Annotated in this window: 101 protein-coding genes and 4 pseudogenes (2 of these 105 running past the window's edge); 44 read left to right on the top strand and 61 right to left on the bottom strand. The window is 69.6% G+C overall.

Features of this window, described 5'->3' with window-relative positions; translation table 11 throughout:
• The 6 genes from proC to ACFYO0_RS34285 form a co-directional block, all read right to left on the bottom strand.
• Positions 1–290, bottom strand: the beginning of a protein-coding gene (gene proC / locus ACFYO0_RS34310; RefSeq protein ID WP_388683968.1) for a pyrroline-5-carboxylate reductase. The gene continues 523 nt to the left of window position 1, outside the view; only the first 290 of its 813 coding nucleotides appear in the window; the start codon lies at positions 288–290; its stop codon lies beyond the left edge, outside the window.
• A gap of 118 nt (positions 291–408) precedes the next feature.
• The gene (locus ACFYO0_RS34305) at positions 409–1200 is read right to left on the bottom strand and encodes an ABC transporter permease (protein WP_388683967.1); all 792 of its coding nucleotides are present in this window, start codon (positions 1198–1200) and stop codon (positions 409–411) included.
• A complete protein-coding gene (locus ACFYO0_RS34300; protein WP_388683964.1) occupies positions 1197–2030 on the bottom strand; it encodes an ABC transporter ATP-binding protein in 834 nt (277 codons plus the stop codon). Before ACFYO0_RS34300 ends, ACFYO0_RS34305 begins: the two co-directional genes overlap by 4 nt.
• 226 nt (positions 2031–2256) lie before the next feature.
• Positions 2257–3066: a class I SAM-dependent methyltransferase gene (locus ACFYO0_RS34295; RefSeq protein WP_388683962.1), complete on the bottom strand. Its 810-nt coding sequence runs from the start codon at positions 3064–3066 to the stop codon at positions 2257–2259.
• 116 nt (positions 3067–3182) lie between these two features.
• On the bottom strand, positions 3183–3749 hold the full coding sequence (locus tag ACFYO0_RS34290; protein WP_388683960.1) for an EamA/RhaT family transporter: 567 nt from the start codon (positions 3747–3749) through the stop codon (positions 3183–3185).
• 43 nt (positions 3750–3792) lie between these two features.
• Positions 3793–4107 carry an SH3 domain-containing protein gene (locus tag ACFYO0_RS34285; RefSeq protein WP_388683958.1) on the bottom strand — a complete coding sequence of 105 codons (315 nt, stop codon included), beginning with the start codon at positions 4105–4107 and terminating at the stop codon, positions 3793–3795.
• Positions 4108–4289: 182 nt separating this feature from the next.
• Between ACFYO0_RS34285 and ACFYO0_RS34280 the strand changes: the two genes are divergently transcribed.
• Positions 4290–6551, top strand: coding sequence for a PQQ-binding-like beta-propeller repeat protein (locus ACFYO0_RS34280; protein WP_388683956.1), 2262 nt, complete (start codon positions 4290–4292; stop codon positions 6549–6551).
• A 72-nt stretch (positions 6552–6623) separates the two neighbouring features.
• Here the strand turns inward: ACFYO0_RS34280 and ilvD are convergent, their stop codons facing one another.
• From ilvD to ACFYO0_RS34260, 4 genes are all read right to left on the bottom strand, one after another.
• Positions 6624–8477, bottom strand: a complete 1854-nt coding sequence (gene ilvD / locus ACFYO0_RS34275; protein ID WP_388683954.1) for a dihydroxy-acid dehydratase — start codon at positions 8475–8477, stop codon at positions 6624–6626.
• A 158-nt stretch (positions 8478–8635) separates the two neighbouring features.
• Positions 8636–9250, bottom strand: coding sequence for a TetR family transcriptional regulator (locus ACFYO0_RS34270; protein WP_388683951.1), 615 nt, complete (start codon positions 9248–9250; stop codon positions 8636–8638).
• Positions 9247–10071: a sugar phosphate isomerase/epimerase family protein gene (locus tag ACFYO0_RS34265; RefSeq protein WP_388683949.1), complete on the bottom strand. Its 825-nt coding sequence runs from the start codon at positions 10069–10071 to the stop codon at positions 9247–9249. Before ACFYO0_RS34265 ends, ACFYO0_RS34270 begins: the two co-directional genes overlap by 4 nt.
• 227 nt (positions 10072–10298) lie before the next feature.
• Positions 10299–11231 carry a Ppx/GppA family phosphatase gene (locus ACFYO0_RS34260; protein WP_388683948.1) on the bottom strand — a complete coding sequence of 311 codons (933 nt, stop codon included), beginning with the start codon at positions 11229–11231 and terminating at the stop codon, positions 10299–10301.
• A gap of 71 nt (positions 11232–11302) precedes the next feature.
• On the opposite strand from ACFYO0_RS34260, the gene ACFYO0_RS34255 reads away from it, so the two are divergent.
• Positions 11303–12232 carry a hypothetical protein gene (locus ACFYO0_RS34255; protein WP_388683946.1) on the top strand — a complete coding sequence of 310 codons (930 nt, stop codon included), beginning with the start codon at positions 11303–11305 and terminating at the stop codon, positions 12230–12232.
• Between the two features lie 4 nt (positions 12233–12236).
• Here ACFYO0_RS34255 and ACFYO0_RS34250 read toward each other — a convergent pair whose 3' ends face one another.
• Positions 12237–13988 carry a hypothetical protein gene (locus tag ACFYO0_RS34250; protein ID WP_388683944.1) on the bottom strand — a complete coding sequence of 584 codons (1752 nt, stop codon included), beginning with the start codon at positions 13986–13988 and terminating at the stop codon, positions 12237–12239.
• Between the two features lie 245 nt (positions 13989–14233).
• Here ACFYO0_RS34250 and radA point away from each other — a divergent pair, with 245 nt between their 5' ends.
• Together radA and disA are read left to right on the top strand one after the other, a co-directional pair.
• Positions 14234–15643: a DNA repair protein RadA gene (gene radA, locus ACFYO0_RS34245; RefSeq protein ID WP_386347612.1), complete on the top strand. Its 1410-nt coding sequence runs from the start codon at positions 14234–14236 to the stop codon at positions 15641–15643.
• Positions 15644–15724: 81 nt separating this feature from the next.
• Positions 15725–16849 carry a DNA integrity scanning diadenylate cyclase DisA gene (gene disA / locus ACFYO0_RS34240; protein WP_386347610.1) on the top strand — a complete coding sequence of 375 codons (1125 nt, stop codon included), beginning with the start codon at positions 15725–15727 and terminating at the stop codon, positions 16847–16849.
• Between the two features lie 54 nt (positions 16850–16903).
• Here disA and ACFYO0_RS34235 read toward each other — a convergent pair whose 3' ends face one another.
• Positions 16904–17746 (bottom strand): hypothetical protein, encoded by an 843-nt coding sequence (locus tag ACFYO0_RS34235; protein ID WP_388683941.1) that lies wholly within the window; start codon positions 17744–17746, stop codon positions 16904–16906.
• A gap of 422 nt (positions 17747–18168) precedes the next feature.
• Between ACFYO0_RS34235 and ACFYO0_RS34230 the strand changes: the two genes are divergently transcribed.
• The 5 genes from ACFYO0_RS34230 to cseC all read left to right on the top strand — a co-directional run bounded on the left by ACFYO0_RS34230 (position 18169) and on the right by cseC (position 22781).
• Positions 18169–19074, top strand: coding sequence for an A/G-specific adenine glycosylase (locus ACFYO0_RS34230; protein WP_388683939.1), 906 nt, complete (start codon positions 18169–18171; stop codon positions 19072–19074).
• Between the two features lie 333 nt (positions 19075–19407).
• Positions 19408–19959: a SigE family RNA polymerase sigma factor gene (locus tag ACFYO0_RS34225; RefSeq protein WP_386347600.1), complete on the top strand. Its 552-nt coding sequence runs from the start codon at positions 19408–19410 to the stop codon at positions 19957–19959.
• A complete protein-coding gene (locus ACFYO0_RS34220) occupies positions 19947–20606 on the top strand; it encodes a hypothetical protein (RefSeq protein ID WP_388683938.1) in 660 nt (219 codons plus the stop codon). Before ACFYO0_RS34225 ends, ACFYO0_RS34220 begins: the two co-directional genes overlap by 13 nt.
• A gap of 77 nt (positions 20607–20683) precedes the next feature.
• A complete protein-coding gene (cseB, locus tag ACFYO0_RS34215; protein WP_388683935.1) occupies positions 20684–21400 on the top strand; it encodes a two-component system response regulator CseB in 717 nt (238 codons plus the stop codon).
• Positions 21401–21470: 70 nt separating this feature from the next.
• Positions 21471–22781 carry a two-component system sensor histidine kinase CseC gene (gene cseC / locus ACFYO0_RS34210; RefSeq protein ID WP_388683933.1) on the top strand — a complete coding sequence of 437 codons (1311 nt, stop codon included), beginning with the start codon at positions 21471–21473 and terminating at the stop codon, positions 22779–22781.
• Positions 22782–23061: 280 nt separating this feature from the next.
• Here cseC and ACFYO0_RS34205 read toward each other — a convergent pair whose 3' ends face one another.
• A complete protein-coding gene (locus ACFYO0_RS34205) occupies positions 23062–24639 on the bottom strand; it encodes an MDR family MFS transporter (protein WP_388683932.1) in 1578 nt (525 codons plus the stop codon).
• Between the two features lie 175 nt (positions 24640–24814).
• Between ACFYO0_RS34205 and ACFYO0_RS34200 the strand changes: the two genes are divergently transcribed.
• Positions 24815–25393 carry a TetR/AcrR family transcriptional regulator gene (locus ACFYO0_RS34200; protein WP_388683930.1) on the top strand — a complete coding sequence of 193 codons (579 nt, stop codon included), beginning with the start codon at positions 24815–24817 and terminating at the stop codon, positions 25391–25393.
• A 23-nt stretch (positions 25394–25416) separates the two neighbouring features.
• Here ACFYO0_RS34200 and ACFYO0_RS34195 read toward each other — a convergent pair whose 3' ends face one another.
• From ACFYO0_RS34195 to ACFYO0_RS34185, 3 genes are all read right to left on the bottom strand, one after another.
• Positions 25417–26136, bottom strand: coding sequence for a M23 family metallopeptidase (locus tag ACFYO0_RS34195; protein ID WP_388683928.1), 720 nt, complete (start codon positions 26134–26136; stop codon positions 25417–25419).
• A 634-nt stretch (positions 26137–26770) separates the two neighbouring features.
• On the bottom strand, positions 26771–27148 hold the full coding sequence (locus ACFYO0_RS34190) for a hypothetical protein (RefSeq protein ID WP_388683925.1): 378 nt from the start codon (positions 27146–27148) through the stop codon (positions 26771–26773).
• 61 nt (positions 27149–27209) lie between these two features.
• The gene (locus ACFYO0_RS34185; protein WP_388683924.1) at positions 27210–27620 is read right to left on the bottom strand and encodes an ATP-binding protein; all 411 of its coding nucleotides are present in this window, start codon (positions 27618–27620) and stop codon (positions 27210–27212) included.
• A gap of 326 nt (positions 27621–27946) precedes the next feature.
• Here ACFYO0_RS34185 and ACFYO0_RS34180 point away from each other — a divergent pair, with 326 nt between their 5' ends.
• Entirely contained in the window at positions 27947–28834 is an 888-nt protein-coding gene (locus ACFYO0_RS34180) for a helix-turn-helix domain-containing protein (protein WP_388683921.1), read from the top strand.
• 11 nt (positions 28835–28845) lie between these two features.
• Entirely contained in the window at positions 28846–29040 is a 195-nt protein-coding gene (locus ACFYO0_RS34175) for a DUF397 domain-containing protein (RefSeq protein ID WP_388683919.1), read from the top strand.
• Between the two features lie 146 nt (positions 29041–29186).
• Here the strand turns inward: ACFYO0_RS34175 and ACFYO0_RS34170 are convergent, their stop codons facing one another.
• Entirely contained in the window at positions 29187–29666 is a 480-nt protein-coding gene (locus ACFYO0_RS34170; protein ID WP_388683916.1) for a helix-turn-helix domain-containing protein, read from the bottom strand.
• Positions 29667–29858: 192 nt separating this feature from the next.
• Here ACFYO0_RS34170 and ACFYO0_RS34165 point away from each other — a divergent pair.
• Positions 29859–30197, top strand: a pseudogene (locus ACFYO0_RS34165) (STAS domain-containing protein); the annotation flags it as partial.
• Positions 30198–30277: 80 nt separating this feature from the next.
• Here ACFYO0_RS34165 and ACFYO0_RS34160 read toward each other — a convergent pair.
• A complete protein-coding gene (locus ACFYO0_RS34160) occupies positions 30278–31780 on the bottom strand; it encodes a carboxylesterase/lipase family protein (RefSeq protein ID WP_388683913.1) in 1503 nt (500 codons plus the stop codon).
• A 118-nt stretch (positions 31781–31898) separates the two neighbouring features.
• Here ACFYO0_RS34160 and ACFYO0_RS34155 point away from each other — a divergent pair, with 118 nt between their 5' ends.
• Positions 31899–35021 (top strand): NACHT domain-containing protein, encoded by a 3123-nt coding sequence (locus ACFYO0_RS34155; RefSeq protein WP_388683911.1) that lies wholly within the window; start codon positions 31899–31901, stop codon positions 35019–35021.
• Between the two features lie 160 nt (positions 35022–35181).
• Positions 35182–35823: an HAD family acid phosphatase gene (locus ACFYO0_RS34150; RefSeq protein WP_388683909.1), complete on the top strand. Its 642-nt coding sequence runs from the start codon at positions 35182–35184 to the stop codon at positions 35821–35823.
• A 113-nt stretch (positions 35824–35936) separates the two neighbouring features.
• On the opposite strand, the gene ACFYO0_RS34145 is transcribed toward ACFYO0_RS34150, so the two are convergent.
• A complete protein-coding gene (locus tag ACFYO0_RS34145; protein WP_388683908.1) occupies positions 35937–38462 on the bottom strand; it encodes an ATP-dependent Clp protease ATP-binding subunit in 2526 nt (841 codons plus the stop codon).
• A 432-nt stretch (positions 38463–38894) separates the two neighbouring features.
• Here ACFYO0_RS34145 and ACFYO0_RS34140 point away from each other — a divergent pair, with 432 nt between their 5' ends.
• Positions 38895–39491, top strand: coding sequence for an SCO3374 family protein (locus ACFYO0_RS34140; RefSeq protein WP_388683905.1), 597 nt, complete (start codon positions 38895–38897; stop codon positions 39489–39491).
• Here the strand turns inward: ACFYO0_RS34140 and ACFYO0_RS34135 are convergent.
• The 10 genes from ACFYO0_RS34135 to ACFYO0_RS34090 form a co-directional block, all read right to left on the bottom strand.
• On the bottom strand, positions 39470–39805 hold the full coding sequence (locus ACFYO0_RS34135; RefSeq protein WP_388683991.1) for an Lsr2 family protein: 336 nt from the start codon (positions 39803–39805) through the stop codon (positions 39470–39472). The genes ACFYO0_RS34140 and ACFYO0_RS34135 overlap by 22 nt on opposite strands.
• A 237-nt stretch (positions 39806–40042) precedes the next feature.
• Positions 40043–40585 (bottom strand): amino-acid N-acetyltransferase, encoded by a 543-nt coding sequence (locus tag ACFYO0_RS34130; RefSeq protein WP_386347559.1) that lies wholly within the window; start codon positions 40583–40585, stop codon positions 40043–40045.
• Positions 40586–40594: 9 nt separating this feature from the next.
• Complete coding sequence (locus ACFYO0_RS34125) at positions 40595–41077, bottom strand: BlaI/MecI/CopY family transcriptional regulator (protein WP_388683903.1); 483 nt, start codon at positions 41075–41077, stop codon at positions 40595–40597.
• Between the two features lie 121 nt (positions 41078–41198).
• Positions 41199–41390, bottom strand: coding sequence for a hypothetical protein (locus ACFYO0_RS34120; protein WP_388683902.1), 192 nt, complete (start codon positions 41388–41390; stop codon positions 41199–41201).
• A 32-nt stretch (positions 41391–41422) separates the two neighbouring features.
• Positions 41423–41635, bottom strand: coding sequence for a hypothetical protein (locus ACFYO0_RS34115; RefSeq protein WP_388683900.1), 213 nt, complete (start codon positions 41633–41635; stop codon positions 41423–41425).
• A gap of 175 nt (positions 41636–41810) precedes the next feature.
• Positions 41811–42608, bottom strand: coding sequence for a type III pantothenate kinase (locus ACFYO0_RS34110; RefSeq protein ID WP_033321657.1), 798 nt, complete (start codon positions 42606–42608; stop codon positions 41811–41813).
• Between the two features lie 9 nt (positions 42609–42617).
• Positions 42618–43613, bottom strand: coding sequence for a carboxylating nicotinate-nucleotide diphosphorylase (nadC, locus tag ACFYO0_RS34105; protein ID WP_388683897.1), 996 nt, complete (start codon positions 43611–43613; stop codon positions 42618–42620).
• 5 nt (positions 43614–43618) lie between these two features.
• Positions 43619–45430, bottom strand: coding sequence for an L-aspartate oxidase (locus tag ACFYO0_RS34100; RefSeq protein WP_388683988.1), 1812 nt, complete (start codon positions 45428–45430; stop codon positions 43619–43621).
• Between the two features lie 11 nt (positions 45431–45441).
• The gene (gene panC / locus ACFYO0_RS34095; protein ID WP_388683895.1) at positions 45442–46434 is read right to left on the bottom strand and encodes a pantoate--beta-alanine ligase; all 993 of its coding nucleotides are present in this window, start codon (positions 46432–46434) and stop codon (positions 45442–45444) included.
• Positions 46431–47375 (bottom strand): Rossmann-like and DUF2520 domain-containing protein, encoded by a 945-nt coding sequence (locus ACFYO0_RS34090; protein ID WP_388683893.1) that lies wholly within the window; start codon positions 47373–47375, stop codon positions 46431–46433. Before ACFYO0_RS34090 ends, panC begins: the two co-directional genes overlap by 4 nt.
• Before the next feature lie 157 nt (positions 47376–47532).
• On the opposite strand from ACFYO0_RS34090, the pseudogene ACFYO0_RS34085 reads away from it, so the two are divergent.
• Positions 47533–48227: pseudogene (locus ACFYO0_RS34085) on the top strand (beta-eliminating lyase-related protein); the annotation flags it as partial.
• A 16-nt stretch (positions 48228–48243) separates the two neighbouring features.
• Here ACFYO0_RS34085 and ACFYO0_RS34080 read toward each other — a convergent pair.
• The 3 genes from ACFYO0_RS34080 to ACFYO0_RS34070 all read right to left on the bottom strand — a co-directional run bounded on the left by ACFYO0_RS34080 (position 48244) and on the right by ACFYO0_RS34070 (position 50931).
• The gene (locus ACFYO0_RS34080) at positions 48244–48876 is read right to left on the bottom strand and encodes an AAA family ATPase (RefSeq protein ID WP_388683890.1); all 633 of its coding nucleotides are present in this window, start codon (positions 48874–48876) and stop codon (positions 48244–48246) included.
• Between the two features lie 69 nt (positions 48877–48945).
• Positions 48946–49617 carry a response regulator gene (locus tag ACFYO0_RS34075; protein WP_388683888.1) on the bottom strand — a complete coding sequence of 224 codons (672 nt, stop codon included), beginning with the start codon at positions 49615–49617 and terminating at the stop codon, positions 48946–48948.
• Between the two features lie 114 nt (positions 49618–49731).
• The gene (locus ACFYO0_RS34070; protein ID WP_388683886.1) at positions 49732–50931 is read right to left on the bottom strand and encodes a sensor histidine kinase; all 1200 of its coding nucleotides are present in this window, start codon (positions 50929–50931) and stop codon (positions 49732–49734) included.
• Between the two features lie 130 nt (positions 50932–51061).
• On the opposite strand from ACFYO0_RS34070, the gene ACFYO0_RS34065 reads away from it, so the two are divergent.
• The gene (locus ACFYO0_RS34065; RefSeq protein WP_388683883.1) at positions 51062–52192 is read left to right on the top strand and encodes an SAM-dependent methyltransferase; all 1131 of its coding nucleotides are present in this window, start codon (positions 51062–51064) and stop codon (positions 52190–52192) included.
• Here the strand turns inward: ACFYO0_RS34065 and ACFYO0_RS34060 are convergent.
• Positions 52157–53308, bottom strand: coding sequence for an NADH-quinone oxidoreductase subunit D (locus ACFYO0_RS34060; protein ID WP_388683880.1), 1152 nt, complete (start codon positions 53306–53308; stop codon positions 52157–52159). The genes ACFYO0_RS34065 and ACFYO0_RS34060 overlap by 36 nt on opposite strands.
• A gap of 31 nt (positions 53309–53339) precedes the next feature.
• On the opposite strand from ACFYO0_RS34060, the gene ACFYO0_RS34055 reads away from it, so the two are divergent.
• Positions 53340–53867, top strand: a complete 528-nt coding sequence (locus ACFYO0_RS34055) for a PH domain-containing protein (protein WP_388683879.1) — start codon at positions 53340–53342, stop codon at positions 53865–53867.
• The gene (locus ACFYO0_RS34050) at positions 53864–55198 is read left to right on the top strand and encodes a PH domain-containing protein (protein ID WP_388683877.1); all 1335 of its coding nucleotides are present in this window, start codon (positions 53864–53866) and stop codon (positions 55196–55198) included. The genes ACFYO0_RS34055 and ACFYO0_RS34050 overlap by 4 nt, the downstream gene beginning before the upstream one ends.
• 91 nt (positions 55199–55289) lie before the next feature.
• On the opposite strand, the gene ACFYO0_RS34045 is transcribed toward ACFYO0_RS34050, so the two are convergent.
• Positions 55290–56834, bottom strand: coding sequence for a hypothetical protein (locus ACFYO0_RS34045; RefSeq protein WP_388683874.1), 1545 nt, complete (start codon positions 56832–56834; stop codon positions 55290–55292).
• 294 nt (positions 56835–57128) lie between these two features.
• Between ACFYO0_RS34045 and ACFYO0_RS34040 the strand changes: the two genes are divergently transcribed.
• The 6 genes from ACFYO0_RS34040 to ACFYO0_RS34015 all read left to right on the top strand — a co-directional run bounded on the left by ACFYO0_RS34040 (position 57129) and on the right by ACFYO0_RS34015 (position 62265).
• Positions 57129–58973: a phosphatidylglycerol lysyltransferase domain-containing protein gene (locus tag ACFYO0_RS34040; RefSeq protein ID WP_388683872.1), complete on the top strand. Its 1845-nt coding sequence runs from the start codon at positions 57129–57131 to the stop codon at positions 58971–58973.
• A gap of 136 nt (positions 58974–59109) precedes the next feature.
• Entirely contained in the window at positions 59110–59988 is an 879-nt protein-coding gene (folP, locus tag ACFYO0_RS34035; protein ID WP_388683869.1) for a dihydropteroate synthase, read from the top strand.
• A complete protein-coding gene (locus ACFYO0_RS34030) occupies positions 59985–60518 on the top strand; it encodes a nuclear transport factor 2 family protein (protein ID WP_388683867.1) in 534 nt (177 codons plus the stop codon). The genes folP and ACFYO0_RS34030 overlap by 4 nt, the downstream gene beginning before the upstream one ends.
• A 235-nt stretch (positions 60519–60753) precedes the next feature.
• Positions 60754–61113, top strand: coding sequence for a dihydroneopterin aldolase (folB, locus tag ACFYO0_RS34025; RefSeq protein ID WP_388683864.1), 360 nt, complete (start codon positions 60754–60756; stop codon positions 61111–61113).
• Positions 61110–61721 (top strand): 2-amino-4-hydroxy-6-hydroxymethyldihydropteridine diphosphokinase, encoded by a 612-nt coding sequence (folK, locus tag ACFYO0_RS34020; RefSeq protein ID WP_344387951.1) that lies wholly within the window; start codon positions 61110–61112, stop codon positions 61719–61721. Before folB ends, folK begins: the two co-directional genes overlap by 4 nt.
• 58 nt (positions 61722–61779) lie before the next feature.
• Positions 61780–62265 carry a DUF3180 domain-containing protein gene (locus ACFYO0_RS34015; protein WP_344387952.1) on the top strand — a complete coding sequence of 162 codons (486 nt, stop codon included), beginning with the start codon at positions 61780–61782 and terminating at the stop codon, positions 62263–62265.
• A gap of 56 nt (positions 62266–62321) precedes the next feature.
• On the opposite strand, the gene folE is transcribed toward ACFYO0_RS34015, so the two are convergent.
• The 6 genes from folE to dacB form a co-directional block, all read right to left on the bottom strand.
• Positions 62322–62927: a GTP cyclohydrolase I FolE gene (gene folE, locus ACFYO0_RS34010; RefSeq protein WP_388683862.1), complete on the bottom strand. Its 606-nt coding sequence runs from the start codon at positions 62925–62927 to the stop codon at positions 62322–62324.
• A gap of 148 nt (positions 62928–63075) precedes the next feature.
• Positions 63076–65115, bottom strand: a complete 2040-nt coding sequence (gene ftsH / locus ACFYO0_RS34005) for an ATP-dependent zinc metalloprotease FtsH (RefSeq protein ID WP_388683986.1) — start codon at positions 65113–65115, stop codon at positions 63076–63078.
• 205 nt (positions 65116–65320) lie between these two features.
• Positions 65321–65881 carry a hypoxanthine phosphoribosyltransferase gene (hpt, locus tag ACFYO0_RS34000; protein ID WP_344387954.1) on the bottom strand — a complete coding sequence of 187 codons (561 nt, stop codon included), beginning with the start codon at positions 65879–65881 and terminating at the stop codon, positions 65321–65323.
• A gap of 79 nt (positions 65882–65960) precedes the next feature.
• The gene (tilS, locus tag ACFYO0_RS33995; RefSeq protein ID WP_388683859.1) at positions 65961–67022 is read right to left on the bottom strand and encodes a tRNA lysidine(34) synthetase TilS; all 1062 of its coding nucleotides are present in this window, start codon (positions 67020–67022) and stop codon (positions 65961–65963) included.
• Positions 67023–67194: 172 nt separating this feature from the next.
• Positions 67195–68322 carry a zinc-dependent metalloprotease gene (locus tag ACFYO0_RS33990; protein ID WP_388683857.1) on the bottom strand — a complete coding sequence of 376 codons (1128 nt, stop codon included), beginning with the start codon at positions 68320–68322 and terminating at the stop codon, positions 67195–67197.
• 205 nt (positions 68323–68527) lie between these two features.
• Positions 68528–70126, bottom strand: a complete 1599-nt coding sequence (dacB, locus tag ACFYO0_RS33985) for a D-alanyl-D-alanine carboxypeptidase/D-alanyl-D-alanine-endopeptidase (protein WP_388683856.1) — start codon at positions 70124–70126, stop codon at positions 68528–68530.
• A 79-nt stretch (positions 70127–70205) separates the two neighbouring features.
• On the opposite strand from dacB, the gene ACFYO0_RS33980 reads away from it, so the two are divergent.
• Together ACFYO0_RS33980 and ACFYO0_RS33975 are read left to right on the top strand one after the other, a co-directional pair.
• On the top strand, positions 70206–70697 hold the full coding sequence (locus ACFYO0_RS33980; protein ID WP_095751114.1) for an inorganic diphosphatase: 492 nt from the start codon (positions 70206–70208) through the stop codon (positions 70695–70697).
• A 144-nt stretch (positions 70698–70841) separates the two neighbouring features.
• A complete protein-coding gene (locus tag ACFYO0_RS33975) occupies positions 70842–72494 on the top strand; it encodes a threonine/serine exporter ThrE family protein (RefSeq protein WP_388683854.1) in 1653 nt (550 codons plus the stop codon).
• Positions 72495–72515: 21 nt separating this feature from the next.
• Here the strand turns inward: ACFYO0_RS33975 and ACFYO0_RS33970 are convergent, their stop codons facing one another.
• On the bottom strand, positions 72516–73532 hold the full coding sequence (locus ACFYO0_RS33970; protein WP_388683852.1) for a DedA family protein: 1017 nt from the start codon (positions 73530–73532) through the stop codon (positions 72516–72518).
• Positions 73533–73783: 251 nt separating this feature from the next.
• Between ACFYO0_RS33970 and ACFYO0_RS33965 the strand changes: the two genes are divergently transcribed.
• A complete protein-coding gene (locus ACFYO0_RS33965) occupies positions 73784–75190 on the top strand; it encodes a glutamate decarboxylase (RefSeq protein ID WP_388683849.1) in 1407 nt (468 codons plus the stop codon).
• Between the two features lie 78 nt (positions 75191–75268).
• Positions 75269–75433 carry a hypothetical protein gene (locus ACFYO0_RS33960; protein WP_388683847.1) on the top strand — a complete coding sequence of 55 codons (165 nt, stop codon included), beginning with the start codon at positions 75269–75271 and terminating at the stop codon, positions 75431–75433.
• Positions 75434–75489: 56 nt separating this feature from the next.
• Here ACFYO0_RS33960 and ACFYO0_RS33955 read toward each other — a convergent pair whose 3' ends face one another.
• The 6 genes from ACFYO0_RS33955 to ACFYO0_RS33930 form a co-directional block, all read right to left on the bottom strand.
• Positions 75490–76218 (bottom strand): ABC transporter permease, encoded by a 729-nt coding sequence (locus ACFYO0_RS33955; protein ID WP_386347672.1) that lies wholly within the window; start codon positions 76216–76218, stop codon positions 75490–75492.
• An 86-nt stretch (positions 76219–76304) separates the two neighbouring features.
• Entirely contained in the window at positions 76305–77291 is a 987-nt protein-coding gene (locus ACFYO0_RS33950) for an ATP-binding cassette domain-containing protein (RefSeq protein ID WP_388683845.1), read from the bottom strand.
• A gap of 125 nt (positions 77292–77416) precedes the next feature.
• Positions 77417–78058: a PadR family transcriptional regulator gene (locus tag ACFYO0_RS33945; protein WP_388683843.1), complete on the bottom strand. Its 642-nt coding sequence runs from the start codon at positions 78056–78058 to the stop codon at positions 77417–77419.
• A 24-nt stretch (positions 78059–78082) separates the two neighbouring features.
• Positions 78083–78631, bottom strand: a complete 549-nt coding sequence (locus ACFYO0_RS33940) for a DinB family protein (RefSeq protein WP_388683840.1) — start codon at positions 78629–78631, stop codon at positions 78083–78085.
• A gap of 96 nt (positions 78632–78727) precedes the next feature.
• On the bottom strand, positions 78728–80188 hold the full coding sequence (locus ACFYO0_RS33935) for an aldehyde dehydrogenase family protein (RefSeq protein ID WP_388683838.1): 1461 nt from the start codon (positions 80186–80188) through the stop codon (positions 78728–78730).
• Positions 80189–80345: 157 nt separating this feature from the next.
• Positions 80346–81170: a helix-turn-helix domain-containing protein gene (locus ACFYO0_RS33930; RefSeq protein WP_388683983.1), complete on the bottom strand. Its 825-nt coding sequence runs from the start codon at positions 81168–81170 to the stop codon at positions 80346–80348.
• Positions 81171–81569: 399 nt separating this feature from the next.
• Here ACFYO0_RS33930 and ACFYO0_RS33925 point away from each other — a divergent pair, with 399 nt between their 5' ends.
• The gene (locus ACFYO0_RS33925; protein WP_388683835.1) at positions 81570–82046 is read left to right on the top strand and encodes an ATP-binding protein; all 477 of its coding nucleotides are present in this window, start codon (positions 81570–81572) and stop codon (positions 82044–82046) included.
• A gap of 66 nt (positions 82047–82112) precedes the next feature.
• Here the strand turns inward: ACFYO0_RS33925 and ACFYO0_RS33920 are convergent, their stop codons facing one another.
• The 5 genes from ACFYO0_RS33920 to rpmG form a co-directional block, all read right to left on the bottom strand.
• Positions 82113–82334, bottom strand: a complete 222-nt coding sequence (locus tag ACFYO0_RS33920; RefSeq protein WP_165266060.1) for a DUF397 domain-containing protein — start codon at positions 82332–82334, stop codon at positions 82113–82115.
• Between the two features lie 389 nt (positions 82335–82723).
• A complete protein-coding gene (gene rpsR, locus ACFYO0_RS33915; protein ID WP_388683833.1) occupies positions 82724–82957 on the bottom strand; it encodes a 30S ribosomal protein S18 in 234 nt (77 codons plus the stop codon).
• A gap of 3 nt (positions 82958–82960) precedes the next feature.
• A complete protein-coding gene (locus ACFYO0_RS33910; protein WP_388683831.1) occupies positions 82961–84094 on the bottom strand; it encodes a CobW family GTP-binding protein in 1134 nt (377 codons plus the stop codon).
• Positions 84094–84348 (bottom strand): type B 50S ribosomal protein L31, encoded by a 255-nt coding sequence (locus tag ACFYO0_RS33905; protein ID WP_388683828.1) that lies wholly within the window; start codon positions 84346–84348, stop codon positions 84094–84096. The genes ACFYO0_RS33910 and ACFYO0_RS33905 overlap by 1 nt, the downstream gene beginning before the upstream one ends.
• Positions 84349–84353: 5 nt before the next feature.
• Positions 84354–84518, bottom strand: coding sequence for a 50S ribosomal protein L33 (gene rpmG, locus ACFYO0_RS33900; RefSeq protein ID WP_344387972.1), 165 nt, complete (start codon positions 84516–84518; stop codon positions 84354–84356).
• A 71-nt stretch (positions 84519–84589) separates the two neighbouring features.
• Between rpmG and rpmB the strand changes: the two genes are divergently transcribed.
• From rpmB to ACFYO0_RS33885, 3 genes are all read left to right on the top strand, one after another.
• Positions 84590–84826 carry a 50S ribosomal protein L28 gene (gene rpmB / locus ACFYO0_RS33895; RefSeq protein ID WP_388683825.1) on the top strand — a complete coding sequence of 79 codons (237 nt, stop codon included), beginning with the start codon at positions 84590–84592 and terminating at the stop codon, positions 84824–84826.
• The gene (gene rpsN, locus ACFYO0_RS33890; protein ID WP_388683823.1) at positions 84826–85131 is read left to right on the top strand and encodes a 30S ribosomal protein S14; all 306 of its coding nucleotides are present in this window, start codon (positions 84826–84828) and stop codon (positions 85129–85131) included. Before rpmB ends, rpsN begins: the two co-directional genes overlap by 1 nt.
• 63 nt (positions 85132–85194) lie before the next feature.
• Positions 85195–85707, top strand: coding sequence for a hypothetical protein (locus tag ACFYO0_RS33885; RefSeq protein ID WP_388683821.1), 513 nt, complete (start codon positions 85195–85197; stop codon positions 85705–85707).
• Positions 85708–85796: 89 nt separating this feature from the next.
• Here the strand turns inward: ACFYO0_RS33885 and ACFYO0_RS33880 are convergent, their stop codons facing one another.
• Entirely contained in the window at positions 85797–86921 is a 1125-nt protein-coding gene (locus ACFYO0_RS33880) for a DUF2786 domain-containing protein (RefSeq protein ID WP_388683818.1), read from the bottom strand.
• A 135-nt stretch (positions 86922–87056) separates the two neighbouring features.
• Positions 87057–87377: pseudogene (locus ACFYO0_RS33875) on the bottom strand (DUF4440 domain-containing protein); the annotation flags it as partial.
• A gap of 146 nt (positions 87378–87523) precedes the next feature.
• Here ACFYO0_RS33875 and ACFYO0_RS33870 point away from each other — a divergent pair.
• Entirely contained in the window at positions 87524–88258 is a 735-nt protein-coding gene (locus ACFYO0_RS33870; RefSeq protein ID WP_388683815.1) for a Clp protease N-terminal domain-containing protein, read from the top strand.
• A gap of 78 nt (positions 88259–88336) precedes the next feature.
• A complete protein-coding gene (locus tag ACFYO0_RS33865; protein ID WP_388683813.1) occupies positions 88337–90028 on the top strand; it encodes a bifunctional 3'-5' exonuclease/DNA polymerase in 1692 nt (563 codons plus the stop codon).
• Between the two features lie 165 nt (positions 90029–90193).
• Here the strand turns inward: ACFYO0_RS33865 and ACFYO0_RS33860 are convergent, their stop codons facing one another.
• Positions 90194–91042: a glycosyltransferase family 2 protein gene (locus ACFYO0_RS33860; protein WP_388683980.1), complete on the bottom strand. Its 849-nt coding sequence runs from the start codon at positions 91040–91042 to the stop codon at positions 90194–90196.
• A 331-nt stretch (positions 91043–91373) separates the two neighbouring features.
• Here ACFYO0_RS33860 and ACFYO0_RS33855 point away from each other — a divergent pair, with 331 nt between their 5' ends.
• The 5 genes from ACFYO0_RS33855 (at position 91374) to ACFYO0_RS33835 (ending at position 97921) form a co-directional block, all read left to right on the top strand.
• A complete protein-coding gene (locus tag ACFYO0_RS33855; protein WP_388683811.1) occupies positions 91374–93776 on the top strand; it encodes a SpoIIE family protein phosphatase in 2403 nt (800 codons plus the stop codon).
• A gap of 2 nt (positions 93777–93778) precedes the next feature.
• Complete coding sequence (locus tag ACFYO0_RS33850; protein ID WP_388683808.1) at positions 93779–94786, top strand: LacI family DNA-binding transcriptional regulator; 1008 nt, start codon at positions 93779–93781, stop codon at positions 94784–94786.
• 107 nt (positions 94787–94893) lie between these two features.
• Positions 94894–96174, top strand: a complete 1281-nt coding sequence (locus tag ACFYO0_RS33845; RefSeq protein ID WP_388683805.1) for an extracellular solute-binding protein — start codon at positions 94894–94896, stop codon at positions 96172–96174.
• Positions 96171–97100, top strand: a complete 930-nt coding sequence (locus ACFYO0_RS33840) for a carbohydrate ABC transporter permease (RefSeq protein ID WP_388683802.1) — start codon at positions 96171–96173, stop codon at positions 97098–97100. Before ACFYO0_RS33845 ends, ACFYO0_RS33840 begins: the two co-directional genes overlap by 4 nt.
• Positions 97097–97921, top strand: coding sequence for a carbohydrate ABC transporter permease (locus ACFYO0_RS33835; protein ID WP_388683801.1), 825 nt, complete (start codon positions 97097–97099; stop codon positions 97919–97921). The genes ACFYO0_RS33840 and ACFYO0_RS33835 overlap by 4 nt, the downstream gene beginning before the upstream one ends.
• A gap of 99 nt (positions 97922–98020) precedes the next feature.
• Here the strand turns inward: ACFYO0_RS33835 and ACFYO0_RS33830 are convergent, their stop codons facing one another.
• Positions 98021–99289, bottom strand: a complete 1269-nt coding sequence (locus ACFYO0_RS33830) for a lipase family protein (protein ID WP_388683799.1) — start codon at positions 99287–99289, stop codon at positions 98021–98023.
• A 415-nt stretch (positions 99290–99704) separates the two neighbouring features.
• Between ACFYO0_RS33830 and ACFYO0_RS33825 the strand changes: the two genes are divergently transcribed.
• Positions 99705–102089: a GMC oxidoreductase gene (locus ACFYO0_RS33825; protein ID WP_388683797.1), complete on the top strand. Its 2385-nt coding sequence runs from the start codon at positions 99705–99707 to the stop codon at positions 102087–102089.
• Complete coding sequence (locus ACFYO0_RS33820) at positions 102082–103602, top strand: patatin-like phospholipase family protein (RefSeq protein ID WP_388683795.1); 1521 nt, start codon at positions 102082–102084, stop codon at positions 103600–103602. The genes ACFYO0_RS33825 and ACFYO0_RS33820 overlap by 8 nt, the downstream gene beginning before the upstream one ends.
• Before the next feature lie 9 nt (positions 103603–103611).
• Here ACFYO0_RS33820 and ACFYO0_RS33815 read toward each other — a convergent pair whose 3' ends face one another.
• Positions 103612–106692, bottom strand: coding sequence for an alpha-N-acetylglucosaminidase TIM-barrel domain-containing protein (locus ACFYO0_RS33815; protein ID WP_388683793.1), 3081 nt, complete (start codon positions 106690–106692; stop codon positions 103612–103614).
• Between the two features lie 241 nt (positions 106693–106933).
• Here ACFYO0_RS33815 and ACFYO0_RS33810 point away from each other — a divergent pair.
• Positions 106934–108565 (top strand): annotated as a pseudogene (locus ACFYO0_RS33810) (IS200/IS605 family accessory protein TnpB-related protein).
• A gap of 46 nt (positions 108566–108611) precedes the next feature.
• Here ACFYO0_RS33810 and ACFYO0_RS33805 read toward each other — a convergent pair.
• The 4 genes in view from ACFYO0_RS33805 to ACFYO0_RS33790 are tightly spaced (at most 11 nt apart) and all read right to left on the bottom strand, a layout consistent with a single transcriptional unit that may run on beyond the window.
• On the bottom strand, positions 108612–109508 hold the full coding sequence (locus ACFYO0_RS33805) for a beta-glucosidase (RefSeq protein ID WP_388683791.1): 897 nt from the start codon (positions 109506–109508) through the stop codon (positions 108612–108614).
• Positions 109505–110449, bottom strand: a complete 945-nt coding sequence (locus ACFYO0_RS33800; RefSeq protein ID WP_388683979.1) for a hypothetical protein — start codon at positions 110447–110449, stop codon at positions 109505–109507. The genes ACFYO0_RS33805 and ACFYO0_RS33800 overlap by 4 nt, the downstream gene beginning before the upstream one ends.
• A 5-nt stretch (positions 110450–110454) precedes the next feature.
• Positions 110455–111903 (bottom strand): alpha-L-fucosidase, encoded by a 1449-nt coding sequence (locus tag ACFYO0_RS33795; protein ID WP_388683788.1) that lies wholly within the window; start codon positions 111901–111903, stop codon positions 110455–110457.
• 11 nt (positions 111904–111914) lie between these two features.
• Positions 111915–113723, bottom strand: the 3' portion of a protein-coding gene (locus ACFYO0_RS33790) for a GDSL-type esterase/lipase family protein (RefSeq protein WP_388683785.1). 357 nt of this gene lie beyond the right edge of the window; 1809 of the gene's 2166 nt are visible here — the last part of the coding sequence; its start codon lies off the right edge, out of view; the stop codon is at positions 111915–111917.

The raw sequence follows: 113723 nt of genomic DNA, 5'->3' as shown, positions 1-113723 counted from the left end.
CCCGCCGCACCGCTTATGACCAGGCGGTCGGCGGGGACGTGTGGGGCCAGTTCGACGAGGAGGGTGCCCATGTCCTGGGGCTTGACCGTGAGAATCAGGGTGTCGGCGGTCTTGGCTGCCTCGGGGTTGGTCACCGGGGTGACGCCGTAGCGCGTGCGGAGCTCTTCGGCTCGTTCCGGGCGACGTGCGGTGACCAGGAGGTCGGCGGGGGACCAGCCGGCTCGGATCATTCCGCTGAGCAGGGCTTCGCCGATCTTGCCGGTGCCGAGCACTGCGACTTTCTGGATCATGTTCGGTTGCCCTCCGGGCGGGGGTGCGTCGTCCAGGACCCATCCTCGCACCGGGGTCGCGGGGTGGGCCGCGGTGTCCGCTGGGCGGGATGGCTGGCGAACCCCGGGCGCGGAGGCGCTAGGCCGTGCGGCGGCGGAGGGTTGCGGCGCCGAGGGTGAGTACCAGGAGGGCGCAGGCGGCGACGATCAGGACGTCGCGGATGAAGTCGGCGGTGACGTCGGTGTGCTTGAGGACTTCGTTCATGGCGTCGACGGCGTAGGACATGGGGAGCACGTTGGAGATGCCTTCGAGGACGGGGTGCATGTTGGGACGGGGAGTGAAGAGGCCACAGAGGAGGAGCTGGGGGAAGATCACCGCCGGCATGAACTGCACGGCCTGGAACTCCGAGGAGGCGAAGGCCGAGACGAAGAGGCCGAGGGCCGTGCCCAGGAGAGCGTCGAGGAGAGCCACGAGCAGGAGGAGCCAGGCCGAGCCCGTGACGTCGAGACCCAGGGCCCAGACGGCGAGACCGGTGGCGAGGGCGGACTGGACGATGGCGAGGGACCCGAAGGCGAGGGCGTAGCCAGCGATGAGGTCGGCCTTGCCGAGGGGCATGGCGAGGAGGCGTTCCAGGGTGCCGGAGGTGCGTTCGCGGAGGGTGGCGATGGAGGTCACCAGGAACATCGTGATCAGCGGGAAGATGCCGAGGAGGGAGGCGCCGATGTTGTCGAAGGTGCGCTGGCTGCCGTCGAAGACGTAGCGCAGCAGGAACAGCATTACGCACGGGATGAGGATCATCAGCGCGATGGTGCGCGGGTCGTGGCGGAGTTGGCGCAGGACCCGGGCCGCGGTGGCGGTGGTGCGCGAGACGTTCAGCGCGCTCGTCGGGGCGGGCGCCATCCTCGTGGACGTACTCGTCGTCGTGCTCATCGCGTCGTCTCCTTCTTGCGGCCCGCCGCGACCGCCTCGTCCACCAGGCGTAGGAAGGCCGCCTCGACCGTCTCGGAGCCGGTGCGGTGGCGCAGGGCCTCCGGGGTGTCGTCGGCGAGGATCTCGCCCTCGCGCATGAGGAGGAGGCGGTGGCAGCGCTCGGCCTCGTCCATGACGTGGGAGGAGATCAGGAGGGTGGCGTCGCGTTCTGCGGCGATGGAGTGGAAGAGGTTCCACAGGTCACGGCGGAGTACGGGGTCCAGGCCGACCGTGGGCTCGTCGAGGACCAGGAGTTCGGGGGTGCCGAGGAGGGCCACGGCCAGGGAGACGCGGCTGCGCTGGCCGCCGGAGAGATTGCCGGCCAGGGTGTCGGCGTGGCTGGTGAGGTCGACGTCGGTGATGGCGTGGGTGACGTTCTCGTGACGTCGCTCAGCGGAGTCACGGCCGGGGTCCAGGATCGCGGCGAAGTAGTCGAGGTTCTGGCGGATCGTCAGGTCGTCGTAGACGGAGGGGGCTTGGGTGACATAGCCGATGCGGGTGCGGAGGGCGGGGTGGCCGGCGGGGCGGTCGAGGACGTCGAGGGTGCCGGTGACCTTGGCCTGGGTGCCGACGATCGCGCGCATCAGGGTCGACTTGCCGCACCCGGAGGGGCCGAGGAGACCGGTGACCTGGCCGCGCGGGACGGTGAAGTCGAGGCCGCGCAGGACCGTGTGGGGGCCTCGGACGACGGTGAGGCCCTTGGCGCGAACGGCGGATGCGCCGGCTGAGCCGGGTGCGCCGTCGGTTCGGGGTGCTCCCTCGCTGGGATGCCCGGAAGCATAATTCATCATGCGATGAATAATCCTCGCGTGGGCAGGACGCGTCAAGGGGGAGGTGTACGGCGGCATGGGTGCGCGTCGGGATGAGGGCGCGCGTGGGCATGAGGCCCGCGTGGGCGTGAGGGAGGCGGAGCGCGGGTGGCCCGGCAGCTGCCGCTCACCGCCGGTCGCGATCGTCGGCGGGCCTTGGGTGCTGGGGTGCTGTGCAGGGGATTCCAGGCGGGGATGCCGGGTGGGATCAGGAGGTGGCGGTCGGCTTGGTGGCCACCAGCAGGATTACGTCGTAGACCTCCTCGACGATGCCGTCCGGGAAGGCCTCGAGCAGGTGCTTGCGCTCCTCGGTGAGGAAGGCCGCGGTGCGTTCTTCGCCGCGGACGAGGAAGACCGAGTGACTGCCGATGTTCGCGAGGTGCGTGTCGACGGGGACGCGGCGGCTCCAGCGCACCGTGCGGCGGGTGAAGTCGAGGCGGCCGGTGGGGTCGGCGAGCGCGGCACCGACCTCGGGGCCGTTGCCGTTTTTGTCGACCTCGCGGGCGGTGCCGAGGTGGCGCTCGATGCGGTCGGCCTGCTCGCTGATCCACGGGAGTTTCAGGGCACTGGTGTTCCACCACAGCGCGAGCGACCCACCTGGGCGCAGGACGCGGAGCGCCTCCGGAACCGAGCGGGCCGGATCGGTCCAGTGCCAGGACTGGGCGTAGGTGAGGAAGTCGGTGGAGTCAGCGGCCAGGGGGAGGAAGTTGCCGTCGCCGCGGAGGAGGGGCACGTCGGGGAGGGTGCGGCGGAACTGGGCCGCCATGCCGTCGCCGGGCTCCACGGCGACGACGTCTGCGCCGCGGGCGTGGAGCAGTGCTGTCGCTATGCCCGTGCCGGCGCCGATGTCCGCGACGCGGGAGCCGGTGAGGGAGTGGCCGGCCAGGTCTTCGATCGTGTCGAAGAGGGCGGGCGGGTAGGAGGGGCGGTTGGCGGCGTACTGGGCCGCGGCGGCGTTGAAGGAGTGGGCTCGGCTGGCGTGGAGAGCGGCGGGCTGTGGCGGGGGCGTCGTGGCCATATGGCCATGGTGGCCGGGGGCAGGTGGAGGTGACAGTGGGTTTTCAGTGAGACATGGCGGTGAGTCTTCGGTGAGGGATGGCGTGCGGTGGCTGGGCAGCGGTCCTGCGCAGGCCGCTAGGAGCGGCGGCGTTTCTTCGATGGGTTGCCCGTGCGGCGGGTGGTGCGTTTCTCGTGTTGTGTGCGGGCCGTCTCGTATTCCTCGCGGTGGAGTTTTTCGCCGGGGGCCTCGATGAGGCAGCGGAAGAAGTAGGCGAGGAGGGAGCCGACGAAGCCGACGGCCAGCAGGCCGCGGAGGGAGGCCTGGCGTTCGGGGTCGGGGCGGCGGGTGAAGCCGTCCCAGGTGTGGCGGAAGGCCAGAGCGCTGCAGATGGTGAACATCACGACCATGAGGAGCGTGACGAAGCCTCCGGTCTCGGCGATCCGCAGGCCCTCGTAGGTGAGGCGGAGGACGAGGCAGGCAGCGGCAGCCGCGGCCAGCGAACCGGCGGCTGCGGCGATGCGGCGGGCGGCGTAGCCGTGGTCGTGGTTCAGCCAGGTCGTGCCGAAGAAGCGGATGGGTTCGGGCCGGGGGCCGGTGGCAGCCGTGGGGCCGGGGGAACCCTTGGAGCCCGCAGCCGTGGGGCCGGGGGAACCCTTGGAGCCCGCAGCCGTGGTGTCCGGGGTGCCATTCTCTGTGCTCACGCGTTTGATTATGGCTCCGAAGCTGCCGCGGGCTCCGCCGGGTCTAGGAGCAGCGCGGCGCTACGTAGCCGTCGCTGCCGGTGTTCACGTACGCATCCGAGATGTACTCGCCGCTCGAGATGTTGTCCCAGATGTTCGAAGTGCCGTACGGGCCCGTGACCCGCGTGCCCGGCGTCTGGCAGTGGATGGGGACGCGCGCCCCCTCCGCCAGGACCCGGACGATGCGGTAGCTGGTGCCGGGGCCGCTGCGGACGTTGACCCGGTAGCCGGGCGCGACCGAGTAATAGCGCACGGCCGTGGTGGTGATGTCGTCCGTCTGGTCTCTGCCCGCCACCTCTTCGGCACGGTCAACTGACATGCAAACCTCCCCCGTTGAGCCCCATGTCTGTCATGGGGTCCCGTTGATTCCCCTAAATCACACCATGAAACACATGTGCACAACTCGCACTCTGGGACCCGCAAGCCGCCTCAGCCTCGTAAGAGTCATCGACTAGGCTCCGTGCGTCGCGCGCGCGGACGATCAGCACGGGGGTGTTTCCCATGGCGCCACAGCAGGACGCGGGAGCGGGCGCGGAAGCGGAACTTCCCGAGTACGCCGGTCACTACCGCCTCGAGTCCTGCCTGGGTTCGGGTGGCATGGGGGTCGTACATCTGGCCCGGAGCACCTCCGGGATGCGGGTCGCCGTGAAGGTGGTGCATGCCCAGTACGCGAAGGACCGCGAGTTCCGGGGGCGTTTTCGGCAGGAGGTGGCCGCGGCGCGCCGGGTCAGCGGTGCCTTCACCGCGCCGGTCGTCGACGCCGACCCCGAGGCCGAACGGCCCTGGATGGCCACGCTGTTCATCCCAGGCCCGACCCTGTCCGACGAGGTGAAGCGGAACGGGTCCATGTCTCCGGCGCAGTTGCGCCGTGTGATGGCCGGGCTCGCGGAGGCGCTGCGTGACATTCACCGTGTCGGGGTGGTGCACAGGGATCTCAAGCCGAGCAATGTGCTGCTCGCCGAGGACGGGCCGAAGGTCATCGACTTCGGCATCTCCCGGCCGAAGGACAGCGAACTGCGTACCGAGACCGGCAAGTTGATCGGTACGCCGCCCTTCATGGCGCCGGAGCAGTTCCGGCGGCCTCGCGAGGTCGGGCCCGCCGCCGATGTCTTCGCGCTCGGGTCGGTGATGGTGCACGCGGCGACCGGGCGCGGGCCGTTCGACTCCGACAGTCCGTACATCGTCGCCTACCAGGTCGTGCACGACGAGCCGGATCTGACCGATGTACCGGAACAGCTCGCGCCGCTCGTGCTGCGCTGTCTGGCGAAGGAGCCCGAGGACCGGCCGACCCCCGACGAGTTGATGCGGGAACTGCGGTCGGTGGCGGCCTCCTATGACACGCAGGCGTTCATACCGGGGCAGCGGTCGGTGGATGACGGGCCGACACCGAGACCGAAGCCTCGTACGGAACGTACGGGAAAGCCTGAAGAGACGGGACGGGCTGAAGAGTTCGCCGCGGAAGCGGAACCAGATGCGGCGGAACGAGAGGGCGCGCAAGCAACGGCCCAAGTGGCCGGACGGCGGCAGCCCGGAAAGCGCCTGATCAGGCGGGCCGCCCTTGGCGCCGGAACGCTCGGGCTGGCCGCGCTCGGCGTGCTGGCCTCCGTAACCCTGCTCGACGACGGAGGTCCGGCGCCGGCGCCGGCGCCGGCGCCGGAGAGCAACGCCGCGCAGAGCGCACCGGCCCGGTTCAGCGCGTGGGAGGCGAAGCCGGTCTCCATCGACGGCGGCCAGAGCACCCAAGGAACCCAAGGCACCCCCCAATGCTCGTACGGAGCAGGGAAGTTGCTGTGTGCGCAGACCGGACAGGTCTTCGCTCTCGATCCGGCCGACGGACGCCGGCTGTGGCAGCATCCCATCGCCGACACGATCCCGAGCAGGCCGCCGTTCCTGTCGGCCGGACTCGTGCAGCCCTCACTCGACCAGGGGCGCCGCACAGCGGCGCTCGACCCCGCTTCGGGCAAGGTCCGCTGGCAGCGGAGCCTGCCCGCGCACGACAGCACGGCGAGCGCCGGGGGCATGCTGCTGCTCACGGGCGCCGACGGGACGGTCACCGGGGTGGACGGCGCCTCGGGCGACAGGAAGTGGGGCCGGCCGATTCCGGGCCAGGCCGCGCCGTACTTCACCACGTTCGCCGGGGACCCCCTCGCCTACGCGACGAGCACGTCCGACGACGGGGCGAGCACGCACATCACGGCGGTGGATCCGCGGACGGGCGAGGTGCGGTGGGACGCGCGGCTGAAGGGGCTGCTGGAGCTCCTCGGCACGGCGGACGGATCCGTCTTCTTCGCCTCCACCGATGCCGCGTACGGCGAGACGAAGGCCGTGGTCCGCTACACGCCGGACAGCGGGACGACGCGGCGGGTGGCCCTGCCCGTCCCGCTCCAGCAGGCTCACGGCACTGTGCACGGAAATGTCGTCCACCTCAGCGGTACGGGCGGATCGCTGGCCGCCGTCGACATGGACGCCCGCCGGCAGCTGTGGCGGCTCGAAACGGGCGTCTCCCGCAGCTCGGATCCGGTCGCCGACGACCGGCATGTGTACGTCAGCGCCCCGGACGGGCGGCTCCTCGCCGTCGACGCCCGCAGCGGAAAGCTCATCGGCCAGACGTCCCCACGGCTCGGCACGCGCTCCGACCGGGTCGCGGCCTCCCTCCCGGAGCCCGTGATCGCAGGCGGTCATGTGTACGCCGGCGCGCCCGACGGTTCCGTGTTCGCCGTCGACGGACGTGATCCATCGGTCTGGTCGCACGCGGCCCGGTAGCAAGCGGAAGGACCGCCCCCGACGAACAGGAGGCGGTCCTTATCCAAGATTCAAATGCCGCTCGCCCGGGCTTCAGCCGAGCAGGGACACGTCCCGCACGGCACCCTTGTCCGCACTCGTCGCCATCGCCGCGTACGCCTTCAGGGCCGCCGAGACCTTTCGGTCGCGGTTCTTCGGGGCGTACGTCCCGTTCAGGGCCGTACGGCGGGTGACCAGCTCCTCTTCGGAGACCAGCAGGTCGATCGAGCGGTTCGGGATGTCGATGCGAATGCGGTCGCCGTCCTGGACCAGGGCGATCGTGCCGCCGGACGCCGCCTCCGGGGAGGCGTGGCCGATCGACAGGCCCGAGGTGCCGCCGGAGAAGCGGCCGTCCGTCACCAGGGCGCAGGCCTTGCCGAGGCCGCGGCCCTTGAGGAAGGAGGTGGGGTAGAGCATCTCCTGCATGCCGGGCCCGCCCTTGGGGCCCTCGTAGCGGATGACCACCACGTCCCCTTCGCGCACCTGCTTGGCGAGGATCTTCTCGACGGCCTCCTCCTGCGACTCGCAGACCACCGCCGGGCCCTCGAAGGTCCAGATCGACTCGTCGACGCCGGCCGTCTTCACGACACAGCCGTCCACGGCGAGGTTGCCCTTGAGGACGGCCAGGCCGCCGTCCTTCGAGTACGCGTGGGCGACGTCGCGGATGCAGCCGTTCGCCGCGTCCGTGTCGAGTTCCTCCCAGCGCTCGGACTGGGAGAAGGCCTCGGCGGAGCGCTTGCAGCCGGGAGCCGCGTGCCACAGCTCCATGGCTTCCTCGGACGCCGAGCCGCTGCGGATGTCCCAGGCGTCCAGCCACTCCTTGATGGAGGGGCTGTGGACGGTGTGGACGTCCTCGTTCAGCAGGCCGCCGCGGTAGAGCTCGCCGAGGATCGCGGGGATGCCGCCGGCGCGGTGCACGTCCTCCATGTAGTACGTCCGTGTCGCCGCGACGTTGGGCGCGACCTTCGCCAGGCAGGGGACGCGGCGGGAGACGGCGTCGATGTCGTTCAGGTCGTAGCCGGCCTCGGCCTCCTGGGCGGCGGCCAGCAGGTGCAGGATCGTGTTGGTGGAGCCGCCCATGGCGATGTCGAGGGCCATGGCGTTCTCGAAGGCCGCGTGGGTGGCGATGGCGCGCGGGAGAACGGAGGCATCGTCCTCGTCGTAGTAGCGCTTGGTCAGCTCGACGACGGTGGCGCCGGCCCGCTCGTACAGCTCCTTGCGGGCCGTGTGTGTGGCCAGGACCGAGCCGTTGCCGGGGAGGGACAGGCCGATGGCCTCGGTCAGGCAGTTCATGGAGTTGGCGGTGAACATGCCGGAGCAGGAACCGCAGGTCGGACAGGCGTTCTCCTCAATGCGGAGGATGTCCTCGTCCGAGACCTTGTCGTTGACCGCGTCGGAGATCGCGTCGATGAGGTCGAGCGTGCGGACCGTGCCGTCGACCAGCGTCGCGCGGCCGGACTCCATGGGGCCGCCGGAGACGAAGACCGTCGGGATGTTCAGGCGCAGCGCCGCCATGAGCATGCCCGGAGTGATCTTGTCGCAGTTGGAGATGCAGATCAGGGCGTCGGCGCAGTGGGCTTCCACCATGTACTCGACACTGTCCGCGATCAGGTCGCGGGAGGGCAGGGAGTACAGCATGCCGCCATGGCCCATCGCGATGCCGTCGTCGACGGCGATCGTGTTGAACTCACGCGGGATGCCTCCGGCCGCCGTGACCGCCTCGCTGACGATCCGGCCGACCGGCGCCAGGTGGGTGTGGCCGGGCACGAACTCGGTGAAGGAGTTGGCGACCGCGATGATCGGCTTCCGGCCGATGTCCGCGCCCGGTACACCGGAGGCGCGCATTAGGGCGCGGGCGCCCGCCATGTTGCGGCCGTGGGTGACTGTGCGGGACCTCAGATCGGGCATCGTCGCTCGCTCCTTCGGAGAGTTCTGACAGGTTTCGAGCCTACGCCGGTGCTCCGGTTTCCCGACGGGACGTCCGGAATACGGGATGTGTGTCTCGGTTGGCGGCCGGGGCGAGCAGAAGTTTTCTGTCCCGGTCGATGGCCGTGCCGGAGGCCGCGTCAGGGCCCCGTCAGATGCCCCTGGACCACCGGGGCGAGCCGCGCGATGACCAGCTCCGGGTCCGCCGACGCCAGCGGCTCGATCTTGATCACGTACCTCATCATCGCCACTCCCACGAGCTGGGCGGCCGCGAGTTCGGTGCGCAGTTCCGCGTCCGGGGCGTCGAGCCGACCGGCGATGCGGCGCATCAGCTGTGCGGCGACCAGGCGGCGGAAGACGGCGGCCGCGGTCTCGTTGTTCACCGCCGACCGGACGATCGCGAGGAGCGGCATCCGGGTCACGGGGTTCTCCCAGAGGCCGAAGATAAGGCGGGTCATGCGCTCGCCGACCTCGTCGAGGGGGCCTTCGAGGACCACGTCGCGCACCTTGAGGGCGGGCGAGAAGGCGACCTCGACGGCCGCCTCGAAGACCTGCTCCTTGGTGCCGAAGTAGTGGTGCACGAGTGCCGGGTCCACGCCCGCCGCCTTGGCGATGCCGCGTACGGACGTCTTGTCGTAGCCGCGCTGGGAGAACTCCTCGCGGGCCGCCGCCAGGATGCGGTCACGTGTCGCGGGGGCGTCCGCCGACTGCGTACGGGAAGGGCGTCCGCGGCGTCGGGGGGCCGTGTCGGTCATGAGCCGGCGACCCGCAGCGCCGAGGCGAGGTGGAGTCGGCTGAAGGCCAGGGCCTCGGCGAGGTCGGCCTCGCGTTCGGCGCTGGACATGGCCCGGCGGGTGTTGACCTCGATGACGACATGGCCGTCGAAGCCGCTCCGGGCGAGCCGCTCCAGAAGCTCGCCGCAGGGCTGGTTGCCGCGCCCCGGGACGAGGTGCTCGTCCTTCGCCGAGCCCCGGCCGTCGGCGAGGTGGACGTGGCCGAGCCGGTCGCCCATGCGGTCGAGCAACTGCATGGCGTCGGCGCGGGCCGTGGAGGCATGGCTCAGGTCGATCGTGAAGTGGCGGTAGTCGTCCTTCGTCACGTCCCAGTCGGGGGCGTACGCGAGCATCTCGCGGTCGCGGTAGCGCCAGGGGTACATGTTTTCGACGGCGAACCGTACGTCCGTTTCGTTGGCCATCCGCCAGATCCCGGTGACGAAGTCGCGGGCGTACTGGCGCTGCCAGCGGAACGGCGGGTGTACGACGACCGTGGAGGCGCCGAGCTTCTCGGCGGCGGACCTGGCGCGCTGGAGCTTCACCCAGGGATCGGTGGACCAGACGCGCTGGGTGATGAGCAGGCAGGGGGCGTGAACGGCCAGGATCGGGATCTGGTGATAGTCGCTGAGCCTGCGCAGCGCCTCGATGTCCTGGCTGACCGGATCGGTCCACACCATGACCTCGACCCCGTCGTACCCGAGGCGCGCGGCGATCTCGAAGGCCGTCGCCGTCGACTCCGGATAGACAGAGGCCGTCGACAGCGCGACCTTCGCATCCGGGATGCGGACCACTGGTTCTGCCACGAAGGACAGAGTACGGGTTGCCTCGGGCGGTTGTGCGGGGGCGGCTCGCCTTGGCCGAAGGGTGACGTCGGTTGTCGTACGGTTCGCCTAATCGCCGCTGGGTTTTCGCCGCGGGCGAGTGCGGGTTCGTCGCGGCTTGTCGCTCCCCCACTCTCGGCTTCGCTCAGGGCGGGGGCCCATCGCGGCGGAGCCGCACGTCGATACAGCCCCGCGCCCCTTCGGGGCGCTTACGTGGTCGCCATCTGATCCAGGCTCCGGAGGATCACTCCCTCCCTCAGTGCCCAGGGGCATATTTCCAGGGTCTCCACGCCGAACAGGTCCATCGCGCCCTCTGCCACCAACGCGCCTGCCAGGAGTTGGCCTGCTCTGCCCTCGGAGACTCCGGGGAGTTCTGCTCGTTGGTCTGTGGTCATGGTGGCCAGCTGGGGGACCCAGTCCTCCAGGGATCTGCGTTTCAGTTCGCGTTGTACGTAGAGGCCTTCTGCCGAGCGGGCGGCTCCTGCTATGCGGGCCAGCTGGCGGAAGGTCTTGGAGGTGGCGACCACGTGGTCGGGGGAGCCGAAGCGGCTGAACTCTCCGACCGTGCGGGCGATCTGGGCGCGTACATGCCTACGCAGCGCCTTGACGTCCGCGGGGTCCGGTGGGTCGCCGGGCAGCCAGGCGGCCGTCAGGCGGCCCGCGCCGAGCGGCAGTGACACCGCCGCGTCGGGTTCCTCGTCCATGCCGTACGCGATCTCCAGGGAGCCGCCGCCGATGTCGATGACCAGCAGCTTTCCGGCCGACCAGCCGAACCAGCGGCGGGCGGCGAGGAAGGTGAGCCGGGCCTCTTCCTCGCCGGTGAGGACCTGGAGTTCGACGCCCGTCTCGGTGCGCACCCGCTCCAGTACGTCGTCGGCGTTGGTCGCCTCGCGCACGGCGGAGGTCGCGAACGTCAGCAGGTCCTCGACGCCCTTGTCCTCGGCAGCGTCGAGTGCCTCCCGGACGACGGAGATCAGTTTGTCGACGCCCTCGGGGCCGATCGACCCGCTCTCGTCGTGCAGTTGTGCGAGCCGCAGCTCCGCCTTGTGCGAATGCGCGGGCAACGGGCGCGCGCCAGGGTGTGCATCCACCACCAGGAGGTGCACCGTGTTCGAACCCACGTCGAGGACACCGAGTCTCATGGACGGAACGCTACTGCGAGCCGGCCCCCTGCTGGTCCCCGGAGTGGTTCCCGGCGACTTACCCTGGACGCGTGCCAAAGACGAAAAAGGCGAAGAACGACAAATCGGCAGGCTCAGACACATCGGCCAAGGGTTCTTCGCAGGCGAAGGCGACCGGCAAGACCAAGAAATCCCCGAAGAAGTCCCTCCAGCAGTCCCTCCAGCACTCATCCAAGAACTTTCCGAAGAAGGCCGCTGTCCCTGCGTCCGAGCCGGACGAGAAGGGGCTCGACTTCGCGCGTGCGTGGGTGGAGTTCCCGGATCCGGCCGACGACGAGCAGGTCTTCCGCTGCGATCTGACCTGGCTGACCTCTCGCTGGAACTGCATCTTCGGCAGCGGCTGCCAGGGCATCCAGGCGGGTCGCGCGGATGACGGGTGCTGCACGCTCGGCGCCCATTTCTCGGACGAGGACGACGAGAAGCGCGTCGCCGGGCATGTGGCGAGACTCACGCCGGAGATCTGGCAGAACCACGACGTCGGCATGGAGACCGGCTGGGTCTCGACGGACGACGAGGGCTCCCGGCAGACCCGCCCCTACCAGGGCTCGTGCATCTTCCAGAACCGCCCCGGTTTCGACGGCGGCGCGGGCTGCTCGCTGCACATCCTGGCGCTGAAGGAGGGCCGCGAGCCCCTGGAGACCAAGCCGGACGTCTGCTGGCAGCTGCCTGTGCGACGGACGTACGACTGGATCGACCGGCCCGACGACACCCGCGTACTCCAGATCTCGATCGGCGAGTACGACCGCCGCGGCTGGGGTCCGGGCGGCCACGACCTGCACTGGTGGTGCACGTCGGCGACGTCCGCGCACGGCTCGGGCGAACCGGTGTACGTCACGTACCGGCCCGAGCTCATCGAGATGATGGGCAAGGCCGCGTACGACCGGCTGGTGGAGCTGTGCGAGGAACGGCTGGCGTCCCGGCTGCCGCTGGTGGCAGCGCATCCTGCCGATCCGGTGGATTGAGCTGTCAGGTTCCCTGAGGGCTCGGGGTGCCGGCGTCACTCGCCGGCGCGGGTGGGCCCGCGGGTTCCGCAGGGGTCGGTGTCGGGTCCGGCTCGGACGGGGCCGGGCTGGTGGGCGTGGGCTCGGGGGCCGAGGGGGTCGGGTCGCTGGGTGTGGGGCCGGGAGCCGAGGGTGTGGGAGCGCTCGGCGTCGGGTCCGGGGCAGGGCCCGGGTGTGATGGGCCCGCCGTCCCGTAGCCGTCGATCGAGACCATCGCGCCCGCGGGTGCGATCGACACCCGCGCGCTCCAGGGGCCGTTCGGCTCGCGGAGATGGTCGACGTACACCTTGATCGTCAACGACTCGCCGGGCCGCAGCGTTCCCGACGACTGGCTCAGGTAGAGCCAGGAGGCGCCGGTGCGCGCGGACCAGTGGACCGGTGAACCACCCGATGCCCTGAGAGTGATCAACGTGGTGTCGCCGCTGGAATCGGCCTCTACGGAGAGACCCTTTTTCTGATGGCCGGAGGCCACGCCGGTGACCTGGACGGCGACTTCGGGCGAACGTTTTCCCTCGCCGAATCCCTTGCCCATTCCCTCGCTGAGCTGCGGCTCCGGCTTCGGGTCGGCGCTGCCGGCGTTCTCGTAGTCGGCTGCGTCGTCGGCGTATTCGCCGCCGAGTGCGTCCGGGCCGTGCGCCTCGTTCGCGGTGATGGGGCGACCTGGCGTGCCCTCGCCGGTGAGGGGGGCGCCGCGGTAGGCCGCCCCCAGGGCGAGTACGGGAGCCGCCACTACGGTGACGACGACCGTCGTCGTGACGGCACGCGCGCGGAGGCGGTTACGGCGGGCAGCGTGGTGCTTGGGGTCCATCGGGAAGCCGCGCCGGTCGAAGCGCGGAGCGCCGCCCCGCGCGCGTGGGGCATGCGCCATCGCCATGTGGAGGGCCGCGCGCGGGGCTTCGAGTACGGGGAGCGCGGCGGGCGTGACGCTCGTGCCGGGCCAGGAGCCGGGGATCGCGCGCTCGGCGGTACGGCGGCAGCGCGGGCAGTCGTCGACGTGCCGGACCAGTTCGCGGCGCAGGGGCGTGCTGAGGACCAGCCGGTCCCCGGTGAGCCGGGCGACGCCCGGGCAGGCGCCGGTCTCGACGACGGCGAGGGCGGCGCGGGTCCGCTCCACCTCGCAGGCGGCGGCACCGAGGAGTTCGCGGGCGGCGAGCAACTCCATGCCGAGGACGGCGGCGACTTCGCGGACGGCGAGCTGGTGCCGTACGGCGAGTTCGAGCGCTTCGCGCTGCTCGGGCGTGGTCCCGGCGGCCTCCGGCCAGGCGAGCAAAGCGAGTTCACTACGGCGACGGTCTTCTTCGGCGTCCGACGCGCGCGTGCCGCCACGTCTCTGCCCGACGGGCTTGGCCCCCTTGGCCTGTTTGGCCTGCCGGCTGGACTGCCTTTTGCCCTGCCGGTCCGTGTCCGTGGTGTCGGCGAGCTTGCGCAGGCACGCCCAGCGGGCGAGGGCGTACAGCCAGGCCCTGCGCTCGTCAGCGGCCTGCACACCGCGCGGGCCGCGGCGCTCGGCGAGCGCGAGGGCGTCCCCCAGGGCGGCGACCGCGGCGTCGTGGTCGCAGAGCACGGACAGGCAGTACGTGAACAGGCCGTCCAGATACGGCTCGTAGCGCGTGGGCGGGCACAGCGCCGACGTACGGACCGCCGCCCGGTCGAGTGCGGCACGGTAGGCCAGGGGTGCGCCGGTGGTGTGCGTGGTGGTTTCCGGACTGCGGCTCATCACCCGAGGGACCGTAGGCGCCGGGCGGCGGCCGCTTCTCCCTGCATGAGCGCTTTTAATCCATACGGGTGAAACGATCCTCCATAAGGGGACAGGAACGCATAATTCAGCGGAGCGTTCCGGATAGGTTGCGGCCGTTTTGCGAAGGGTGCCCCGATCTCGGCAGCGAGGCCGGAAGCACGTGGTCGTCGGTGGGTTCGTGGGCGGGGACGGCGTTGTCAGTGGCGGCGGTTACGGTTTCGTCCATGGCTGCCCGTACGAAGACCGCGAAGGACCGGCCGTCCTACCGCTGCACCGAATGCGGCTGGCAGACGGCCAAGTGGCTCGGCCGCTGCCCCGAGTGCCAGGCCTGGGGGACGGTCGAGGAGTACGGCGCGCCCGCGGTCCGTACGACGGCCCCCGGCCGGGTCACGACGTCCGCGGTGCCCATCGGCCAGGTCGACGGCCGCACGGCGACCGCCCGCCCCACCGGCGTACCCGAGCTGGACCGGGTGCTCGGTGGCGGCCTGGTGCCGGGCGCGGTCGTGCTCGTCGCGGGCGAGCCGGGCGTCGGCAAGTCCACGCTGCTGCTGGACGTGGCGGCCAAGTCGGCAAGTGACGAACATCGCACGCTCTACATCACCGGCGAGGAGTCCGCGAGCCAGGTCCGCCTCCGCGCCGACCGCATCAAGGCGATCGACGACCACCTGTATCTCGCCGCGGAGACCGATCTGGCTGCCGTGCTCGGTCACTTGGACGCGGTGAAGCCGTCCCTGCTGATCCTCGACTCCGTGCAGACCGTGGCCTCTCCGGAGATCGACGGCGCCCCCGGAGGCATGGCCCAGGTCCGTGAGGTGGCCGGAGCCCTGATCCGCGCCTCCAAGGAGCGCGGCATGTCCACACTCCTTGTGGGCCATGTCACCAAGGACGGCGCCATCGCGGGCCCCCGCCTCCTGGAGCACCTCGTGGACGTCGTCCTGAGCTTCGAGGGCGACCGGCACGCACGCCTGAGGCTCGTACGAGGCGTCAAGAACCGGTACGGCACGACGGACGAGGTCGGCTGCTTCGAACTGCACGACGAGGGCATCACCGGACTCGCCGACCCCAGCGGCCTGTTCCTCACCCGCCGCGCCGAGCCCGTTCCCGGCACCTGCCTGACCGTCACCCTCGAAGGCCGCCGCCCACTGGTCGCCGAGGTCCAGGCGCTCACGGTCGACTCGCAGATCCCCTCCCCCAGGCGTACGACCTCGGGCCTGGAGACCTCCCGTGTCTCGATGATGCTCGCAGTCCTGGAGCAGCGCGGCCGGATCAGCGCCCTCGGGAAGCGGGACATCTACTCGGCGACCGTCGGCGGCGTGAAGCTTTCCGAGCCGGCCGCGGACCTGGCGATCGCCCTCGCCCTGGCCTCCGCCGCGAGCGACACCCCGCTCCCCAAGAATCTCGTTGCGATCGGCGAAGTGGGACTCGCCGGCGAGGTCAGACGGGTCACGGGCGTCCAGCGCAGACTCGCCGAAGCCCATCGTCTGGGCTTCACGCACGCGCTCGTACCGGGCGATCCCGGCAAGATCCCTCCCGGCATGAAGGTCCTGGAAGTGGCCGATATCGGGGACGCGCTGCAGGTGCTCCCGAGGTCGCGTCGTCGAGAGGCCCCACGGGACGAGGAGGAGCGCCGGTAGACTTTGCCCAGGTCTCGCCCGTCCGTACGAACGAAGTATGCGAAACGGGAGCGCCCCAGATCCTGCGACCGGAGGAGTGCAGTGGCAGCCAATGACCGGGCGGCAGCTCCCGGAAAGTCCGGTGGGAGCTCCGGTGCCGATGGGCTGATGCGCGCCTCACTGAGCGCCGTGGCACCTGGCACGGGTCTCCGCGACGGCCTGGAGCGGATTCTCCGCGGCAACACCGGCGGGCTCATCGTGCTCGGCTGGGACAAGACGGTCGAGTCGATGTGCACGGGCGGCTTCGTCCTGGACGTCGAGTTCACAGCGACCCGGCTGCGAGAGCTGTGCAAGCTCGACGGCGGCATCATCGTCGACAAGGACATCACCAAGATCCTTCGGGCAGGCGTGCAGCTGGTGCCCGACCCCACCATCCCCACCGAGGAGACGGGCACCCGGCACCGCACGGCCGACCGGGTCTCCAAGCAGGTCGGCTTCCCCGTCGTCTCCGTCTCCCAGTCCATGCGCCTGATCGCGCTGTACGTGGACGGACAGCGCCGCGTCCTGGAGGACTCGGCGGCCATCCTCTCCCGCGCCAACCAGGCCCTGGCGACGCTGGAGCGCTACAAGCTCCGCCTCGACGAAGTCGCCGGCACGCTGTCCGCCCTCGAAATCGAGGACCTGGTCACCGTCCGGGACGTCTCGGCCGTGGCCCAGCGTCTGGAGATGGTGCGCCGGATCGCCACGGAGATCGCCGAGTACGTGGTGGAGCTGGGCACGGACGGCCGCCTTCTCGCCCTCCAGCTCGACGAGTTGATCGCGGGCGTCGAGCCCGAGCGTGAACTCGTCGTACGGGACTACGTACCGGAGCCGACCGCCAAGCGCTCCCGCACGGTCGACGAGGCCCTCGCCGAACTCGACGCGCTCACCCACGCCGAGCTGCTCGAACTGCCCACGGTGGCAAGGGCGTTGGGCTACACCGGCGCCCCCGAGACCCTCGACTCCGCGGTGTCACCGCGCGGCTTCCGTCTCCTCGCCAAGGTGCCACGCCTGCCCGGCGCGATCATCGACCGCCTGGTCGAGCACTTCGGTGGCCTCCAGAAGCTGCTCGCCGCGAGCGTGGATGACCTCCAGACGGTGGACGGTGTCGGAGAGGCGCGGGCGCGGAGTGTTCGGGAGGGGCTGTCGCGGTTGGCGGAGTCGTCGATTCTGGAACGTTACGTCTGAGGAACCTGGGGTTTCGTACGTCCCTGACGGCGCCCTGCAGGAACGTACGAACCCTCAGTCCTTCGCCAGGACGAACGACGTGCGGGCCGTGGTCAGGCCCGGAGCCGTCGCCTCCACCAAGTACGTGCCGGCGCTCGCCGTATCCGCCGGAGGCGTGCCGCACTGCGGGGCACTCGCCTTGCGGTCCCACTCAAGGGTGCGGGTGACGCTTTCCTTCGCCGGAATGCGGTACAGGACGCTGCCGGCGCCCGTCGGGCAGTCTGCCGAGGACCACATCTCGTCGTCACCGCCTGCCTGAGTGATCGTCAGCACCGCTTCCTTCGGGCCGAGATCGAGCTTGCAGTCGGTGGCGGAGGAGTTCGCGACGACCAGCTCCAGCTCGGGCTGCTCATCGGGCGAGTAGGTGTTCTGGACGCTGCGCAGCGTCAACTTGACGGCTCCGGGAGTGCAGTTGGGGAGGCCGGACCCAGCGGGAACCGTATCCCCGGAGACGCCGCCACCCCCCACGCCGGCCGAGCCACCACCGGCACCGCCCGCACCACCGGAGGAACCGTCCACCCCGCCGGAGCCCGCGGAGCCACCGCCGGAGTCGCCGGACCCGTCGCTTCCTCCGCTCCCCCCACTGCCGCCGCTGCCCCCACTCTCTTCGCCCGACTCGTCGCGTCCACCCGGGGCTTCGCTGATCGCGGGTCCTGAACTGGTGGGGCCGGGCGTGATGGAGGGCGCGGGGTTCTTGCCGTTGGACCCGTCCGCGCCGTTGTTGCCGCCCCCGCCGCCAGAGGTGACGATCCAGGTGATCAGCAACGCCAACAGCGCGACCAAGGACACCAGAACGGCCCTCCGACGCCAGTAGATGGAGGAGGGAAGCGGCCCGACAGGATTGCGCAGAGATCCCACGGCGCAAACCTTACGAGAGATCGGCGGGTTCGCTGTCCCCACCCGCCGCCGTGAGCCCCAACTTTTCCGGATCATCATCCCAGAACATGTACCTCCGGCGGTTGGGCGGGGCGCCTACGGGGGTGGGGCAGGGGGTTCTTGGGCGACTGCGGGTCCACCGTGGCTGGTCACGCCCCGCGGCGGAGCCGCCTGTGTCACAGCCCCGCCCTGAAAAGCACAAGCCGGCGACTCCCCGCGCTCGGAGCAGGCCCGCGCCCCAGCTACCCGCACCCTCCCAACGACGGGAGGGGACGTGGGCCGGTGCGTCGGATGCCCGTCGCGTAGGTTCTGTCCTCAGGAAACCCGCACCCGACAATGAACCCAAACCGCCACGACCCCATTCCGCCCAACCGCCGGAGGCACGTGGCAGGATCGGTGCCGTCATGACTGCGCCCACAAAGCCCACCCCCAGCACCCCCGAAACCCTCCACACCCCCGTAATCCACTGGTTCGAAGAAAACGCCCGCGACCTCCCCTGGCGCCGCCCCGAAGCCGGCCCCTGGGGCGTCATGGTCAGCGAGTTCATGCTGCAGCAGACGCCGGTGAACCGCGTGCTGCCGGTGTACGAGCAGTGGCTCAGCCGCTGGCCCCGGCCCGCCGACCTCGCCGAGGAGTCCCCGGGCGAGGCCGTCCGCGCCTGGGGACGGCTCGGTTACCCACGGCGCGCGCTACGGCTGCACGGAGCCGCCGCAGCCATAGTGGAGCGCCACGGCGGGGACGTACCCACGGATCACGCGAAGCTGCTCGCGCTGCCCGGCATCGGCGAGTACACGGCCGCCGCCGTGGCTTCGTTCGCGTACGGGCAGCGCCACGCCGTCCTCGACACGAACGTGCGCCGCGTGTTCGCCCGCGCCGTGACCGGCGTGCAGTACCCCCCGAACGCCACCACCGCCGCCGAACGCAAGCTCGCCCGTGCCCTGTTGCCCGAGGACGAGCACACGGCCTCGCGCTGGGCCGCCGCTTCCATGGAACTCGGCGCGCTGATCTGCACGGCGAAGAACGAGAGCTGCGTACGGTGCCCGATCACCGCCCAGTGCGCCTGGCGCCTGGCCGGAAAGCCCGCGCACGAGGGCCCGCCGCGTCGCGGCCAGACGTACGCGGGAACGGACCGTCAGGTGCGCGGCCGACTCCTCGCGGTGCTGCGCGAGGCGGTCGGACCGGTCCCGCAGCCGGCGCTCGACCGTGTCTGGGACGAGCCGGTGCAGCGCGCCCGCGCCCTGGACGGCCTGGTCGCGGACGGCTTGGTCGAACCCCTCCCGGGCGGCCTGTACCGACTCCCCCTCACCTGACGCGTATCTCCCCAACCCCTCACTGACGCGTACCGCCCCTCCCTCTCAGACGACGCACAGACTCCACAAACACATCACAGCCCACTGACAGACCACCGGCACCGCTGCCCTAAACAAATCCCCCCAATCCCGCCCCATCCCCCGCGCGTCTTTACTCCCGCCCTACTTCCGTTACACAACCGACGGACAGCCGAGCGCTCGCCGCAGGCTCGCTCGGACAACCCCGTGACAAGTCCTCCGTAGCTTCATTGACGTACCGCGGACCAGCGGAACACGGAGCGGAGAACAGCCGGCAGCAGGCGGGTCGGTAACGGGGATCGGAGGCGGTTGGACATGGCGCACGGCGAGGTGCTCGAGTTCGAAGAGTACGTACGCACCAGGCAGGACGCGCTGCTGCGCAGTGCCCGCCGTCTGGTGCCGGACCCGATCGACGCCCAGGACCTGCTGCAGACGGCGCTGGTACGGACGTACGGTCGCTGGGACGGCATCTCCGACAAGCGTCTCGCGGACGCCTACCTGCGCCGCGTCATGATCAACACGCGTACGGAGTGGTGGCGGGCCCGCAAGCTGGAGGAGGTCCCCACCGAGCAGCTGCCGGACGCGAGCGTGGACGACTCGACCGAACAGCACGCGGACCGCGCGCTGTTGATGGACATCCTGAAGGTGCTGGCTCCGAAGCAGCGCAGTGTCGTGGTGCTGCGACACTGGGAGCAGATGTCCACGGAAGAGACGGCCGCCGCCCTCGGCATGTCGGCCGGAACGGTCAAGAGCACGCTGCACCGGGCCCTGGCCCGGCTCCGTGAGGAGCTGGAGAGCCGCGGCTATGAGGGGCGAGCGCTCGAAGCGGGCAAGGCGGGTAAGGAGCAGGAGCGTTGCGCGGCCTAGACACAGGCCCGGACACGGAGCCCCCACGGGCCCGTAGGGTCACGAAGGCGGCGATCACGGCAGTGGCCGTGCTCGCCGCCCTCGGCCTTTTGGTATCCGCCTGCGCGAGTGGCGGCACCGGCGCCCGCGACGAGGGCCCGGCCCGTTCGGACTCGGTGTCGGTGGGCGCCGTCGCGCCCTCCGCCTCGCCCTCCACGGCCGAGCCGAGCGTGGACGCGGTCCAGCTCCTCAAGGCCGACCCGAAGGTCAGCGCAGCGATCAAGCACGATCTGCAGCCGTGTGTCGCCGACGAGTATCCGGTCGACGTGTCGTACGGCAAGCTGACGGGCGGGTCCGCGAACGACATCGTGGTCAACGTGCTGACCTGCGACGATGCGGTCGGAGTCGGCTCGTACGTGTATCGCGGGCAGAGCGGCGAGTACAAGAATGTCTTTCAGGCCGAGAAGCCTCCGGTCTACGCGGAGATCGATCGGGGCGACCTGGTGGTCACCCAGCAGGTGTACGAACGGGGCGACTCGGTGGCGCTTCCGTCCGGCGAGGAAGTGATCACGTACCGCTGGATCGGGGACCGCTTCACGGAGCAGGCCCGCACGCGCCACGACTTCAGCAAGGTGGGCGGCGAGACACCCACCCCGGCCGAGAACTGACCTTGACTGACAGCACTGCCCTGGCCGACAACTGACCATGACCCGGCAACTGACAGACGGAGAACTGAGAGCACCGGATGGCAGAGCAGACCCACGTCCTGTTCGTCGAGGACGACGACGTCATCCGCGAGGCCACCCAGCTCGCGCTGGAGCGGGACGGCTTCGTGGTCACCGCCGCGCCCGACGGGCTGGCCGGCCTGGAGGCGTTCCGTGCGGACCAGCCCGACATCGCGCTCCTCGATGTGATGGTGCCGGGTCTGGACGGCGTCTCCCTGTGCCGCAGAATCCGTGACGAGTCCACTGTCCCGGTGATCATGCTGTCGGCCCGTGCCGACTCCATCGATGTCGTCCTGGGCCTGGAGGCGGGCGCCGACGACTACGTGACGAAGCCCTTCGACGGGGCCGTCCTGGTCGCCCGGATCCGCGCGGTGCTGCGGCGCTTCGGGCATGCGAGCGGGCAGCGGGCCGCCGCCGAGGCCGAGCGTTCCTCGTCCGTGGACGGCGGTGTGCTGTCGTTCGGTGACGGCGATCTGGAGATCGACACGGAGGGCATGGAGGTCCGCAGGGGCGGTACGCCGGTGGCGCTGACGCCCACCGAGATGCGGCTGCTCCTGGAGTTCTCGTCCGCGCCGGGTACGGTCCTGTCGCGCGACAAGCTGCTTGAGCGGGTGTGGGACTACGGCTGGGGCGGCGACACCCGCGTCGTCGACGTCCATGTGCAGCGGCTGCGTACGAAGATCGGCCAGGACCGGATCGAGACGGTCCGCGGTTTCGGCTACAAGTTGAAGGCCTGACCGGATCATGCGGGGGACGAGCAAGAGTCCGAGCCGGAATCCGGAACGCCGCCGGAGGTTCATCCAGCCGATGCAGCGTACGGGTCTGCGCACCGGCCTCAGATGGAAGCTCAGTGCGGCCATCACCGCGGTCGGGGCGCTGGTGGCCCTCACCTTGAGCGTGGTCGTGCACAACGCCGCCCGGTACTCGATGCTCTCCAACGCGCGCGATCTGGCGGACGAGCGCGTGCAGATCGCTCAGCGGAACTACGAGACGTCCGGGCGGGCCAACTTCCCCGGTATCAAGATCGACGATCCGGACCTGCCGAAGGACCTGCTGGCGAAGGCCACGGCAGGCCGACGGGCGACGTACGTGGCGGACGGCACCAGCGGGGTGCCCGACATCTGGGCCGCCGTGCCGCTCAAGGACGGCCGGATCCTGTCGCTGCACACCGGGTTCACCTACCGCAGCGCCGCCGTGCTGGACGACCTCGACGAGGCGCTGCTCATCGGTTCGATCGCGGTCGTCTTCGGCGGCTGCGCGCTCGGCGTGCTCATCGGCGGCCAGCTCTCCGGGCGACTGCGCAAGGCGGCCACGGCGGCACGGCAGGTCGCGCGGGGCGAGACGGATGTACGGGTTCGGGACGCCATCGGCGGAGTCGTACGCGACGAGACGGATGACCTCGCGCGGGCCGTGGACGCGATGGCGGACGCGCTCAGCCAGCGCCTCGAAGCCGAGCGCCGGGTGACCGCCGATATCGCTCACGAGCTGCGTACGCCGGTGACCGGGCTGCTCACGGCGGCCGAGCTGCTGCCGCCCGGGCGGCCGACGGAACTCGTACGGGACCGGGCGCAGGCGATGCGTACGCTCGTCGAGGACGTCCTGGAGGTGGCGCGGCTGGACAGCGCGTCCGAGCGGGCCGAGTTGCAGGACATCATGCTGGGCGAGTTCGTGAGCCGGCGGGTGGCGGCGCGGGACGCGGGCATCAAGGTGCTGGTGGTGCACGAGTCGCGGGTCACCACCGATCCGCGCCGCCTGGAGCGGGTCCTCATCAACCTGCTGGTCAACGCGGCCAAGCACGGCAGGCCGCCCATCGAGGTCACGGTGGAGGGCCGGGTCATCCGCGTACGCGACCACGGCCCCGGCTTCCCCGAGGAGCTGCTCGCCGACGGGCCGAGCCGCTTTCGGACCGGGAGCAAGGACCGTGCGGGGCACGGCCACGGCCTTGGCCTGACCATCGCGGCAGGCCAGGCGCGCGTACTCGGCGCGCGGCTCACCTTCCGCAACGTACGCCCCGTGGGTGTTCGGGAGGACGTGCCCGCGGAAGGTGCGGTGGCGGTGCTGTGGCTGCCGGAGCACGCGCCGACGAATACGGGGAGCTATCCGATGCTGCCGGAGTAGGGCTGGGCGACATCGGCGAAGTCCGGTGCGGTATCGCGCGCCGTAAGGGGCGCGGGGCGCGGGGCTGTGCCATACCCAGTGCATGACGTGGCACCCCCACCCCGGTACAGGGGATCCGCCCCTGGACCCCGCGGGGGGACCAGCCCCCGAAACGGGTCCGGGGCGAAGCCCTGAAGGGGGGCCTGGGGGCACAGCCCTCAGCGGCGCTCCGGGGCCTGGCCCGCGGGATGGGACGGGTAGGGGGCGGCGAGGGCGAGACAAACCCGCCGAAGGCCCACGCTCAGACCCGCTCCGCAACCGCCCCCTTGGACGGAACGTCCCCAACGTCCTCCCCCGCCTGCTGCGCCGCCCCCTTCAGCGGCACCTCCTTCACAAACACCGCCGCCACGAGAGAGACAACGGCCACGACCGCCCCCAGCAGGAACGCCGAATGCGTGCCAGAGGACACCGCGTGCTTGTACGCCTCCTGAGCCGCCTCCGGCAGCCTCGCCATACTCGCCGCATCCAACTGCGCCGACCGCTCGGTGACCGCGGACCCGAGAGCCCCGGCCCGCTCGGCCATCACATCCTGGACCCGGCTGTTGAACAGCGCCCCCATGATCGCGACCCCGAAGGACGCCCCGAGCGTACGGAACAGGGTGGTGGAGGAGGACGCGACGCCCATGTCCTTCATCTCGACGCTGTTCTGCGAGACCAGCATGGTGATCTGCATCAGACACCCCATGCCCGCACCAAGGACCGCCATATACACACCGGAGGTGACCCGCGACGTATCCGTGTCCATCTGCGCGAGCAGGAACAGTCCGACGACCATCAGCACACTGCCCACGACCGGAAACACCTTGTACCGCCCGGTGTTCGTGGTGACCCGCCCCGCGACCATCGACACGACGAGCATCGCCCCGAGCATCGGCAGCAACAGCAATCCGGAATTGGTCGCGGACGCCCCCTGCACGGACTGCTGATACAGCGGCAGGAACAGCGTGGCCCCGAACATCACGAACCCGGTGACGAAGCCGATCACCGACATCAGCGAGAAGTTACGGCTGCGGAAGATGTGCAGCGGCATCACCGGCTCGGCGGCCCTGGTCTGCACGAACACGAAGCCCACCAGCGCCGCGACCCCGATCGCGATCAGCTCCATGATCACGGCGGAGTCCCAGGCGTACTCGGTGCCACCCCACGTGGTGACGAGCACGATCGCCGTGATGCCCACGGCCAGCAGCCCGGCCCCCAGGTAGTCGATCCGCGCCTGCGCCCGCTTCTTGGGCAGATGCAGTACGGCACTGATGGCGAGGAGCGCCACGGCGCCGAGCGGCAGGTTGATGTAGAAGGACCAGCGCCAGCCCCAGTGGTCGGTGATGGTGCCCCCGACGAGCGGCCCGCCGATCATGGCGAGCGCCATGACACCGGCCATCATGCCCTGGTACTTGCCGCGCTCCCGGGGCGGTATCAGATCGCCGATGATCGCCATGACGCCGACCATCAGCCCACCGGCACCGAGCCCCTGAACGGCCCGGAACCCGATCAACTGCCCCATGTCCTGGGCCATACCACTCAAAGCCGACCCGATCAGGAAGAGCACGATCGAGGTCATGAAGACGCCCTTGCGCCCGTACATGTCGCCGAGCTTGCCCCAGATCGGGGTGGAGGCGGCGGTCGCGAGCGTGTACGCGGTGACGACCCACGACAGATGCTCGAGTCCGCCCAGTTCGCCGACGATCGTCGGCATGGCGGTCCCGATGATCATGTTGTCGAGCATCGCGAGCAGCATCGCGATCATCAGCGCGAGCAGGACGACGCGTACGCTCCGGGGTTGCCTTCCCCCGCTGTCCACCACTGCCTCGGCGTCCGCCATTGTCCCCACTCCCCTGATGCCGCCCCGCCACTTACTTGCCGCCCGGCAAGTTGACTACACTCGGAAACGTAGGTCCGTAACTAGCCGGGCGTCAAGTAAGTTTTTCTTCACCCGCTTCTTCGCTCCCGTAGGAAGCGACTACGCAGCCCGACCACGAAGCCGAGGAGCAGCCACGATGGGCGCCAGCAGGCAGCAACGCGGACACACCCGCCAGCGCATCCAGGATGTGGCCCTCGAACTCTTCGCCGAGCAGGGCTACGAGAAGACGTCCCTGCGCGAGATCGCGGAGCGGCTGAACGTCACGAAGGCGGCGCTCTACTACCACTTCAGGACCAAGGAAGACATCCTCATCAGCCTCTTCCAGGATCTGACGAAGCCGATGGACGAGCTGATCGAGTGGGGCAAACAGCAGCCGCGCACCCTGGAGACGAAGCGCGAGATCCTCAGCCGCTACAGCGAGGCACTCACCGACGCGGCCCCCCTGTTCCGCTTCATGCAGGAGAACCAGGGAACCGTGCGTGAGCTGCGCTCCGGCGAGGACTTCAAGGACCGCATGCTCCGCATGGTGGACCTGCTCAGGGAGCCGGACGCCACGATGACCGACCAGGTCCGCTGCGTCACGGCCCTGTTCTCCATGCACGCCGGAATGTTCGCCCTCAGGGACATCGAAGGCGACCCCGAGGAGAAGCGCAAGGCCGTCCTCGAGGTCGCCATGGAGCTGATCACCCGTGCCAACACCCGTGAAGAGTCCTGACGGTCCGTTGCTGCTTACGGCCCTTAAAGGGTGACGCCCTTGGCGCGCAGGAAGCGTACGGGGTCTATCGCGGAGCCGTAGTCGGCGGACGTACGGATCTCGAAGTGCAGGTGCGGACCGCTGGAGTTGCCGGTGTTGCCGGAGAGCGCGATCTGCTGACCCGTTCCGACGATCTGGCCGACCTTCACCTGGACGCGCGACAGGTGGGCGTACTGCGAGTAGGTCCCGTTGCCGTGCTGGATGACGACGGCGTTGCCGTACGCGGGGCCGTCACCGGCGCCGTTGCCGCCCGCCTTGACGACGGTGCCGCCGTGGGTGGCGTAGACCTTGCTGCCGGAGGCGACGGCGAAGTCCTGGCCGGAGTGGGTGGAGTTCCACATGTTGCCGGCCTGGGCGAAGCTGGCGGAGAGCTTGTACTTCTTGACCGGGTCGACCCAGGAAGGCTTCGGCGCCTTCTTGACCGCGGCTGCCTTCTGAGCCGCCGCCTTCTTCGCGCTCTCGGCAGCCTTGGCCTGGGCGGCGACCTCGGCCTTCGACGCGGCCCTGGACTGCGCGGCGGCCTGCTCCCGCACGGAGGAGGCAGCAGCACCCTGCACCGCCCCGGTGCTCGCCTCATTACCGGCGGCAACCGCGACCCCGGCCCCCAGCGCGACCGACACCCCCAGCCCGGCGGCCATGACAGCCGCCCGGGCACGGAGCGGGGACGTACCGAGAACGTGGGACTTGGTGATGCGCAGCGACATGGGGACTACCTCCGGGGGGGACGGGCACGAACACACCCGACGCGCTGTCGATGCGCCGGGCGAGGTCCCTTGGTAACCCGTGGTGCCGGTGTCCCACAAAGAGCCCATCTACGACTCGAAGTCGTACTTGACTCTGAAACTTCCCCCTTCTTGACACGAAAGCCGTCCCGTATTGGATCCTCCGTGTTTCCTAGTGAAAGTCTGGTTTAACCCCACTTCACAGCCGTTCGCTTACGCCCTGGACCCACTCCCCCAAGCCGAACCGGGCCGCCCTCCAAGCACCCCTCGACCCACTGACCCAAAGGTCCGTTTTGCCCCGCAACACGTCACCACTACTCGCCCTAGTACCGGACAAATCGCCTGTGCGTCATGTCACCGGCCGACAAGATCCAGACGCCTCGGGATGTGACGCGCACTACGCGGTCACGGGTCCCGACCAGGTGCGGTGCCGTACCCGAAGACCGTCACCCCACCCGTTGCCGCAGCCGTCCGTAACCAGCCAGAGGTCACCGCGACGGGCGGAGCATCTTCGGTGACGTGAACCTGGTGTACGTCGGCTCCAACGGCAGGTCCGCACCGGTGCCGAAGTCGAGCACCCTCTGGTACGCCGGACCCATCGCGCTCACCGAGGCGTTCAGCCGGGCCGGCGTGGTGCTCGGCCACCGTCCGACGCCGCCACCGCGTAGCCGTGCTCCACCAGCCACTGCTCGGTCTCGCCCCGGTTCGCCACCGGGACACCCTCGGGCACCGCCTCGGCCAGGAAGTACCCGTGGCTGTGGAGCACCAGCGTCCCGTTCCAGCGGGTGGGCATCTCCACGCGGTACGCCGCCCCGTCGATCTCACCCGTGTACGTCTTCCGCCCACCGACAGCGGCGGACGCCTCCGCCGACGCGCCCGCGCCCGGTACTCCGACCACCAGACCGGCCACTAATCCCGCCAGGGCCGCACCCACCAGTCCCACGCGGGCCGTGCGCTGCCGCCACCGACCCACTCTTCTCCTCCGATCACTCATCCTTGTCTCCTCCCGTCGTTGACCGGCGTACGCGAGGAAAGACTGCGCACCGAGCGAGTTCTCATCGGCGCCTACGGCTGCCCGCGTCCTGCGGCGGAACATTCAGCTGGAACCACACACCCTTGCCCTGCTCGGTGGGCGTCACCCCGCACCCGTCCGACAGCGCGGTGACGAGGAACAGCCCCCGCCCGCCGTCATCTCCAACAGACGCCCGACGGGGCGAAGGCAGCCGTGTACTTCCGTCGTACACAGCAACCCGGACGTGAGTCGCCTCGACGGCCGCTCTGAGGTGTACGTCGCCCTCAGCGTGCCGGTGCACATTGGTCACCAGCTCGGAGGTGCAGAGGGCAGCGGTATCGGCAAGGCCGCCCAGCCCCAGGGTCTCCAGCGTGTAGCGCACGAAGTCCCGGCAGACCTTGGGCGAGGTCACGACGGCAGGAGTGACCAGGGTGTAGGTGAGCGGAAGTTCCATGGCTGACGCCTCCAAGGCGGCCTGACGCTGAACGCAGGAATCTGGATGTTGAACTGCCTCGTCGACCGACGCCGGTCGCGGTGGCTCTGCCGCCCCATGGGCGCAACCCCGCCCGGAACGGGGCCGCGGATCAGCGGTGCACTTCCGCGACACGGCGTGCGTGTACGCATACGTCGACGGCGAGGCTTCCGACATCACTGCGTGAGCGTCGCCGCACTCAACGTAGCGAATGTGGGGTTACTTGTTCAACCTGAACTTCCACCTTGCTGGACCATGCGCCCCCACCCCCGGCAAACTGATCCCCACCTCATCGAGGAGAGACCGCGTTGGCTTTGCGTACCCGTCCCACCGCCCGGCAACTACGACTGGGCGCCGAACTCAAGAAGTTGCGCGAGCAGGCCGGGATGACCCTGAACGAGGCCGGAGCCGTCATTGGGATGGGTCGCGTGCACCTCACCCACGTCGAGAGTGGCCGGACTCCCCTCGCATCCGACCGTATGCGTACCCTCTGCACGACCTACGGGGTCACTAGTTCAACCCGCGTCGAGAGTCTTGTGAGCCTGGCCGAAGCCAGCGGCAAGGGCTGGTGGAGTTCCTACCGGGACCAACTTCCTGCCTCAGCCCTCGACTTGGCCGAGCTGGAGGAAGCCTCGACCGAGCTCCGCTCTTACGAGTCGCTGTTCCTACCCGGGTTGTTCCAGGTGTCGGCGTACACCCGCTCCATCTTCGAGGCGAGCGATGCCGTGCGCACCACAGCCGAGATCGAAGAGGCGGTGCACTTCCGCCAGGAACGTCAACGCATCCTCACCGCCGACCAGCCGGCTCACCTTCACGCCGTGATCCACGAAGCCGCGCTCCACATGCGCTTCGGCGGCACAGAGGTCATGCGCGAGCAATTGCTGAGGCTCGTCGAACTGGCCGAACTCCCGCACGTGACCATCCAGTTCGTACCCTTCACCGCAGTCGCGGTCTCGGCGCTGACCACGCCGTTCTGCCACATCGCGTCGCACGGCGGCGAGCTGGAGACCGTACTCATGGAGCACCCCGCACAGTCGATGTTTCTGCACGGCGCCGACGAAGTCACGAAGTACCGCCGCCAGTTCGACCGTCTCAGCACCGCGGCCCTCCCACCCATCGACGCCACGGTGATCCCGGTCAGGCACGCGGTCAAGGACTCACTCAGCCTCGTACAACACATCCTGTACACCCTCTAGGGAGCACCAGCATGTCCGCCCTCGACTGGCAGAAGTCATCCTTCAGCGGCGACCAGGCCAACTGCCTCTACGTCGCCGCCACCCCCACCGGCACCGTCCACCTACGCGAAAGCGACACCCCCGACACCGTCCTCACCACCACCCCCACCACCTTGGCCGCCCTCATACGAACACTGGCCCGAACCTCACACGTTCGGGTGACATGAAACGGTTCGCCCCCGCGTAACGATCACCGTGCGCAAGCCTCGCCCCATGCACAAGAACACCGAGGCCCTGCTGCTGCACAGGATGGCCCGCAACTGGCCGGAGCCGCTTGCCCAACAGCCTGTTGGGCAATTGCCGCGGGGCAACATCACGGCCTTGCTTCACCAGATCGTTCGGACGCCGCCGCATCGCCCACCGCCGTCAGCCCCGCCACCTGCTCCGCCACCGCCCCGATCTTCGCAAGCCGGGCCAGCGTGGGCCTCGACAGGACCTCCCCGATGTCGTGCAGGGCCACGATCAGCTCGTCGACACCGTCCAGGGGCGCGTCCTTGCCCGCGTACAGGAGGATCCCGCGGTACTCCTCGGGCGAGATGGTCCGGCCCGGCAGTTCGATCTGGTCCGCTTCCGCGAGGAACAGCGCGGGGACCGAGGTGTCCAGGGCCAGGGCGATGGCGGTCAGCTCGGCTGCCGTGAAGGCGCGGCGGCCCCGTTCGGCCTGGTGGACGGCCTGGCGGCTCCAGGGGCGGTCGAGGTACTGGCCCATCGCCTCGCCAAGTTCCGTCAGCGACAGCCGTCGTGCCTCCCTGAAGCGCGCGATCTGCTTTCCGATGGCCTCTTCGACCCGCACCCGTGCTCCTCGCGTCATCCCCCACAATCCGCTACGTCACTCTCCATGATGACAGCGAAAGCCCACCATTGACAAGCCTCATCGACCGCTCTACTGTAGCTCTAGGCAACTCGCTGTCATTCCATGGAATGACAGCACAATGACGGCACAGTGCCGACTCAAGACGACCCAACGCCGACACGGGAGACCGACGTGCGCGACTTACACCTGAACTCCATCACCGCCGGCGGCAGCTGCGCCGTCCTCCAGGTCTCCGGCGAGATCGACGTCTATACGGCTCCCACGCTGCGCGAAGGCATCATCGACCTCCTCGACAAGGACGTCGTCCACGTCATCACGGACATGCGGAACGTGGATTTCCTGGACTCGACCGGCCTGGGCGCCCTCGTCGGCAGCCTCAAGCGGCTGCGCACCCGCGAGGGCTCGCTCAGGCTCGTGATCGACAGCGACCGCATCCACCGCATCTTCCGGATCACCGGACTCGACCGTGTCTTCGCCATCCACGCCTCGCTCCAGGAGGCGATCACTGCCGACGGACACTGGCGAGCGGCCGTGGAAGGCGGCGGCCACCGCATCGAAGAGTGGTGCCGACAGCACGAGTTGCTCCCGGACTAGCCCCCGAGCGGCAACGCCCCGAACACATGCCCCCGCCAAACTCCTCGCGACCCCTCCTCCGGATACGCCGCCACAGCCGGACTCGTATCGAAGAGCTGGACGAGCCGCTGTTCCAGGTCGTACGCGGGCCAGCCGGGCCCGTCGCCCGACGCGAAGCCCGTCCACGCGGAGCGGAAGCGCGCGGACAGGTCCTCCGCCTCCGGAGGTGGTGTCTCGCCCAGCAGCATCGCGGGCAGACCCCCGCCCAGGTTGCCGAACACCAGCGGCACATCCAGCCCATGGCAGGCGCCGAGCCCTCCGCCCATGCCCGGCGCGGCCCACGTCAGCTCGTAGAAGTGCGCACGTCCGCCCGCCCCGACCTGCGCCTCGGCCAGCTGTAGCGACGGCATACGGAACAGCCAGTCGGAGTTGACGAGTTCGTACAGTTCCTCGGGGCCGGCGTCCGGGAACGCGGCGCGATACGCATCCTCCCTGCCGGGAGCGAACACCTCCAGCGCCACCGCCGCCTGTTCCTTCGTCACCTCACCGATCATCCCGCCGAGCGCCATGAAGAGGCGGTACTCGTCACGCGTGTGCCCGACGACGAGCTCGACCTCCCGCCCGGCCCCGGCGGCCAGCGCCTGCCACGGATCGGCCGGCAGAACATCTCCGTCGACGACCGGCGCGAGCGGAACCGACGTATGCGCGACCGGGCCCCACCGCTTCAGGGACCGGCGCATGGAAGCACCCACCGCATCCCCCGCCGCGGGCAGCCGATTCGGCGCCACCGAGCCGAAATCGGCCACGGTCGGCCGTAGCCCCAGCTCATCGGCGAAAGCACCGGCGAAATCGGCCGCGAGCTCGGCCGAGAAGAACGTACCGGGCACACTCTGCGCCACAGCCCGCCGAAAGAGCCCGGCCGCGCGCGGCATCGCCAGAAGCGCGGCGACCGATCCGGCCCCCGCCGACTCGCCGAACACCGTCACCCGGTCCGGATCACCGCCGAACGACCGGATGTTCTCGCGCACCCACTCCAGCGCGGCGATCTGGTCGAGCAGCCCCCGGTTGGCCGGCGCCCCCTCAATGAGCCCGAACCCCTCAATCCCCACCCGGTAGTTGAGCGTCACCACGACCACACCCTCGCGCGCCAGGCGCCCGCCGTCGTACTCGGGCAGACTGGCCATCCCGATGGTGTACGCACCCCCGTACAGCCACACCATCACCGGCAGCCCGGCGCCCGAACCGGGGTCGGGCGTCCACACGTTGAGCGTCAGCCAGTCGTCACCGGTGTCCTGGGACAGCGCGTCCATCCCGAACGCCGACGCCTGCGGAGGCGGCGGCCCGTACGCCACAGCCTTCCGTACGCCGTCCCAGCCCCGTACGGCCCGTGGCGCCCCGAACCGCAGTGCACCAATGGGCGGCTGAGCGAAGGGAATCCCGCGGAACACCGCAAGCCCCGGCTCCCCTTCCCCTCGCAACACCCCTGCTGTCGTACGGACTTCGGGTTCGTCGGCGCTCACTGCGGCTCCCTCTGAAGGCAGGTCGGACACCGCGGATCCTCCCGCGACCGTGCCTCCGATGCCAATGCGTTTACCAGCTACGCTGATCGCCCACTCGCCATGCCCTCGGGGGAGAGACATGGAACCAGCGTCCATAGGTGTCCGGTTGGCGTCGAGCGTGATCAGCCCGCTCGTCAGAAGGCTTTTCGTCACGGAGGGGCCGGGAGCGGCCCTGGTCGACAAGTCCGTACGCATCTCGGCATACGTCTCCTTCACCGGCGAGAAACGGTCCCTGACCGAGAAGGACGTCACCAAACTCGCCGCCGAGCTGGTCAAGCGGGCCCTGAAGAGTGGCGAACGCCCCCTCCCCGCCGACGAGGAACAGGCCGTGGTCCACGCCCTGTCCGGCACCCTCCATGCCCTCGGCGACCTCACCATGACCGACGTACAAGCAGTGGAGCTCGGCCACTCGGGCCTCGCCCTCCACCTGCGCCAGGCCGCCGGGAACCCCGACCGTGACCTCGCCTTCGACTCGGCGCTCTTCTACGAGCGGCTCCTCGACACGGCCTGCCTGCACATCCTGCACTTCTTCACGCAGCGGTCGGCCTTCGTACCCCGCACGCTCGTCGAGCAGACCCGTCGCCAGGCCGAACTCCTCGCGAAGATGGACGAGTTGATCGCCCGAACACCGCTCCCCGGCAGCGCGGACGAGACCTTCGAACGGCGCTACCTCGCGTACGTCGCGACCAGGCACAGCCAACTCACCATCTACGGCCTTGACCTGGCCAACTCCCCTAACCGCTGGCCCCTCGACGCCGCCTACTTCACGCTCCAGGCCCTGCGCCCCACCGACGACCAGGAGCCGGAAGGCGGCGGCTACATCGCCTCGACCGGCAGCCCGCTCCCCGCCGAAGAGGCCTTCGCCGACCACGACTTGGTCCTGTTGCGCGGGGTTGCGGGCTCGGGCAAGACGACCCTGGTGCAGTGGCTCGCCGTGACGGCGGCGCGGGGTGAGCGCGGCGACCGCGTCCCCTTCGTACTGCCTCTGCGTACGCTCGTCCGTCGCGCCGACGGACTGCCCGCGCCCGCCGACTTCCTGGCCGCCACCCGCGTCCCGTTCCACGGCGTGGCCCCGGACGGCTGGCCGGACCGGGTGCTGACAGCGGGTCACGGACTGCTGCTCGTCGACGGAATCGACGAGATCCCGGAGTCAGACCGCGAGCGCACCCGCCGCTGGCTGCGCGACCTGATCGACGCCTACCCGGGCAACCAGTGGCTGGTCACCTCGCGCCCCTCGGCCGTACGCGAGGACTGGCTCGCCGCGGACGGCTTCACCGAACTGGCGCTCTCGCCGATGAGCCCCACCGACGTGGCCGCGTTCATCGAGCGCTGGCACACGGCGGCCCGCATCGATGCCCCGGACCCGGAACGCCTCACCGCATACGAGACCTCCCTCCTGGAGGCCGTACGCACCAAGCAGGACCTGGGCCAACTCGCCACCAACCCCCTGATGTGCGGCCTGATCTGCGCCCTGCACCGCGACCGGCGCGGCTATCTCCCGCACGGGCGGCAGGAGTTGTACGACGCCGCCCTCTCCATGCTCCTCGCGCGCCGCGACCAGGAGCGCGACATGCTCCCCGAGTCGCCTCAGGACGGCATCCGGCTCACCGAACTCCCCCAGATCCAGCTCCTCCAGCGCCTGGCCTACTGGCTGATCCGCAACAACCGGCTGGAGATGGACCGCGAACGCGCCGAACGCATCATCGCCGACGCCCTGCCGTCCCTGCCCGCTGTGGCAAGCCAGGGGGACGCCTCCGCGATCTACCGCTATCTCCTCATACGCAGCGGACTCCTGCGCGAACCCGCCCTCGGTACCGTCGAGTTCGTCCACCGCACCTTCCAGGACTACCTCGGCGCGAAGGCGGCGGTGGAGGACGGCGACTTCGGGCTCCTGGTCCGCAACGCGCCCGATTCCCAGTGGTCGGACGTGATCCGCATGGCGGTGGCCCATGCGCGGCCTCGCGAACGGGCCGCGTTTCTGAGCGACTTGCTCTCCTCCATCCAACACGTCGACCGCACCGCGCGCACCCGCATCCGCCTCCTCGCCGTGGCCTGCCTCGAACAGGCTACGGAACTCGACCCGGCTGTCCGGGCAGACGTCGAGGAGCAGGCGGCCACGCTCATCCCGCCGCGCACGACACGGGAGGCCCGGGAGCTGGCCTACTCAGGCCCGCTCGCCCTGGAGCTTCTGCCCGGCCCGGAGGGCCTGTCCGACGCGGAGGCGAGAGCCGTGGTGGTCACGGCGTCCCTGATCGACAGGGACGCGGCCATCCCTGTCCTGGCACGTTTCCGCAATCACTCGTCGCTGCCGGTGCGCGCTCAACTCACCTGGGCCTGGGACCGGTTCGACACCGAGCGGTACGCCGCCGACGTCATCGCCCATCTCCCCGCCGACGACCTCTACTTCACTGCCGCCTCGGCCGCCCATCTCCGCGTCCTGCACGCTCTCGGGGGCCGTCCCCGCCTCCAGCTCGTCGGGGACATAGAGGAGGCCGAGCTGAGCACCTGGCTCGCACATGACGAGACGCGCATGCTCGTCATGCGGGAGAACCACAAGCTGGGCAGTCTGGGCTGCCTCTCAGCGCTGCGCAGGCTCATTCATCTGGACATACGTGACAGTCCGGAGGTGGAGAGCCTCGCGCCCTTGGCCGAAATACCTTTGCCATGGTTGTCGCTGGCCCTCATGCCAGGTTTGGAAAAGCCGGATGTGCTGGCACCGCTTTCGGCCTCGGCCACCCTGCGCAAGCTCGACATCGGCGTGCCGCTCCATAGCGAGTCCGTCGATGCCGCACTCCCGGACCTGCCGCTGGAGTATCTGCGATTCACCAGGAGCGCCCTTCGGTTCACCGGACTGCGCGGCTTGCACCGTATCCGTTCTGTGAAGGTGCTGAGCCTGGGAAACCTCTCCGCGCCACTCACCCCCGAGGGCTACGAAGAGGTCGCGATGCTCCCCGAACTGGAGGAATTGCGGCTCAACCTGACCGCGGTGCCCTGGACCGAAGGACCCGCCCTTCCTGGGGTCAGGCGGCTGCGGCTCAACCAATTCACCGGAAACGAAGATCTCTCGGCGCTGCCGGCTCTGTTTCCAGGGTTGCATTCGGTCGAATTCTTCCTCGCGCCGCAGGCAACCGAAGTGCCGGAGCACACCCTGCAACTCTTCCCGGGCATGCACAAGGTCGCGAAGACGCACTCCGTCATCTAGCCCAACTCCACTTGGGCACCTTACAGTTACCAGCCGGTAATGCCTTCGCCTCCCTGTGGCCTCACACGGCCGTGACGATGCAGCGCGACCCCTGCACCTCGGTCGTCCCGCAGTTGTCCCTCAGTGCTCCGACGCGACTCAGACGCGAGAGGAACCCCCCATGACAGGAAGAAGCTGGAAACGCCTCATCGGCGTGACCGCCGCCGCCACGGCCGTCACGGCGGCTCTGGTCTCACCGGCCGCCGCCGCGAGCCCGGCAGCGGCCCCCGCCGCGGCACCGGCCGCAGCCACCACCGCCGCCGCGGCGGACGTCGGCTACGACACCTGGCAGAAGGACTGCCAGGCGGTGATGGACCAGGTGCTGCCCTATCTGAAGCAGCGGATCGCGAACACCAAGCCGGGCGAGAAGCAGGCGATCGTCTTCGACATCGACAACACCACGCTGGAGACCGACTTCGGCTTCAGCTACCCGTCCCCGGCCAACGCACCCGTTCTCGAAGTCGCCAAGTACGCCCAGGACCATGGCGTCGCCCTGTTCTTCGTGACCGCACGTCCGGACATCATCGGCTCCGTGACCGACTACAACCTCAAGCACGTCGGCTACAAGGTCTCCGGGCTCTATGTCCGCAACTTCGGCGATCTCTTCAGGGACAAGGCCGAGTACAAGACCGCCAAGCGCGTGGAGATCGAGGCCAAGGGCTACACGATCATCGCGAACATAGGCAACACCCCCACCGACCTCTCCGGCGGCCACGCGGAGAAGACGTACAAGCTGCCGGACTACGACGGCCAGCTGTCGTAAGGCACGCCCACTGGGAACCACATGGGGAGCCACCCCCATCGGGCACGCGAAAGGGGGCCGGTGCTTTTCAGCACCGGCCCCCTTTCGCGGCTTTCGGCTCAACCCCCGAAGGGTCAGGCCTCCTTGCTCAGGTTGGGACCAGCCCCACCAGCGGCCTGCTCGATCGGCGGGACGTCCGGCAGCGCCGACTTCTCCTCACCGCGGAAGGTGAAGGTCTTGGTCTCGCCCTCTCCCTCCGTGTCGACGACCACGATGTGGCCGGGACGCAGCTCGCCGAAGAGGATCTTCTCCGACAGGCTGTCCTCGACCTCACGCTGGATCGTGCGACGCAGCGGACGCGCGCCGAGCACGGGGTCGTAACCCTTCTTGGCCAGCAGCTCCTTCGCGGACTGGGAGAGCTCGATGCCCATGTCCCGGTCCTTGAGGCGCTCGTCGACCTTGCCGATCATCAGGTCGACGATCGCGAGGATGTCGGCCTGGGTCAGCTGCGGGAAGACGACGACGTCGTCGACACGGTTGAGGAACTCGGGACGGAAGTGCTGCTTCAGCTCGTCCGAGACCTTGTTCTTCATCCGCTCGTAGTTGGACTTCGTGTCGCCCTGGGCCGCGAAGCCGAGGTTGAAGCCCTTGGAGATGTCCCGGGTGCCGAGGTTGGTCGTCATGATGATGACCGTGTTCTTGAAGTCCACGACCCGGCCCTGGGAGTCGGTCAGGCGACCGTCCTCCAGGATCTGCAGCAGCGAGTTGAAGATGTCCGGGTGGGCCTTCTCGACCTCGTCGAACAGGACGACCGAGAACGGCTTGCGGCGGACCTTCTCCGTGAGCTGACCGCCCTCTTCGTAGCCCACGTAACCGGGGGGCGAACCGAAGAGACGGGAGACCGTGTGCTTCTCGCTGAACTCCGACATGTCGAGGGAGATCAGCGCGTCCTCGTCACCGAAGAGGAACTCGGCGAGCGCCTTGGACAGCTCGGTCTTACCGACACCGGACGGACCGGCGAAGATGAACGAACCACCGGGACGCTTCGGGTCCTTCAGACCGGCACGCGTACGACGGATCGCCTTCGAAAGCGCCTTGACGGCGTCCTTCTGGCCGATGACCCGCTTGTGGAGCTCGTCCTCCATGCGCAGCAGGCGGCTCGACTCCTCCTCGGTCAGCTTGAAGACCGGGATGCCGGTGGCGGTCGCGAGGACCTCGGCGATCAGCTCGCCGTCGACCTCGGCCACGACGTCCATGTCGCCGGCCTTCCACTCCTTCTCCCGCTTGGCCTTGGCGGCCAGGAGCTGCTTCTCCTTGTCACGGAGAGAGGCGGCCTTCTCGAAGTCCTGCGAGTCGATCGCGGACTCCTTGTCGCGGCGCACGCCCGCGATCTTCTCGTCGAACTCGCGGAGGTCCGGCGGCGCGGTCATCCGGCGGATACGCATCCGGGAGCCGGCCTCGTCGATCAGGTCGATCGCCTTGTCCGGCAGGAAGCGGTCCGAGATGTACCGGTCGGCCAGCGTCGCGGCCTGGACGAGGGCCTCGTCGGTGATCGAGACGCGGTGGTGCGCCTCGTACCGGTCGCGCAGGCCCTTGAGGATCTCGATGGTGTGCGGCAGCGACGGCTCCGCGACCTGGATGGGCTGGAAGCGGCGCTCGAGCGCGGCGTCCTTCTCCAGGTGCTTGCGGTACTCGTCGAGCGTGGTGGCACCGATGGTCTGGAGCTCACCGCGGGCCAGCATCGGCTTCAGGATCGAAGCGGCGTCGATGGCGCCCTCGGCGGCACCCGCACCGACCAGCGTGTGCAGCTCGTCGATGAACAGGATGATGTCGCCGCGGGTGCGGATCTCCTTGAGCACCTTCTTCAGGCGCTCCTCGAAGTCACCGCGGTAACGGGAGCCGGCGACCAGCGCGCCCAGGTCCAGGGTGTAGAGGTGCTTGTCCTTGAGGGTCTCGGGCACCTCGCCCTTGACGATGGCCTGCGCCAGGCCCTCGACGACAGCGGTCTTGCCGACGCCGGGCTCGCCGATGAGCACGGGGTTGTTCTTCGTACGACGGGACAGCACCTGCATGACCCGCTCGATCTCCTTCTCGCGCCCGATGACCGGGTCGAGCTTGGACTCACGAGCGGCCTGGGTGAGGTTCCGGCCGAACTGGTCGAGGACCAGGGACGTCGAGGGGGTGCCCTCGGCAGGCCCACCTGCGGCGGCGGTCTCCTTGCCCTGGTAGCCGGAGAGCAGCTGGATGACCTGCTGCCGCACCCGGTTGAGATCAGCGCCCAGCTTGACCAGGACCTGGGCTGCGACGCCCTCGCCCTCACGGATCAGGCCGAGCAGGATGTGCTCCGTGCCGATGTAGTTGTGGCCCAGCTGAAGGGCCTCGCGGAGCGACAGCTCCAGGACCTTCTTGGCACGGGGGGTGAAGGGAATGTGCCCGGACGGAGCCTGCTGCCCCTGCCCGATGATCTCCTCCACCTGCTGGCGGACCGCCTCGAGCGAAATCCCGAGGCTCTCCAGGGCCTTAGCGGCGACACCCTCACCCTCATGGATCAGGCCCAGGAGGATGTGCTCGGTGCCGATGTAGTTGTGGTTGAGCATCCGGGCTTCTTCCTGAGCCAGGACGACAACCCGCCGCGCGCGGTCGGTGAACCTCTCGAACATCGTTAATCGCTCCTCAGAGCGGTCAGGCAGTAAGGGGACGCTCCCCTCCCTGTCCTTCCGCAGCTTAGTCCCGCAAGCGGGGACCGCTCATTCCATCTGCCGACACCCGTCCTTGGCCTCCCAATCGCCGAACGCCGACATCTGCTCCAACCCGATGGTGCGAGACGATGTTCCCGCAGGCCAGACAGATACCCTCACCAGCTGTACGCCGATGGCGAACGTGAGATGCCTGAGCCTTGCGTGTCGCCCCTCCCACTAGGGATGTCTTACCCGTAAGCACTGACAGTCCATGCCGCGCGCACCCATTCCCTCCGCTATGGGCGAACATCCTTGCGCCGCCGAGCGCTTCCACACGCCCTCGATTCCGATACTCGGCGCGCACATGGGAACACCCAACGTAACTTGTGGCCCGTTTTGGCGGTTGCTCCTGGCATGGCCCACCCGTCTCCCGACCCACTTGCCGCTGTTCCTCTCCCACGAAGCCCACTGGACACCGGCGACCACGTGCGCCGGTGGTACGAGAACGAACTGGGCTGGGCGACAGTGCCCGGACCTCCCGTCGAGCTGCTGACGGGCCTGCGCTTCGACGTCCTGGAGGTGCCGGCGGAGGCGGGTCACGCGGCGCTGCGGCATCTTGGGCCGGGTTCTCCGGTGGCCGTGCGGGCGGACCGGATGCGACTGCTGGTGGCCGCGGGAAGCGCCGACGAGCTGCCGGGGCTGCTCGACTGGCTGGAGTGGGGATCTCTCGCGCTGGATCTCAGGGCGATCGGCGCGGGCGGGCGCATCGAGGCGCCGCTGCCCCCGCGCGGCGCACGGGGCACCGCGGTGGACGGCTCGCAGGGGGCCGCCGTCTGGCTGCGGCCCCCAGAGCCCGACTGCGAGGTGGAGCCTGCGTTGCCGACACTGTCGGCGCTCGGCGGGGGCGGTGGGGGCGCCCCCGATCTCGTACGACTCGTGGACACGATGGCAACGCAGTGCCACCGGATCCGCCTGCGGCAAGCCCGCTATCAGGCGTTGGCCTTCTCGTAGGCCTCGCGAATGGACGCCGGAACACGGCCACGGTCATTGACCTCGTAACCGTTCTCCTTCGCCCAGGCGCGGATCTGCGCGGTGTCCTGACTTCCGCCGGAAGCGGCGCGCGCCTTGCCACGCCCCCCAGAAGCACGGCCTCCGGTACGACGACCGCTCTTCAGGTACGGCTCGAGAAGGCCGCGGAGCTTGTCCGCATTGGCGGTGGTGAGATCGATCTCGTAAGTCTTGCCGTCCAGCGCGAACGTCACGGTCTCGTCCGCCTCGCCGCCGTCGAGGTCGTCGACAAGAAGGACCTGAACCTTCTGTGCCACCGGATTTCCTTTCATCGATAACTTCAGGGCCGAGGACCGCGGCGGCTGCCGCTGTTTCATGCCCCCTGTTATATGCACTACTGCAGTACGTCCGAAAGCAAACCGCTTTTGCTGGAAAAACACAAACCCCTGGGAGAGACCGGGAGAGACCGACCCGACCTGAGAAGACCGAAAACGTACGCGTTTCGGACATAGAGCCCCCGGGCAAGGGGTGCCGGGCGTATTCCAAGCCGACGATCACAGATGCAGAAGCATCCGGCTGTTGCCCAAGGTGTTCGGTTTCACTCGTTCGAGACCGAGGAACTCTGCCACGCCCTCGTCATAGGAACGCAGTAGCTCGGCGTAGACCTCGGGGTCAACGGGTGTCTCACCGATCTCCACGAAGCCGTGCTTCGCGAAGAAGTCGACTTCGAAGGTCAGGCAGAATACCCGGCGAACGCCGAGCCAGCGGGCAGTCTCCACCAACTTCCCCAGCAACTGATGCCCGACGCCGGCGCCCTTGAGCCTGGGGTCGACCGCGAGAGTACGGACTTCCGCGAGGTCTTCCCACATCACGTGCAGTGCACCGCAGCCGACCACCTCGGCACTTGACCCGGCATCCCGTTCCGCGACCCAGAACTCCTGGATGTCCTCGTAAAGCGTCACCGTCGCTTTGTCGAGCAGGATGCCGCCACGGACGTACGCGTCGAGGAGACGGCGTACCGCGGGGACATCGCTGGTCCTGGCCCGGCGGACAGTGAGGGGTTTACGGGAGGTGACTTCGGACTGCTCTGCTGGCATGACCGGACGTTATCGCCCGGTGTCGCCCTCGATGGCGGCGGGGTTCTCGCCCGGGGCGTTCTGGTGGGTGGAGCTTTCGCGAGGGGAGGTTTCGCCGGCCGCCGTTTCGCCCGAGGAGCTTTCGCCGGCCGAACTTTCGCTGGTCGTCGTTTCGCCGCTCGTCGTTTCCGGGCCTTCCACGATGCGGAGAGCGTCACGCAGTGCCGCGCGCTGTTCCGGGGACATCATGCCGAAGAAGGCGACGAGAGCGGCGGCCGGGTTGTCACTCCGCGACCAGGCCTCGTTCATCAGGGCGGCCGCGTAGGCGGCGCGAGTGGAGACCGCCTCATATCGATAGGCCCGGCCTTCCGCTTCGCGGCGCACCCAGCCCTTCTGATGGAGATTGTCCAAAACGGTCATCACCGTGGTGTACGCGATGGACCGTTCCTGCTGAAGATCTTCCAGGACTTCTCGAACGGTCACCGGGCGGTTCCACTTCCACACCCGCGACATGACCGCGTCTTCCAGTTCTCCCAAGGGGCGAGGCACAACTCAGACCCTAGTGGGACATTCCAGTCAAAGCATTACAGACGTGGCCTTGATGGACGTTTGAGAATAAAAGAGGCGTACGGGTTCAGGCGTCGGCGTTGCGATCACGTTCGCCGGAGGCCTGACGGGTGTTCTCGGCACGCACGAGGGCGGCATCGACGACCGCGTCCTCCTTGGCCTTGTTGGCGCCGCCCTGCGACTTCACGATCGTCACGATCAGAGCGGTGAAGAACACAGCCATCACTACCGGGGGTACGAGCGCGGAGACGTATTCCATGCCTTTCAGAGTAGCCAGGGCATGGGGGCGAGCTACTGCGGGGGCTTGCCGGGTGACGTGGGCGGCTTGCGCCGGGGCGGGAAGACCTCGCCCGGGGTGGGGATGGGCCGGTGCGGCTGAGCGGGCTTGGGGCTGCGCTGGGGCTCGGCCTTCGGCTTCGGCGGCGGCTGAGAGGCGGGCTCTTTCGCCGGCTTCTTCTCGGGGTCCTCGGCGGCGGCACGCGCGGGGGCGTAAGGCGTAGGCATGAGGCGACGATACGCACTAATCAGACAACCTTCACGGAACGCAACGCCTTGCCTCCGGCGGATGGGTGGGGCGCCTACCGGGTGGGTGGGTTCGGTTCGTTGGCGAGTGCGGTGCATTGTGGCTGGTCGCGCCCCGCACTCGCCAACGAACCCAACTGCTGAACCGCCGGAGGCACTACGTACGGGACACGTTTCGCTCGTAAACCAGCCGAAGGCCGATCAACGTAAGCCACGGCTCATGCTCATCGATCACCGAGGACTCGCCCAGAACCATCGGCGCAAGCCCACCCGTCGCGATGACCGTGACATCGTCCGGGTCATCGGCCAGCTCGCGCGCCACCCGGTTCACCACGCCGTCCACCTGGCCGGCGAAACCGTAGATGATGCCCGACTGCATCGCCTCGACCGTGTTCTTGCCGATCACACTCCGCGGCCGAGCCACTTCGATCTTGCGCAGCTGAGCGCCTCGCACCCCGAGCGCCTCGACCGAGATCTCGATACCGGGGGCGATGACCCCGCCCACATACTCCCCGCGCGCACTCACCGCGTCGAACGTCGTCGCCGTACCGAAGTCGACGACGATCGCCGGCCCCCCGTAGAGCTCGACGGCGGCGACCGCGTTGATGATGCGGTCCGCGCCGACCTCCTTGGGGTTGTCCATCAGGATCGGCACGCCGGTCTTGACGCCGGGCTCGACGAGGATGGCGGGGACGTCGCCGTAGTAGCGGCGGGTCACCTCGCGCAGCTCATGCAGGACTGAGGGGACGGTGGCGCAGATGGCGATGCCGTCGATGCCGTCGCCCAGTTCGTCGCCGAGCAGCGGGTGCATGCCCATCAGGCCCTGGAGGAGAACGGCCAGCTCGTCGGCCGTGCGGCGCGCGTCCGTCGAGATGCGCCAGTGCTCGACGATGTCGTCCCCGTCGAAGAGGCCGAGGACGGTGTGGGTGTTGCCCACGTCGATGGTCAGCAGCATGACCCGTACCTACTCCGCCGCTCGCAGGTCGAGGCCGATGTCCAGGATCGGCGAGGAGTGGGTGAGGGCGCCCACGGCGAGGTAGTCGACGCCGGTGCGGGCGTACGCCGCCGCGTTGTCCAGGCTGAGGCGGCCCGAGGCTTCCAGGAACGCGCGGCCGTCGACGAGGGCGACGGCCTCCTCGCACTCGCCGGGCGTGAAGTTGTCCAGGAGGATCAGGTCGGCGCCCGCGTCCACGACCTCTCGCAGCTGGTCCAGGTTGTCGACCTCGACCTCGATCGGTACGTCGGGGAAGGTCTCCCGTACGGCCTTGAAGGCCTGGGCGACGCCGCCCGCGGCGACCACGTGATTGTCCTTGACCAGGGCCGCGTCCGAGAGGGACATGCGGTGGTTGACGCCGCCGCCGCAGCGCACCGCGAACTTCTCCAGGGAGCGCAGTCCGGGCGTCGTCTTGCGGGTGTCGCGCACGCGGGCCTTCGTGCCCTCGAGAACGTCCGCCCACGCGCGCGTGGCGGTCGCGATTCCGGAGAGGCGGCACAGGAGGTTCAGGGCGCTGCGTTCGGCCGTCAGGAGGTCGCGGGTGCGGCTGGTGATGCTCAGGAGCTTCTGGCCGGCCACCACACGGTCGCCGTCGTCGACGTGGCGCTCGACCTCGAACTCGTCGGTGCAGACGACCGAGACGACCGCCTCGGCGATCCTCAGGCCCGCCACGACACCCGCCTCACGGGCGGTGAAGTCGGCGGTGGCGACCTCCTCTTCGGGGATGGTCGCGACCGTGGTGACGTCCACGCCGTGGTCGAGGTCCTCCTCGATGGCCAGGTGCGCGATGTCCTCCACCTCGACGGGGTCGAGCCCGGCGTCGACGAGGAGTGCCGCGAGGGCCGGGTCGAGGCCGCACTCCAGGGGGTCGAGGTCGTAGTCCTCTTCGGCACCTGCGGCACCGCAGCCGCAGCCGTCGCCGCAGCCACCGCTGGAGAGGAGGGGAAGGTCGGGGGTGCTGCTCACTGCTTTCACTGCTCCTGGGGACGGGGTGCCGGGCGGGGCATGAGGGTCCCCCCAAGTCGAGCGGAGTCGAGATCTTGGGGGAGGGTCGGGGGGAAGTCTGGTGTGTCGGTGGTGTGTACCGCGAGGGTTCGGTCCGGATTCAGCCGTACGACGATGTGGCGGGACCAGTCGGTGTCGTCACGGTCGGCGTGGTCCTCGCGCCAGTGGCAGCCGCGGGTCTCCTCGCGCAGACGGGCGGCGGCGACCAGGACGCGGGCCACGCACAGGAGGTTGGTGGTCTCCCAGGTGTCGACGCCGGGCTCGGCCGTCTTGCCGTTCTCGGCCAGCGCGTCGCGGGCGTCCGAGTGCAGTTGCTCGAGGCGGTCGGCCGCCCGCTCCAGGGACTCGGCGGACCGCAGCACACCGGCGCCGTCGCTCATGACCCGCTGAATCGCGAACCGCGCCTCGGAGTCGAGGAGCGGGTGGACGGGCTGCTCCGGGTAGGCGACGGGCGCGGGCACGCGCGTGTAGAGGCGGTTCTCCTCGTGGCGCGTGGCGATGTCGGCCGCGATGCGCTCGGCGTAGACGAGCCCCTCCAGGAGGGAGTTGGAGGCGAGCCGGTTGGCGCCGTGCACACCGGTACAGGCGACCTCCCCGCACGCGTACAGGCCGGGGACGGTCGTACGGCCCTGGGAGTCCGTGCGGACGCCTCCGGAGGCGTAGTGGGCGGCCGGGGCGACCGGGACGGGCTCGGTGACCGGGTCGATGCCGTGGGCGCGGCAGGCGGCGAGGATCGTGGGGAAGCGGTGCTCCCACATGTCGGGGCCGAAGTGGCGGGCGTCCAGGTACATGTGCTCTGCGCCCTGCTCCTGCATGCGGCGCATGATGCCCTTGGCGACGATGTCGCGGGGCGCGAGCTCTGCCAGTTCGTGCTGACCGGCCATGAAGCGCACGCCGTCCGCGTCGACGAGGTGGGCGCCCTCGCCGCGAACCGCCTCGGAGACCAGCGGCTGCTGGCCCTCGGCGTCCGGGCCGAGGAACAGCACGGTCGGATGGAACTGCACGAACTCCAGGTCGCTGACCTCGGCCCCGGCGCGCAGGGCGAGCGCGACGCCGTCCCCGGTGGACACGGACGGGTTGGTGGTCGCCGAGAAGACCTGGCCCATGCCGCCGGTGGCGAGGACCACGGCGGGCGCGTGAACGGCTCCCACGCCGTCGTGCTGGCCCTCTCCCATGACGTGCAGCGTGACGCCCGCGGTGCGGCCGTCGGCGTCCGTCAGCACGTCCAGGACCAGGGCGTTCTCGATCGTACGCAGTCCACGCGCGCGTACCGCCTCGACGAGGGCCCGGGAGATCTCGGCGCCCGTCGCGTCGCCGCCCGCGTGCGCGATACGGCGGCGGTGGTGGCCGCCCTCGCGGGTGAGCTCCAGGTCGCCCTGTTCGGACTCGTCGAAGTGGGCGCCGGTCGCGATGAGGCGGCGTACGGCGTCGGGGCCCTCGGTGACGAGGAGGCGTACGGCCTGCTCGTCGCACAGGCCCGCGCCCGCCACCAGCGTGTCGTCGAGGTGCTGCTCGGGGGTGTCGCCCTCGCCGAGGGCCGCCGCGATGCCGCCCTGCGCCCAGCGCGTGGAGCCGTCGTCGAGCATGGCCTTGGTGACGACGACGGTCCGCAGCCCCGCGGCGTCGCAGCGCAGGGCCGCGGTGAGTCCGGCGACTCCGGAGCCGACGACCACGACGTCGGCGGCGATGAACCAGCCGGGGGCGGGCGCGTTCAAACGAGGGTGAGCGCGGAGCGCTCTCGTTTGAGGGTGGTGGTGGTGGGCGACGGGCGGGCGTATGCCTGTGCTGGTCACGAGGCGGCTCCGAAGGTCAGCGGAATGTTGTCGATCAGCCGGGTCGTCCCGACCCGGGCGGCGACGGCGAGGACCGCCTCGCCGGTGTAGTCGTCCGGGATCTCGGTGAAGTCGGACGGATCGACCAACGCGAGGTAGTCCAGGGCGAGCGGGGGTTGCATACGGGCGGCGTCGTCGAGGACGAGGCGGGCGGCGGCGCGGACCGCGGCGGGGCCGCCCGGCACCGCTTTGGCGACGGCGTGCGCGTCGGCCGCGGCGCGGGACTCGCCGAGCGCGCTGAGGGCCTCGGCACGCGCGCGCGTGGTGGGCACTTCGCGGGCACGCGCGCGCAGGGCCTCCTGTGCGGCGTGCCGGTCGCTGCCCGCGAACAGTGCCTGGGAGAGGGCGAGCGCGGTGCGGCGCTCGGCGGCCGAGAGGTAGCGGTTGCGGCTGGACAGGGCCAGTCCGTCCTCCTCGCGCACCGTCGGTACGCCGACGATCTCCACCCCGAAGTTCAGATCGCGCACCATGCGGCGGATCAGGGCGAGCTGCTGGGCGTCTTTCTGTCCGTACAGCGCCACATCGGGCCGGGTGAGGTGCAGCAGCTTGGCGACGACGGTGAGCATGCCGTCGAAGTGCCCGGGCCTTGAGGCGCCCTCCAGACGCTCACCCATGGGCCCCGCGCTGATGCGGACCTGGGGTTCGCCGCCCGGGTAGACCTCGTCCACGGAAGGGGCCAACACGACGTCCGCGCCCGCCTGTTCAGCGATCTTCACGTCGGCGTCCAGGGTGCGCGGATAGCGGTCGAGGTCCTCGCCCGCGCCGAACTGGAGGGGGTTCACGAAGACCGTGACGACGACCTCGCCGTCGCCGCCCGCGATCCCGCGGGCGGTGCGGATCAGGGTGGCGTGGCCCTCGTGCAGGGCGCCCATCGTCATCACGACGGCACGACGGCCGTTGCGCACGCGCGCGTGGAGCTCATCGGCGGTGCGCAGCAGGGCGGTGGTCATCGGGCGTCTCCCTCAGTGCCGTCGGTCCCGTCTGCCAGTACCCCGTCTGCCAGTACCCCGAGAAGGTCCTCTGCGAGCTCCGGCTTGAGCAGTCCGTGGGCGAGGGCCCGGTCGGCGGTCGCGCGGGCCATCGCCAGATAGCCGGGAACTGTCTCCGGGGCGTGCTTACGCAACTCCGTGACGTGCGCGGCGACCGTGCCCGCGTCACCGCGCGCCACGGGTCCGGTGAGGGCCGCGTCGCCCGACCTGAGGGCGTTGTCCAGGGCGGCACCGAGCAGCGGGCCCAGCATCCGGTCGGGGGCCTCCACGCCCGCCGTGCGCAGCAGCTCCATGGACTCGGCGACCAGCGTCACCAGGTGGTTGGCGCCGAGCGCGAGGGCCGCGTGGTACAGCGGCCGGGCCTCCTCGGCGATCCACTCGGGCTCGCCGCCCATCTCGATGACCAGCGCCTCGGCGGCCAGCCGCAACTCCTCGGGCGCGGTGACCCCGAAGGAGCACCCGGCGAGCCGCTGCACGTCCACAGGAGTGCCGGTGAACGTCATCGCGGGATGCAGCGCCAGCGGCAGCGCACCGGCCCGCAGCGCGGGTTCCAGGACCTTCGCGCCGTACCGCCCGGAGGTGTGCACGAGAAGTTGCCCCGGCCGTACGGCCCCCGTCTCGGCGAGCCCCTCCACCAGCCCCGGCAGGGCGTCGTCCGGGACCGTCAGGAGCACGAGCTCGGCCCGCTCCATGACCTGCGCGGGCGTCACCAGCGGTACGTCGGGCAGCAGCTGCGCAGCACGCCGTACGGAGGCGTCGGATACCCCGGAGACGGCCACCGGTCGATGCCCGGCGAGCTGCAACGACGCGGCAAGAGCGGGCCCCACGCGGCCGGCACCGACGACGCCGACGGTGAGCCGCGCAGGGCGGTTCTTGGGGTCTGGTTGGGGGACTGTACTCACTCGACGGCGGCCTTCCGTTCCAGTCCGCTCGGGGTACCGGACGATTTCTCGTCATGTTAACGCGATCGGTTCCGGGCCCGTTTTGTTGTCCACAAGCTGTGGGAAATTGTGGAAATCTCGCGTGCACGGCCGCCGCCGGGCCCGGCATGATCCGCGAATGAGTGATTCGGCGCAGCAGGACAAGGATCAGTCGGCTGAGCAGGGCGACGAACAGTCCGCGGAGCAGAAGCGGGCGCGGCGCTGGGCTGCCGCGCGAGGGGCCGAACGGACACTGTGGCGGGCCGGTTTCCACTCCACGGCCGCCGAGCGACTGGCGCGGCTGACGGACACGGCGCCCCGGGTGTACGCCTGGACCAGCCGGTGGACATGTACGGCGACCGGATCGTCGAGACCGTGGAGGAGCGGGTCGCGGGCCTCCTCGGCAAGGAGGCCGCCGCCTTCTTCCCCTCGGGCACCATGGCTCAGCCAGTGGCCCTGCGCTGCTGGGCGGGCCGTACGGGGAGCGCGACCGTGGCGTTGCATCCGCTCTCCCACCCGGAGCTGCACGAACGGCATGCGTTCAGCACGGTCAGTGGCCTGCGGATCGTCCATCCGACGCACGAGCCACGGCTGCCGTCCGCCGACGAGATACGCGACCTGGAGGAGCCCTTCGGGTCCCTGCTGCTCGAACTGCCCCTCCGGGAGGCCGGTTTCGTCCTGCCCACCTGGGAGGACCTCTCCGAGGCGGTGGAAGCGGCGCGCGAACGCGACGCCGTGGTCCACTTCGACGGAGCCCGCCTGTGGGAGTGCACCGCGCACTTCGGCCGCCCTCTGGACGAGATCGCGGGTCTCGCGGACAGCGTCTACCTGAGCAGCCGAACGGCGCCCGTCAGTCGAACCGGATGTGCTTGACGCCGACCCGTACCTGCCGTAGCCGGGTCCGCAACGCCCCCTCCTTGTTCGGTTTGAGCGTCAGCCCGGCCAGTACGGCGATCCGGTCGGCCGTCTTGGGAACCGTGGTGTCGTCCGTCCACAGGTGCTCGGCGAACTCCGGCTCGCGCAGCCTCTCCAGGCAGTGGTCGAGCTGCTCCACCGCCCAACTCTCCCTGCGCAAGGGGGCGTCCTTGCCGCCGACGTACTGGAGGAGGTGGCCGAAGCCGCGCTCGCGCAGCCGTTTCAAGACGGTCTCGCGCTGGGCGAGGAGCGAGAAGTGCCGTACGTCGTGGCCCTTTTCGCGCAGTCGCCCGACGGTCTCGTCGAAGTAGCCGAAGTCCGTGACGGTCATGGGGGCGATCACCACGCCGTCGTGCTTGGTGAGGGCGAGGTCGAGCACCTCGACGACGCCCTGCCGCCAGGACACCAGGTCCTGGAAGTTTCCGCGCAGTCCGGGCGGCAGCGTGCGGCGCATCCCGAAGCCGATGTGTTCCGGATCGCAGATGACGCTGCCGGGCAGGCGCCGCTGAATTTCGTGCGCAGTCTGTGTCTTGCCGCCCCCGAAGGGGCCGTTGATCCACAGGAGCATGCGCAGAGACCTTAGTGGCCGACTGTTACGCCTCGGTCACGTTCGCGCCGCGCCCCTGCCAAGGACCGCTCAGCCCTGTCCGCCCGCCCGTACCAGACCCGTCTCGTACGCCAGAACCACGACCTGCACCCGGTCCCGCAGCCCGAGCTTGGTGAGGATGCGCCCCACGTGCGTTTTGACCGTCGCCTCCGAGAGGACGAGACGGGCCGCGATCTCGCCGTTCGACAGGCCCTGCGCGACCAGGATCATCACCTCGCGCTCGCGGTCGGTCAGCCGCTCCAGCTCCTTGCGCTGGGGCTCTTTGCCACCGCTCGGCAGCATCGGCGCGAATCGGTCGAGGAGACGGCGGGTCGTGGAGGGCGCGACCACCGCGTCGCCGCTGTGCACGGAGCGGATGGCGGTGAGGAGTTCGCCGGGCGGCACGTCCTTGAGCATGAAGCCGGAGGCGCCCGCCTTCAGCCCGGAGAAGGCGTACTCGTCGAGGTCGAAGGTGGTCAGGATCAGCACCTTCGGCGGATCCGGCTCCGAGCAGATGCGGCGGGTCGTCTCGACGCCGTCCAGCTTCGGCATGCGTACGTCCATCAGGACCACGTCGACGGCGGTCGAGCGCAGCACCTGGAGGGCCTCGACACCGTCGCCCGCCTCCGCGACGACCTCCATGTCCGGCTGGGCGGCGAGCACCATCCGGAACCCGGTGCGCAACAGCACCTGATCGTCGACGAGCATCACGCGGATCGGCATTCCTGGGTCCTCCGGTCGATTCATGGACGGGCGGTGCGGGTGCGAGTGGTGCGTGTGCGAGTGGTGCGTGGGGGGGTCGGTTCGCGGGCGGTCGGTGGGTGTCGCGTGCACGTGTCAGTTGGCGGGCTTGAGCGGGAGCAGGGCACTGATCCGGAAGCCGCCGCCCGGGCGCGGCCCGGCGTCCAGAGTGCCGCCGACCATACCGACGCGCTCCCGCATACCGATCAGACCGTGTCCCCGGCCGTCGACGCCACCATCCTCGTACAACTCGTGCGGAGCGCCCTTCCCGTCGTCCTCGACGAGCAGCCCGAGGCCGTCGTCGAAGTAGACCAGGCGCACGCTCGCGCCCGCGTTCGGCCCCCCGTGCTTGCGCGTGTTGGTCAGCGCCTCCTGCACGATGCGGTACGCGGTGAGTTCGACGCCGGTCGGCAGCGGTCGCGGGGTGCCCTCGATCTTGTAGTCGACGGGGAGGCCGGCCGTGCGGACCTCTTCGATGAGGTCGTCGAGTTGGTCGACGTCGGGCTGCGGGACGTACTCGCCGCTCTCCTGGTGCTCGCCGGTGCGCAGCACGCCGAGCAGGCGGCGCATCTCGGCGAGGGCCTGCCGGCCTGTTCCGGAGATGGTCTCCAGGGCCTTCTTGGCCTGGTCGGGGGCGGTGTCCAGGACGTACGCGGCACCGTCCGCCTGCACCACCATCACCGACACGTTGTGCGCGACCACGTCGTGCAGCTCGCGGGCGATCCGGGCCCGCTCGGCGGCGACCGCCACCTTGGACTGGGCCTCGCGCTCCTTCTCCAGCCGGGCGGCGCGCTCCTCCAGCTGGGAGAGGTAGGCGCGGCGGGTGCGGACCGAGTCGCCGAGGACCCAGGCGAGTGCGAAGGGAACGATCTGGAAGGTCACTATGGCGATGCTGCTCCCGACGCCCTGATCGGCCGGCCAGCGCAGTTGTGCCACGGGAGCGGCGCACAGGCCGGCGGTCAGCGCTATCCGGGAGGCCCAGCGGGCGCCGTCCGCCGCGACCGTATAGATGATCACCAAGAAGGCGAAGTTGGCGGGCAGCGTCCCGACGTCCGCGATCAGCTGCACCAGGCCGAGCAGGAGCGCCAGGATCAGCATCTTCTCCGGCATACGGCGGCGCAGCGCGACCACCAGGGACAGCAGAAGCATGATCGGAACCGTGACGGCCGGAAGATCGGCCCCCTGGGCCTCCTCCGTGATCGATCCGCCCAGCACGGAAATCCCGAGCAGGAGGACGGCCCAGAAGCTGTCGACCCATGTCGGGTGCCTGCGGAGGAAGTCGTAGAGGCGCTGCACGTAACCCAGCGTAGGGAAGGGTGCAGTGTGCAGGGGTCAACCGGAGGGCCGATCCGCGACCACCGGACGTACTCCCCAAGGTGGAGACCTGCTGATTCCCGGCGCTTAGCCTGAGGCCGTGGGACAAGCCGTGAGACAAGACGCACACGAGGCGGCGGGTGGCCGGCGCGGGTGGCGGCAGGCCGCCGAGGAGGCGCTGTACGGGCCTCGCGGGTTCTATCGCCGGCCTGAGGGGCCCGCGGGTCACTTCCGGACCTCGGTGCACGCGTCGCCGCTGTTCTCGGGTGCTGTGGCCCGGCTTCTGTGCCGGGTCGACAAGGCGCTCGGCCGGCCCGCCGAGCTCGCCTTCGTCGACATGGGCGCGGGCCGCGGCGAGCTGGTCACCGGCGTCCTGAAGGCCCTCCCCGCCGAAGTGGCCTCCCGCGCGCACGGGTATGCCGTCGAACGCGCCGACCGGCCCGCCGCTCTCGACCACCGGATCGAGTGGCTCGCGGAGCCTCCGTCGGGGGTCACCGGGCTGCTGTTCGCGAACGAGTGGCTGGACAACGTGCCCCTGGACGTGGCCGAGGTCGACGCCGACGGGGTGCCACGGCTGGTCCTCGTACGGGAGGACGGCACGGAATCCCTCGGGGAACCGGTCTCCGGAGCTGAAGCGGAGTGGCTGGCGCGCTGGTGGCCGCTGCCTGGACATCAGCTTCCCGAAGAGCTTCGTGTCCCTGAAAACCAGCATCCTGTAGGGCTGCGTGCCGAAATCGGCCTCCCCAGGGACGCCGCTTGGGCATCCGCCGTGGCCGGCCTCGACCGGGGTCTTGCCGTTGCCGTCGACTACGCCCACCGCGCGGACGCACGCCCGCCCTTCGGGACGCTCACCGGCTTCCGCGAGGGCCGCGAGACGGCGCCCGTACCGGACGGGTCCTGCGACATCACCGCGCACGTGGCCCTGGACTCGTGCGCGCTGCCAGGAGCGCGGCTGCTGACCCAGCGGGACGCCCTGCACGCCTTGGGCGTGAGCGGCGGCCGGCCGCCGCTGTCGCTGGCCTCCACGGACCCGACGGCGTACGTACGGGCTCTCGCCGGCGCCGGCGAGGGCGCCGAACTCACGGCTCCCGGCGGGCTCGGCGACTTCGGCTGGCTCGTGCAGCCGGTTGGATTTCCGAACCCGCTGCCCGGCCCACCGCCCGGCGAAAACAGCCCTCTGCAGAGAGCACGGGGAGCGCGGACAGCCCTACTTGTCGATGTCCCCGACCACGAAGAACAGTGACCCCAGGATCGCCACCATGTCCGCGACCAGCGTCCCCGGCAGCAGCTCCACCAAGGCCTGAATGTTGTTGTACGAGGCCGAGCGCAGCTTCAACCGGTACGGGGTCTTGTCGCCCTTGCTGACGAGGTAGTAGCCGTTGATGCCGAGTGGGTTCTCGGTCCAGGCGTACGTGTGGCCCTCCGGGGCCTTGAGCACCTTCGGGAGCCGCTGGTTGACCGGGCCCGGCGGCAGCTGAGCGAGCCGGTCCAGGCAGGCGTCGGCGAGGTCCAGGGAGTTGTGCGTCTGCTCCAGGAGGACCTCGAAGCGGGCCAGGCAGTCGCCCTCCTGGCGCGTGACAACCTGCAGGACGTCGCCCAGTTCCCCGTACGCCAGATACGGCTCGTCGCGGCGCAGATCGAAGTCGACTCCGCTGGCGCGGGCGATCGGACCGCTCACTCCGTAGGCGTGCACCGTCTCCGGGGACATCCGGCCCACGTCGCGCGTACGCCCGCGGAAGATCTCGTTGCCGAGCACCAGGTTGTCGTACACGTCCATGCGTGTGCGGACGTCCGCGACGGCCGCACGCGCGCGTGAAGCCCATCCGGCGGGGAGGTCCTCCTTGAGGCCGCCGACGCGGTTGAACATGAAGTGCATACGCCCGCCGGAGATCTCCTCCATGACGGCCTGGAGTTCCTCGCGCTCCCGGAAGGCGTAGAAGACCGGGGTGATTCCGCCCAGCTCCAGGGGGTACGAACCGAGGAACATCAGATGGTTCAGGACGCGGTTCAGCTCCGCGAGGAGCGTCCGCATCCACACCGCACGGGCCGGGACCTCCATGCCGAGCATGCGTTCCACGGCGAGGACGACACCCAGCTCGTTCGAGAAGGCGGAGAGCCAGTCGTGGCGGTTGGCGAGCATGATGATCTGGCGGTAGTCGCGCGCCTCGAAGAGCTTCTCCGCGCCGCGGTGCATATAGCCGATGACCGGCTCCGCGTGCTGGATCCGCTCGCCGTCCAGCACGAGCCGAAGGCGCAGTACACCGTGGGTGGACGGGTGCTGGGGCCCGATGTTGAGCACCATGTCGGTGCTCTCCGCGGCGCCGCCGATGCCGACCGTGGTCTCCGTGGTGGGAGTCATGAGAACAGTGTCTCGTACGTACTCTTGCGGCATGGAGACGGGGAGCAGGGGGAGCAGGGGGACCATGGGCACCACCGAGAGCACCGAGTCCGGGCCCGAGCCGGTGTGGACCGGCCTGCCGCCGGGACTGCTGCGGATGCGCCGGCTGCTGCTAGTGGTGTGGCTGGTGCCGCTGACGCTCGGTACGGGGCTGCCGCTCGGTCTGCTCGCCGGGCCCGGCTGGGCGGCCTTCGCCCTGCTGCCGCTGGCACTGCTGCTGTGGGGCTGGCCGATGCTGGGCCGCAACTGGCGGTCCTGGCGGTACGCCGAGCGCGCGGACGACCTGCTGATCAGCCGCGGTGTGCTGTGGCGTGAGGAGACAGTCGTACCGTACGGGCGCATGCAGCTGGTCGAGGTGACCTCGGGTCCCATCGAGCGTCACTTCGGGCTGGCGAGCGTGCAGCTGCACACGGCCGCCGCAGCGACGGACGCCCGCATTCCGGGCCTCGACCCGGCGGAGGCGGAACGGCTGCGGGACCGGCTCACCGAGCTGGGCGAGGCCAGATCGGCGGGGCTGTGACGACTTCCGACGTCGAGCGCGACGTACGCCAGGAAAAGCCCGTGACGGAGCGGCGGCTGCATCCCGTGACGCCGCTGCGCCGCGCCTGGGCGCCGATCGCCGTGATCGCCGGCTGGGCGGTGCACGACCCCGACCAGACGCAGCGGCAGCTGACCCGGCTGACGACCTCCACGCTGCTGATCGCGATCGCCGTGGTCATTCCGGCGGCCGCCCTGTACGGCTTTCTGACCTGGTGGTTCACCCACTTCGCGGTGACCGACACCGAACTGCGCATCCGTACGGGCCTGTTGTTCCGGCGCACCGCGCACATCCGGCTGGACCGGCTCCAGGCCGTCGATGTCACCCAGCCGCTGCTGGCCCGCGTCGCGGGCGTCTCCAAACTCAAACTCGACGTCATAGGGACCGACAAGAAGGACGAACTCGCCTTCCTGGGCGAGACCGAGGCCCGTGTGCTGCGGGCCGAACTGCTCGCCCGCGCCGCCGGTTTCGCCCCCGAGACGGCGCACGAGGTGGGCGAGGCGCCGGTCCGGCAGCTGCTGCACGTACCGGCCAGGGTTCTCGCTGTGTCCCTGTTGCTGACAGGCGCCACCTGGGGATCGCTGGCCGGCGCGCTCGTCGTACCACCACTGGTGTGGTGGGCCTCCCACAGCGTGTGGACGGTCCTCGCGGTCGCGCTGCCGCTGCTCGGCGCGGCGGGCGCGAGCAGCGTGGGGCGCTTCGTCGGCGAGTACGACTGGACCGTGGGCGATTCCCCGGACGGGCTCCGTCTCGATCACGGACTGCTCGACCGTGCGCACGAGACGGTGCCGCCCGGCCGCGTACAGACCGTCCGCATCGTCGAACCGCTGCTGTGGCGGCGGCGCGGCTGGGTCCGGGTCGAGCTGGACGTGGCGGGCTCGTCCAACTCCGTGCTCGTACCGGTCGCTCCGCGCGAGGTCGCCGAGTCGGTGATCGCGCGAGTGCTGCCGGGAGTGACGGTGCCGGGTGCACTGTCGCGACCGCCCCGCCGGGCAGGCTGGTGCATGCCGTTGTGGTGGCGGGGACACGGGCTCGCCGTCACCGACGCCGTCTTCGCGTCCCGGCACGGGCTGATGCGCCGCAGCCTCGCGCTCGTTCCGCACGGCAAGGTCCAGAGCGTACGCATGGAGCAAGGGCCGTGGATGCGCGTCAAGGGGCTGGCCCATGTGCACATCGACACGGGCGCCAACAAGACGGTGACGGCTCGGCTGCGGGACGCCTCGGAGGCGGCGGAGTTGCTGTACGCGCAGGCGGACCGGTCACGGACGGGGCGGCGGGAGGCCCGGCCGGATCGGTGGATGGCCGGAGCTTGAGCGATGAACGGCTGAGGGCAGTGACGCGTTGCGCTGCCACTGCCCTCATGACCTGTTGCCGATGAACCTCAGGGAACCTCGCTCCTGAGGTTCAGGAAACCGCGCTCCGCAGTTCCGCCACGTCGATCTGTTCCGTCTCGTCGTGCGCGGTCAGGTCGATGACCTGCTTGCCGACGCCGCGGGACTCCTCGTCCGCGGGCTTGAACTGCGCCTCGGACTCGGCTTTGTGGAGAGCGATCGCTTCCTGGCCCACCACGTCGGCCAGGTCCTCGTTCTGCACGGCCTCCAAGGCGGCCCGGGACGCCTCCTGCTGCGTACCGAAGAAGTCGAACCCGCCCTCTACGGAAGGCCGCCGTACGGGAGAAGTCGGCACGACCGCCACGGCCTTGGGCACAGTGAAGTGCCCGGAGGGAAGCCCAGCCTTGTGGGCGGGCTTCAGGGCTGCTGCGGTGGTGGGGGACTCGGCGGGCGTCGGTGCGTTCGCGGCGGCCGTGCGCTCATGCCCTCCGACCGCCTCGGGCTTCCCCTGCGCCGCCTCCCCCTCCGCCCCGGCCTCGCCCGTCGCGGGGGCCTTCTTGCGAGAGCCGCCCTTCGGCGAACCGCCCGGTGTGGGCCCGCCCTTGCCGGGACCGCCCGCCGGAGGCGCACCCTTCGGCGCACCGGCCTTCACGGGGGCACCCTTGGCCGAACCGCCCTTCACGGGGCCGCCCTTCGGCGACGGGCCTGGCTCGGGCTCGTCGAACGCATCCGGCGCCGGACCGCTCTCTGTAGAGCCGCTCTTCGGGGACTCGCTCCCGTCGGGCGCGTCTGCCGCCGAACCGCTCCCCGTGGAACCGCTCTTCGGGGACTCCTTCTCGGCGGGCTCGTCTGCCGCCGAACCGCTCTCCGTGGAGCCGTCCGCCGCGGACGAACCGCTCGTGTCCTCCGAAGCGACCTCTTCCGATGCGTCCTGTGCCGAACCGTCCTGTGCCGAACCGTCCTTCGTCACTCCGTCCGCCCAAGGCGCGCCCTCGGCCACGTCCACGTGAGACGCAGCCGCCTCCGCCAGCCGGTCCAGCGCCGCGTTGGCCTTCGCGTAGAGCACCGAAGCCGCGGCACGTGCGGCCGGAGCGGGCTTCTCCGTCGCCTCGGCCACCGGATCCGCCGAAGCCGCCGCGGGCAGTGCGGCACGAGCCGGAGTCGTCGCCTCTACGGCGAGGCGTCGGCGGCTCTCCAGGACACTGGCCCGCTCCGTCTCCGCCGTGGCGTACCGCCTCAGCAGGGCGGCGTGTTCGTTGCGCAGGCCCTGAAGCTCCGCCCGCTTCTCGCGGAGCCGGTGCTCCAGCTTGGTTCGCAGCTCGCGGGACTCGTCGAGGTCGGTCTCGAGCTCGGCGACCCGCTCCTCGTGGCGCCACTCGTCGCTCGCACGCGCGCGCGTGAGGTCCGCGACGCGTTTGCCCGCGGACACGTCCCAGTGGCGCATGACGACCGCGCCCACGACAGCCGTCGCCGCGGCGCCCGCAGCCAGCCCGCGGAGCACCCACGCGTCAGAGAACAGCCAGGGCCCGGCGGCACAGACGAGCGAGACGCCTGCGATCGCCGAGGGGGGCAGCAGCCGGTGCAGAGGTGGGGAATGACGGTGACGTCCACGTGGCATGGCCAGAAACTTACCGCGCGTAGGCGAATCTTGGAGCCCCGCCCCCTAAAAACCCAGCCACTCCCGAGGATTGATACCACCTCACCACTCAGCGGTCACTCCAAACTGTCACTCCAGTGACAGCGGCACCTCGCAGAGGACCGACAGAGGTCCGCGTATGCAAACGCACTTTTGCCACGCTTTTCCGAAACCGAGTGAACCCGGCCCCTCCTGACACCGTCCTAGAGGGCGCAATATCGCCGGATGCCGTAAATGGCACTGGTTCCGAGGTCTCTCGCAGAAGTGCGGTATGCGATGTCTGTCACGGTTGAAGGGGAAGCATCGGCCAGGGCTCCGGACAGGCCGGGCCGACTGCGCCGCATACTGCGCGGTCCACGCCCCGAGGCCGTCCCCACCCTGGTCGCCAGGGCCTGCACTCTCGTGGGGTTCCTGGACATCGCCGCGGGCGTCTTCCCGCGCTTCCGGCACAGCCGTGTGCACACGCTCGCCGAGGTACTGCCGGGCGCGCTGGGCCCGTTCGCCGCCGCCCTGTCGCTCAGCGTGGGCGTCCTGCTGCTGCTCCTGGCCCACGGTGTGCGCCGCCGGAAGCGCCGGGCCTGGCAGGCCGCCGTGCTCCTGCTGCCGGCCGGCGCCCTCGCACAGCTGGCCTACCGGCACTCCCTCATCGGCGTCCTCGTCTCACTGGCGCTGCTGGCTCCCCTGCTGCGGCATCGCGGCGAGTTCACGGCGCAGCCCGACCCCCGCAGCCGCTGGCGCGCGCTCACCAACTTCGTTCTCATGGGCGCCGGTTCACTCCTCCTCGGTCTGGTCATCGTCAGCGTCCACTCGAACCGATTGGTGGGCGATCCGAGCCTGGCAGACCGCATCACCCACGTGATGTACGGCCTGTTCGGCTTCGAAGGGCCGGTCGGCTACCAGGGCGATACGTCCTGGACGGTGGCCTTCTCACTCGGCGCGCTCGGCCTGCTGACCGCCATCAGCACCATCTACCTGGCGCTGCGCCCCGAACAGCCCGCCGCACGGCTCACGAAGGACGACGAGGTGCGGCTGCGAGCACTCCTGGAGAAGCACGGTGGCCGTGACTCGCTCGGTCACTTCGCGCTGCGCCGGGACAAGGCGGTCGTCTTCTCGCCCAGCGGCAAGGCGGCGGTGACGTACCGCGTCGTCTCCGGGGTGATGCTCGCCGGCGGCGACCCGATCGGCGACGTCGAGGCCTGGCCCGGCGCGATCGAGCGCTTCATGGACGTGGCGAAAACCCACTCCTGGACGCCCGCCGTCATGGGCTGCTCCGAAACGGGCGGCGAGGTCTGGACGCGGGAAACCGGCCTGGACGCCCTCGAACTGGGCGACGAGGCGGTGGTGGATGTCGCGGATTTCTCGCTGGCCGGACGCCCGATGCGAAACGTGCGCCAGATGGTGAAACGCATCGGGCGGGCCGGTTACGAGACCCGGGTGCGCCGTGTTCGTGACCTGGGCGAAGGCGAACTGGACCGGATACGCCGCGCCGCCCAGGACTGGCGCGGCACGGACACCGAGCGCGGCTTCTCCATGGCGCTGGGCCGCATCGGTGACCCGGCCGACGGGGACTGTCTGCTCGCCACGGCACACAAGGTTGACGCCGAACCGGGGCCGTACGGCGACCTGAAGGCCGTACTCCACTTCGTCCCATGGGGCACCGACGGCGTCTCCCTGGACCTGATGCGCCGCGACCGCGCGGCCGATCCCGGCATGAACGAGCTCCTCATCGTGGCCGCGCTCAAGGCGGCGCCGCGCCTGGGCGTGGAGCGGGTCTCGCTCAACTTCGCGATGTTCCGCGCGACCCTGGCCCGCGGCGAGAAGATCGGCGCGGGCCCGGTCCTGCGCGCCTGGCGCGGTCTGCTGGTGTTCCTCTCCCGCTGGTTCCAGATCGAGTCGCTCTACAAGTTCAACGCGAAGTTCCGCCCCCGCTGGGAGCCCCGCTTCGTCGTCTACGGCTCCTCCCGCGACCTGCCGCGCCTCGGCCTGGCGGCCCTGCGGGCGGAGGGCTTCGTGGACGTCCTCCTACCGCGGGCCCTGCGCCGCAAGACGCCCCCGCCGACGCCGTGCACCCACCAGCTGCCGGAATCCCGCCTGCCGGAACACGGCGTGAGGGCGGCATAGAGCAGGCCTGAGCGTGGTCCCACTCCCTCCAAGCCCCGGGACCTCGCTCAGGCCACCACACGATGGGGGCCGCCTCCGGAAGCCCCTCGGCCCCCGGAGGAGACCCGGCCCGACGCCAGAGGCCTACGCTGGGCGTATGACCAAGAACAGCGGGCGAGGCCAAGTGTCAGGGCTCCCGGCATGGGACCGGTGCGCCGTCATGGGAGTTGTGAACGTCACCCCCGACTCCTTCTCGGACGGCGGCCGTTGGTTCGACACGACGGCAGCCGTCAAGCACGGCCTCGACCTGATCGCGGAAGGCGCGGACCTGGTCGATGTGGGCGGCGAGTCCACCCGCCCCGGCGCCACCCGCGTCGACGAGGCCGAGGAACTCAAGCGCGTCATCCCGGTCGTACGGGGCCTCGCCTCCGAAGGCGTCACCGTCTCCGTCGACACCATGCGCGCCTCCGTCGCCGAGCGCGCACTCGCCGCCGGCGCCGCACTCGTCAACGACGTCAGCGGCGGCCTCGCCGACCCCGCGATGATCCCGGTCGTCGCGAACGCCAGCGCGCCCTTCGTGGTCATGCACTGGCGCGGCTTCCTGGAGGGCGGAAACATCCAGGGCAGGTACGAGGACGTCGTCTCCGAAGTCATCGACGAGCTCCACGCGCGCGTGGCGGCCGTTCTCGAGGGAGGCATCGCCGCGGACCGCATCGTCGTCGACCCGGGCCTCGGCTTCTCCAAGGAGGCCGAGCACGACCTGATCCTCCTCGCCCACCTCGACCGCCTCCTGGACCTCGGCCACCCGGTACTGGTCGCCGCGTCCCGCAAGCGGTTCCTCGGCCGCGTACTGGCCGGGCCTCAGGGCGCCCCGCCGCCCGCCAGGGAACGCGACGCCGCCACCGCCGCCGTCTCCGCCCTCGCCGCCCACCGGGGCGCATGGGCGGTCCGCGTCCACGAGGTGCGGGCCACCGCCGACGCGGTCCGGGTCGCCCGGGCCGTGGAAGGCGCCCGGGCTGCAGAGGGAGCCCAGTGAGCGCACCCCGCACCGATGTCGAAGAGGTAGCCCGCGCCAACACCGCCTTCTACGAGGCGATGGAACGAGGCGACTTCGAGGAGCTGTCGACGCTCTGGCTCGCACCCATGGACATCGACGGAGCCGAGCACACCGCAGATCCCGCGGACCCCGAAGACCTCGAGGAAGGCACCGACCGGGGCGCCGAGGTCTCCTGCGTCCACCCCGGCTGGCCCGTACTGACCGGCCGCGGCGAGGTGCTCCGCTCGTACGCGCTGATCATGGCGAACACCGAGTACATCCAGTTCTTCCTGACAGACGTGCACGTGTCCGTCATCTCCGACACCGCCCTGGTGACCTGCACCGAGAACATCCTCAGCGGCGGCCCGGCCCCGGAGGACAGCGACGAACTGGGACCGCTCGTGGGCCAGCTGGTCGTCGCCACGAATGTGTTCCGCCGCACATCCGAGGGCTGGAAACTGTGGTCACACCACGCCTCCCCCGTGTTGGCCGAATCCGGCGAGGAAGAGACCGACGACTCGCCCTCCTGAGTGGGTAGGGGGCAAGTAGTGGTTGGGATCGCGGGGCCTTGGGTAGGGGCGGCTACCAGCCCGTGAGCCGCCGGGTCCCTCCGGACGAACAGTCGATGAACCCTCCTGGCCTGCGCCCGGGCCGAGCCACCGTGACCGGGTGGTGTCAGTGTCCGCAGGTAGATTCGACTGTGGCTGGTGTGCCGATCGCATGTGGCCGTGACCGCCGTTACCGACGATTGCAGGAGTGATTCGCGTGGATCGTGTCGCGCTGCGCGGCCTGAAGGCCCGCGGGCACCACGGTGTCTTCCCCAAGGAACGCGCAGAGGGCCAGACCTTCATCGTGGACCTCTCGCTGGGCCTGGACACCCGGCCGGCCGCGGCCGACGACGACCTGGCGAAGACCGTGCACTACGGCATAGTGGCCCAGGAGGTCGTGGCCGTCGTCGAGGGCGAGCCGGTGGATCTCATCGAAACGCTCGCCGCGCGCATCGCCCAGACATGTCTGAAACACGCCGGGGTCCAGGAGGTCGAGGTCTGCGTCCACAAACCGGACGCGCCGATCACTGTCCCCTTCGACGACGTGACCGTCACCATCACCCGGAGCCGAGTATGACTGCCTCGTTGACCGAGGGTCAGAGCGACCCGACCGTACAGCCGGTGCCCGCCTCCGTCGTGGAACGAGTGGACGCCGCCGACACGACCCTGCACAACCCGAAACGGGCCGTGCTCTCCCTCGGCTCGAACCTCGGCAACCGCCTGGAGACCCTCCAGGGTGCCGTCGACGCCCTGGAGGACACTCCCGGCGTACGGGTCAAGGCGGTCTCTCCGGTGTACGAGACGCAGCCCTGGGGCGTGGAGCCGGACAGCCAGCCGACGTACTTCAACGCGGTCGTCGTCCTGCGCACGACGCTCCCCCCAAGCTCCCTGCTGGAGCGGGCGCACGCGGTCGAGGAGGCCTTCCACCGCGTACGGGACGAGCGCTGGGGGCCCCGCACGATCGACGTGGACATCGTCGCGTACGCCGACATGGTCTCCGACGACCCGGACCTCACCCTCCCCCACCCACGGGCGCACGAGCGTGCCTTCGTCCTCGCCCCCTGGCACGACGTGGAGCCCGACGCCCAGCTCCCGGGTGTCGGGCCGGTGGCAGGACTTCTGGCCTCCGTCCCGCGCGAAGGTGTCGCGCCCCGCGCCGACCTGGAACTACAGCTGCCCGACTAGTCGTTAAGGTCTACCGGACCATCTACCGGACCATCTCCGGCTGCGACGAAGGGGCATCGTGAAAGAGCTGCGCATCAGGACGCTGGTCGGCGTGTTCGTGGTCGCCGGCGTGCTGTCCTGGGCGGGCGCCCGCTTGTGGAACGCGGTGGGCACGCTGCCCCGGGTCCCCCTCGCCGCCCCCATCGTCCTGGCCCTGATCGCCGTGGTCCTCCTGGCCACGGCGCTCTCCCTGAGGGCCCGCCTCAAGGCCCAGCGCGAGCGCCGCCCCGGCGCCACGGGTGTCGACCCGCTGGTGGCGGCCCGAGCGGTGGTATTCGGCCAGGCAAGCGCCCTGGTGGCCGCCCTGGTAGCCGGCATGTACGGCGGAGCCGGCGCCTTCCTCCTGGAGTCCCTGGACATCCCGGCCCGCCGCGACCAGGCAATCTATGCCGGCTTCTCAGTCCTGGCGGGCATTGCCGTCATAGCGGCGGCCTTCTTCCTGGAACGGGTCTGCAAACTCCCGGAAGACGACGAAACGAACGGCAACGCGGCCCCGGCGGCGTAGGGCCGCGCCTCAAGATCACATCACCAGGCAGACGCTACGGAGCCGTCAGCGGAGGCTCACCGAGCCAGGATGAGACTCATCGCCTCGGCCCGCGTCGTAGCGTCCCGCAACTGCCCGCGCACAGCGGATGTCGTCGTCTTCGCCCCCGGCTTGCGTATACCGCGCACCGACATGCACATGTGCTCAGCCTCGATCACGACAATCGCCCCCCGCGCCTCAAGAATCCGCATCAGCGAGTCGGCGATCTGCGTGGTGAGTCGTTCCTGCACCTGCGGACGCCGCGCGAACACCTCGACGAGCCGCGCCAGCTTCGACAGTCCGGTGATCTTTCCGGTATCGGCCGGGATGTACCCCACGTGCGCCACACCGTGAAACGGCAGCAGATGATGCTCACACAGCGACACGATCTCGATGTCCTTCACGAGGACCATCTCGTCGTGCCCCAGGTCGAACGTCGTCGTCAGCACGTCCTCGGGCTCCTGCCGCAACCCGGCCAGCAGCTCCCGATACGCCCGGGCCACCCGCCCCGGCGTCTCCCGCAGCCCCTCCCGGTCCGGATCCTCACCGACCGCGATCAGCAGCTCTCGTACGGCGTTCTCGGCGCGCTTCTCGTCGAACTCGCCGATCTCGCCCTCGCCGCTCAGCCTCACGGGGTCGATCATGTGGTGCCTCGTTCCTGTGCCTTCCACGCGTGCGGATCACGCGCTTCATGTACGGGCATACAAATATGCCGCGCCCCCCAGGCTAGACCAGGGGGGCGCGGCATCCGTTCCGGGCCGATTGAGGCGGCCGGGGCAGGGTGGCTCAGGCTCAGCTCTCGGGACGCTCCTCCGGAGCCGGCTCGGCCACCGGAAGCGCCTCGGCGGCAGGGTTCGCCTTCGCGGTGATCGCCGGCGCCGCGCCGTTCGTCCCGTTCGTCAGCGACAGCTCCTTGGGGGAGAGCACCGGCGGGCGGGTGGACGGAGTGCGCCTGGAGGAGCCGGTCCATGCGGGGCGGGCCGGGCGCTTGACGATGGGGGCGAAGATCTCGGCGATCTCCTCCTTGCCCAGCGTCTCCTTCTCCAGGAGCTTGAGCACCAGGTTGTCGAGGACATCGCGGTTCTCGACCAGGATCTCCCAGGCCTCGTTGTGCGCGGTCTCGATGAGCTTCTTGACCTCTTCGTCGACGAGCGCGGCGACCTCTTCCGAGTAGTCGCGCTGGTGAGCCATCTCACGTCCGAGGAAGGGCTCGCTGTTGTCGCCGCCGAACTTGATCGCGCCGAGACGCTCCGTCATGCCGTACTGCGTGACCATCGCTCGCGCGGTGGCCGTGGCCTTCTCGATGTCGTTCGCCGCGCCCGTGGTCGGGTCGTGGAACACGAGCTCCTCGGCCGCGCGACCGCCCAGCATGTACGCGAGCTGGTCGAGCATCTCGTTGCGCGTGGTCGAGTACTTGTCCTCGTCCGGGAGCACCATGGTGTAGCCGAGCGCACGGCCTCTGGAGAGGATCGTGATCTTGTGGACCGGATCGGAGTTCGGTGAAGCCGCCGCGACCAGGGCGTGACCGCCCTCGTGGTACGCGGTGATCTTCTTCTCCTTGTCCGACATGATCCGGGTCCGCTTCTGCGGGCCCGCGACCACACGGTCGATCGCCTCGTCCAGCATGTGGTTGTCGATCAGCTTCTGGTTGCTGCGCGCGGTGAGCAGCGCAGCCTCGTTCAGCACGTTCGACAGGTCGGCGCCGGTGAAGCCCGGCGTACGACGCGCCACTGCGGACAGGTCGACGTCCGGCGCGACCGGCTTGCCCTTCTGGTGGACCTTGAGGATCTCCAGACGGCCCTGCATGTCCGGGCGGTCGACCGCGATCTGGCGGTCGAAGCGGCCGGGGCGCAGGAGAGCCGGGTCGAGGATGTCGGGCCGGTTCGTGGCGGCGATGAGAATCACACCGCCCTTCACATCGAAGCCGTCCATCTCGACGAGCAGCTGGTTCAGCGTCTGCTCGCGCTCGTCGTGACCGCCGCCGAGACCGGCACCGCGGTGACGGCCCACCGCGTCGATCTCGTCGACGAAGACGATCGCCGGAGCGTTCGCCTTGGCCTGCTCGAACAGGTCACGGACGCGGGAGGCACCGACACCGACGAACATCTCGACGAAGTCGGAACCGGAGATCGAGTAGAAGGGGACGCCGGCCTCGCCCGCGACAGCGCGCGCGAGCAGCGTCTTACCCGTACCGGGAGGCCCGTACAGCAGTACGCCCTTGGGGATCTTCGCCCCGACGGCCTGGAACTTGGCCGGCTCCTGGAGGAACTCCTTGATCTCGTGGAGCTCCTCAACTGCCTCGTCCGAGCCCGCGACGTCGGAGAACGTCGTCTTCGGGGTGTCCTTGGTGATGAGCTTGGCCTTGGACTTCCCGAAGTTCATGACTCGGGAGCCGCCGCCCTGCATCTGGTTCATCAGGAACAGGAAGACAACCACGATGAGGACGAACGGCAGCAGGGAGAGCAGGATGCCGACGAACGGGTTCTGCTTGGACGGCGAAACCGTGTAGCCGTCCGTGATCTGCTTGTCCTCGTACTTGGTCTGCAGTGTGTTGGCGAGGTTGACGCCCTGGTCGCCGATGTAGCTCGCCTGGATCTTCGAGCTGCCCTCGACCTTTTGGCCGTCCTTGAGCTCGACCTTGATGATCTGTTCGTCGCCGGTGGTGAGCTTGGCCTGCTGGACCTTGTTGTCACTGATCGCCTGGACGACCTGGCCGGTGTCCACCGTCTTGTAGCCGCCGGACGAGCCGACGACCTGCATCAACACGACCACGGCAAGGACGGCCAGCACGATCCACATGACCGGCCCACGGAAGTATCGCTTCACGTCCATCCATACGGAGCGGTGCCGCCCCGTCCCTCCTGCCATAGTGAGTTTGATAAGACTGTTCTTCGGACGGTACCCCAGCATTGTCACCCGAAGCCGCACGGTCCGGCTGACAAACCGTCTACGGATGCTCCAACGGCGCGGAACCCGCAAGGGTTCCCGGACCGTCTTCCTCTATTACGTGGGGTTCGCCACTGTCTACGAGAGTGCCTCAGCCACCGTAGACATGAGGCGCGAGCGTACCGACGAACGGCAGATTCCGGTATTTCTCGGCGTAGTCGAGGCCGTAGCCCACGACAAACTCGTTCGGGATGTCGAAGCCGGCCCACTCCACGTCGATCGCGACCTTGGCGGCCTCCGGCTTGCGCAGCAGCGTGCACACCTTGAGTGAGGCGGGCTCGCGCGAGCCGAGGTTGGAGATCAGCCAGGACAGCGTCAGACCGGAGTCGATGATGTCCTCGACGATGAGGACGTGCTTGCCCTTGATGTCGGTGTCGAGGTCCTTCAGGATCCGCACGACGCCGGAGGACTGCGTACCCGCGCCGTACGAGGACACGGCCATCCAGTCCATGGTGACGGGGGTGGACAGAGCGCGCGCCAGGTCAGCCATGACCATCACGGCGCCCTTGAGGACTCCGACGAGCAGCAGGTCCTTGCCCGCGTACTCCGCGTCGATCTTCGCGGCCAGCTCGACCAGCTTCGCGTCGATCTCTTCCTTGGTGATGAGCACCGACTTGAGGTCGGTGCCCATGTCTTTCGCGTCCACCCGCATCACTTTCGGTCGTCCCGCATGTATGGCGGCCACTCGGGCCGCCCACGACCCGCGCAAGGGGCCGGCGGAAGGCCCGGATTCAGCCTTGCCGAATCACCAGTCTGCCACCCTGCCGCTGGACGACGACTTTGCCCGGCAGGTTGATGGCTCCCTGACCGCGCCAGCCGGTGATCAGCCGGTCGATCTCTTCGATGTGCCGGGCGAACAGTGAACCGGCGGGCGCCCCGGCCTCGATGGCGGCGCGGCGCAGGATACGGCGGCGCACGGCGGGCGGCAGGGCGTACAGCTTGGCGCACTCCAGGAGGCCGGCGGCGTCCCGCACGGAGGCCTCGGCCTGGCGGGCCCACGCGTCGAGGGCGTCGGCGTCGTCGCGGGACAGCCGTGCCGTACGCGCGAGGGCTTCGACGACGCCCTTGCCAAGGGCCTTCTCCAGGGCGGGCAGGCCCTCGTGGCGCAGGCGTGACCTCGTATAGGACGGGTCGGAGTTGTGCGGGTCGTCCCAGACGGGGAGCGACTGGACCATGCAGGCCTTGCGGGCGGTGTGCCGGTCGAGCTCCAGGAAGGGGCGGCGGTAGCGGCGGGTGGCTCCCGGGCCTCCGGAGACCGCGGCCATGCCGGACAGGGAGCGGATGCCCGAGCCGCGGGCGAGGCCGAGCAGTACGGTTTCGGCCTGGTCGTCACGGGTGTGCCCGAGCAGGACCGCGGCGGCGCCGTGGCGCTCGGCGGCGGCGTCCAGGGCGGCGTACCGCGCGTCCCGGGCGGCGGCCTCCGGTCCGCCGTTACGGCCTACGGCGACGCCGATGGACTCGGCCGGGTCCAGGCCGAGTTCGGTGAGTCGTACGACGACTTCTGCCGCGCGCAGGTCGGAGCCGGGCTGCAGACCGTGGTCAACGGTGATGCCACCGGCGCGGATGCCGAGCTTGGGGGCTTCGAAGGCGAGGGCGGAGGCGAGCGCCATGGAGTCGGCGCCGCCGGAGCATGCCACGAGCACGAGCGGCGGGGGCGACTGCTCGTGCGCGGTGTCGGAGTGCTCAGTGCCGGGGTGGGCGGGCGTGTGGTCGGCGAGGACGTCGTTGAGGATTTCGTGGAGGACGCGGCGGACCGCCAGGCGTATCGCCGCGACCGCTGGATGGGGACCCATGTCCGGTTCCCTTCATGAAATTGTCGGGGGTGAGCCCGATATCCGGTCACGCAGAGTGCCTAGATGGTGACAGAAACGGGCCGTTCCCCGAGCATTGCACGCCTACCCATGCCCCACGGTCCCTCGGACGGGTGATAGCGGGGGCGCTCACCTGTCCTCGGCCGGATTCAGTTCACGACTCTGCCTTACGGTGCACCCGCGCAACCCAGTCCGCCGGTTTGGAGATCTCCGACTTGGTGGGGAGCGTGTTCGGCGAGGTCCACACGCGGTTGAACCCTTCCATGCCGACCTGGTCCACGACCGCCCGTACGAAGCGCTCCCCGTCCCGGTACTGGCGCAGCTTGGCGTCCAGGCCGAGCAGCTTGCGCAGCGCCAGGTCGAGGCGGGAGGCCCCGCGCTGGCGGCGCTGCTGGAATTTCTCGCGGATCTCGGCGACGGACGGGACCACGGCGGGGCCCACGCCGTCCATCACGAAGTCCGCGTGGCCCTCCAGGAGGGACATCACGGCGGTCAGCCGGCCGAGGATCTCGCGCTGGGCGGGCGTCTGGACGATCTCGACGATGGACCGTCCCCCGTCGTCGCCCTCCTCACCCTCGGGACGGCTGCCGGCGAGCGTCTGCGCGGCCTCCCGGATGCGCTCCAGGACCGTCATGGGGTCGACCTCGGTCTCCTCCAAGAAAGACTGGATTTCGCCCTCGAGGTGGTCGCGCAGCCAGGGCACGGCCGTGAACTGCGTCCGGTGGGTTTCCTCGTGCAGGCAGACCCAGAGCCTGAAGTCGTGGGGCTGTACGTCGAGTTCGCGCTCGACGTGCACGATGTTCGGGGCGACGAGGAGCAGCCTGCCGCCGCCGTTCTCGCCCGCCGGGAGTTCGCGGGTCGCCGGGGCGAAGGTCTCGTACTGACCCAGCACCCTTGAGGCCAGGAACGACAGGAGCATGCCCAGCTCGACGCCGGTGACCTTGCCGCCGACGGCGCCGAGGACGGCTCCGCCGGGGGTGCTCCCGCGACGTTCCTGCATCTTGTCGAGCAGCGGTTTGAGGATCTCCCTGAACCCGGCGACGTTCGCCCGGACCCAGCCCGGGCGGTCGACGACGAGGATGGGGGTGTCACGCAGGTCCTCGCTGCCCATCTGCGTGTACTCGCGGACATGCTGCTCCGACGCCTTCGCATGTCGGCGCAGCTCCGCGACGACGGCCCTGGCCTCGTCGCGACTCACCTCTGGGCCCGGCCTTACGAGCCGGGTCGCGGTCGCCACCGCGAGATTCCAGTCGACCATCTCGGCACCACCGATGCTCGTCATGCCCTCAACCGTACGTGAGCGCTGCCGCTGGGTGCAGGGTGTGGGGTTCGTGGGGGTTCTTGTTCGTTTGTTGGCTGCGGGTCCGTCGTGGCTGGGCGCGCCCACGCGGCGGAGCCGCATATGTCACAGCCCCGCGCCCCTGAGGGGGCCCAACGGACCTTGCGCCCCTCAGGGCCGCAGCACCGTCAGGGCCACAGCCGCCCCCTCAGGAGCCGCAGCCGCAGGTCGCCAGCGCCGAAGCCGCGCCATCCAGTGCCTTCTGTGTTGCCGCTGGATCCGTGGGGCTGTCCGAAGACGTCAGGAAAGCGAAGGCCAGTAGGCGGCCCTCGGTGTTCACCACCGTGCCTGCCAGGGTGTGTACGCCTGTGAGGGTGCCCGTCTTTGCGCGTACGACTCCTGTGCCGGGCTGGCCCGAGTAGCGGTTGCGGAGGGTGCCGGTGAAGCCTGCTACTGGGAGACCGGTCAGGGCGGGGCGGAGTTCGGGGTGGTCGGGGGCGCCTGCCTTGGCCAGGAGGGCGGTGAGCAGGTCCGCGGTCAGGCGGTCGGCTCGGTCCAAGCCGCTGCCGTCCGCGAACTTGACGCCTTCCAGGGGCAGTTCGAGCTTCTGCAGCTGCGTTCGGATCGCCGTGGATCCGCCTTCGAAGCTGGCCTGTTCGCCGGAGGCGAGTGCGGTCTGGCGGGCCAGGGCCTCGGCGATGTCGTTGTCACTGTTGGTCAGCATCCGCTCGACCAGGGCGGACAGGGGCGGGGACTCGACCTTTGCGAGGGGCTCCGCGCGGCCCGTCGCCTTGGAGGGGCCGGGGGACTCGGTCTTGATGCCGCGGTCGTTCAGGAGGGCCGCGAACTGCCGGGCCGCGTCCTCCGCCGGATCCGTGCTGCGGTCCGCGGGGCCGGAGGACGAGTCGTCGAGGCGGCCCTCGTCGGTCATCAGGGCGGTGACCGGCGCGATGTTGGGGTTGGGACTGATGGGGTGCAGCACAGGGCCGTCGTACAGCGTGGTGTCGTACGAGAGCGTCACCGCGTCCAGCTTGCGGGCCTTGAGGGCGCGGGCGGTCTCGTCGGCGAGCGTACGCAGGCTGGCGTTGCCGTTCGCCTTCTCGCGGGCGGTCAGCGTGGGGTCTCCGCCGCCGACGAGGACGAGCTCCTTGGTGCCGGGTTCGAGAGCCGTGCGGGTCGCGATGCGGTGGTCGGCGCCCGCCGCGGAGAGTGCCGCGACGGCGGTGGCGATCTTGGTGGTGGAGGCGGGCGTCAGCGCCTCGTCCGCGGCCCTGCCGTACAGCCGCTTGCCGGTGGCCACGTCGACGACCGCGGCCGTACGTTCGGATCCCAGCGAGGGGTCGTCGAGCAGGGGACCGAGGACATCGGAGAGGGCCTTTTCGGAGGGCGAGGAAACGGAGCCGGTCGTGCGCCCGAGTCCGGCGAGTACGGCGGGGGCGCTGGGTGCGGGACGCGGCGCCTTCTCGGACGTACCGGATCCGGGGCCGGATCCAGGGCCGTGATCTGCGCCACCTGCGCCCTCCAGCGATGCCGCCAAGTCGCGCTCGGCCGTACGCTGACCGCTGGAGTCCCAAGGGCCGGCCGCGGTCACCACAGTGGCCGCCAGTGCGAGGCCGAGGAGGGCGGCGCCCGCCGTGAACTGCACGGTGGTCAGCCGCACGATCCGCAGCCGCATGGCCCCCAAGGACCGTACGAGCCACGGCCTGACGGCTTCCACGGCCCGTACGAGCCCCGGCCGCACGGCTCGCGCGAACCGCTCCACATGCGGTCGCGCGGTCTGCCAAGCCTTCAGCTCCGGCACGACCACCAGCCCCTTTCGCGATCACACACCTGCGTGAGGGACACTTAACCACCAGACGTATGTGTTGATCATGGAGGAGCCACCGGTGGAGTTCGACGTCACGATCGAGATTCCGAAGGGTTCGCGGAACAAGTACGAGGTGGACCACGAGACCGGTCGGATCCGCCTGGACCGTCGACTCTTCACCTCGACCAGCTACCCGGCCGACTACGGCTTCGTCGAGAACACGCTCGGCGAGGACGGCGACCCGCTGGACGCCCTCGTCATCCTGGACGAGCCGACCTTCCCCGGCTGCCTCATCCAGTGCCGCACGATCGGCATGTTCCGTATGACGGACGAGGCCGGCGGCGACGACAAGCTGCTGTGCGTCCCGGCGCACGACCCGCGCGTGGAGCACCTCCGGGACATCCACCACGTGTCGGAGTTCGACCGTCTGGAGATCCAGCACTTCTTCGAGGTCTACAAGGACCTGGAGCCCGGCAAGTCCGTCGAGGGCGCCAACTGGGTGGGCCGCACGGACGCCGAGGCCGAGATCGAGCGCTCCTACAAGCGCTTCAAGGAGCAGGGCGGCCACTGAGGCCATGTGATCGACCGGCGGGCCGCGTGACCCAATGGGTGACGCGGCCCGTTCGTGTGTTCTTGCGCTGAGGCGTACATCAGGGATACGGCGTACGGGGGACACGTACGAGCACGGACGCATCAGAAACGAACGTATTGAGAAGTGGGGCGGGAACTGGTGGCCGAGCCGGACCGGGAGGACCGTAAGCCGCAGTCGGATGAGGCGAGGAGTGCGTTCGCGGCGCCGAGCGGGGTGGCAGCGGCGTTCGAGGACGAGTCGCATACGACGTCGGAGTTCGCGATCCCTGAAGGGCTAGCGCCGCCCGAGCCGCCGTCCGCCGAGCCGGAAGGCTCGGCGTTCAACGCTCCGCATACGTACCGGGCCCCCGCCTTCACCCCGCCGACCGGCATCCCCGTGGTCAAGCTGACCAAGGAGGTGCCCTGGCAGGACCGGATGCGCACGATGCTGCGTATGCCGGTGGCCGATCGGCCCGTCGCCGAGCAAGTCCAGCGCACGGAGGAGGACGGCGGCCCGGCCGTCCCGCGGGTCCTCGACCTGACGTTGCGTATCGGCGAACTGCTGCTCGCGGGCGGCGAGGGCGCCGAGGACGTGGAGGCGGCGATGCTCGCCGTCTGCCGTTCGTACGGCCTGGACCGCTGCGAGCCGAACGTCACGTTCACGTTGCTGTCCATGTCGTACCAGCCGTCCCTGGTGGACGACCCGATCACTGCCTCACGGACGGTACGCCGCCGGGCCACCGACTACACGCGGCTTGCCGCCGTGTACCGGCTCGTCGACGACATCAGTGACGACGAGACCGAGATCTCCCTTGAGGAGGCCTACCGGCGGCTCGCGGAGATACGACGCAATCGGCACCCCTATCCCGGCTGGGTACTGACCGGTGCCGCCGGGCTGCTCGCGGGCGCGGCCTCCGTGCTCGTCGGCGGTGGCGCCATCGTGTTCGTCGCCGCCGCGCTCGGTGCGATGCTCGGCGACCGGCTCGCGTGGCTGTGCGCGGGGCGCGGGCTGCCCGAGTTCTACCAGTTCACGGTGGCCGCGATGCCTCCGGCCGCGATCGGCATCGCGCTCACGCTGGCGAATGTCGACGTGGCGTCGTCCGCGGTGGTCACCGGTGGGCTCTTCGCGCTGCTGCCCGGGCGGGCGCTGGTCGCGGGCGTCCAGGACGGACTGACCGGTTTCTACATCACCGCCGCCGCACGCCTGCTGGAGGTCATGTACTTCTACGTGGGCATCGTCACCGGGGTTCTGCTGGCGCTGTACTTCGGGGTGAAGCTGGGCGCGGAGCTGGATCCGGATATCGCCGTGAGCAGCTCCCAGGACCCTGTGTGGGGGATCGTCGCGTCGATGCTGCTGGCGCTGGCCTTCGCCGTACTGCTCCAGCAGGAACGATCCACCGTGCTGATGGTGACCCTCAACGGTGGCGTGGCCTGGTCGGTGTACGGCGCGATGCACTACCCGGGCGGGCTCTCGCCGGTCGCCTCGACGGCTGTCGCGGCGGGCGTGGTGGGCCTGTTCGGACAGCTGCTGTCCCGCTTCCGGTTCGCTTCCGCCCTGCCGTTCACAACGGCGGCGATCGGGCCGTTGCTGCCCGGTTCGGCGACGTACTTCGGGCTGCTGTCCATCGCCCAGAACGACGTGGACGCCGGTCTTGTCAACCTGTCCAAGGCCGCCGCCCTCGCGATGGCCATCGCGATCGGCGTGAACCTCGGCTCGGAGATCTCCCGGCTGTTCATGCGGCTGCCGGGGGTTTCGCCGGAGGGTCGGCGCGCGGCCAAGAGGACACGCGGTTTCTGAGTACGTGCCTTGTGGCGCGGCTCAGTTCTGCGGGTGGTCCGGGCCCTGGCCGTACGGGTAGCCCTGGCCCTGCGGGTACTGCCGACCCTGCGGGTACTGCTGCCCCTGCGGGTACTGGGCGGCGTAGGGCGGCTGGCCCTGCTGCGGGCCGTAGCCCTGATCCGGGTCGTAGGGAGGCTGCTGCGGCTGCTGCTGCTGCTGCGGGTAGCCGTATCCCTGGTCCTGGCCCTGGTGGCCGTATCCCTGGTCCTGGCGGCCCTGGTGACCGTATCCCTGGTCCTGACCCTGGTGGCCGTATGCGCCCTGGTCCTGACCCTGGTGACCGTACGTCTGGTCCTGGTGGGCCGGTGGCACGCGGCGCAGTTGGGTCGTCGCGTCGTCCATGGCGGGCGGCGCCTCCGGAGCCTGTCGCGGGCTCTTCTTCGACTTGCCGCGTGCCTTCAGGATCTCGATGATGATCGGCAGCACGGAGAGGAGGACGATCAGGATGAGGATCGCCTCGATGTTCTTCTTCACGAAGTCGATCTGGCCCAGCCAGGAGCCGAGCAGCGTGACGCCCGCGCCCCAGAGGATGCCGCCGAGGACGTTGAAGGTGAGGAACGAGCGGTACCTCATGCCGCTGACGCCCGCGACGATCGGCGTGAACGTCCGCACGATGGGCACGAAGCGGGCCAGCACCAGGGACTTGGGCCCGTACTTCTCGAAGAAGTCGTGGGCCTTGACCACGTTCTCCTGTTTGAAGAGGCGTGAGTCCGGGCGCTTGAACAGCGCGGGCCCCACCTTCTTGCCGAACATATAGCCTGCCTGGTCACCGAGGATCGCGGCGACACAGATCAGGATGACAGCCGCCCACAGCGGGAAGTCCAGCTGGTCCGAGGCGATCAGCAGCCCCGCCGTGAACAGCAGCGAGTCACCCGGCAGGAAGAAGCCGATGAGCAGGCCCGACTCGGCGAAGACAATGACCAGCAGTCCCCAGATGCCGAACGTGTCGAGCAGATAATCCGGATCCAACCAGCTTGGTCCAAGGGCAAGCGTCACGGTTCCCGGCTCCTGAGGGTGAAGTGAGGCGCAGACGATGCTCTTGTGCTTCGGATCTGCTTCGGATGACCAAAGCTATCAACGCCGCGTGGCGCCTTCAGGTTCCATGGCCCCCTTGCACACCCCCTGTGCACCGATGGGGACCCCACCCTGTGACCAACTCATCACTTCCAGATGCTATGCCGCCTTTACCCGGTTATGACACCACCGTGGCCCATCATGGAAGCCCGACCTGACCGACCGGAGGCACCATGCCGCTCCACACCGGCCCCGAGAAGCCCGACGAGCGCCCCCGGGCCGTCAATCCCTTCTACGGCGAGGCCAATCCGGTCGGCGGCATGACCGAGGCCCCGCCCCAGCACCGACTGCCGGACGGGCCACTGCCACCGGCCACGGCCTATCAGCTCGTCCACGATGAGCTGATGCTGGACGGGAACTCCCGCCTCAACCTCGCCACCTTCGTCACCACCTGGATGGAACCGCAGGCCGACGTCCTGATGGCGGAGTGCCGGGACAAGAACATGATCGACAAGGACGAGTATCCGCGAACGGCAGAGCTGGAGCGGCGGTGCGTGGCGATGCTCGCCGATCTGTGGAACGCGCCGGATCCGTCCGCCGCCGTGGGCTGTTCGACGACCGGGTCGAGCGAGGCATGCATGCTCGCGGGCATGGCGCTCAAGCGCCGCTGGGCCAAGCGGCATACCGACCGGTATCCCGGAGCTCGCCCGAACCTTGTCATGGGCATCAACGTCCAGGTCTGCTGGGAGAAGTTCTGCACCTTCTGGGAGGTGGAGGCACGCCAAGTGCCCATGGAGGGCGACCGGTTCCACCTCGACCCGCAGGCGGCTGCGGAGCTGTGCGACGAGAACACCATCGGCGTCGTCGGCATCATGGGGTCCACCTTCGACGGGTCCTACGAGCCGATCGCCGAACTCTGCGCCGTCCTGGACGAGTTTCAGGAGCGCACTGGGCTCGACATTCCCGTCCACGTCGACGGCGCGTCCGGAGCGATGGTCGCTCCCTTCCTCGACGAGGACCTGCTCTGGGACTTTCGGCTGCCGCGCGTGGCCTCCATCAACACCTCGGGCCACAAGTACGGACTCGTGTACCCCGGTGTCGGCTGGGTCCTGTGGCGGTCCGCCGCCGAACTGCCCGAGGAACTGGTCTTCAGGGTGAACTACCTGGGCGGCGACATGCCCACCTTCGCACTCAACTTCTCCCGGCCGGGCGCCCAGGTCGTCGCGCAGTACTACACGTTCCTGCGGCTGGGCCGCGAGGGCTTCCGAGCGGTCCAGCAGGCGACACGGGACGTGGCCGTGGGGCTCGCCGACCGCGTCGAGAAGCTGGAAGACTTCAGACTCCTCACCCGTGGCGATCAGTTGCCGGTATTCGCCTTCACGACAGCAACCGACGTGACGGCGTACGACGTCTTCGACGTGTCCCGGAGGATGCGCGAGCGTGGCTGGCTCGTCCCCGCGTACACCTTCCCGGCGAACCGCGAGGACCTCTCCGCGCTGCGCATCGTGTGCCGCAACGGCTTCTCGTCCGACCTCGCAGAGTTGTTCGTCGAGGACCTGGGGCGCCTGCTGCCCGAACTGCGCCGCCAGCCGAATCCACTGACGCACGACAAGGGAGCGGCAACGGGATTCCACCACTGAGGCACCCGATATGGCCGCAGGAGCGTTGCTTCCGCAAGCCCGGCATGCACGCCGAGGCCGGGATCGACCACCACTGGCGTGTCGAAGGAGGCGAGAGGGCCCCCCGTTGTGCACGAGTCCTGGCGCGACGGGGAGAGCAGCGTCTTCGCTCCCCGGCCCGAACTGCCCACCCACACCGACATGCTCGTCACCGAGCTGCCCTTCCCCGTTGAAATCGACCTGCACGGCTTGCTCGAGGCCTGACAACGACCTCCCAGGATGATGGGCCCCGTCGCACGACGGGGCCCAGCCTCCCCTGCCTACCGGCTGAGTCGCCCGAACCTCCTTACCGCCAGCGGGAAGAACACCGCCAGCAGAGCCAGCGGCCAGACGATCGCTGCCCAGACGTGGCCGGGCTCACCGCCGGGGCTGCCGAGCAGGTCGCGTACCGCTGTGGCGGTGTGCGACATCGGGTTCCACTCGACCACCGTTCCCAGCCAGTCCGGCATGGCCTCCGGGACCGCGAACGCGTTGGACAGGAAGCTGACCGGCCAGACCAGGATCTGCACGGCCTGCACCATCTCCGGCTTCCCGGCCACCATCGCCAACTGGATGCCGATCCACAGCATCGCGAACCGGAAGAGCAGGAGCAGCCCCACGGCCCCCAGGAAGGACCCGAACGTGCCATGCGCACGCCAGCCGAGCGCATACGCGACGCCGACCATCACGGCCAGCCCCACCGCCGACTGGAACATGTCGGCGGCCGAACGGCCCACCAGCACCGCCCCGTTGGTCATCGGCATCGACCGGAAGCGGTCGATGACCCCCTTGTTGAGGTCCTGCGTGACGGCGATCATCGTCGCCTCCAGGCCGAAGGCCATGGTCAGCGCCAGCATCCCGGGCACCAGGAAATCGATGTAGTCGCCCTTGACGCCACGTCCGCCGCCGATCAGATAGCCGAACATCACCAGCATCATCACGGGGAACACGAGCCCGACGATCATCTGCACCGGTTGCCGCGCCCAGTGGGCGAATTCGCGACGGGTCATGGTCCAGCAGTCGGTGAGGACGTACGCCCACGCCCCGCCGTGGCTCGTCTCGTACGTCGCCACACGGCTCTCTGCGTGCGTCGTACTCACACGGCCTCCTTCACGCCGTGATCACGGTGGTCGTCTCGGTGGTCGTCTCGGTGGTCGTCTCCCGTGAGGTGCAGGAACACCTCGTCCAGCGTCGGTCGCCGCAGGGCGATGTCCTCCGCCCGGATCCCGGCCTCCTCCAGAGTGCGTACGGTCCCGGCGAGCGCCACCATGCGGTCGGTGACCGGGGCGCTGAGGAGGCGACGGTCGGCATCCACGGAGATGTCGTCCTTGTCGAACGGCAACAGGGCGACGGCCGCGCCCAGCTGGCCGCCGTTCCGCAGCACGACGTCGATGCGGTCGCCGCCGGTCTTCGCCTTCAGCTCGTCCGCCGTGCCGTCCGCGATGACCCGGCCCCGGTCGACAACCGAGATGCGGTCGGCGAGTTGGTCGGCTTCCTCCAGGTACTGCGTGGTGAGCAGTACGGTCGTGCCGCCACCGACCAGGGAGCGCACCGCCCCCCACACCTCGGCGCGGCCCCGCGGGTCGAGCCCTGTCGTCGGTTCGTCCAGGAAGAGCACCTCCGGCTCGGTGATGAGGGAGGCGGCGAGGTCCAGCCGGCGCCGCATGCCGCCGCTGTACTGCTTCACGGCCTTACGGCCCGTGTCCCCCAGGCCGAAGCGCTCCAGGAGCTCGTCGGCCCGCACGCGCGCGTGCCGGGCACCCAGGTGGTAGAGGCGTCCGAACATCTCCAGGTTCTGCCGACCGCCCAGCTCCTCGTCCAGCGCAGCATGCTGGCCGAGCAGACCGATGCGCCGCCGTACCCGGCCGGCCTCCCGCGCCACGTCGCACCCTGCGACCTCCGCGCGCCCCTCGTCCGGCCGCAGCAGGGTGGTCAGCACGCGTACCACGGTGGTCTTGCCGGCCCCGTTCGGCCCGAGCAGACCGTGGACGGTGCCGTTGAGCACCGCCAGGTCGAGCCCGTCCAGGGCCGCCTTGTCCCCGTATCGCTTCCGTACGCCCTCGACGACGATCGCGTCGGTCATCCGACTCCCTTCGGTTCAGCTTAGTCAAACTTGACTAGTAGCCGATTCGTGAAGGGTATGCCCATCGAGGCACACTAGTCAAACTTGATTAATGCGATCGATCCGAATGAGCGCGCCCGTCTGACTCAGCACGCGTCCCCCGGATGCCGCTCCCCCGTCGCGTACGGATTCTCCTGGCCCTCCGTGAGCACCCCCACGAACGCCTCCCCCTCGCCCGCGAACGTGTACGCCCCGCCCCGGATCCGCTCGATCAGGCCGCGGGTCCACCCGGCGCCCGCGTCGGCCGAGTGGACCCAGAAATTCATGATCTCGCCGATGTGACCGAGCTGTTCGGGGCCGTCCTCTGGCGTGTAGTACTCGGTGACGGCCTTGCGCCACTCCTCTATGGCGAGCACCCGCTCCTCGAGCAGTTCGAGGACCTCCTCACGGTCCAGGTCGACCATGAAGCCGAGCGCGGCCGAAAGCACATCCGGCCTCTGGTCGTAGGCGGTCAGGGACCCGCGGAGCAGCGTGAGGAACTCCTCGGTGCCCTTCTCCGTGATCTCGTACTCGGTACGCGGCGGGCCGCCGGCCGTCGAGGGCGCGATCTCGTGCGCGTACAGCAGGCCCTGCTTCGCCATCTGCTTGAGCGCGTGATAGATCGAGCCCGGCTTGGCGTTGGACCACTCGTGCGCGCCCCAGTACTCCAGGTCGTTGCGCACCTGGTAGCCGTGGGCCCGGCCGTGCTGACGGACGGCACCGAGAACGAGGAGACGGATCGCTGACATGGGGCCAGCGTAGAACCGCGCGGGTCAGCCCCAGCTCGTGCCCTGCTCCAGCGCGACGAGCTCGAAGGCCGTCTTCCCGTCCAGGGACTCGCGGATGATGTCGGCGTGACCGGCATGCCGGGCCGTCTCTCGAATCAGGTGCAGCACCAGCCAGCGCATGGACACCCGGCCCTCAGGCGGGAACCAGGGCGCCTCCGGCAGCGGGAAGGTGTCATCGAGACTGGGCACCGAGCGGATGAACGCCTCCGTCTCGGCCGCGACCTTCTCCCAGTACGCGAGCTGCGACTCGACCGTCTCATCCCCCGCGATCCGGAAGCACTCGTCCCAGTTCGACTCGTCCCGGTGCACCGCCGGGGCCTCCTGCCTGGCCCGGGCGATCCACCCCTGCTCAACCTCGGCAACATGCTTGACCAGCCCCGCGAGCGACAACTCACTGACGGTGGGCTGCGAAACCGCCTGCTCCTCCGTCAACCCGAGCACCGCCCGCCGGACACCCCCACGCTGCTCCTCCAGAAAGGAGAGCAGCGCCCCCCGCTCATCGCCCTGCGCCTCTGCGGGAACGTGAGCAACCATGACCGGCCGCCTTTCGTCGGTACGTCTTCTGGCCTGACACCGACGAAGCTACGGGCCATATAGGTCAGTTCCTGTCCGCGAGGGCCGCCGAAGGCCTCAGAACGGAAAGAAACTCCGCCCATGCTGCACAGAGATCCACTTCTGCGTCGTGAACGCCTCTACCGTCGCCTCGCCGTTCAGGCGGCCGATGCCCGAGGACTTTTCGCCGCCGAAGGCGACCAGGGGCTCGTCGTGGACCGTGCCGTCGTTCACGTGGAACATGCCTGAGTCGATCTGCTTGGCGAAGGAGACGCCGCGCTCGATGTTGGCCGTGTGGACGGCGCCGCTCAGGCCGTACGGGGTGTCGTTGACGAGGCGTACGGCCTCCTCCTCGCCGTCGAACGGGATGAGGAGCGCGACCGGGCCGAAGATCTCCTGCTGGAGGATCGCCGCGCCGGCGGGCAGGTCCGTCAGGACGCTGGGCTCGACGAGGTTGTCGGAGGTGGCGCCGTGCACGAGCGCGGTGGCGCCCTCGGCGATCGCCTGCTCCACGGCGCCCGAAAGGGCGTCCGCCTGCGAGGAGTTGATGACCGGCCCGATGACCGTCTGCGGGTCGCGCGGGTCGCCCGCCTTCAGGGTCTTCACCTTGGCGACGAACTTCTCCGTGAACTCCGCCTCGACCGAGCGGTCCACCAGCACCCGGTTCGCGGCCATGCAGACCTGGCCCTGGTGTACGTACCGGCTGAAGACGGCCGCGTCGACCGCGTAGTCGACGTCGGCGTCGTCGAGGACCACCAGCGCGCTGTTGCCGCCGAGTTCGAGGATGGCGCGCTTGAACTGCGAGGCGCAGACCGTGGCGACGTGGCGGCCCACCTTGTCGGAGCCGGTGAAGGAGATGACCTTGGGCACCGGGTGCTCGATGAACGCGTCGCCGATCTCCGCGATGTCGGTGATCAGGACGTTCAGCAGGCCGGCCGGCAGCCCCGCGTCCTCGAAGATCTTCGCGACCAGGGAGCCACCGCAGATCGGCGTGTTCTGGTGCGGCTTGAGGACCACGGCGTTGCCCAGCGCCAGGGCCGGCGCGACGGACTTCAGCGACAGCAGGAAGGGGAAGTTGAAGGGGCTGATCACACCGACGACGCCGACGGGAACGCGGTAGACGCGGTTCTCCTTGCCGTCGATCGGCGAAGGGATGATCCGGCCCTCGGGACGCAGCGCCACATGGATCGCCTCGCGCAGGAACTCCTTGGCGAGGTGGAGTTCGAAGCCCGCCTTCAGATGCGTACCGCCGAGCTCGGCGATGATCGTCTCGGCGATCTCCTGCTCGCGGTCCTCGATGATCCGCAGGGCCTTTTCGAACACCGCACGGCGCGCGTACGCGTTGGTCGCGGCCCACTCCTTCTGGGCGCGAGCGGCGGCCTTGTAGGCCTGATCCACCTCGTCGACCGTGGCTATGGTGATCGACGCCAGCTTCTCACCGTCGTACGGGTTGAAGTCGATGATGTCCCAGGACCCCGTCCCCGGACGCCACTCTCCGTCGATGTACTGCTGAGCCAGGTCCGTGAAGTAGGACGACATGTGACCCTCAATCCCTTACTGCCGGGGCGGATCCCGCCCATGGCAGACACCCGCAGACACCCGATCCGTGTCAAGGTCTGATCACGCGTCATCGTACTTGCGTTCAAGGCGACTTGAAGGGAATTGAAGAACCCTCTGGGAGAACCTGTGAAGGCTTTCAGGACAGTTGCAGCAGGCCGCGCAGCACGTCCCGGCTCTCGTTCGGTCCCGGGCTGTCGTCCTGGAGCTGCTGCATCGCCTTCTCGTACTGCGTGACGTCTTCCCGCTTGTCCAGATACAGCGCGCTGGTGAGCTGCTCCAGGTAGACCACGTCGGACAGATCGGACTCGGGGAAGGTGAGCACCGTGAAGGCGCCGCTCTCGCCGGCATGTCCGCCGAAGCTGAACGGCATGACCTGAAGCCGTACGTTCGGCCGCTCGGAGATCTCGATCAGATGCTGGAGCTGACCTCGCATCACTTCCCGGTCGCCGTACGGGCGTCGCAGTGCCGCTTCGTCGAGTACGACATGGAAGTCCGGGGCGTTCTCGGACACCAGGTACTTCTGGCGCTCCATGCGCAGCGCCACGCGCTTGTCGATGTCGGACACGCTGGCGTTCTTCATGCCGCGCTCCACAACCGCGTGCGCGTACGCCTCGGTCTGCAACAGGCCGTGCACGAACTGCACTTCGTACGACCGGATCAGGGACGCGGCGCCCTCCAGGCCGACATAGGTCGGGAACCAGGTGGGCAGCACGTCCGAGTAACTGTGCCACCAGCCCGCGACGTTGGCCTCCTTGGCGAGGGAGAGCAGTGAGTTGCGCTCCGTCTCGTCGGTGATGCCGTACAGCGTCAACAGATCCTCGACGTCACGCGTTTTGAAGCTCACCCTCCCCAACTCCATACGGCTGATCTTCGACTCGGAGGCGCGGATCGAGTACCCGGCCGCTTCCCGGGTGATCCCGCGCGACTCGCGCAGCCGCCTGAGTTGCGAGCCGAGCAGCATGCGACGTACCACCGATCCCGACTCTTGCGCGCTCACGTTCGTCAGCCTCCCCAACCGTCTTCAGGGGCCGCAGTCTGCCACTAAAACACTCCACGGTGTACTCGTTCGGTTACACAAACGGCAAGACCTCCAGGGCGGTTGAACAGGAACTTGCAAGGAGAAGACCGGTCAGGGGGAGATCAAAAAGAGGCCAGAGGGAGGTCAGAGGCAGAAAAACAGCAAGAAGTTGGCGGAAAAAAAGAGCAAGAAATGGTACGTCAAGGTCCAATTCAGGCGCGTGCACGTGCATCTGCCCTTGCATCTGCCGTACGCATTCGGAACCATGGTCCCGCGCCACCGCTGCATCGCAACGACCGCGAATTCCCGGGAGTGCCTCGCATGGGGACGAATGGATCGACCATGCTCGAGCCGTTAAGGCAGGGGCTTCCGCCACTGGATCCCGCGGCCGTGTCCAACGCCGCTTCTTGTGCTCTGCCCGCCCGCTACGAAGCGGTGCGCGACGCACGGAAGTTTACGCGCGGAACTCTGAACGAATGGGACATAGGCGACCGCTTCGACGACGTGTGCCTGGTCGTCTCGGAACTCGTCACCAACGCGCTGCGGCACGCGCTGCCTTCGGACACCCCCCGCGCGCCCGAGCTGGGTCCGCCCGTGCGGCTGCACTTGATGCACTGGACCGGGAGACTCGTGTGCGCCGTGCGCGACCCCAGTCACGACAGCCCGGTGGCGCGCGACTCGGACGACTTCTCGGCGGAGTCGGGGCGCGGACTGTTCCTGGTGGACTCGTTCGCCGACAGCTGGGGATGGCACCCGCTCGCGGGCACGCTCAGCGGCAAGGTCGTATGGGCGCTGTTCCGGCTCCATTCGGCCGACTGAGGAACCGCGGCGCTTTTACGCGCCGCGGTTCTACGCGCGTTACGGTGCGCGAGGTGGCGATAGCGCTCAGTTGCCCGCCACCAGGTGGTCGAACTCGCCGTCCTTGATGCCCAGGAGCATGGCCTCGATCTCGGCGCGCGTGTAGACGAGCGCGGGCCCGTCAGGGAAGCGCGAGTTGCGCACCGCCACCTCACCTCCGGGCAGCCGGGCGAACTCCACGCAGGAGCCCTGGGAGTTGCTGTGCCTGCTCTTCTGCCAGGCCACCCCGTACAGCTCCGTGGCAGCCATGCCGTTGTACACGTCGTGGTCCACAGGTCGCTCCCCGGTGGCGCAGTGGCGTCTTGGTGCCAGTGATGCGATGGTCAACTGACCCGGATCATAGCCCTCTTCACGTGCGGATGCATGGGCAGATGCACGTGCACGCGCGGTGGTCCTGCGGTTACAGCGCCCACGCACGCCTCGCACGTTGGCAGCCGCTCCAGCGCCTGCCCCGGAGATCGCATCCCATGCGGCCTCCGGCCCCGTACTGGTCGAATCCCTCTTGCTGTAGGAACAGACGTATCCCGCACGGTTTGTGTTCCATTGAACTGCCGCCGAACTGACCCGCCGTCAACGACAGCGGCCCCCCACCGACGGCATGAACGCCGCTGGTGGAAGGCCGCTGGGGTGGCGCGTGGCTACCGTGACGCGTACGGCAACAACGCCATCTCCCGTGCGTTCTTGATCGCGCGCGCCAACTGGCGCTGCTGCTGGGAAGAAACCCGGGTGACCCGTCGGCTGCGGATCTTGCCCCGGTCCGAGATGAACCTCCGCAGCAGCTCGGTGTCCTTGTAGTCGATGTACGTGATCCCTGCCGCTTCCAGCGGGTTGGGGCGGGGCTTCTGCGGCTTGCGCTCGGGCTTGCGGGGCATGGGTCAGACCTCCAGGAGGGTGTCGAAGGCGGGCGGGAGCTGTTTCCAGGCGGTGCGGCCCGCTGCGTACTCCGCCTCGGTCAACAGGCAGGATTCGAGGAGGCGTTCAAGGCCGTCGCGGTCCAGGCCCGGGGACGTGAAGACCAGGTGCTGGCAGCAGTCGCCGTGCTCCGCGTGCCAGTCGAGGGCTGCCGCGGCGCGGCGCACCGGCGGCACCATCTCCCAGGCCGCGTCCGGCAGCGAGGCAAGCCAGGGGCCCGCGTTCTCGACGCACAGGGCACCTCCTGCCGCGTCCCAGTGCAGCAGGGTGTCGGGCCGGTCGGCGAGCCAGAACCGGCCGCGGCTGCGGGCCGCGGCGCAGGTCAGGTCCTCCAGCGCCGCGTACAGCCGCTCCGGGTGGAAGGGGCGTCGACGGTGCCATACGAGGGTGGAGACGCCGCACTCGTCGGCCTCGGCCGGCAGCAGTGCACAGGCCGGGTGCTGGGCGGCAGCGGCGGCGTCCACATCGAAGCCGGCCAGCGCGGCATCCGCCAAGTCACCGTGGCCGAGCAGGACTTGGCGGGCGGTCGGATGGAGTTGCGCCAGCAGCGCCCGGTCGGTGTCGTCGGCGCACTCGGCCTCGTCGGACTCCGCGACGGCGAGCACGGGCGCGTACTCCAGCTGACGTGCGAACGTGTCGGCGATGGTGCGCTGGTCGGTGGCGGCAGCGGCGAGGCCCGCCTCCGCGAGGTCGTCGCCGTTGCCGAGATACGGCAGGACCAGCGCGGGGTCGACCGCCGTGATCACGCCGGTCAGCCGGAGCCCGGCGCCCGCGACGACCTCGGCCATCGCCTTGGGCTCGACCGACTCCCACAGCTCGACGACCGCGAGCCGGGTCGTCCCGTCCTCCGCGAGCCGCTCCAGCTCGGGCACCAGGTCCTCGCGCAGCGCACAGCACGCGCAGTCGTTGACGAGCGGCGCCTCACCGATCGACACGGGGCCGCCGCTGTCGCGGATCGTGCGAACGACCGTGCCCTGCACGGCTGTTGCGAGGTCATGGTGCAGCGCGACGGCCCCCGGGACATCGGCGAGCAGCCGGTCGACGGCCGCCCTTCGCGCATCGGCGTGCAGTCCGCCGACGATGGCGACGGACAGCATCAGCCGGCCTCGCGCTTCCCGTACCGCTTCTCGAAGCGCTCCACACGTCCCGCCGTGTCCAGCACGCGGGCCGTGCCCGTGTAGAAGGGGTGGCTCACATTCGAGATCTCGACGTCGACAACCGGGTAGGTGTTGCCGTCCTCCCACTGGATCGTCTTCTCGCTCGTCATGGTCGAGCAGGTCAGGAAGGCGTGGTTGGCGGCTCGGTCGCGGAAGACGACAGGGCCGTACGCCGGGTGAATCCCCTCACGCATCGGGATCAGCGCTCCTCTCGGAAGTCGACGTGGCGGCCCACGATCGGGTCGTACTTGCGCAGGGTCATCCGGTCGGGGTCGTTACGCCGGTTCTTGCGCGTGACGTACGTGTAGCCGGTCCCGGCCGTGGACCGGAGCTTGATGACCGGACGGAGTTCGTTGCGTGCCATGCGGCTAGTATATGAAAACGGATCCCGTTTCCAATAAGCTGTTCAGAGAGAACCCAGAGAGGTACGTCACCATGTCCGCCCACTGCATGCTGACCGGAGCCCAACCCGGCTTCGGCAACACCATTTCCCACTCCCATCGCCGTACGTCCCGCCGCTTCGACCCCAACATCCAGAGCAAGCGCTATTGGCTGCCGAGCGAGGGCAGGCACGTACGGCTGAAGCTCAGCACGAAGGGGATCAAGACCGTCGACACGATCGGCGTCGAGGCGGCCGTGGCCAGGATTCGTGCCCGTGGGGTGAAGGTCTGATGGCAAAGAAGAGCAAGATCGCGAAGAACGAGAAGCGGCGGGAGACCGTCGCGCGGTACGCGGCCCGCCGTGCCGAGCTCAAGGAGATCATCCGCAGGCCGTCCTCCTCGGCGGCCGAGAAGCTCTCCGCCCAGGAGGAACTGCGCAGGCAGCCGCGCGACGCCAGCCCCACGCGTGTACGCAACCGGGACAGTGTGGACGGACGGCCACGCGGGTACTTGCGCACTTTCGGGCTCTCGCGGGTGAATCTGCGTGAGCAGGCGCACGCGGGCTTTCTCCCCGGGGTCCGCAAGTCGTCCTGGTAGACGCACTGGTAGCTTGCGGTCGTTACAGCGACGACTTCTTTGGCCAGACCCTTGGGGGCTTCAGTGACTTCGGCGACCTTCTCGCGCAGGCAGGCGCGGTTCGCGTCCGTGGCGGCGGGGCTGGCTGCCGCGCTCGTCCTGACCGGGTGCAGCAGTGATTCCGACGGGAACACAGCTGGGGACGAGGCCTCGTCGCCTCAGCCGAGCGCGGCGGCGAGCTCGGCCGACGCCGACGGGGGCTCCGGTGGAGGTGCGGCCGAGGCCGACGGGGTGGAAGGCAGCTGGGTCACCTCGAAGGAGGGCAAACTCATCGCCTTGATGATCGAGGGTGCGAAGGTCGCGATGTTCTCGACGGGCGGGTCCGTGTGCAGTGGGACCGCCCGGGAGACGTCGGGCGAGCAGAAGATCGCCCTGCAGTGCACCGACGGCAACAAGGACCGGGGCCAGGGTGTGATCGACTCCGTCAGCTCCTCGACCATGAAGGTGACGTGGGAGGGGTTCGGCGAGGAGACGTACACGCGGTCGGAGGACGGGAAGTGGCCTGAGGGGTTGCCTACGGCGAGCTTGGGGTCCTGAGTTCTTTCCCGATGCCGACTGACGGTCCGTGGAATCCATCGGGTTCCACGGGCCGTCCGGCTTTCCGGGGGTGCGGTTTCCGGGTGCGGTCAGGGCAGTTGCTGATGTCGTTCGACCTGGGCGCGGTCCGCAGCCTCGGCGCCCTGGGTCCAGCCTGCCGCGTCGTTGACGCCGCGCAGGCGGGTCGTGGTCGTCTCCGGGAACAGGCGGTCCGTTCGGTCGGTGACCGCGGCCTCGCGGGTGGCGAGGACCGGGAGGAGGTCTTCGGTCACCTGGGTTTCGGTGGCGGACGTCAGACGGGTGGCGATGCGGTGGGCGTATGCCGCCAGGAACGACTGGCGGAAGGTCTTCGTACGGCGGCGGCCGGACGCGCGGGCGGCGGCCTCCGCCTTCGTCATCGCGGCCGTGGCCTGCACGAGCAGTGAGGTGTGGAGGAGTTCGACCGCCTCCAGGTCCGGCTCGAAACCGACCACCGTGGAGAAGCCGAGGGCTTCGTTCCACACGGCGCGGCAGCGGTTCGCGGCGGCGACGGCGTCGAGGAGGGTGGCCTTGGCCGTCTCGTACGGCGGGTCGATCCCGATCCGGCACGCGCCCGGTGCGTCGGCGGCGGGCGTACGCGCCGCGAGCAGGGCCTCGTCGATACTGTGCCGCGCCATCAGCTCCTGCGCCTTGCCGGTGAGCGCCTCCGCCTCCTCCGGGAAACCCGTCGCCTCCGCCTTGGCGAGGAGGGCGCGGATACGGGGAAGCATCCGGGACTCGGGCGTTTTACTGGTCGGCTTGCTGGTCGGGTCGTCGAGCGGTTCGAGGGCCGGCAGGCGCAGGAGCAGGCGGTACAGCTCCAGTACGGCGGTCGCGTACGAGAAACGGTCAGTACGTTCCGTTCGTACGGTGCCGGGGTCGAGCTCTTCGAGCTGCGCCGCCCACCGCCGTCCGCGCGGCTGCTTGTGGCGGGCCTCCGCGCCGAGGACCAGGCCCGACACCAGGCGTACGTGCGCCTCGTCCAGTTCGCGTCGCACGATCCGTACGACGTCGGCGGGCTGCCAGCCGCGCCGCCAGGCCGTGGCGATGAACTCCTCGCCGCGCAGGGTGAGTTCGGCGTCGGCCGAAGGGTCGGCGGCGAGCAGGGACGCGCCTGTGTCGAGGGCCGTGTCGGTGTCGGCGTAGAGGGCGGTTTCGAAGGCGCGGTCCACGGTGCCGGGCGTACTGGTACTCACGTGTTCGATCGTGTCACGGCGCTTCGTGGTGGAGGGCTCCCCACAGAAGCAGCGCGCGGACGAGGTGATCGCGGAGCGACGGCCGGTAGCGCCATGTCAGGGGTCAGGTGAGGCCGTCGAGAGCAGCCGGGGAGTTCAGCGGGCGGGAGGGACGAACTCGGGCTGGTCGAGCAGGCGCAGCCAGCTTCCGTCAGGCTGGCGGCGAACGACCTGCGCCCGGGCACCGGCGCCGTCCTTCGGCGGGGTCGAGGTAAGGGCGATGTCGCCGCTGGCCAGTGTCGGCAGCGGTTGTTCCGGCTCGAAGCGGGGACGGTCGGCCAGCACCTGAGCACGCACAGCCCCGCCCTGCGTGAGCTGCTCGTGCACAGCCGACAAGCCTTCACAGAGGTCTGAGGGGCAGACCGGCATCGCCTGGTGATGTTCATCGTGGTGACGGGCGGCCGTGGTGGCCCGGTCGCGGGTGCCGCAGTTCGTGAACCCCGGACTCGGTCACGTCATGGGCCGGTTCCTCATCCTCGGCGTCACCCATTCCGGCCCGCGAGCACACGATTCCCCGTCAACCCAAGGTTGACACCTCGCTGCTGTCAACCTACGGTTGACGCATGACCGAGAACTCAGCTGTCACGGCATCCGTACGTCTCGACGACCTCATCGAAGCGATCAAGAAGGTCCACACCGACGCGCTCGACCAGCTCCAGGACGCGGTGATCGCCGCGGATCACCTCGGCGACGTGGCCGATCACCTGATCGGTCACTTCGTGGACCAGGCCCGGCGTTCGGGCGCGTCCTGGACGGACATCGGCAGGAGCATGGGGGTCACCCGGCAGGCCGCCCAGAAGCGGTTCGTGCCGAAGGGCGAGTCGGACCTCGACCCCAGCCAGGGCTTCAGCCGCTACACGCCACGGGCCAGGAACGTGGTGATCGTCTCCCAGAACGAGGCCAAGACCGCGGGCAACGACCAGATCCGCACCGAGCACCTGATTCTCGGCCTGCTCGCCGAGCCGGACGGCCTCGGGGCGAAGGCCATCACCGCGCAGGGCGTCACCCTGGACGCCGTGCGCGAGGCCGCGACCGCCGCCCTGCCGCCGCGCGCCGAGGACGTACCCACACTCGTCCCCTTCGACAGCAACGCCAAGAAGGCCCTCGAACTCACCTTCCGCGAGGCCCTCCGGCTCGGCCACAACTACATCGGCACGGAACACATCCTGCTCGCGCTGCTGGAGCACGAGGGCGGCACGGGCGTACTCAGCGGACTGGGCCTGGACAAGACGGCGGCCGAGGCCGGCATCGCGAAGATGCTGGAGAAGGTGGCGAAGGCAGTCCAGGAGGAGGCGTGAGGGAATGAAACAGGGTTAAAGTGCAGGTCACAGCCCTGCTGGACACCGTTGTCAGACCCGCCTGCGAGACTCGCCGTCATGAGCGACCGGTGGGCTCTCGCGCCGGCCGAGGAGGGCGGAGCCGAACTCGTCCCCCTCGGCTCCGACGGACTGCCCGCGGGGCCGGTCGTGAAGGAGCCGGACCTCGTCACGGCCGTGCGCACCCGGCCCCAGGTCGCCCGCTGGGTGTGGCGGGCAACGAGTGAGGTGTACCCCCGGCTCCTCGACGCGGGCGTCCGCGTAGAGCGGTGCTACGACATCGAGGTCGCCGAGAACCTCCTGCTCGGCCACGAGGGGCGACTGGGCGAGCCCCGGTCGGCGGCAGCCGCGCTGGCCAGGCTGCGCGGCGGCCCCGTACCGCCGGATCCACCGCAGCGTTCCGCCGAACCGGGCTCGCAGTCCTCGCTGTTCGAGCCGCGCCCGGTACACGTACCGCTGGAACAGCTCCTGGAGGTGTACGCGGCTCAGCAGCGACGGCACGACGCGACCGCACACCCGGTCAGGACGCGGCTGCTGACCGCCGCCGAGTCGGCGGGCACGCTGGTGGCCGGCGAGATGAACGCGTCGGGGCTGCCGTGGAGCGCGGACGTGCACCGCGAGGTGCTGCACGAACTGCTCGGCGAGCGGTATGCGGGCGGGGGCGAGCCCAAGCGCCTTGCCGAGCTGACGGACGAGGTGTCGGCCGCGTTCGGGCGCCGGGTGCGGCCCGATCTGCCCGCCGACGTGGTGAAGGCCTTCGCGCTGGCCGGGATCAAGGTGAAGTCCACCCGCCGGTGGGAGATCGAAGCCGTAGACCATCCGGCGGTGAAGCCGCTGCTGGAGTACAAGACGCTGTACCGCATCTGGGTCGCCCATGGCTGGTCGTGGCTGCAGGACTGGGTGCGGGACGGGCGGTTCCGGCCGGAATATCTGCCGGGCGGGACGGTCACCGGGCGCTGGGTGACCAATGGCGGGGGCGCGCTGCAGATCCCCAAGGTGATCCGTCGCGCCGTGATCGCCGACCCGGGCTGGCGGCTCGTCGTGGCGGACGCCGACCAGATGGAGCCGCGCGTACTGGCCGCGATCTCGCGCGACCCGGGCCTGATGGAGGTCGCGGGTCGGGAGACCGACCTCTACCAGTCCGTCTCCGAACGCGCCTTCGCCGGCAACCGCGACCAGGCGAAGCTCGCGGTGCTCGGCGCGGTGTACGGCCAGACCTCCGGGGACGGCCTCAAGAACCTCGCCGCGCTGCGCCGCCGCTTCCCCAGGGCCGTCGCGTACGTGGACGAGGCGGCGCGGGCGGGCGAGGAGGGACGGCTCGTGCGTACATGGCTGGGGCGGACCTGTCCTCCGGCGGTGGGCGCCGCCGACTCGGCCGAGGAGGCGGGGATTCCGCAGGACGAACCTCCTGTCGAGGCCGTCGACACCGAGGAGTGGGTGCCGGGGTACGCGTCCACCAACTCCCGCGCGCGTGGCCGCTTCGCCCGTAACTTCGTCGTCCAGGGCAGCGCCGCCGACTGGGCTCTGCTGGTGCTTGCCGCGCTCCGGCGCAGCTGTGCGGACCTGGCCGCCGAGCTGGTCTTCTTCCAGCACGACGAGGTGATCGTGCACTGCCCGGCCGAGGAGGCGGACACGGTGGTCACGGCGATACGGGAGGCGGCGGACCTGGCGGGCCGACTGACGTTCGGCGAGACGCCGGTGCGGTTTCCGTTCACGACGGCGGTCGTGGAGTGCTATGCGGACGCCAAGTGAGGCCTAGGCGCTCCGCTGGAAGCACGGTGATGAATCTGCGGGCCGGTGAGGGGTGGTCGCTCCCCCACTCTCGGCTTCGCTCGACCGGGAGGGGACCCCATCGCGGCGGAGCCGCATAGTCACGGCCCCGCACCGGACGTCACCAAGGCGCCTGGAACGGCGGCCTCAGATGACCGGCGGTCGCCCCAGCCGTGCGAGATGCCACACGGTGCGCCAGCGCATCGGCCGCCGTTCGCCGCCCGGCTCCCGCAGGCCCTCCACGAAGCCGCCGAACCAGGCGCGAAGACCGCCGACGGAGCGCGTACGCAGGAGGGTCAGCGCGATCCAGACGCCCAGGTGGACGGGGATGAGCGGGAGGGGCAGCCGGCGCCGGGTCAGCCAGACGCGGTTGCGTGCGGTGACGCGGTGGTAGATGGCGTGCCGGGCGGGAGAGGTTTTGGGGTGCTGGAGCAGCAGTTCAGGGACGTAACGGATGGTCCAGCCGGCGTCCGCGGCCCGCCATGCCAGGTCGGTCTCCTCGTGCGCGAAGAAGAACTCCGCGGGCCAGTCGCCGATCTCCGCGAGCATCTTCATCGAGAAGGCGTGCGCGCCCCCGAGGAATCCGGTCACGAGCCCGCCGCGCAGCGGGTCCTTGGCGCCCAGCCGGGGCACATGGCGCCGCTGCGTCTCGCCGTGCTCGTCGGCGATGCGGAAGGCGACGATGCCGAGGCGCGGATCGGCGGCGTACAAGTCCCGTACCTTGCTGAGGACATCGGTGTCGACGAGCAGACCGTCGTCGTCCAGCTCGACCACGACGTCCACATCGCCGAACTCCCGCAACCGCCGCAGCGCGACGTTCCGGCCGCCCGGGCAGCCGAGGTTCTCGTCGAGCTCGATGGTGGTGACCTCGCAGGGAAGGCCGGTGAACTCGGGCAGGGGGCAGCCGTTCCCCACGATCACGACTCTTGCCGGCGGGAGGTCCTGCTTGGCCACCGAGACCAGCAGCGCTTCGACCTCCGCGGGCCGATTCCCCATGGTCACCACGGCGACAGCGATCCGCGGTTCGACCGACACGACGCCCACCCCACTCACTCGACAACGGGGACGATGCTAGCCGTTAACGGTAAGGACGTCTTAAGTACATTCCGAGTTCGAGGTCGTGTCGGAGGCAAGGAGCGGGCAGGAATCCGGGCTCCCCTTCGAGGTACGTACGGAGGTGAAGACGCGCTCACGGCGTACGACCTTCGTGCGGTCTTCGGCGCATTCGTTCTACACGTGAGTCCGACTTGTCCGTTCAGTCCTGAGCGCGCACGCTGAGGACTAACCAGGACTATCACTGACATGACTGGCGCGAATTGAGCGAACGATGGACACCGCCGCCACAGCCACCATCAGCCCGCGGGGCGTTGTCACGGGCTGGAGCGAAGGAGCTCGCCGGCTGCTGGGCTACAGCGCGTCGGAGATCGTGGGGCGCAGGGCGGCCGATCTGCTCGCCACGGTGGGGCTCTCCGACGCCACCGGTTACGCCCTGGCCAGTACGCAGGAATGGAGCGGTACGGCAGCCCTCCGCCATCAGGACGGTCACCGTCTCGATCTGAGCCTGCACTCCTCCCCCTCGCTGGACCGGAACGGCGAGACGGAGGCGTATCTCGTGACCGCCACCACGGACGTGCCCCAGCCGACGAACGACCACGAGGCGGACGACGGCGAGGTCGTGGAGTGGGCGTTCGACCAGTCCTCGATCGCCCTGTCCGCCTTTACGAAGGGTTCGGGGTCGCACGGCTGGCACGTCACCACGTCGGCGCAGCACACCGGCCAGTACACGAACGAGGGAGTCGACACAGACGAGGACGACGAAGGAGACGAGGCATTCCGGCGGCACATCGACCAGGTGGCCGAGCAGGCGACGCCGATGCGTTACGAGCGCCACATCGAGGCCCCGTCCGCCCCCTCCTCCTTCCGCGAGCACGCCCGCGTCACCGAGATGTGGCCCGTCCTGGATCCCGTCACCGGCCGGGTGTGCGGGGTCGGCACCGCCACGTTCGACAGCAGCGAGCAGCACTGGGCGCGGCAGCGGCTGGCCCTGCTGAACGAGGCGGGCGCCTGTATCGGCACCACCTTGGATGTGACGCGTACCGCCCAGGAACTCGCCGATCTGGTCGTGCCCCGGCTCGCCGACTTCATCAGTGTGGACCTGCTCGACTCCGTGACCCGCGGGGACGAACCGGTCGCGGGACCGGTCGACGCGGGCGTGGAACTGCGGCGGATCGCGCACGCGTCCGGCTCCGAGGACACGCCCGAGGCGGCGGTCGACCTCGGCGAGGCCGACACCTACCCCCCGTACTCGCCGCCGGCGCGCTGTCTGGCCACCGGGCGGGCCGTGCTCAGCGGGGCGAACGATCCGGACTTCGTGCGGTGGATCGGGCAGAGCGAGGCCAGGAGCGCGAGCGTACGCGGGCGCGGTTTCCACTCGATCATGGCGGTTCCGCTGCGGGCCCGCGGGATCACGCTCGGAATGGCCCTCTTCGCCCGGGACCGGTCCTCGGATGCCTTCGCCGAGGACGATCTGGTGCTCGCCGAGGAGCTGGCGGGGCGGGCGGCCGTCGGCGTGGACAACGCACGTCGTTACACCCGCGAGCGCACCAACGCGCTCACGCTGCAACGCAGCCTCCTGCCGCGCGAGTTCCCCGAGCAGGCGGCCGTCGAGGTCGCGTTCCGCTATCTGCCGGCCGGTTCGGGGGCCGGGGTGGGCGGCGACTGGTTCGACGTGGTGCCGCTGTCCGGGACACGGGTCGCCCTGGTCGTCGGGGACGTGGTCGGCCATGGGCTGCATGCCTCGGCGACCATGGGACGGCTGCGCACGGCGGTCCGTACGCTCGCCGACGTCGATCTGCCGCCGGACGAACTCCTCACCCACCTCGACGACCTGGTCACCCATCTCTCCACGGACGACGACACCCTCACCGCGGACCTGCCGGACCTCGGTGACTTCGGCGAGATCGGCGCCACATGTCTGTACGCCGTCTACGACCCGGTCTCGCGCGTGTGCACCCTGGCCAGCGCCGGCCATCCGCCGCCCGCCGTGCTGCGGCCCGACGGCACGGTCACCCTGGTCGAGCTCTCGCCCGGGCCGCTGCTGGGGGTCGGCGGGCTGCCCTTCGAGTCCACCGAGATCGACCTGCCCGAGGGCTCCCTGCTCGCCTTCTACACCGACGGACTGATCGAGGCCCGCGACCATGACGTCGGTGCCGGACTCGACCGGCTCTGCAAGGCCCTCGCATCCCCCGTGCCCTCGCTCGACGTCACCTGCGACGCCATCCTCAAGGCGCTGCTGCCCGACAGCCGTGACGACGACGTAGCCCTGCTTCTCGCGCGTACCCGCGCGCTGCACGCCGACCAGGTCGCCGCGTGGGCCCTGCCGTCCGACCCGGCGATCGTCGCCGCCGCCCGTGCCCAGACTTCCCGCCAACTGGCGACCTGGGGTCTGGAGGAGGCGGCGTTCATCACCGAGCTGGTGGTGAGCGAACTGGTCACCAACGCCATCCGGTACGGAGCGGTCCCCATCGGCCTGCGCCTCATCCGCGACCGCGCCCTCATCTGCGAGGTCTCCGACGCCAGCAACACGGCTCCCCATCTGCGCCGCGCCCGCATCTTCGACGAGGGCGGACGCGGACTGCACATGGTCGCCCAGCTCACCCAGGGCTGGGGCACCCGCCAGACCGCCACGGGCAAAACCATCTGGGCCGAACAACCACTCCCGGTCAGCTGAAGATGAGCGGACGGACGGGCGGGCCGGGGACGGAGACGGGGGGTGGCGGCCCGGGGCGTGAGGATGTCGCGTCGGTCCCCGGCGGTGGCCGTACCCACACCCTCGGGTTGCTCTATCCGCCCGCTCGTCGTGGCCGGCACTACACCGCGATGCAGCTCGACTTCATCGGCGGGGTGGCCGAGACTGCCACGGAGTACGGCTACGACCTGTTGCTCTCGCCCAGCGAATCCGAGAACGACCTCTCCTTTCAGCGGATTCTCGCCGAACGGCGGGTGGACGGGCTGATCGTGATGGAGATCCGGCGGGAGGACGACCGGGTCGAGCATCTCGCCAAGGCCGGGTTTCCGTTCGTCACCATCGGCAGGAACCGGCGGGCGGACGAGACCGGATGGGTCGATCTGGACTTCACCGGGCTGGCCGACAGTTGCGTACAGCACCTCGCTGACCTGGGCCACAGCCGGATCGCCTTCGTCAATCGCTCGGCGCAGCTCTTCGAGAGCGGGTACGGCTTCGCGCACCTGGCGGTGGAGGGCTACACCGAGGCCATGGCGCGGCTGGGGCTCACGCCGCACGCGTATCTCTGCGACGAGGACGTCGCCGGGGGCGAGGCGGTGCTGGAGCGGATCCTGCGGGACGACCCGGCGACCACCTCGGTCGTCACCATGAACGAGGCGGCCCTCGGCGGTGTGTATCGCGGGCTGACGCGGCACGGCCGTGCCGTACCCCGGGACTTCTCGGTCGTCGGCGTGGCGGCCGGGCGCTGGGCGGAGCAGGTGACACCGGAGCTCACCGCGGCCGAGATCCCCGCCGCGGAGATGAGCCGGGTCGGTGTCGAGCTGATGGTGGAACGGCTCACCTCGCCCGGCGCGCCTCCCCGGCATGTCCTGCTGAAACCGCTGATCTCCCTGCGCGCGAGTACCGGCAGGTGCAGGGCCGTGCCCGGTACGGAGCCGAAGCCGGAACTCCCCGATTTTCCCGACATACCGGATTTCCCAGGTTCCGATTTCTGAGCCGAGTACATGCGTTCATGAATTCCTGAGCCGAGTGAACCTCCGAGCCGAGTCCCTGCCGAGTACCTGCAGGCCAGTTCTGATCCACGTGCTGATAGGAGCCTCCCATGCCGTCCACCACTGACCGCCGCGCCATTGACCGCCGCGCCTTTCTGCGTACCGCGGGTGCGGGAGCCGCCGCCCTCGGAACGGCCGGGGCCCTGGCATCCTGCGGTTCCGGAAACTTCGGGAACGCGGAGCAGGGAAGCGCAGGCACGACCACCCTCACCTGGTGGGACTACTTCACCCTGGAGAACTTCCAGCCCGGCATGAGAGCCCTCATCGAGGACATCGAGGCCAACGTCCCGGACGTACGCATCGACCGCCGCACCTTCCCCTTCGCGGACCTGGAGCGGCAGATCACCCTGGGCGCGGTCTCCGGTGACCTCCCGGACCTCGCCATCGTCGACAACGTCGCGATGAACTCCCTCGGCGGCAGCGACCTGCTGGCCGACCTCACCGACCGGGTCGAGGAGTGGGGCCAGGCCGACCAGTACTACAGGGGCCCGTGGGCCGGCTGCCAGGTCGACGGCAAGACCCTCGGCATCCCGAACAACAGCAACTGCCTCGCCCTCTACTACAACACCGAGATCCTCCGGTCCGCGAACGTGAAGCCCCCCACCACCTGGGACGAACTGGCCGCCGCGGCAGAGCGGTTGACCAGCGGGAACCGGTTCGGCCTGGCGATGAGCGCGATCAGGACCGAGGAGGGCGTCTTCCAGTTCCTGCCGTTCCTGTGGCAGACCGGCGGCGACCTGGACACCTTCGCCACCGACGGGGCGACCGCGCTGACCTTCCTCGACGACCTGGTCGCCAAGGGCTCCCTGTCCGAGCAGTGCGTGGGCTGGACCCAGCAGGACGTCAACACCCGGTTCATCGACGGGCGCGCCGCGATGCAGATCAACGGCCCCTGGCAGATCCCCACCCTGAAGAAGGAGACGGATCTGGAGTGGAGCGTCGTCGCCCTCCCCCGCGACAAGGCCGCCGCCACCTGCCTGGGCGGCGAGAACTGGGTCGTGATGGCGAGCAGCGAGAAGCAGGACAAGGCGTGGGAGGTACTGGAGTACACCCAGCGTCCGTCGGTCCTGGTGCCGTACCTGGAGTCGTTCGGCAACCTCCCCTCCCGCAAGGACCTTGCCGATGAGGGCACTTGGGCCTCCGACCCGGCCCTGCGGCTCTTCCTCGGCCAGCTGTCCCTCGCCCGCCCGCGCACATACGGGCCGGGGTACCCGGACATCTCCCGGGCCGTCGCCGACGCCGAGCAGGCCGTACTCACCGACTCGGCCGCGCCCTCGGCTGCGGCGAGGACCGCCGCCGGGAAGATCGACGAGGCGCTGGAGCGGCGGTGAGACCACGCCTTACCAACGTTTCACGCTCACCCTCGGCCCGCCTGAGACGGACCGGGTACCTCTTCACCCTCCCCGGCCTAGCCTTCCTCGCCCTCTTCCTTGCGTACCCCCTGCTCTACAACGCCTGGATCTCCGTGCACGACGTGGGCCTGAGCGGGCTGCTCGGCGGGGCCACGCGGTTCAACGGCCTCGCGAACTACCGGGCCACCGTCGCCGACCCGGACTTCTGGCACGCGGCCCGGCTCTCGGTGGTGTTCACCGTGGGCTCACTGCTGTTCCAGTTCACGATCGGCTTCGCCCTGGCCCTGCTCTTCGCCCGGCCCTTCCCTCTGAACGGCCTGCTCCGGTCACTGCTGTTGGTGGCCTGGCTGCTGCCGCCGGTGGTCAGCGGCACCCTCTTCCGCTGGATGCTCGACGGCGAGTCAGGCGCGTACAACGCCCTGCTGCGAGCCGTCGGCCCAGACACCCTGGCGCGTGACTGGCTCATCGACCCGGGCACCTCCCTGGCCGGGGTCGTCTTCGCGAACGTATGGGTCGGCGTGCCCTTCAACATGCTGCTGCTCCTGGTCGGACTGCACACCATCGACCCGGAGCTGCACGAGGCCGCCGCCATCGACGGGGCGAGCGCCTGGCAGCGGTTCCGCTGGATCACCCTGCCGCTGATGCGGCCCGTCTCGGTGACGGTGCTGCTGCTCGGTCTCGTCTACACATTCAAGGTCTTCGACATCATCTTCGTGATGACGGGCGGCGGCCCGGTCGACGCCACCAGCGTCCTTTCGCTCTATGTGTACGAGGTCTTCTTCAGGTTCTTCCGGTTCGGTGAGGGTGCCGCCGCCGGACTGCTGCTGCTCGTCGTACCGCTGCTCGCGGGGCTCGGCTACGTACGGCGACTGCGCCGGGAGGAACGGGAGGAAGGGGCCGTATGAAACCGGCGCGCCGCCCCTGGCTGCTCACCGCCACCGCAACGCTGATCACCGCCGCCTTTCTGCTGCCGGTCTACTGGATGCTCAACACCAGCCTCACGCGGCCGGACCGGATCCTGGGCGAGTCCCCGCGGTGGATCCCCGCACCGGTCACCACCGAGAACTACTCGGCGGCATGGGACGACGCCCTCCTCCAGGCCCTGTTCAACAGCCTGGTGATCTCCTGCGGAGTGGTCGCGCTCACCCTGCTCTTCGGCGTCCCCCTCAGCTACGCACTCGCCCGGGTCCGCATGCGCGGCTCCGGCACCATGGTGCTCGCGCTGCTCGTCGCTCAACTGCCGCCCAGCATCGTGCTGGCGGCTCCGTTGTTCATCCTCGAACGCCGGGCCGGCATCGACGACACGTACCTCGGTCTGATCGCCGCCGACACCACCCTCACCCTCCCGTTCGCGGTGATCGTGCTGCGTCCTGTACTGCGCGGCGTACCGAGGGACCTGGAGGAGGCCGCGCTGGTCGACGGCTGTGGCCTCGTGGGCGTACTGCTCCGTATCGTCCTGCCGCTCATGGTGCCCGGCCTGGTGGCGGTCGCCGGGCTCTCCTTCCTCATCGGCTGGGGCGAGTTCGTCTTCGGCCTCACCCTCGCCAAGGAGCCCGGAGTACAGCCCGTCACCGTCCTCCTCAACTCCTTCGTCGGCCAGCACGGGACCGCGTGGGGAGCGCTGATGGCCACGGCCGCTGTCGTATGCGTTCCGGTGGTGTGCGTCTTCGCGATCTTCCAGCGCTTCATTGTGGGCGGACTCACGGCGGGGAGCATCAAGGGCTGAGGGTTGGCCGTAGCGGGCGCGGCGCAACGCAGAGTCCCCGTCAGCGAACTGACGGGGACTCATCGACGATCGAGCGATCGAGCGATCAGGCGATCGAGGTCAATCGCCGAATTCATCCGATACGCGCCCAGGGGTCAGCGCCCCGATGTAATGCGCAGGAAGATGGTCTTCCAGTGAGTACACGACAGGAAGAGCCCGCAGGATCTGGGATTTCCGCGCGGCCAGCGTCGTCGCGCCCAGTGCGAACCCGAGGAAGCTCGACATCTGTGACGTGTACGTGTCCGTTTCGCGCCAGGCCCCCGTCGGCGGCTGGTACGAGGACCCCAGGTATCTCAACCAGCCGGCCACGCTCTGCTGAAGGTGCGAAATCCGGTACCGGTACTCGCGCCCGAAGTGCTCGTACGGCCCTGCGGTCACCGGCGGGAAATGCGGAATGACATCGTCGCCGTGAACGTACCTGATGATCTTCCCGCTGAATTCGCGGTCGTTCTCGCAGGCTCTGGCGAAACTCGGATCGCCGATCATCGGCTGACCGAACGTGTACACCCCCTTGAGGAGCTCGGCGACAGCCGCGTATTTCTTCTCGTGCCGCAGCATCACAGCCATCATCGAGGCCATGGCCCCTCCGAGACTGTGCCCGGTGATGTACAGCGCCTCAAGCTTCCCCGGCATCTCGCCGGATTCACCCTCCACCGGTTTACGCACCGATCGCCCCGCCACGGCGCGCCGCAACGCCTCCATGACCTCGTGGCGCGTTGCCCGGACATTGCGGTAGAAGCCGGCGTGCACGCTGGCGCAGGGATCTTCGAACTGGTAGTTGATCCTCTCCGGTTCGACATCGACGTCGGTCAGCCCATTGGCCAGATTCGTCGGTTCGGTGCCCCTGTAGCAGAGGATGACCACCTTCCCGTCGCTGCTCTGGATCAGAAACGCCCTGGAGCAGATGAACATGGCGTCGACGGTCGCCGAGACCAGACGGCAGTGGTTCTTCTCGAGCCCCATCCTCGCCATGATCATCGAGACGGTTTCCGCCCCCGAATAGGCGTAGCCGGAACAGACGGCCATGACATGGGCGGCTACCGGATCTGGATGCTCCTTGATGCCCGCCAGATGCGTCGACAGGCCCTTGTGGACCGGGAAGCCGTCGGTCTCCCAGTACGCGGCGCTCGCTTGGTCGGCTTCCGGGAGCTGGGAGTACCGCGCCCCGTCCGGCTGATTGAACGGCCGGAGCTGCTGGTACGCCGGAGCCTCCGTGTCGACGGTCCACAGCCCGCCTGTTTCCAGCACGGATCGCATCGTCCGCGCGTCATGCCCATCGGGGGACTGCACGTCGGTCGCTGTCTGGGGATTCTGCATCAGGGTGCCCACCTCCGGGGCAGGGGAATTCAGGAGGGTCAGGGGTCGAGGGCCGGGGGAATTCACGAATCGACCGATGTGTCGGCGCTTCTCGCGGGGACCTCCGGCGAGGAGCAGAATCAGTACCGGCCATACGTCGACCTATGCTTTCCGTGCGTGCGCGGCTTCCGAATCCGGATCCGCAGACGATTCACCCTTTTGGCCTCATCGGCCGTCCACAGGGCGCCGTCGATAAGTTGCAGCCCATAAGACGCAGTCCATAAGGCACGTACAAGCGTCCTCGTGTTGCACCCTTCCGTCTCCGCGGTGAAGCTCGGTGCCGTGCGCCGAAAAAAGCGCCGAGTAGCACCTGATCCAAGGACGTGGCGGAACTCGTCCCGCACATCGAAGACATGGCGGAGCCCATGGCGAAGGGAGGCTGGGACGAATGCGCCAGCACTATGACGCACTCGTGGTCGGCACCGGTTTCGGCGGCGCGGTCTCCGCCTGCCGACTGGCTCAGGCGGGCCTGCGGGTCGGTGTTCTGGAGCGCGGGCGGCGCTACCCGCTGGGGGGCTTCCCACGAGACTGGGACAACCCACTGAACGGCTGGCTGTGGGGAAAGGACCAGGGGCTTTTCGACGTACGGCCCTTCACTGAGATGACCGTGGTCCAGGGCGCGGCCTACGGCGGCGGCTCGCACCTGTACGCCAATGTCCATCTCCGAGTACCCGAGGACGGGTTCGAGCAGGGCTGGCCCAGCGGTTATGGCCGCGCCCAGCTCGATCCGTACTACGACCTCGTGGCCTGGATGCTGGACATCACGCCGGTCAGCGAACGGCAGCCGCTCGGGATGCCGCCGAAGACGACGGCTATGCGCGAGGCGGCGCGGGCCATGGGTCGCGAGGGCCAGTTCGCGCTGCTCCCGCTCGCGCTGAACTTCGGGGAGCCGGAGGTCATGCGGCCCAACAAGTTCGGCGTGCCCCAGTCGGGCTGCCGTCATTGCGGTGAGTGCGACATCGGCTGCAACTTCCAGGCGAAGAACACCCTGGATCTCAACTACCTGGCTGTCGCGGAGCAACACGGGGCCGAGGTGGGTACGCGCTGCGAGGCGACCCGGATCGAGCCGCTGTCCGGCGCCACCGGCTACCGGCTCACGTACACCGATCACGCCACCGGGGCCGATCAGGCGGTCAGCGCGCCGGTCGTGGTTCTGGCGGCGGGCGCGGTGAACAGCACGGAGCTGCTGCTGCGTTGCCGCGACGAGTACCGGACACTGCCGGAACTGTCCGAGCGGCTCGGCCACCGCTACTCGGGCAACGGCGACTACCTCGGATTCGCCTTCGGCACCGCCAAGGCCCTGGAGCCGTCCCGGGGGCCGGTGATCACCTCGGGCATCGTGCACGACCGTGGCACCGGCAACGGCCGCCGCTGGTTCATCTTCCAGGAGGGCGCCTTCCCCCGCGAGATCGCCCCGCTGATCCGACTCCTCGACGAGGGCGATCCGCGCTTCGCCGGCCTGCTGCGCTCACAGGACGAGGCATTGGACGCGATCCGCAGTGCCTCGCGGGAACGGATCGGCGCCCGGCCGGGGCGTACGTACGGTGTGGACGTTGCGGATGAACACACCGCGGTGTTCCTCGCGATGGGCCGGGACACGGCCGACGGCCGGGTCTCGCTCCTCCCGGGCAGCCACGACCTTCGGATCTCGTGGAACCTCGGCGACAATCTCGGGCTCTACGAGACCGAGGAACGGTTCTGTGCCGACGTTGCCGCGGCGCTGGGCGGCCGGTCCGGAACCAATCCGATGTGGCGGTCGCTTCGCATTCCGGTCACCGTCCACAACCTGGGCGGTTGTGTGATGGCCGACGACCCGGCGGACGGAGTCACCGACTCCCGGGGCGAGGTGTTCGGTTACCCGAACCTGTTCGTGCTGGACGGCGGCTGCCTGCCGGAGGCCACGGGCGTCAATCCGTCCTTCACCATCGCCGCGGTGGCCGAGCGGAACATCGAAGCGGCCATCCGCCGGATCACCGGGCGGGCCGGGTGGCGCGCGCCCGAGCGGGAGTTCGCCGTGCCGGTGCCCGATCCGCTGGACGATGTACGGATCCCGGTGGGCGGCACCCCGGCACCGAGCACCCCGGGAACCGGGCTGACGTTCACCGAGACCATGCGCGGCACCGTGCGAGGCGGTGAACCACATGAGGAGGCGGCGCCCGCCCGGTTCCGGGTGACGGTGACCGCCCCGGTGCTGACCGACACCCTCGACGACCCGGCCCACCCGATGGCCGCGACGGGCACGGTGTACGTCCGAGGAGTCACCGGGACGCAGGGAGCGAAGGTGTCCGGCGGGGTGGTGAACCTGCTGACCGCCGCAGACGCTCCGGCGGCCCGACGGATGCTGTACACGTTGCCGTTCTTCGGGGCGGACGGACAGCCGTATCTGCTGGACGGCGTCAAGGACGTGCGGGACCACCGGCGGATCGATCTCTGGGGTGACATCTGGGGTGCGACCACGACGCTGCACACGACCGTCCGCCGCGGGCACACGCCTGACGGCGAGGCACTGTCGTCCGGCGTGCTGCGGCTCGGAGCTGCGGACTTCGTACGACAGCTGACGACCGTACGGATCACCGGGACCCGGAATCCGGTACGGCAGGCCGAGGCCCTGGTCCGGTTCGGGGGCTTCTTCGCCGGGTCGGTGTGGGACGTCTTCGTGCAGCCCCGCATTCCGAGCATTCCGCGTATTCCGTCGACCGGCCCTCTTTCCCGCCTGTCGCGCCTGTCCCGCCTTTCCCGTCTCTTCCGCACCGAAGGAGCGTCCGATGACTGATACAGCGCCTGATACCGCACCCCGACGTATCACCAAGCGGTCCCTGATCCTCGCCGGCGGCGGGATCAAGGTGGCGTTCCAGGCGGGCGTACTGCAGGTGTGGCTCGACGAGGCGGAGCTGGAATTCGACCATGTCGACGGCGCGAGCGGCGGCTCGTTCAACCTCGCGATGATGTGCCAGGGCATGTCCGGGACCGAGATCGCCGACGCTTGGCGCCGGACCGAGCCGGCGGCCGGGGTGTCGGTCAACGTCCGCCAGCTCGCGCGGCTGGCTCATGCCGAGTCGCTGTTCACTCTCGACGCGTACCGCAGAAACGTCTTCCCCAAGTGGGGGCTGGACTGGCGGAAGATCCGGTCATCGGCCCTCGACGCGACCTTCAACGTCTACAACGTGACCCGCCAGGAGCTTGAGGTACTGCCTCCCGCCCGTATGTCCGAGGACTTCCTGGCCGCGTGCGTGTCGCTGCCGATGTGGTTCCCGCCGGTGCGGATCGACGGGGACACGTACATCGACCCGGTGTACGTGACCGACGCGAACCTGGAGGAGGCGATCGACCGCGGCTCCGACGAGATCTGGGTGGTCTGGACGGTGAGTGAGCGGGGCGAGTGGCGTCCCGGTTTCGTGGCCGAGTACTTCCAGATCATCGAGGCGGCAGCGAACGGTACGTTCCGCCGCACGGTGGACCGCGTCGAGCGGAACAACGCAGCCATCGCGGCCGGCCTGCCGGGGGAGTTCGGCCGGCACATCGAACTGCACATCCTGCGCGCGGAAGTACCGCTCCACTACCTGATCAACTTCAGCGGGGACCGGCTGCGCGAGGCGGTCAACCGCGGGGCCGAGACCGCTCGCTCGTGGTGCGCGGAGCGGAAGATCCCGTTGGCCGCCCCTCGCCCCGAGCCGCTCCTCGAGACACCGGTGTCACTGCGGTTCAGCGAGGACATGCGCGGCGGGGTCACCCTCGGGGTGGGCGAGGAGTCCGCACGCCTCTCGGTGCACCTCACGATCGCCACCGACAGCGTCGAACGCTTCGTCGCCGACCCGCGGCACATGGCATCGGTCACCGGACAAGTACGCTGCCCGGCTTTCGGCGGCGTACGGGAACTGACCGGCGGGACGTTCCAGCTTTTCGTGGACGAGGGCGACCCCACCCGCAAGGAGATGCGCTACCGGCTGCACTTCACCGACGACCAGGACAAGCCGCTCACCCTCATCGGAGTGAAGACCGTCGACAGCGGCAACCCGCTGCGGATGTGGAGCGAGACCACCACCCTTCGCACCCGGGTACTGCGCGGACATGTGCCGGAGGGCGAGGAGGCCATCGGCGATGCGGCGGCCGAGGGAGTGCTCCGGCTGACCGTGCCGGATTTCCTGAGGGAACTCACCACCTTCCGGGTGGAGGGTGGTTCTTCGCCCGCCGCCCGCGCCGCGGGCCTGGCCAGGTTCGGCATGCTGTTCCTCGGCAAACTGTGGGACGTGTACGCCCGCCCGGTCCTCCACCCCGCGCCGGTCTGACGCCCGGCCTCAGCTGACGGAGAAGTCGGCGAACCCGGCGATCCCGCGGGTGCCGGTCCAGCCGTTGGCGGCCGTCATGAAGACACCGATGTCCTGGTTGCCGGCAGCTCCGCCCGGGGTTGCGGTGCCGACCTTGGTCCAGGTGACGCCGTCAGTGCTGCATTCGCCGGTGTAGGTGTCGCCGGAGCGTGTCAGGCGCAGGTGTACCGGGGCGGTGGCGAAGCCGGCCAGTTCGATGGAGTCGAACCGGCCGTTGCCCTCGGAGTCCCAGGACAGCGCACATCCGTTGGACGGAGTCACCGCCAGATTGACGTACCCGGCCGAGCCGTCGCCGTTCGAGCCGCTGCCGTTCGTGGAGAGGTCATTGCGGACGATGAGCCCGGCGCGGGCCCAGGGCCCTGTGCTGTCCTGCGAGGTGACCCGGACCGTGGCACTCGAGGCGGAGCCGAAAGCGGCGGGCCGGTAGACCGTGCCGAACTCGTTGGTGCCGCCCCACAGGTCGGCGCCCGCACCCTCGATGGCGAGCGCGTCCCCCAACTGGCCGAAGACCGCGTCGTTGAAGGAGGCGCTCCGGTAGGGGTCCTTCACCCCGGTGCCCGCCATCAGCCGGACCACCGCCGAGGCCGAGCCCCGCGAGCCGCCCATCCGGAGGGACGCGCTCACCGGCACCCGGGAGATCAGCGCATCGGCGGCCGCGGTGAGGGTGACCCGGAAGGCCGCCGAGAAGGTCTCGCCCGGCGCGAGGGACGCCGCGGTGGCCGTGCCGACGGGCTCGGCGGTCATCCCCTCCGGTGCGTCGACGGACAGTTTCACCTCCGTCGCCGGGCCGAATCCATTGCGGTTGGTGACCGACACGGTGACCGTGACCGGGCGGCCCTCGGTCACCGATCCCCGGTCCGCGGACGCGGTCAGCGTCACCTGTTGGGGGTCCGCCGCCAGGGTGTCCCGCACTTGGCGGGCCAGCTTGTGGATGTCGCCGGACGTCTTCGCCGGGTGGCTGTCGTGCTGGTGCGCCCAGCGGTCCTCCAGCGCGAACCAGTCGATCTCGGCCGGCTGCCGGCCGGCCGCGAGCGCCGCGGACAACTCGCCGAAGTACGTCTTCCAGCGGGTGTGGTAGAGGCCGCCGACCAGCCCCGCCCATTCCCGGTTGGCGTAGTCGTGCAGCCCTTCCTCGCTGCTCGCCCGGCCGCCCCACGTGGTGATGATCGACCGGGCGTCGTACTCCAGTTGGTCCTTCTCGGCCCTGGTGGCACCCCAGGACCGGGCGTCGGCCAGCCACCGTCCGAGCAGGTGCTGCGGGGACGTGGCCAGCACCTTGTCCATCAGCTTCATCCAGCTGAGCCAGGTCTTGGTGAGCCGGTCGAAGCCGGCCCGGTCCTCGGCCTCGTACGCCGCCTTGATCCGGGGCAGCAGCACCCGGCTGCGGTTGGACAGCACCTGACGGGTCACGTCGACGAGGTCGTAGGCGTAGGCGGAGCTGCCACGCAGCCGCGGCGCGACCTGGAGCAGTTCGGTGAGCGCCGCGTCGAAGGCCGTGGTGTCGTAGCGGTCGGCCTCCGGGCCCCACGCGGCGGCCTTGTTGGCGCCCAGGCTCGGCCGGGCGCCGAACAGCCCGTCGGGTGCCTCGCTCCACGCGTCCTTGCGGGTCATGTTGTACGCGGTGTCGCGGATCGTCTTCCAGGCGGCGGCGGCGTGCGGGTCCTCGCCTCCGTACCGGGACACGGCGTACGCGGCGAACCAGTCGTCGAGGTCGATGGTGCCGGGTGTCCACGCCAGGTCGGTGAGGAGCGCCAGCGCGGGCGCGTTGTTGTCGGCGGCCTCCGGCATCGCCGCGATCCCGGCGAGCGCGCTGCCTTCCTTGTCACGCCACTTGGGGTACTGCTCCACCCAGTCCGGGGCGTTGGCGCCCATCGGGGTGTGGCCGCCGAAGTTCCAGATGCTGCCGAAGGCGTACGGGGTGCCGCCCCAGTCGCTCTCCCGGTCCGTGACGGTGGTGTAGCGGTCGGACAGGCCGTCCACGATCAGCATCCGGGACTTGTCGACCCCGTCGAGCAGTGCCTTGGACGGGTTGGACTGCCAGCCCAGGATGGCCCAGATCGCGCCCGGGTGAGCTTTCTGGAGCGCCCCTTCGACGGCTGCCGCGGCTTCGTCCACCGGAACGTCACCGGGGTTGCCGCCCTCGTGCAGCAGGTCCATCTTGTACATCGTGCTGTCGCCGAACCGCTCCGACTGGGCGCGGTAGAAGGCGGCGGACACCTCGTCGAAGGCCGTGGTGCGCGGGTCGAGCCAGTCGGGTCGCTTGAAGGCGCCCCAGTCGCCCTGGGGGACCACGGCCGAGTCGCCGCCGTGTTCGGCGACGAAGTCGTCCGGCACGGTGCCGAAGTAACCGGGCAGCACCGGTGTCATGCCCAGTTCGCGCACCCGGTCGGTGATCTTCCGGGCGAGATCGGCGCGCCTCTCGATGAGCCGCCTGGACACGGGACCGCCGAACCCCGACATGTTCTGCAGCAGCCACCACGGCTGATGGGCCGGTGCCGGTATCCACGCCCGCATCTCGGCATCGGAGTAGCCGAACTGCCGGAAGGTGTCGTAGTAGACGGCGTCGCCGCCGGTGTAGACCAGCACCCTGTTGATGCCGTGCAGCGCGAGCACGTCCAGCTCGCGCTCCCACGCGTCCCAGTCCCGGTAGGGGCCGGTGTAGCCGTCGTTGGTGTCGTTGAGGGCGAACCGGTGCGGCACGTTCGCCGATCCGGCGATCTCCCCGTCGGGGGCGGGCAGCGACCTGGGGAGGTTCAGCTGTTCGCCGTTCCAGGAGATGTCGGCCTTCGCAGCCCGCGCGAGATAGGTGTTGAGGCCGGTGAGCAACACCGCCGGGCTGGTGCCCTCCACGGTGATCGCCCCGGCGCGGCCGGTGACCTTGAACCGGTCGGCGCTGCCGGCGTCCAGCGCGCGCAGCGTCACCTGCCGGTGGTGGTCGGGCAGCAGTCGTCGCAGCGCGACCGATACGGGGGTCGTGTTGAACGGCTTCGCGACCGTGTCCGCAGCCGCTGGTGCGGCGTGGGCACCTGACGGCGGCGTCAGCAGGATCACTCCGCCGAACGCGGCCGCTCCGGTCAGCAGGCGTCTGCGGCTGAGGGGTTGGGAACTACTGGGATTTGAGTGCGTACGAGTGCGTTCTGGCGTGTGTGAGTGAGCGCGGAGGGTCTTGGTGGGCGGCTGGGTGCTGCTACGGGAGGGGAATGGGAGTTCGTTCATCGCATGTGTGACCTTTCCGGGTGGGGCTCGTTGGGTGTGATGAGCGGGTTTTCGAGGGGCCGTGTGGGGGTGTGGGGTGGGCGGGTTGCGGGAGCTTGCGGCGTCGTTTGTGGTGCCCGGTCCCTCGGGCGCGACGGTCCGGACCCGGCTCAAGCAGCTCACGCCCGCCGATGAAAAGGTCCTCGCCCTGGTTGGCGCGCACCTCGGTTCGCTGGCCTCCCGGGACTTGAAGGTGCGGTGCGCGGACGGTCTGGAGCACTGCGCGCAGACCTGGGCGGCCCGCAAGCGGGGCCTGACTGCTATGTCGTCGTCCCGGTGGGCCGGGTCGCTCACCAAAGCCAGCCATGATCAGTGGGCGCTCGCACGGCGCGGCCAGCTCGCCCACATCCAGTCCCTTGAGGCGGGCATCCGGACGCTCGCGCACCGGCTGTCGCTGCCGGTCAGCGCGAAGGGCTCGAAACAGGCGCCGGGCGGCTACCGCAGCAAGCGGGAGTGGCACGCGAAGACCCGCCGCCTGCACATCCTCGAAGACCGGCTGGAACGGGCGCGGGCCGATTGGGAGACCGGGACCGTGCACGTGGTGCGCGGCGGCAAGCGGCTGGCCCGCACCCGCCACCAGCTGCCCGCCGCCCAGCTGACCGAGGCTCAGTGGCGGCGGCGGTGGGAGGCGTCGCGCTGGTTCCTGCAGGCGGACGGCGAGTCCGGGAAGCGCTACGGCAACGAGACGATCCGCGTCAGCCCGGACGGCGAGGTGAGCATCAAGCTCCCGACGCCGCTCGCCGGGCTGGCCAATGCCCCGCATGGCCGGTACGTCCTCGCCGCGCAGGTGCGCTTCCCGCACCGGGGGCAGGAGTGGGCGGACCGGGTGGAGGCCAACCGCGCGGTCGCCTACCGCATCCACCTCGACGTGGTACGCGGGCGTTGGTATGTGACCGCCTGCTGGCAGCTTCCGGTGTCGAAGACCGTCCCGATGGCCGACGCCCTCGCGCACGGTGTGATCGGCGTCGACATGAACGCCGACCACCTGGCCGCCTGGCGCCTCGACGTCCACGGCAACCCGACCGGCCATCCCCGCCGCTTCTTCTACGACTTGTCCGGCACCGCCGAGCACCGTGACGCCCACGTCCGCCACGCCCTGACCCGGCTGCTGCACTGGGCCCGCGCCTGCGGCGTGCAGGCCATCGCGGTGGAGGACCTGGACTTCGCCGCGGAGAAGACCCGCGAGAAGCACGGCCGCCGCAAGCGATTCCGGCAGTTGATCTCCGGCATGCCCACCGGACGGCTTCGCGCCCGGCTGACCTCGATGGCCGACCAGACCGGCATCGCGATCATCGCGGTGGACCCGGCCTACACCTCGAAGTGGGGCGCCCAGCACTGGCAGAAGCCCCTCACCCACGAAAACAGGAAGACCACTCGCCACGAGGCTGCCGCCGTGGCGATCGGACGGCGCGCCCAAGGACACCCGATCCGGCGACGGACGACACCGCCCCCTGCACACCAGAGTGATGTGCACGGGCATCGGACCGTCCAGGCCGACCGGCGTGCCCTCGGGCGTGAGGGACCCCGCCCTCCCGTTCCCGGACCACGGACACGATCCGTGCCACCGGACCGCGGAGCGAACGCGGGCAACCAGAACGCCCAACACCGCTCGGGGCGTTCGGCTGAGCATGATTCCTGGCAACAGGACTCACTCCCGCTCAGTCATTAGGAACGGTTGGTTGCCTGTCATGAACGTCCTCTCAAAACTTCTCGGATCAGGCGACGGTCATCGCGAAGATGTGCAGAGCGGGGCCACCGCTCGTCAGGCCGTCGCTGACCTTCGGCAGCACGACGGAGTGCAGCTCCTTGTCCTCCAGCTCGACGCCGAAGGTGTAGAGGCTGATCGGGTTCCTGTCCTGGCCCGAGGGGGTGTTGCGGTACGGCAGAACCACCGCGGCCGCGGGGTTCGCCCAGTACCAGTCGGGGACCTCGACGGAGAAGGCCTGCTCCGTGCCGTCCGCGTACACGACCTTCCCGGGCCCCTTGCCGTCGCCCCAGGTGCAGGTGCCGAGGAAGGCCAGCCGCGAGCCGGTGCCGGACAGCCGTACGGTCTGCCCGGAGGACACCACGTTGTCCTTGGCCCCGGGCTCGGTGTCCGGCCAGGTGAAGGTCGTCCCGCCGTACGTGACCGAGGCCCCGGGAGTCAGTCCGACCGATGCCAGCGCCTCGGCGGACAGGCTGGAACGTGAGGCGTCCATGTCGGCGGTGGTGGTGGCGTCGTCGGACGAGATTCCGGCGTTGTCGAAGGCACTGGCCAGGGACCTGTACGGCAGTTTCAGCGACGAGGTCGCGCGGGTGCAGTCGGATCCGTCCTCGTGCACGTCGAAGAGCGCGTGCGCGATGCAGGGGACCACGCCCTCGGCGTCGTCGGGGATCCGGGTCTTCCAGGTACGGGTCACCGACTTGCCGGGCGCCACCTTGCCGAGGACGGAGGCCGCCTGGCCGGCGCCGTCCACGGAGAGATACAGCACCGTGCCGCGCAGCGTGATCCGCGTGGTGTTGGTGAGCTTGCCCGTCAGGGTCACCGCCTGACCGGGCTCAGGGGCGGACGGCTCGAGGGTGATCGAGACGGGCGGGGTGAGGAAGTCCTCGTCGGAGCGGTAGGGACTCATGCTTCCTCCACCGAGAAGTGGTCGAAGACCGCTTGGACGGTCGTGCCGGGGTAGTTGACGTTGACCGCGCTCGCGACGACGCCGGCGTCCATGGCGCCGCTCGCGGAGGGGACGTTCACGCTCGCGATCTCGGTCCAGGAAAGGCCGCTGTTGGTGCTGGAGTACGCGGTGCAGGTGGTGCCGTCGCGGACCAGGCGCAGCCATGCGGGATGGGTGGAACCGCCGCCGCCGGCCCAGGTGTCGAGCCGTCCGTCGCCGTCGCTGTCGGTCATGAACTCCAGGCCGAACGACTTCGACATGGTGAGTACGGCGTAGCCGCCCTTCTCCGGGGCGGTGAGGTCGCCCGCGACTGCGATGCCGTACTTGGCGGTGGGGTTGTCGCTGCCGGTGAGGCTGACCGTCTTGACCTGCACCACACTCGCCTCGGCGGCGGAGCCGGGAAGGAGGATGCCCCCCTTCTCGTCGGTGCCGCCGGAGAAGTCGCGGCCGCCCGCCCAGATCACCAACTGGCTGCCGTACTGGCCGAACTTGGTGTCGTCGGTGGTGGCGAACGTCCGGTACGGGTCCCGCACCCCGTTGGGCTCGTAGGGCACCGTGACCGTCTTGGCGGACCGCGCGCAGTCGCTGCTGTGCCCGTCGACGTCGAAGACCACGTGCGCGGTGAACGACACGTTCCCGGCCACGTCGGCCGGCATCGCCGTCTCCCAGCGCCGGGTTGTCTTCGCGCCGCGCCGCAGGTCGCCGAGCGGGATGGTCTTCGCCGCCGTGGTGGCGCCGGGGTCGATCAGGTGGAGCACGGCGTTGCGGAGCGGGAAGGGGCAGTCGTTGGTGAGGACCGCGGTGGCGGTGACCGTGTCACCGCCGGCCGGCTCGGCCGGCTGCGTGGTGACGGTGAGGGTGGGGCCCAGGGTGTCGAACCGGGTGTCGTTACGGATTCCCATGCCGCTCACCGGGCCCAGTCGACGGTGAAGACGTTGGCGATGTCGCTGGGCAGGGAGGACGGGACGGTGATGTTGATCTTTCCGTCACCTCGGGTCCACCTCAGACTGCCGCTCGTGCCGAGCAGCCGGATCCGGGAAGTGGCGCTGATGGGAATGTCGCCGGGCACCGAGAGGGTGCCGCTGGGCGCGCCCAGCACGATGATGTTGAACTTGCCCGGGGAGACGGTGTAGCGGATGCCGAGCGAGCTGCCCTCCTCCTCCGCCCGCACCCAGGGCGTCGACCCGTAGATCGCCGGGCCGTTGACCTTCAGCCAGGCGCCGATGTCCCGCAGCCGCTCCTGCATGATCTCGGGGATCGTGCCGTCCGGCCTGGGACCGATGTTGAGCAGCAGGTTGCCGTTCTTGCTGACCACGTCGGCGAGCAGCTGGATGAGGAACTCGGAGGTCTTGTAGTCCTCGTCCGGCTCGTGCTTGTTGTAGCCCCAGGAGTAGCCCATGGTCATGCAGCACTCCCACTTCTGCGGATCCATCGTGGGGTTGGTGCGCTGCTCGTACGTCGCGAAGTCGAAGTGGGTGTCGAACCGGTCGTTGATCACCACGCCCTTGGGGTGCTTACGGTTCTTGGCCTGGTTGTAGTAGTGCGCCAGGGGTTCTTCGCTGCGCCACGGCGGTTCGCCGGTGGGCCGGAACCACTGTCCGTCCGCCCACAGCAGCTCCGGGTCGTAGCGGCCGATGATCTCGTAGAGCTGCTTGAGCTCGTAGTCGCCTATGTAGTCCTCGACCGGCTTGTAGCCGGTCATCGGGATTTCCTCGTCGGTGTAGAAGTTGCGCATCGGCCGGCCGATCGCCGGGTTGAAGTACTCGCCGAGCGAGTAGTACAGGCCCGGGCGCACGGTGCCGCGCTTGCGGGCCGCGGTCATCAGCTCACCGACGAGGTCGCGCTTCGGGCCGTACGCCACGGAGTGACGGTCCGTCACCTTGCTGGGGTAGAGGGCGAATCCGTCATGGTGTTTGCTGGTCAGCGCGAAGTACTCGGCGCCCGCCTGCTCGAACAGCTTCACCCAGGCGTCGGGATCGTACTTCTCGGCCTTGAACTGCGGGATGAGGTCGTCGTAGGTGACGTCCTCGCCGTAGGTGTCGCGGTGGTACTTCCACTCGGCGGAGTCCTTGGTGCTCTGGTACCAGAGGTACCACTCGGAGGCGCTTCTCGGCGTCGCGCCGGCGATCACCGAGTAGACGCCCCAGTGGACGAAGATGCCGAATTTGGCGTCCTTGTACCAGCGCGGCACGGGATGGGTGTCGAGGGACGCCTTGGTGGGCTGGTAGTCGGGTATGCCGGAGCCGCCGGGCACCGCCGCGCCGGCGAGGGCCTGGGCTGTGCCGGGCGGGGCGAGGAGCACAGCGCCGCCGACGGCGGCCGCGGTGGTCATGAAGTGTCTGCGGTTGACTGCCATGAACGGGCCTCTCACTCGTGGATGGAGAAGGAGTCGAAGAGCGCTGTCGTGGTCTGGCCGGGGTAGTTGAGGTTGACGGCGCTCGCGACCAGCCCGGCGTCGCCGGTGCCGTTCGCGGACGGCACGGTGGCGGTGGCGACCTGCTGCCAGGCGGTGCCGTCGGGGCTGGCGTACGCGGTGTAGGTGGTGCCGCCGCGGACGAGCTTCAGCCAGGCGGGGTGGTACGAACCACCGCCGCCGGCCCAGGTGTCGAGCCGGCCGTCGCCGTCGCTGTCGGTCAGGAACTCCAGGCCGAACTGGGCGGACATGGTGAGCACCGCGTAGCCGCCCGCCTCCGGCGCGGTGAGGTCGTTGGCGAGGGCGATCCCCGCCTTGGCGGACGGGCCGCTGCCGGTCTGACCGGCGACACGGGCGGTCACAGTGCCGGACGGCGGCACGGCGTGGGCGAGGTAGACCGCTGCCTTCTCGTCCTTCCAGCCCGACAGGTCCTGGCCGCCCGCCCAGATGGCGAACTGGTCGCCGTTCTGCGCGTATTGGGCCTCTTCGGTCGTCGTGGCACTCGTCAGATACGGCGCCTGCACCTCGGACGGCGTGGGGGTCACCGTCGCGTCCACGCTGTCGGAGTCGTGCCGTGTACGGCCGTCTTGGAGGAAGGAAGTGCGTACGCCGATCTCGTGGGTGCCCCAGGCCGCGTCGGCCGCGGGGGTCACCGTCCAGGTGACGGTGGCGCTGTCACCCGGGGCGAGGGAGCGTGTCCGCGCGCTGCCCGCCGGTTCGGCGGACCAGCCGTCGGGGAGATCGAGGCGAGTGCTGACCTCGGTGACCGCTTCGGTGCCGGTGTTGGTGACGGTCGATGTGATCTCCGTGCCGTCGCCGCCGGCTTGCAGGGTGGGCCGGTACGGGGTGAGCCGGACGCGGGCCGACGGGCAGTCGCGGGCCGCCCCGAGAGTGGTGAGGTCGACGGCGTCGGCGAACGCCTTCATCCCGGTGTCGTTGGGGTGCAGATGGTCACCGGAGTCGAAGGCGGCGGCGTAGCGGGTCGGGTCGTCCGGGTCCCGTACAGCCTTGTCGAAGTCGGCGTAGTCGTCGAAGACGCCGCCGGAGTCGCGTACGAACGCGTTGACCTTCTGCCGGTCGGCCTCCTTGGCCTCGGTCCACCAGTCGCCCCAGCCGCGATACGGCACGACGGTCGCGCCGATCAAACGCAGCCCGCGGGCGTGGACACGGCGCGCGATCTCCTTCATGCCGTCGATCACCTGATCGCCGGTGGCGCCGCCCCAGCTGAGGTCGTTGACGCCCTCGATCAGGACCACCGTCCGGGCGCCCGGCTGCGACAGCACGTCGCGTTCCAGCCGGTTCAGCGCCGACGGGTTGCCGTCGACACCGGCCGTGATCCGGTTGCCGCTGATGCCCTCGTTCAGTACCCCGGCGGTGGACGAACACGCCGACAGCCGCCCCGCCAGATAGTCGGGCCAGCGCCGGTTGGCGTTCGCCGTGGAGGACGCCCCGTCGGTGATGGAGTCGCCGAGCGCCACCACGGCCCCCGCCGTGTCACCGCCCCGTACGTCGACACCGGTCAGGAACGGGAAGGTGGAATCGGTCCTGGTGAAGGCGTCCCCGTCGGCGTCCGAGGCGTGGTCGCCGCCGCCGTCGGGTGTCCAGTAGACGGTCTGGAGGCCCATCCAGTGCTGGCTGATGTGGGTGAGCCGGCCGGGGAAGTACAGGCTGACGACCAGGTCGCTGCGGGCCGGCACGGGGACCCGGACGGCATCGCTCACCGCCTGTTCCCCGGCGGCGATGGTCACCTCGTCCTTGCCGCC

Source organism: Streptomyces sp. NPDC006365 (assembly GCF_042870755.1).
Taxonomy (GTDB): Bacteria; Actinomycetota; Actinomycetes; order Streptomycetales; family Streptomycetaceae; genus Streptomyces; species Streptomyces xiangluensis.
Note: the sequence above shows the minus strand (reverse complement) of the source record. Positions and strands in the feature narration are given on the sequence as shown.

Coding starts and splice junctions, on each gene's coding strand:
- cseC (WP_388683933.1), top strand. CDS start 21,471: ATGCAGCGTACGGGTCTGCGCACCGGCCTCAGATGGAAGCTCAGTGCG.
- ilvD (WP_388683954.1), bottom strand. CDS start 8,477: ATGCCCGATCTGAGGTCCCGCACAGTCACCCACGGCCGCAACATGGCG.
- ACFYO0_RS33945 (WP_388683843.1), bottom strand. CDS start 78,058: ATGTCAGCGATCCGTCTCCTCGTTCTCGGTGCCGTCCGTCAGCACGGC.
- ACFYO0_RS33845 (WP_388683805.1), top strand. CDS start 94,894: ATGCCGTCCACCACTGACCGCCGCGCCATTGACCGCCGCGCCTTTCTG.
- ftsH (WP_388683986.1), bottom strand. CDS start 65,115: ATGGACGTGAAGCGATACTTCCGTGGGCCGGTCATGTGGATCGTGCTG.
- ACFYO0_RS33855 (WP_388683811.1), top strand. CDS start 91,374: ATGGACACCGCCGCCACAGCCACCATCAGCCCGCGGGGCGTTGTCACG.
- ACFYO0_RS34040 (WP_388683872.1), top strand. CDS start 57,129: ATGTCTGTCACGGTTGAAGGGGAAGCATCGGCCAGGGCTCCGGACAGG.
- ACFYO0_RS34205 (WP_388683932.1), bottom strand. CDS start 24,639: ATGGCGGACGCCGAGGCAGTGGTGGACAGCGGGGGAAGGCAACCCCGG.
- ACFYO0_RS34260 (WP_388683948.1), bottom strand. CDS start 11,231: ATGAGACTCGGTGTCCTCGACGTGGGTTCGAACACGGTGCACCTCCTG.
- ACFYO0_RS34075 (WP_388683888.1), bottom strand. CDS start 49,617: ATGCCGATCCGCGTGATGCTCGTCGACGATCAGGTGCTGTTGCGCACC.
- ACFYO0_RS34115 (WP_388683900.1), bottom strand. CDS start 41,635: ATGCCTACGCCTTACGCCCCCGCGCGTGCCGCCGCCGAGGACCCCGAG.
- folE (WP_388683862.1), bottom strand. CDS start 62,927: ATGATCGACCCCGTGAGGCTGAGCGGCGAGGGCGAGATCGGCGAGTTC.
- ACFYO0_RS33940 (WP_388683840.1), bottom strand. CDS start 78,631: ATGGTTGCTCACGTTCCCGCAGAGGCGCAGGGCGATGAGCGGGGGGCG.
- rpmG (WP_344387972.1), bottom strand. CDS start 84,518: ATGGCACGCAACGAACTCCGTCCGGTCATCAAGCTCCGGTCCACGGCC.
- ACFYO0_RS33805 (WP_388683791.1), bottom strand. CDS start 109,508: ATGAGTCCCTACCGCTCCGACGAGGACTTCCTCACCCCGCCCGTCTCG.
- ACFYO0_RS34140 (WP_388683905.1), top strand. CDS start 38,895: ATGGCCCACCCGTCTCCCGACCCACTTGCCGCTGTTCCTCTCCCACGA.
- ACFYO0_RS34125 (WP_388683903.1), bottom strand. CDS start 41,077: ATGTCGCGGGTGTGGAAGTGGAACCGCCCGGTGACCGTTCGAGAAGTC.
- ACFYO0_RS33865 (WP_388683813.1), top strand. CDS start 88,337: ATGAGCGACCGGTGGGCTCTCGCGCCGGCCGAGGAGGGCGGAGCCGAA.
- ACFYO0_RS33990 (WP_388683857.1), bottom strand. CDS start 68,322: ATGACGAGCATCGGTGGTGCCGAGATGGTCGACTGGAATCTCGCGGTG.
- ACFYO0_RS33930 (WP_388683983.1), bottom strand. CDS start 81,170: ATGCTGCTCGGCTCGCAACTCAGGCGGCTGCGCGAGTCGCGCGGGATC.
- ACFYO0_RS34055 (WP_388683879.1), top strand. CDS start 53,340: ATGGAGACGGGGAGCAGGGGGAGCAGGGGGACCATGGGCACCACCGAG.
- ACFYO0_RS33860 (WP_388683980.1), bottom strand. CDS start 91,042: ATGGGGAATCGGCCCGCGGAGGTCGAAGCGCTGCTGGTCTCGGTGGCC.
- ACFYO0_RS34225 (WP_386347600.1), top strand. CDS start 19,408: ATGGCGCACGGCGAGGTGCTCGAGTTCGAAGAGTACGTACGCACCAGG.
- ACFYO0_RS34080 (WP_388683890.1), bottom strand. CDS start 48,876: ATGCTCCTGTGGATCAACGGCCCCTTCGGGGGCGGCAAGACACAGACT.
- ACFYO0_RS33850 (WP_388683808.1), top strand. CDS start 93,779: ATGAGCGGACGGACGGGCGGGCCGGGGACGGAGACGGGGGGTGGCGGC.
- ACFYO0_RS33925 (WP_388683835.1), top strand. CDS start 81,570: ATGCTCGAGCCGTTAAGGCAGGGGCTTCCGCCACTGGATCCCGCGGCC.
- ACFYO0_RS34045 (WP_388683874.1), bottom strand. CDS start 56,834: ATGCCACGTGGACGTCACCGTCATTCCCCACCTCTGCACCGGCTGCTG.
- radA (WP_386347612.1), top strand. CDS start 14,234: ATGGCTGCCCGTACGAAGACCGCGAAGGACCGGCCGTCCTACCGCTGC.
- ACFYO0_RS34250 (WP_388683944.1), bottom strand. CDS start 13,988: ATGAGCCGCAGTCCGGAAACCACCACGCACACCACCGGCGCACCCCTG.
- ACFYO0_RS34145 (WP_388683908.1), bottom strand. CDS start 38,462: ATGTTCGAGAGGTTCACCGACCGCGCGCGGCGGGTTGTCGTCCTGGCT.
- ACFYO0_RS33820 (WP_388683795.1), top strand. CDS start 102,082: ATGACTGATACAGCGCCTGATACCGCACCCCGACGTATCACCAAGCGG.
- ACFYO0_RS33965 (WP_388683849.1), top strand. CDS start 73,784: ATGCCGCTCCACACCGGCCCCGAGAAGCCCGACGAGCGCCCCCGGGCC.
- panC (WP_388683895.1), bottom strand. CDS start 46,434: ATGACCACCGCCCTGCTGCGCACCGCCGATGAGCTCCACGCGCGCGTG.
- ACFYO0_RS33795 (WP_388683788.1), bottom strand. CDS start 111,903: ATGGCAGTCAACCGCAGACACTTCATGACCACCGCGGCCGCCGTCGGC.
- ACFYO0_RS34155 (WP_388683911.1), top strand. CDS start 31,899: ATGGAACCAGCGTCCATAGGTGTCCGGTTGGCGTCGAGCGTGATCAGC.
- ACFYO0_RS34175 (WP_388683919.1), top strand. CDS start 28,846: ATGTCCGCCCTCGACTGGCAGAAGTCATCCTTCAGCGGCGACCAGGCC.
- ACFYO0_RS33920 (WP_165266060.1), bottom strand. CDS start 82,334: ATGGCTGCCACGGAGCTGTACGGGGTGGCCTGGCAGAAGAGCAGGCAC.
- hpt (WP_344387954.1), bottom strand. CDS start 65,881: ATGCGGGTGGACGCGAAAGACATGGGCACCGACCTCAAGTCGGTGCTC.
- ACFYO0_RS33800 (WP_388683979.1), bottom strand. CDS start 110,449: ATGGGAATCCGTAACGACACCCGGTTCGACACCCTGGGCCCCACCCTC.
- ACFYO0_RS34285 (WP_388683958.1), bottom strand. CDS start 4,107: ATGTCAGTTGACCGTGCCGAAGAGGTGGCGGGCAGAGACCAGACGGAC.
- ACFYO0_RS33935 (WP_388683838.1), bottom strand. CDS start 80,188: ATGTCGTCCTACTTCACGGACCTGGCTCAGCAGTACATCGACGGAGAG.
- tilS (WP_388683859.1), bottom strand. CDS start 67,022: ATGGGTCCCCATCCAGCGGTCGCGGCGATACGCCTGGCGGTCCGCCGC.
- ACFYO0_RS33910 (WP_388683831.1), bottom strand. CDS start 84,094: ATGCTGTCCGTCGCCATCGTCGGCGGACTGCACGCCGATGCGCGAAGG.
- ACFYO0_RS33870 (WP_388683815.1), top strand. CDS start 87,524: ATGACCGAGAACTCAGCTGTCACGGCATCCGTACGTCTCGACGACCTC.
- ACFYO0_RS34280 (WP_388683956.1), top strand. CDS start 4,290: ATGGCGCCACAGCAGGACGCGGGAGCGGGCGCGGAAGCGGAACTTCCC.
- ACFYO0_RS34230 (WP_388683939.1), top strand. CDS start 18,169: ATGACTGCGCCCACAAAGCCCACCCCCAGCACCCCCGAAACCCTCCAC.
- folK (WP_344387951.1), top strand. CDS start 61,110: ATGACTGCCTCGTTGACCGAGGGTCAGAGCGACCCGACCGTACAGCCG.
- rpsR (WP_388683833.1), bottom strand. CDS start 82,957: ATGCCCCGCAAGCCCGAGCGCAAGCCGCAGAAGCCCCGCCCCAACCCG.
- ACFYO0_RS34060 (WP_388683880.1), bottom strand. CDS start 53,308: ATGACTCCCACCACGGAGACCACGGTCGGCATCGGCGGCGCCGCGGAG.
- ACFYO0_RS34185 (WP_388683924.1), bottom strand. CDS start 27,620: ATGGAACTTCCGCTCACCTACACCCTGGTCACTCCTGCCGTCGTGACC.
- ACFYO0_RS33835 (WP_388683801.1), top strand. CDS start 97,097: ATGAAACCGGCGCGCCGCCCCTGGCTGCTCACCGCCACCGCAACGCTG.
- ACFYO0_RS34150 (WP_388683909.1), top strand. CDS start 35,182: ATGACAGGAAGAAGCTGGAAACGCCTCATCGGCGTGACCGCCGCCGCC.
- ACFYO0_RS33905 (WP_388683828.1), bottom strand. CDS start 84,348: ATGCGTGAGGGGATTCACCCGGCGTACGGCCCTGTCGTCTTCCGCGAC.
- ACFYO0_RS34190 (WP_388683925.1), bottom strand. CDS start 27,148: ATGAGTGATCGGAGGAGAAGAGTGGGTCGGTGGCGGCAGCGCACGGCC.
- ACFYO0_RS34300 (WP_388683964.1), bottom strand. CDS start 2,030: ATGATGAATTATGCTTCCGGGCATCCCAGCGAGGGAGCACCCCGAACC.
- folP (WP_388683869.1), top strand. CDS start 59,110: ATGACCAAGAACAGCGGGCGAGGCCAAGTGTCAGGGCTCCCGGCATGG.
- ACFYO0_RS34305 (WP_388683967.1), bottom strand. CDS start 1,200: ATGAGCACGACGACGAGTACGTCCACGAGGATGGCGCCCGCCCCGACG.
- ACFYO0_RS33825 (WP_388683797.1), top strand. CDS start 99,705: ATGCGCCAGCACTATGACGCACTCGTGGTCGGCACCGGTTTCGGCGGC.
- rpmB (WP_388683825.1), top strand. CDS start 84,590: ATGTCCGCCCACTGCATGCTGACCGGAGCCCAACCCGGCTTCGGCAAC.
- ACFYO0_RS34130 (WP_386347559.1), bottom strand. CDS start 40,585: ATGCCAGCAGAGCAGTCCGAAGTCACCTCCCGTAAACCCCTCACTGTC.
- ACFYO0_RS34200 (WP_388683930.1), top strand. CDS start 24,815: ATGGGCGCCAGCAGGCAGCAACGCGGACACACCCGCCAGCGCATCCAG.
- ACFYO0_RS34120 (WP_388683902.1), bottom strand. CDS start 41,390: ATGGAATACGTCTCCGCGCTCGTACCCCCGGTAGTGATGGCTGTGTTC.
- ACFYO0_RS33950 (WP_388683845.1), bottom strand. CDS start 77,291: ATGACCGACGCGATCGTCGTCGAGGGCGTACGGAAGCGATACGGGGAC.
- ACFYO0_RS33955 (WP_386347672.1), bottom strand. CDS start 76,218: ATGACCCGTCGCGAATTCGCCCACTGGGCGCGGCAACCGGTGCAGATG.
- ACFYO0_RS34195 (WP_388683928.1), bottom strand. CDS start 26,136: ATGTCGCTGCGCATCACCAAGTCCCACGTTCTCGGTACGTCCCCGCTC.
- ACFYO0_RS34295 (WP_388683962.1), bottom strand. CDS start 3,066: ATGGCCACGACGCCCCCGCCACAGCCCGCCGCTCTCCACGCCAGCCGA.
- cseB (WP_388683935.1), top strand. CDS start 20,684: ATGGCAGAGCAGACCCACGTCCTGTTCGTCGAGGACGACGACGTCATC.
- ACFYO0_RS34270 (WP_388683951.1), bottom strand. CDS start 9,250: ATGACCGACACGGCCCCCCGACGCCGCGGACGCCCTTCCCGTACGCAG.
- rpsN (WP_388683823.1), top strand. CDS start 84,826: ATGGCAAAGAAGAGCAAGATCGCGAAGAACGAGAAGCGGCGGGAGACC.
- ACFYO0_RS34110 (WP_033321657.1), bottom strand. CDS start 42,608: ATGCTGCTGACCATCGACGTGGGCAACACCCACACCGTCCTCGGCCTC.